This is a genomic window from Pelomonas aquatica (assembly GCF_026712205.1).
Classification (GTDB): domain Bacteria; phylum Pseudomonadota; class Gammaproteobacteria; order Burkholderiales; family Burkholderiaceae_C; genus Pelomonas; species Pelomonas aquatica.
Genome location: NZ_JAPPUW010000008.1, coordinates 55395 through 170737, shown reverse-complemented (window position 1 = coordinate 170737; position 115343 = coordinate 55395). Strand labels below are relative to the sequence as shown.

Sequence of the window (115343 nt, the reverse complement as noted above, 5' to 3'; positions counted from 1 at the left end):
AGCCGGCGCCGATCTGGCTCTTCAGCATCGCTTCGCCGAAGGTCTTCGCCGCGCCCATCACCTCGCCGGTCGAACGCATCTCGGGGCTGAGGATGGGGTCCACGCCCGGGAACTTGTTGAACGGGAAGACGGCTTCCTTGACGCTGTAATAGGGCGGCACGACCTCGCGCGGCACGCGGCCGTTGCGGTCACGCTGGTCCTTGAGCTTCACGCCGGCCATGCAGCGGGCGGCGATCTTGGCGAGCTGCTGGCCGGTGGCCTTGGAGACGTAAGGCACCGTGCGCGAGGCGCGCGGGTTCACCTCCAGCACATAGATCGTGCAGTGCGCCAGACCCTGGGTCACATCGCCCTGGATGGCGAACTGCACATTCATCAGGCCGACGACCTTCAGCGCCTTGGCCATCGCGGCCGTCTGGCGGCGCAGTTCGTCCTGCACGTCGGCGGCCAGCGTGTAGGGCGGCAGCGAGCAGGCCGAGTCGCCGGAGTGGATGCCGGCCGCCTCGATGTGCTCCATGATGCCGCCGATCATCGTGTCGACGCCGTCACTGATGCAGTCCACGTCGACCTCGACGGCATCCTGCAGGAAGTGGTCCAGCAGCACGGGCGACTTCTCGGACACGCGCACGGCCTCGCGCATATAGCGCTCGAGATCCTTGTCGCCGTGCACGATCTCCATCGCGCGGCCACCCAGCACATAGCTCGGGCGAACGACCAGCGGGTAGCCGATCTCGTTGGCCAGCGTGACGGCCTGCTCCTCGGTGCGCGCCGTGCGGTTGGGCGGCTGCTTCAGGCCCAGCTCGTGCAACAGCTTCTGGAAGCGCTCGCGGTCCTCGGCGATGTCGATGCTGTCGGGCGTCGTGCCGATGATGGGCACGCCGGCGCGCTCCAGGTCGAGCGCGAGCTTGAGCGGCGTCTGGCCGCCGTACTGCACGATGACGCCGGCCGGCTTTTCCTTGTCGACGATCTCGAGCACGTCTTCCAGCGTGACGGGCTCGAAATAGAGGCGGTCGCTGGTGTCGTAGTCGGTCGAGACGGTCTCGGGGTTGCAGTTGACCATCAGCGTTTCAAACCCGTCCTCGCGCATCGCGAGGGCGGCATGCACGCAGCAGTAGTCGAACTCGATGCCCTGGCCGATGCGGTTCGGGCCGCCGCCCAGCACCATGATCTTCTTCTTGTCCGTCGGCGCGGCCTCGCACTCGGCGCCCTCGCCTTCGTAGGTCGAGTACATGTACGCGGTCTGCGTCGAGAACTCGGCCGCGCAGGTGTCCACGCGCTTGTAGACCGGGCGCACGTTCAGCGCATGGCGGCGCTCGCGCACGGCGTGCTGGTGGGTGCCCAGCAGCTTGGCCAGGCGCTTGTCCGAGAAGCCCTTGGTCTTCAGCAGGCGCAGCTCGGCCTCGGTGATCGATTCAATCGCGCGGCCCTTCAGGTCGGCTTCGATCTGGATCAACTGCTCGATCTGCGCGAGGAACCACGGGTCCACGGCGGTCTCGTCATGGATCTCGTCCAGCGTCATGCCGATGCGGAAGGCGTCGGCCAGGAACAGGATGCGCTCCGGGCCGGCCTCGCCGATCTCCTGCACGATCTCCTCGCGGTCGGTCGAGCGCTCGGTCAGGCCGTCGATACCGGTCTCCAGGCCGCGCAGCGCCTTCTGGAAGCTCTCCTGGAAGGTGCGGCCCATGGCCATCACCTCGCCGACGGACTTCATCTGCGTCGTCAGGCGCGAGTCGGCCATCGGGAACTTTTCGAAGGCGAAGCGCGGGATCTTGGTGACGACGTAGTCGATGCTGGGCTCGAAGCTCGCCGGCGTGGCGCCGCCGGTGATGTCGTTCTTCAGCTCGTCCAGCGTGTAGCCGACGGCCAGCTTGGCCGCGACCTTGGCGATGGGAAAGCCCGTGGCCTTGGACGCCAGCGCGGACGAGCGCGACACGCGCGGGTTCATCTCGATGACGATCATGCGGCCGTTGGCCGGGTTGATCGAGAACTGCACGTTGGAGCCGCCGGTGTCCACGCCGATCTCGCGCAGCACCGCGAGCGACGCGTTGCGCAGCAGCTGGTATTCCTTGTCCGACAGCGTCTGGCTCGGTGCCACGGTGATGGAGTCACCCGTATGGATGCCCATCGGGTCAAGGTTCTCGATGGAGCAGACGATGATGCAGTTGTCCGCCTTGTCGCGGACGACTTCCATCTCGTATTCCTTCCAGCCGATCAGGCTCTCTTCGATGAGCAGCTCGTTGGTGGGCGAGAGGTCGAGGCCGCGCTTGCAGATGGTCTCGAACTCTTCCGGGTTGTAGGCGATGCCGCCGCCGGTGCCGCCGAGCGTGAAGCTGGGGCGGATGACCATCGGGAAGCCGGCGCCGCCGATCTCGGCGTGGATGCGCTTCTGCACGGTCCAGGCCTCTTCCAGCGTGTGCGCGATGCCGGACTTGGCCGAGTCCAGGCCGATCTTGGTCATCGCGTCCTTGAACTTCAGGCGGTCCTCGGCCTTCTCGATGGCGACCTCGTTGGCGCCGATCATCTCGACGCCGTACCTGGCCAGCACGCCATGCTTGTGCAGGTCCAGCGCGCAGTTCAGCGCGGTCTGGCCGCCCATGGTCGGCAGCACCGCGTCCGGGCGCTCCTTGGCGATGATCTTCTCCACCACCTGCCAGGTGATGGGCTCGATGTAGGTGACGTCCGCCGTGTCCGGGTCCGTCATGATGGTCGCCGGGTTGCTGTTGACCAGGACGACCTTGTAGCCCTCCTCGCGCAGCGCCTTGCAGGCCTGGGCGCCGGAGTAGTCGAACTCGCAGGCCTGACCGATGATGATCGGGCCGGCGCCGATGATGAGGATGCTCTTGAGGTCTGTACGTTTTGGCATGGCTTGCGAGTCTGCTTAGAGCGTGGCCGTGGCCAGCTTGGCCCCGAACCCAACGAAAAGTGCACCGACGCTGGCGTTGGCCGCGCCAGACAGTCGACGCCGCGCACGGAAGGCCGCCGCGAGGCGGGCACCGGCAAAGATCAGCGTCGAGAGGTAGAGGAAGCTAAAGCCCTGGATGATGGAACCCAGGATCAGGAAGGTCAGCGCCGGACGCGGATAGGCCGGGTCGACGAACTGGATGAAGAAGGACAACAGGAAGGCGATGGCCTTGGGGTTCAGCAGGCTGACGACCAGGGCCTTGCGGAAGGGCTGGTTCGCATCCACGGCGCGGGGCGCTTCGGACTTGACATCGCCGCGCCAGGCGCCCAGCGCACCGCGCAGCAGCTGGATGCCGATCCAACCGAGGTAGACCGCGCCCACCATCTTCACGACGAAGAAGATCTGCGGGCTGGCCATCAGCAGCGACGCACCACCGGCGGCCGCCGCCGTCATCAGCACCGTGTCGCCGACGAACACGCCGCAGGCCGCCGTGTAGCCGGCGCGCACGCCACGCTGCGCCGCGACGGACAGCACGTACAGCGAATTGGGGCCGGGCAGCAGGATGATGAAGATGGCTGCCGCGACGAAGGTGCCGAGGTCGGTGATGCCGAACATGAGTGCCTCCTTCAGGCCTTGCTCATCATCGAAACGAAACGGTCGAACAGATAGGCGATGTCGTGCGGGCCGGGGCTGGCTTCCGGGTGGCCCTGGAAGCTGAAGGCCGGCTTGTCGGTGCGGGCGATGCCCTGCAGCGTGCCGTCGAACAGGCTCACATGGGTCGCGCGCAGATGGGCGGGCAGCGTGTCGGGGTCGACCGCGAAGCCGTGGTTCTGGCTGGTGATGCCGACGCGGCCGCTGTCCAGGTCCTTGACCGGATGGTTGGCACCGTGGTGGCCGAACTTCATCTTGAAGGTCTTCGCTCCGCTAGCCAGCGCCAGGATCTGGTGGCCCAGGCAGATGCCGAACACGGGAATGCCGGACTCGATCAGTTGGGCCGTGGCCTTGATCGCGTAGTCGCAGGGTTCCGGGTCGCCAGGGCCGTTGGACAGGAAGACGCCGTCCGGCTCCAGGTCGAACACGGCGCTGGCGGGCGTCTGCGCGGGCACGATGGTGACCTTGCAGCCACGCGAGGCCAGCATGCGCAGGATGTTGCTCTTCACGCCGAAGTCGTAGGCGACGACGTGGAACTTAGGCGCCGCCTGCGTGCCGAAGCCGCTGCCCAGCTTCCATTCGGTCTCGGTCCAGACCTCACGCTCGCTGCGGCTGACGACCTTGGCCAGGTCCAGGCCAGCCATGGACGGCGCGGCCTTGGCGGCGGCAAGCGCAGCATCGATGTGGGCCTGCGTCAGCGCCTCGCCCGCGGGCAGCGCCAGGATGCAGCCGTTCTGCGCGCCGTGGGTGCGCAGCACGCGCGTCAGGCGGCGCGTGTCCAGGCCGGCGATGGCCACCGTGCCCTGCTCGCGCAGATAGGCGTCCAGCGTCCTGCCGGAACGGAAGTTGGATGCACGGATCGGCAGATCCTTGATGACGAGGCCGGCCGCGAAGACCTTGGACGATTCGACGTCTTCCTCGCTGATGCCGTAGCTGCCGATGTGCGGATAGGTCAGCGTGACGATCTGGCGGCAGTAGCTCGGGTCGGTCAGGATTTCCTGGTAGCCGGTCAGCGCGGTGTTGAACACCACTTCGCCGACCGTCTGGCCCGTTGCGCCGATGGACTGGCCTCGGAACACCGTCCCATCCGCCAGAGCCAGGATTGCTTGAGGGGGATGGAGCAGGTCGGTCAGCACAGGGGTCTCCGCAAATGGCGCGCGTGGCAGGCGTCAACCCCGTCCGAGGACGGATCAGCTCAAGAAACTGAGGGGTTTGCGCCGGATAGCGACAGGGGTCGAGATGGGTTCAGGTAAACCCATCGAGTATAGCCGACTGGGGTTAGTACGGAGACTTCGTGACCGCTTCGTGACGCGTCAAAGTGCCGCGATGCCGGCGCGACCGATCTCCACGTCCTCGCTGGACTTGACACCGCTGACGCCGATGGCGCCCACGCACTGGCCGTCGACGAGGATGGGCACGCCGCCTTCCAGCAGCCCCTGCAGGCCGGGCGCGCTGAGGAAGGACACGCGGCCCTGGTTGATCATGTCCTCGTAGCTCTTGCTCTCGCGGCGGCCGAGCGCGGCCGTGTGCGCCTTGGCCGGCGCGATCTGGGCCGAGATGGGCGCGGCGCCGTCCAGGCGCTGCAGCCACAGCAGATGGCCGCCGGCGTCGACGATGGCGATGCTGACGGCCCAGCCCTGCTGGCGCGCATGCGCCTCGGCGGCAGCGGCGATGCGTTTGACGTCTTCGAGTTCGAGTTGGGCTTGCTGTTTCATGGTCTTGATTTGAGGGATCCAGACCCCAATGTAGCCGCCTGGCGCCGGCCTAGAATCGGCCCGGTTTCCCATTCGTCCTTCGGAGGATCGTCATGAACGACAGCCTGCAAACCCCATACGGCTACGCCAACGTGGGCCTTGCTGCCGACCGTCAGCGCGTGCTGCGCAACACCTACTGGCTGCTGGCCCTGTCCCTCGTCCCCACGGTGCTGGGCGCCTGGATCGGCGTCGCCACCGGCCTGTTCCGCACGATGAGCCCGGGCCTGAGCGCCCTGGTCTTCTTCGTCGGAGCCTTCGGCCTGATGTTCGTCATCGAGCGCACCAAGGAGAGCGCCGCCGGCGTCGCCGCCCTGCTCGGCTTCACCTTCTTCATGGGCCTGATGCTGTCGCGCCTGATCGGCTTCGTGCTGGGCTTCAAGAACGGCACGTCGCTGGTCATGACGGCCTTCGGCGGCACGGCGGCGGTCTTCTTCACGATGGCCAGCCTGGCCACCGTCATCAAGCGCGACCTGTCCTCGATGGGCAAATTCCTCGTCGTCGGCGCCGTGATCCTGATGGTCGCGGGCATTGCCAACATCTTCCTGCAGTCGTCCACACTGATGCTGACGATGCTGGTGATGTCCCTGGCCATCTTCTCGGCCTTCATGCTCTACGACATCAAGCGCGTCGTCGACGGCGGCGAGACCAACTACATCAGCGCCACGCTGGCCATCTATCTGGATGTCTACAACGTGTTCCAGAGCCTGCTGTCGTTGCTCGGGATTTTTGGCGGCGATCGCGAATAAGCCCGATATGGCCGGCAAGACAGAGCGCCCCGAGGGGCTGGGGATTCGATTGACGTGTTGACGCCCTTGGCCCTGGCGCCTGATTCGCTCTCTGAGAACTTTGGTTCCAGAGGGCGTTTTCCTTCTGGAGATTTTTCCAGCAGCCTTCCCAGGCCGTGTCTTGCTTTTTAGGCTCCAGACAACACGCGCATGTTGCCTTCAGTAGAAGACGCCCTGACCCCAGACGAACAGCTTACGGACTTCAAGCGGGCCCGCATGTCCGTTGCGAACGGGCACTGAGAGGTCGTAGAGCCCGCGCCCGGGACGGCTGGCCAAGCAGCCGACCTCAAATCCGTCATCAAGGCGCTTGATGCGAAGGCCCGCAGGTGGCCAAGTCGCATCATCGGTCGGCTCCCTCTTGCCGGCGTCCTGAACCACTGCGACCAAGCGGTCTGCGCTCAGAATAAGTTCGGCGTCACGGTCATAGCAGCCGTGGCCCCAGGACCACTTCTGAGGCAGCACGGCTGCAAAAAACAAGGCATTCACCAGCCCAGAGGTGGAGTGCTCAAACTGCAAGCGCTGGTACAGCGGCACCCCACCAGATGCTTCCACGGCTACCGCGTCGCAATAGCCATCCCGAGGCGTGCCTTGGTAAGCGATATAAGGGTTCACGGTCGAGGGTAGAGCCACCCCTGCCAACTTGGTCAGCAGCGAGGGAAGTTGCGCTGCGGCTGCCTGCGACTTGTCCGGGCCGGACGGCACGGCACCAACTATCGACGCCTTGAACTCGTTCCATAAGCTCATGACCTTGTCCTGGCCTACAGCACCGCTCAGCTGGACCTGGTCAACGGACTCAATAAGTGATTCCGGCTGAACGCGCTGTGCCACGAGAGCCTCGGCACGCTGACGTTTCTCAATCTGCGCAGCTTGCCTGGCAGCCTCTTGCTCCGCCTTCAACACCGCAGCACGGGCGCGTTCTGCATCGGCGGCTTCCAACGCGCGAGCGTTTTCCTGCCGTGCAATGACAGCAGCTTCCACTCGAGCATCCCGAATCTTCAGCGTAAGCATCATTTGATGCTTGTAGACCAGTGCGTGTCGCTCCACGAGAGGCTTTGACGTGTCCCGAGATTGCTCCAGGATGCGCTCCAACTCAGCGTCGGTCGGTGTTGGCCCTCGGCTCAGGTTCTCTTCAAGCCAAGCAACGGTTCCCGACAAAACCGCATAGTCCTTGCATAGACGCGGCAGCTTTTCTAAGTGTTCTGCCAGGGGTAGCGTGGCGAGTGCGCCCAAGATGGAAATGGTCAGGCGTGCGTCTCCCCAGGCCGGCATGAACAGCTTCAAGACGCCATGGAGCCCAAGGGCCACGACGGCGACCCATCCAACGGCCCCAATCCCCAGATACACCTTGCTTTGCCAGGACTGCCAATTGCGTTCGCCCGCGAAGGTCTCGGGGTTCCGGCTGCGCAGCGCCTTCGCCAAAAAATGCCCGGTGACAGCTACTCCTGCAGCCAGTACCAGCCCAAACAAAGTCCCGAGTGTTTCGCCCATCCCTAACTCCCTACGCTATCGGCCGAATCCTTGTTTAGACGCCTTTGACCGGCGCCAGTGCCTGACGCGATATGGCATCGCGTCAGGCCTTCGAAGGGAAGCGGCCGGGGTTATCGAACTTTCACCCACTGCTTGCCAAGCTTCGCCATTGCGGCTTCCGTAGCCGCCAGTTCCTTGGCCCGCTGTTCAGGAAACATATGGCCATCTCGTCGAGCATGCGATTGCGCAACTCGCGCCCCGCCGCGTCGATAGGCTCGACAGGCAGCGTCCGACGGGTCGAAGTGGGTTGGAAGTTCACCGCGGATACCTTACTGCTCGGCATCAACACATTAATCAAATCCCTAGCCCCGAGGGGCCCTTTTTCATACAAGGTCAAAGACCGCAACGCTCTCGACGTGGGCCGTGTGCGGGAACATGTTGACCGCGCTGGCCGCCGTGCAGCGATAGCCGGCCACGTTGACGAGCAGGCCCGCGTCGCGAGCCAGCGTCGCCGGGTTGCAGCTGACGTAGACGATGCGCTTGGGCGGCGTCCAGCCCGGCGCCAGCGACGGCTCCTGGGCGATGTCGGCCACGGCCTTGGCCAGGGCGAACGCGCCTTCGCGCGGCGGGTCGATCAGCCAGCGGTCGGCAATGCCATCGGCCGCCAACAGCGCGGGCGTCATCTCGAACAGGTTGCGCGCGACGAAGCCCGTCTTGTGCGCCAGCCCGTTGGCCGCCGCGTTCTCGCGCGAGCGCTGCACCAGCGTCTCGCTGCCCTCGATGCCCAGCACCTCGCGCGCCTGCGTCGCCAGCGGCAGCGTGAAATTGCCCAGGCCGCAGAACCAGTCGATGACGCGGTCGCCGCGCTGCACGGCCAGCAGGCGCAGCGCGCGGCCCACCAGCGCCGCGTTGATGTGCGGGTTCACCTGCGTGAAGTCGGTCGGCTTGAAGGGCATGGTCACGCCGAACTCGGGCAGGCGGTAGGCCAACTGCGGGCCGCCCTCGTCCAGCAGGCGCACCGTGTCCGGCCCCTTGGGCTGCAGCCACCACTGCACACCATGCCTGGCGGCGAACTCGCGCAGCATCGCGACGTCGCCATCCGGCAACGGGTTCAGGTGGCGCAGCACCAGCGCGATGACCTCGTCGCCCATGGCCAGCTCGATCTGCGGCAGGCGGTCGCGCTCGGCCATGCCGGCGATCAGCTCGCGCAGCGGCATCAGCAGGTCGCTGACGACCTTGGGCACGACCTTGCAGACCTGCATGTCGGCCACGTAGCGGCTCTTGCGCTCGTGGAAGCCGATCAGCACGACGCCCTTCTTGGCCACATAGCGCACCGAGAAGCGAGCGCGATAGCGGTAGCCCCAGGTCGGCCCCTCGATGGGCCGCAGCAGCACCTCGGGCCTGACCTTGCCCAGATGCCAGAGCTGGTCCTCGACGACCCGCTGCTTGACCGCCACCTGGGCCCCGGCATGCAGATGCTGCATCTTGCAGCCGCCGCAGGCGCCGGCATGCAGGCCGAAATGCGGGCAGCCCGGCGCGACGCGCAGCGGGCTTTCCTTGCGGACCTCGATGAGCTGGCCCTGCTCCCAGTTGTTCTTGCGGCGCGAGATCTGCGCCTTCACCACTTCGCCGGGCAAGGCGCCGTCGATGAAGACCACCTTGCCCTCGGCGTTGTGCGCCACGCCCTGCGCCTCAAGTTCGATGCTTTCGACCTTGAGCCAATCCGTCATCTGATTCATGGAGCCGGATTATCCCGACACCGCTTTCCAGCCTCAGAAGATCGAGTCCCGGTCCACCCCGTGGCGCATCATGTTGCGCTTCAGCTTGGCCAGCGCCTCGATCTGGATCTGGCGGATGCGCTCGCGCGTGAGCTTGAGGCGGATGGCCAGCACGTCCAGCGTCTCGGGCTCGCGGTCGGACAGGCCATAGCGCCCCGACAGCACCTCTCGCTCGCGATCGTTCAGACTGGCGAGGCCGTGCCGCAGCAGCTCCTCGACCTCATGCGACAGGCGCAGGCCCATCGGGTCGATGGCCTGGTCGTCGGCGACCAGGTCGAGCATGGATTCGCCGCCCTCGCCGCTGCGGTCCACCGGCGAATCGAGGGAACTCGGCAGCTCGGCATAGGCCAGCAGCTCGGCCACCTCGTCGACCGGCCGGCCCAGGGCCTGGGCCACGTCCTCGGCGCGCACGCGACTCTCGGCGCCCTGGGCGCTCTGCAGCGCCTCCAGCGCGCGGCGGGCCTTCAGCACCTGGTTGAGCTCGCGCACGATATGCACCGGCAGCCGCACGAGGCGGGCCTGGTGCATCAACGCACGCTCGATGCTCTGGCGTATCCACCAGCTCGAATAGGTCGAGAAGCGGAAGCCCCGCTCGGGCTCGAACTTGCTGATCGCGTGCATCAGGCCGAGGTTGCCCTCCTCGATGAGGTCGCTCATCGGCAGGCCGCGGCCGAGGTAGTTCTTCGCGATGCTGACGACGAGCCTCAGGTTGTGCTCGATCATGGCCTGGCGAGCATGGAAGTCGCCGGCACGCGCGGCCTGGGCGGTGTCGAACTCCTGCTGGGGCGTCAGCAGCGGCGTGCGCCGGATGTCGCGCAGATAGGCCTGCAAGGCATTGCCGACCTCGACGTCGTCGCCGGCACCGCGCAGCACCTGGGCATCGTCCTCGGGCGATTCGGCCGGGCCGCTGCCCGCATCGGCAGCGCCGTTCAGCGCCGACAGCACGACGCCGGGCTCGGCGCCGTCATGATGACCGTTGAGTTTGGGCGCAGCGCGTTTCATGGCGTGTTCGCTGGCCCGGTGCGGAGGGTGTGCTGACCGCCCGCTCAGCGCGGCGGCAGCAGCCTGGCCGGATCGACCGGCTTGCCGAGCTTGCGCACTTCGAAGTGCAGCTTGACGGTGTCGCTCTCGGTGGAACCCATCTCGGCAATCCTCTGACCCTTGCGTACGACTTGGTCCTGCTCGACCAGCATTGCCCGGTTGTGGGCATACGCCGTCAGGTAGGTGTTGTTGTGCTTGATGATGACCAAGTTGCCGTAGCCGCGCAAGCCCGAACCGGCGTAAACCACGCGGCCGTCGGCCACGGCCAGCACCGGGTCGCCCGGCTTGCCGGAGAAGTCCAGCCCCTTGTTGCGCTGCTCGTCGAAGCCGGCGCTGACCGGCTGCGCGACCGGCCAGCCCCAGGCGAGGCCGTCCTCTTCCGCGGCCGGTGCCGCAGGCGCCGCGGAAGCCGCGGCCGGAGGCACGCTGGCCACGGCCACCGGCGGCTTGGCATCCAGCGGGCGGGCCTCGACCTTGGGCGCCGAGGCGATGGGCCTGGCCGTCACGGCGGCGGCGTCGACGCCGGGCGGCACGACGCGCAGCACCTGGCCGACCTCGATGCGGTTCGGGTTCTCGAGGCTGTTCCACTTGGCCACGTCGCGCCAGCTCTGGCCGTTGTCCAGCGCGATGCGGATCAGCGCGTCGCCGGGCTTGACGGTGTAGTAGCCGGGCTTGCCGGCGTTTTCGGCGCCCGGCGGCAGCTTGGCCTCGGGCGCCGAGGCCGCGGAGGACGCCGCCTCGGCGGCCGGCCTGGGCTGCTGCGGGTTGCGGTCCTCGACGGGCGCGCGGTGCAGCGACGTGCCGCAGGCGCTGAGCAGCAGCGAGGTGGAGAGGGCGAGAAGGAAACGCAGGCTTGAGGGCATCGTGTGGCTACGGCACGTTGGAGGCCGACCCGATTGTGTGGCGCGATACGCCGACGGCCCCGTCAGACAACGCCGGATTTTAGGGGGACGAAGAGCACGGCCTCGTGCTCGCTGCGGACCCAGCGGCTGACGCCGGCCTCGACGACGTGATCGAGCACGACCAGCACCTGGCCGCGGCCGCCCGCCGCCGTCGGCGCGACGAGGCGCCCGCCCGGTGCCAACTGGTCCATCCAGGCCCGCGGGATGTCCTCGCCGCCGGCCGCCGCGACGATGCTGTCGAAGGGGCCGCTGGCCGAGTGGCCGATGCGCCCGTCGCCCCAGACCAGGCGCGGCACCGGATGCGATCTGGGCAGCGCGATGCGCTGCAGATTGGCCTTGGCCTTGTCGTGCAGGCCCTGCAGGCGCTCGATGGACGTGACCTGGCGGGCCAGCAGCGCGATGACCGCAGCCTGGTAGCCGCAGCCGGTGCCGATCTCCAGCACGCGGCCGAGCGAGCCGCGCTGCCGGGCGCCCGCACCGGCAAACAGCAGGCCCAGCATGTGGCCGACGACGGAGGGCTTGGAGATGGTCTGGCCGTGGCCGATGGGCAGGGCCGTGTCTTCATAGGCCTGGGCCGCGAGCGCGCTGTCGACGAACTCGTGGCGCGGCACGGCGGCCATCGCGGCCAGCACGCGCTCGTCGAACCTGCCCTCGGCACGCAGCCGGCTGACCATGCGCTCGCGCACGGCGCCGCTGTCCAGGCCCGTACCGCTGGGTCGGGCCAGCCGCGCCGCGTCGGCCGTGGCCTGGCGCAGATGGCGCTGCGGCATCAGCAGCTCGCGCTGCGGCGTGGCGGCCGACCTCAGGCTGGCCGGAAAGCGCTTGGGTGTGGACATTCAGAGGCCCAGGCGCTGCGCCCAGGAGCCCAGGGACGCATGCTCGGTCAGGTCCACCTGCAGCGGCGTGATCGAGACCTGGCCGTTGGCCGTCGCGTGGAAGTCCGTGCCCGCGCCGGCATCCCTGGCGTCGCCGGCCGGGCCGATCCAGTAGATGATCTCGCCGCGCGGGCTGACCTGCTCGATGATGGCTTCGGCGGAGTGGCGACGGCCCAGCCGCGTGATCTTGCGCGGCAGCTTGTCGGCATCGGCCCGGTTGGGGATGTTGACGTTCAGCAGAAAGCCCTGGCCCAGGCCACCGGCAATGACCTGCTCGACGACGCTGCGCGCCGTGCGGGCCGCCGCCTCCAGCTCGCCCCAGCCCTTCTCGGCCTGCGAGAAGGCGATGGACGGGATGCCGAACAGATAGCCCTCGGTGGCCGCGGCGACGGTGCCGGAGTAGAGCGTGTCGTCGCCCATGTTGGCGCCGTTGTTGATGCCCGAGAGCACCAGGTCGGGCCGGTAGCCCAGCAGGCCGCTCAGCGCGAGGTGAACGCCGTCGGACGGCGTGCCGCTGACGTAGCGGAAGCCGTTGGCGGCGCGATGGACATTGAGCGGGCGGTTCAGCGTCAGCGAGTTGGACGTGCCGCTGGCGTTCTGCTCGGGGGCGATGACGTCGATCTCGCCCAGGCCTTCACAGGCTTTCACGAGAGCCGCCAGGCCCGGCGCGAGGTAGCCGTCGTCGTTGGAAATCAGGATGCGCATGGCGGCCAATTGTAGGGAGGGCGTCACCTGCGGGACCGGGTGTAAGCCCCTTGATTCCTATCATGCGCGGTCCACGCAAACAGGAGATGACGATGAAGGCTTGGCTCTGCGAAAACCCGGTGGGCGTCGAGGCGCTGCAATGGCGCCAACTGCCGGCGCCGGCCCTGCCCGCCGGCCAGCTGCGCGTGGCCATTCGCGCCGCGAGCCTGAACTTCCCCGACCTGCTCATCGTGCAGAACAAGTACCAGATGAAGCCGCCCCTGCCCTTCGTGCCGGGCACGGAGTTCTCGGGCGTCGTCACGGAGGTGGGCGAAGGCGTCAAGGGCTTTGCGGTTGGTCAGCGCGTCGCGGCCTTCGGCGGCCTGGGCGGCTTCGCGACCGAGGTCTGCATCCCGGCCCAGCTGGCCATGCCCCTGCCCGAGGGCTTCGCCTACGAAGACGCCGCCGCCTTCATCTGCACCTATGCCACCAGCCACCACGCGCTGATGGACCGCGCGGCGCTGCAGGCCGGCGAGACCGTGCTCATCCTCGGCGCGGCCGGCGGCGTCGGCACGGCGGCCATCCAGATCGCCAAGGCCGCCGGCGCGCGCGTCATCGCCGCCGCCGGCAGCGACGCCAAATGCCAGGCCTGCCAGGCCCTGGGCGCCGACGCGACCATCAACTACGCGACCCAGAACCTGCGCGACGAGCTGAAAGCCCTGACCGAGGGCAAGGGCCCCGACGTCATCTACGACCCGGTTGGCGGCGATCTGGCCGAGGCCGCCTTCCGCTCCATCGCCTGGCGCGGCCGCTACCTCGTCGTCGGCTTCGCCCAGGGCGCCATCCCGGCGCTGCCGCTGAACCTGGCCCTGCTCAAGGGCGCGTCCCTGGTCGGCGTGTTCTGGGGTGAGTTCGCGAAGCGCGAACCCGGCCGCAACGCCAGCATGCTGGGCGAACTGGCCGCCTGGTATGCCGCCGGCAAGATCAAGCCCGTGCTGGACCGCGTGCTGCCGATGGAGGAACTGCCCGCGGCCTTCGCCCGCATGGCAGCCCGCGAGGTCATCGGCAAGTTGGTTCTTACCAATCCGTGAAGCCTGAAACGGGGGCGCGCCCCCCCGCGGTCGCGCGGCGTTTGCGCAGGGCTGGTGCGCTACATTCGGCGGTCGAATCGACAGCCGCCGTACCCGCGCCATGACCGTCAAAGTCCTCATCATCGAAGACAACCCTGTCGCCCGCAGCTTCCTGTGCCGCGTGGTGCGAGAGAGCTTCAGCGATGCGATGGAGATCACCGAGGTCGGCGATCTCGAGAACGCGCGCCGCCAGGTGGCCAAGACCGGCGGCAGCGCGCCCGACGGCGGCTTCAAGCTCGTCCTCGTCGACCTGGAGCTGCCGGACGGCAACGGCATGGAGTTCCTGACCGAACTCGCCGGCTCCACGGCCATCAAGATCGTCACGACGCTCTACTCCGACGACGACCACCTCTTCCCGGCGCTGCAGTGCGGCGCCGACGGCTATCTGCTGAAGGAAGACCGCTTCGAGGTGCTGGTGGAGGAATTGCAGCGCATCGTGCGCGGCCAGCCGCCGCTGTCGCCGGCCATCGCGCGCCGCCTGCTGTCGCACTTCCGGCCCGCGTCCGGCGACAGCGGCTCCATGCCGCTGAACTCCGGCTTCGGCTCGCTGTCGTCCTCGCAGGCGCCCTTCAGCAGCAGCCGCAGCGTCGCACTGGACCCGCCGCCCGAATGGGAGCGCCTGACGCCGCGCGAGAGCGAAGTGCTGACCTATCTGAGCAAGGGCTTCACGATCAAGGAGATCGCGAACCTGATGGGCATCAAGTGGTTCACCGTCAACGACCACATCAAGAGCATCTACAAGAAGCTCAACGTGTCCAGCCGCGCCGAGGCGGCCGTGCTGGCGTCAAAGCAGGGCCTGGTCTAACCAGCGTTCCATCAGCCGCGCGAGCGCGGCCTTCAATCCCGAAGCCTCGCGCGCCATCGCGGTGCGCAGCTCGCCCGGCGCGATGCCCGCGTGCTCCAGTTCGTCGATATGGCCGACCAGCCATTGCTCGAAGCGGGTCGGGTCGACCTCGGGATGGAATTGCAGGCCCAGGGCTCGCTCGTGCGGCGCGAAGGCCTGGTGGGGGCAGACGGCCGTGGCTGCGAGCGAGGCGATGCCGGCCGGCAGCTCGAACTGGTCGCCATGCCAGTGCAGCATGGGCTGGCCTCCCAGTTCGGCCAGCGCCGTGCGCTGCCCTGCCGCGGTCAGCGCCAGCGGAGCAAAGCCGATCTCCTTGACGCCCATGGCCCGGACCCGCGCGCCCAGCGCCCGCGCCATCAGCTGCGCGCCCAGGCAGATGCCGAGCAGCGGCCGGCGCGAATCCAGCCGGCGGCGGACCAACGCGACCTCGTCGGCCAGCCAGGGGAAGCGCGCCTCGTCCTCGACGCCGATCGGGCCGCCGAGCACGACGAGCAGATCCACTTCGGCCAGGTCGACGGCCCGGAAGTCGTCGACGCCGGCCTCGTGATAGCGCACGTCGAAGCCGCGGCCACACAGCAGCGGCTCGATGAGGCCGAGGTCTTCGAAGGCGAGGTGGCGCAGCGCCAGCGCGGTCTTTTTCATGGGCTGCATCATCGCCGCACCAGCTCGTGGCTCAGGCTGCCGAGCGCAGCTTCACGGCGGGGAAATCCACCGGCACGGCGAAGGCGACGTTCACATAGTTGGTGAACAGGTTCAGCGCGACATGGGCCAGGATCTCGACGATCTGGCCGTCGCCGAAGCCCGCCGCGCGCAGGGCCGCGACATCGGCGTCGCCGACCTGGCCGCGCTGCGCGACGAGCTTCAGCGCAAAGCCCAGGACCGCGGCCGTCGCCGGATCGGCGGACTCGCCGGCCTGGGCGGCGCTCATCTCGGCGGCCGACGCGCCGGCCTTGCGGCCCAGCATCGTGTGGGCGGCCAGGCAGTATTCGCAGCCGTTGCGGTCGGCCACGGCGACGGCGATCTGCTCCGCGAGCTTGGCCGGGAGACTGCCGCCACCCAGCGCGCCGAAGAAGCCCCACATCGCCTGCAGCGCGGCCGGCGAGTTGGCCACGGCGCGGAACATATTGGGCGTGGCGCCGAAGGCGCCGTGCACGGCGTCCAGCAGCGCACGGCTGGCGTCGGGGGTGTCGGTGGCGGAAACGAGGGAAACGCGGGCGTTCATGGGGTCACCTGTCGGTTGCAGTGGGAAGGCCTCCACTGTGGCCGCCTAACCGGCACGATAGGTATCATTTCGTCCGCACAAGATACCCATTCGTCTCGTGATCCAAGAAACCCCATTGGACCGCCTGAGCCCGCTGTTCGAGCGCTTTCGTGTGCGGGCCCGCCTCTTCCACGCCGGGCCGCTGTGCGGCGTGACGCAATTCGACGCCCAGCCCGGCCGCAGCTTCCTGCATGTGATGCGCAACGGCGAGATGGAGATCCGCCACGCGGCCGGCAGCGGCCTCGTCGAACGCATCGTCGTCAGCGAGCCCAGCCTGGTCTTCTACCCCCGGCCGCTGGCCCACGACTTCCACAACGCGCCGGCCGAGGGCTCGGACTTCGTCTGCGCGACGCTGGACTTCGACGCCGGCGTGGCCCATCCGCTCGTGCGGGCGCTGCCGCCGCTGGTGGTGCTGCCGCTGGCCCGGGTGGATGGCATCGCCGCGACGCTGGCCCTGCTGTTCGGCGAAGCGGAGCGCGTGCGCTGCGGCCAGCGCCTGCTGGCCGACCGGCTCTTCGAGGTGCTGCTGCTGCAGCTGCTGCGCTGGATGCTGGACCAGCGCGACGCGGTGCTGCCGCTGGGCCTGCTGCGCGGCTTGAGCGACCCGCGCCTGGCCCGCGCGCTGACGGCCCTGCACGCGAGGCCCGGCGTGGTCTGGAGCCTGGAGGGCATGGCGGCCGAGGCCGGCATGTCGCGCAGCCGCTTCGCGCCGGCCTTCAAGGCGGCCGTCGGGCAGACGCCGGCCGACTATCTGTCGCAGTGGCGCCTGGCCATCGCGCGCAGCGAACTGCGCGCCGGCAAGCCGCTCAAGGCCCTGGCCGCGGAACTCGGCTACGCCAACGCGTCGGCGCTGAGCCGGCGCTTCACGCAGCAGACGGGCCAGTCGCCCCGCGCCTGGCTGCAGCGCGACGGGTAGGCGCGGGCCGGGCTGCCTTCCCAGCAGTTGCTGCAAGGCCTTGCCGGCCGCCGACGGGCGCCCTTGGGGAAACGCAGAACAGGATTTCAGTCCAGCGCCGTCCACTCCTCGCGCGCGACCTCGCGGATGCAGCGGATGAAATAGTCCGCCGCACGGGTCAGCAGGCTGTCCTCGTGCACCAGCAGGCTCATGCTCAGGCGCGGCAGGGTCAGCCCCAGCGGCAGGGCGCTGAAGCGCTGGCGCAGTTCGGGCATGCCGATCGCGAACAGCGACCAGAAGAACACGACGTCGTTCTCCATCGCCAGGCTGTGGAACAGGGCCTGCGAGGTGCAGCGCGTCACGCGTGCCGGCGGCGCCAGACCCTCGCGTGCGAACAGCTCGGCCAGCAGGGCCGGGAAGCGGCCGCTGACGTCGGTGTGAATCCACTCGGCGCCCTGCAGCTCGGCGAGGCTGCGGCTGGCGGCCAGCGGGCTGTCGCGGCGCACGCCGAAGGCCGTGGGCAGCGAGAACAGCGGCTCCCAGCGCAGCGTCGTGTCGCCCTGCGGTGCGGTGGTCGAGCCGACGGCGAAGTCCAGCCGGCTGTTGTGCAGGTTCTCGTGGAGCTGCTCGGGCGTGCATTCGACGAAGTCCAGCGCCACCTCGGGCCAGGCCTGGCGGAAGCGGGCAAAGGCCTTGGGCACGATGGTCAGGCCGGCCAGCGGCGTCACGCCGATCACCAGCCGCCCGCCGCGGCGGCCGCGCAACTGCCCCATGTCCTCCTCGGCGCGCTGCAGTTCGCGCACGATGAGCCGCGCCCGCGCCAGCAGCACCTGGCCCTCGGCCGTCAGCACGACGCCACGCGACTGGCGCTGCAGCAGCGGCGTGCCCACCTCGGTCTCCAGGTCGCGCAGCGCGCGGGTGACGGCGGGCTGCGTCAGGTGCAGCGCCCGGGCCGCGGCATGGATGCCGCCGTGGTCGGCCACGGCGACGAGGGCGACGAGCTGATGCTGCTTCAACTGAAACGCACTGATAAATGATGTTTATCAATATAAATGCAATTTGATTGTTGCTTCGCACTGGCTTCATCAGAGTGCGGGTACGCGGCGGCGGCCCGTCCCTGCCTCGCGGCGGGTACCCAATTCGTCCAACCCCGAGCCAAACTCCATGAAAAAGCCTCAAGCCACCCTGGCCACCCTGTGCCTCAGCGCCCTCTTCAGCGCCGCGCAGGCCGAGCCCTATCTGTTCAAGCAGCTGTCCAAATACCCCGAGTACAGCGGCGCGGCCGGCGACAACAAGTTCAGCCTCTACGGCAGCGTCGACGCGGGCCTGAACCTGACCCAGACCGAGCATGCCGCCAGCCTGAAGAAGGAACAGAGCGGCGGCGCCTACACCTCCAAGTTCGGCATCTATGGCCGCGAGGACCTGGGTAGCGGCCTGCGTGCCGAGTTCAACCTCGAGGCCGGCCTGCAGACCGACACCGGCACCGCCAACGCCAGCCAGTTCTGGGACCGCGCGGCCTGGGTGGGCCTGAAGTCCAGGGACTACGGCACGCTGCGCCTGGGCAACCAGCTGGGCGTGAGCCTGCCCCTCTTCGTCGACCCCTTCGGCGTCGTGTCGACGAATTCGATGACCTACTGGCTGGCCAGCGCCATCGTGCAGAAGAGCGCCGTGACGCCGGGCCTGAGCGCGACCAGCCCGGTCGGCACGAACAGCGATCTCGGCAACGGCGCCTCCCAGGTCACGACCCGCGTACCGCGCGCCATCAGCTACACCTCGCCGCGCGTCGCCGGCGTGGACCTGAAGCTGCTCTACGCGCCGGGCGCCAACACGGCCAGCTACAACCGCACCTACAACAAGGGCGTGGTCACGACTCTGATCCACGGCCCCTGGTACGGCGCCGCCAGCTACAACCAGGTCTTCGGCGTGGACACCAGCACGATGAGCGCGGTGCGCACCGACGTCAGCGGCCTGGCCGGCATCTACGACGCGGGCGATCTGGTGCTGTCCGCCGCCGTCAACCGCTCGCAGCTGAAGACGGCCACCGGCGGCCGGGCCGATGTCTATTCCCTGGGCATGATCCTGCCGCAGGAGCGCCACATCTGGCGCCTGTCCCTGGTCTACCGCGATACCCGCGGCGTGCGCAGCAACGTGACCAAGCAGGAGGTGGAGAGCTCGGCGCTGGGCTGGATGGCCGGCTATGACTACGAGTTCTCGCGCAGCGTGGGCCTGTATGCCCGCGCCGGCGTGCTGCGCAACTTCGGCGCCTCGACCGTCGTGCTGAACAACGCCACGCTGCCGCTGCTGCCGGCCAGCAGCAACGCCCAGCCCGGCATCGAGGCGCGCACCGCCTCGCTCGGCATGTTCGTCCACTTCTGAGCCGGGTGATGAGCGCAGCCCCCGCCCGAGGACGCCGCCTGGTGGTGGCCCTGCTGATGGCCGTGATGGTCATCAGCGTGCTGGACAAGTCCATCTTCGCCTTCGCCGGCCCCCAGATCATCGACGAGCTGGGGCTGACGCCGCAGCAGTTCGGCTTCGTGGGCAGCGCCTTCTTTTTCCTATACTCGCTCGCCGGGCTGATCGTCGGCTTCGCGGCCAACCGCTGGGCCTCGCGCTGGATCCTGTCGATCATGTCGCTGGTCTGGATGCTGGCGCAGCTGCTGACCTCCTTCAGCCAGAGCTTCACGGCCCTGGTGGCCAGCCGCATGCTGCTGGGCGCCGGCTGCGGCCCCGGCACGGCCGTGACCCAGCACGCCTGCTTCAAATGGTTCGCGCCGCGCGAGCGCGTGCTGCCCTCGGCGCTGATCCAGGTCGGCCTGATGCTGGGCGCGATCAGCGGCGCGCTGCTGCTGCCGCTGCTGATCCAGCGACTGGGCTGGCGTGCGGCCTATCTGCTGCTGGCCGGCGTCGGCCTGCTGTGGCTGCTGCTGTGGCTGTGGCAGGGGCGCGAGGGCGGCCACGACGACGCGGCCGGCAGCAGCCAGGCGCCGGCGCTCTACCGCCATCTGCTGCGCGACCGCAGCTTCGTCTTCATCACGCTGGCGGGCTTCTGCACCTATCTGCCCAATGCGCTCATCTACAGCTGGGTGCCGGTCTATCTGCAGCGCGGCCTGGGCATGACGCCGATGCAGTCAGGCTATCTGGTGATGGCCGCGACGCTGGGCGTCATCGTGATGAACCTGGTGGTGTCCAGCCTGTCGCAGCGCGCGCTGCAGCGCGGTGCCCGCGTGCGCCGCGCGATGGTCTGGCCGCCCATGCTGGCCTGCATCGCGGCCGGCCTGGCCCTGTCGGCCATCGGCTTCCTGAGCCTGGAGCGGCTACCGCTGCTGCTGCTGTTCGCGCTGGGCAGCGTGCTGGTCAATCTGACGCCGGCCTTCTCCAACACCATCGTCGCCTTCTTCGCGCCGCCGCGCCAGCGCGGCAGCCTGCTGGCCATCCACATCGGCCTGATGACCAGCGCCGGCATGCTGGCGCCGCATCTCGTGGGCCAGGCCGTGGCCTGGCAGGGCGGGCACATCGCCGCCGGCTTCGAGCTCGCGCTGGGCGGCATCGGCCTCGCGCTGATCGCCGGCGGGCTGCTCGGCCTGGCCCTGATCGACCCCGAGCGCAGCCGCCTGCGCCACGTGCCCGAAGCGGCCGAAGCGACGGAGCGGGCTCGATGATGGACCTCGACAGTTTTTCCGGCAGCTATGCCGAGGCGCGCGAGAAGTTCCTGCAGGCCTGCGAGCTGCGCGGCCTCGCCGTGCAGAGCCATGTCCACCCGCTGCGCGGCCGCCAGGGCGAGGAGCTGGCCATCGACGTGGCCCGCCTCGGGGCCGCGGACGCGCGCCATCTGCTCATCGTCAGCAGCGGCTGCCACGGCATCGAGGGCTATTGCGGCTCGGGCCTGCAGGTGGACCTGCTGCGCGATGCATCCTGGCAGGCACGCTGCGAGCGCGCCGGCCTGGCCGTGCTCTACCTGCATGCGCTGAACCCGCATGGCTTCTCGTGGGAGCGCCGCGTCACGCACGAGAACGTCGACCTGAACCGCAATTTCCGCGACTTCGCCGCGCCGCTGCCGGCCAACCCCGACTACCTCGCGCTGGCGCCGCTGCTGCTGCCGCGCCGCTGCCCGCCGACGCTGGGCAGCCAGCTCGGGCTGATGCTGCAACTGGCGCGCAAGGGCCGCCGGCATGTGCAGGCGGCCATCTCGCGCGGCCAGCACGAGGATGCGCGGGGCCTGTTCTTCGCCGGCCACGCGCCGAGCTGGAGCCATCTGCGCCTGCTCGACATCCTGGCCGCCCACGGCCGGCAATGCCGCCGCATGGCCTGGATCGACGTGCACACCGGCCTCGGGCCGCCGGGCGTCGGCGAGCGCATCTACAAGGGCGCGCCGGGGCCGGAGGCCATCGCGCGGGCGCGGCGCTGGTGGGGGCCGCAGGTCACCAGCACGGCCGAGGGCAATTCCTCGTCGGCCCTGCTGGGCGGCACGCTGGATATCGGCGTGATGCGCGCCTGCCCGCAGGCCGAGTACAACGGCCTGACGCTGGAATATGGCACCCTGCCCGGTCGCCAGGTGCTGGACGCGCTGCGCGCCGACCACTGGCTCCACCGCAACCCCGGTGCGGACGAGGCCACCGCTGCCCGCGTGCGCCGGCGCCTGCGCGCGGCCTTCTACGTCGAGACGGCGGCCTGGAAGCAGGCCGTGCTGACCCAGGGCCGCGAGGTCGTGGGCCAGGCGCTGGCCGGGCTGGCGACACCGCTGGACTGAATGGCAACCGACTCCAGCTCCAGATCATTCGACATACGCCGCATTGCCACCGGCTATTCGCCATTGAGATGGCCGGCATACCCCCAAAAATAGCCACGACACTCAAGGCCCGATTCGTTCGAGAAGACCATGCACCGACCGGGACACGACGGCCGGCGGTGGATCCGACTAGATTGCCTGAGTGCCTGCGTCAGTCACAAGCCCGCCCTGGCGGGCTTTCTTGTCGCGGAAGTGCTCGGCCGCCCCGCAATCATTCGCGGGTCAAGGAATTACTCCCCCTTCACGCACCTCTGCCCCATCGCGCCGCAACCCATCTCGCCGCTGTCCTCGTTCCCCGCCACCGCCAAGCCAGCGGCGCGGGCGGCTCCATGCGCTCCGTCATCACGAATAGCGTGCAAGCCGCCATCACGACGATCATGCCGCGCTCCAAGACGAGTGGCGCGAGCATGAGCGGCCAGCAGGCGCCCAGGCACCACAGACCTTGCCCAATACCATAGGCCAGCACAGCACGCGCCGCGGCAGGACCAAAGGCCGGCAGGGACGGACGGCGGTGGCAGCGGTTCAGGCAGGCCTGCTTGGCGGGGGACATTTGCCAAAGCAGCGCCAACGCGAGCGTCCATGGAAGGGCGTTGGCGCTTGCGGCCTTGATGGCCTGTGCGGCGAGCATCAAGGGTAGCCCTGCGACCATCCACACCGTAAGGTAGCTTGCGACGAAGAGGCCGAGCAAGAGCGCGCGACGGTCGGCCAAGCTGCGCAGCCACAAATGACGCACCGGGGCGACGAGCAACAGCGGCGTCATGGTGGCCAGCATGAGCAACCAGTGGAGGGCGAGTTGTCTTTCAGCACCCGCCACGCCGAGCGCCGCAAGCGCGAACATGTCCAGCCCCGCGCTGCATATGCCCAGAGCCAACTCTCCGGCCCCCGAAGCCAGCACCAGCGCCGCTGCAAGGGACAGCAGCGCCAGCGCCAGCGGCGCTCTATCCTTCTTGCAAATAGACACCGATTCGCCCAATGGTGACCTGCGCCTCTTCCGGCAGGGGGTTGCGCGGCACAAGCTGTACGTCCAACTTGCCGGCGTCAAGGTCTTGCGCCTGGTGCAGGACATCGACGATGGAGGAAATGTCGAGCGAGAAGCTCAGACCTTCGCCCGCATGTTCGCCGTCGGTTTCGCTGGCCGCCCGCGCGCCAAAGAGGGCGATGCTGCCGGCCCGCAACTCGGGATGTTTGGCGGGGTCGGCGCCGTGGGGCAGGTTGATGTAGACGGTGAATACCGCGCCATCACGCTTGGCGCGCACGTTCTCCAGGTTCAGATAGACGCGGCCCGGCACAGCCTGTGGCGCAGCGGTCAGCGAAGCGGCTAGCTTCTTCTGGACCGGCGGATGCAGCGTCACGCGCGTGGTGCCTCCCATGCCGGCGAGCCTCAGCTGCGTGTCGCTCGCTCCGAGGAGATTGACGCTGCGGCTCATGGCGTTCACCTTTTTCTGCAACGCCTGGGCCTGCGTCGCGCTAGCTCCCAGGCGCTCGAAGCGCTGGGCCGGCAGTGCAAGACCTGTGGGCAGAGCCAGATTGTCATAGGTGTACTGCAGGTCGGAGAGGTTTTCCATATCGGCTGGGACGTAGGTCCAGGCCGAGCCGTCCGGCAGGGGCATGACAAAGGCTCGCCCGCCATGGCTGCTGGCGGGGCCGCCGAGCCACTTGGGGCTTTTCGGGTCGCCCTGCACATCGGGCACCGATTTCCAGACCTCCCAGAGCCGGTCGACGTTGGCATGGTGCAGCCAGAAGACGGGGTCCAAGCCCGCCGTGTCGGGGTCCGTCATCAAGCCGACCTTGTTGATCCCGCCCACGTTCACATGCACCATGTCGTGTGGCTGGTGCTCCAGCCCGCCATGGGTGCCGCCGCCGTGGGTGAAACGGTCGGTCTCGGGACCGCCAAAGCCTGGCGAACCGCCATCGGCCCCACCGATGAAGGCGAGATCCTTGAACGCCGTGCCCTCTTCCACAGCGTAGGGGCCGGTGAAGTCCACAAACACCTTGCCGTCGTCATTGGGGCCGTAGCGCGCGGCCTCGAATAGCGGATTGTCATTCGCGCCGTCGGGCCACGACTTGGACGCGAATTCGGCAGGCAGTTGATTCTGCCCAGGCTTGAAGTAGTTCCAGTAGGGCAGCATCCAGTTGGCGGGCGCGCCCGGTAGCGTAGCCATGGCCGCGCGCACCACCTTTTCAAAGGCCAGCAGGTAGCCGCGGTGCCAGGGCAGGAAATACCAGCTGCCGTGCTGGCACTGCTTCCAAAACTGTGCTTGATCTGTCTTGGAGGGCAGGTCTGCAGCCTTCGCAGGCTGCCCGGCAGCAGCCCAGGCCGACGCGTTGAATCCATGGATCGCACCATAAAAGCGCCAGCTCAGTCGATCCTTCAACGGACGGGCCTTCATCACTTTCACAGCCCGTGCATACCAAAGAATCTCTGGCGCCCACGGTGTGCCCAGTTCCCACACGTTCTTCCGCACATTGGCCATAACGTCTCCTTCAGGTGGCTCGGAGCGTCGGCAAGTATGGGCAGGCACGCTGGCACCCACATCATTAGAAATGCGGAGGGTGCGACGTCAGATGGCCACTGTGAAGCTGCGCTTCAGCCGGTGTCCCACAGAGCGCCGCCCGGTGGCGACGCGGTTGCCCTCATCCCGCCAAGCGTTCCAAGTAGTCGGCCCAGATGTCCATCATCTGCCTGCGCTGATCCATGAACTCGGCTCGGTCGTACGCCATTCCCAACGGACCAGACTTGCCGGCAATGCCGTTCTCCGGACGGTCTGACTTGCGCCCCGTGTCCCGAAAGCCTGGGCCAGGCGGCCGGGGAACTGGGGATCTGCCGACATGGTCATCAAAAAGCTGTCCGAACATCCCGGCACTATCCGCCTCGCTCGACGGCTTCATGGCGTCGGGAGCCAACGGGAAAGCGCAGAGGGAAAAGTCGCTGCAGAACAGCGGTAAATCGCGGGTCACCGCGACGTACGGCAGAAATGAAATAGGCCACCTTGCGGTGGCCTAAGTGCTTGATTGACAAGCTGTCTTGGCGGAGAGGGAGGGATTCGAACCCTCGGTACGGGGATACCGTACGCCTGATTTCGAGTCAGGTACATTCGACCACTCTGCCACCTCTCCTGATTCGGTGCGCTTTGGTGCGAGTGAAGCCGACCATTATAGCCAGCTTTTCGTCCCCGCCATCAACTCAGGCGCGCAGCGTGTCGTGCCGCCCATGCAGGGGCGCAGTGCCTCGGGCACGGTGATGCTGCCATCGGCGTTCTGGCAGTTCTGGCTGCGGCCCCCGCTGCGCTTAACTTCGCTGCGCGAAGTTAGCCTGCGCCCAAACTCTCAGCGCGTCGGTGCAAGCACCGACACTCCGCCCATGTATGGGCGGAGCACTTCCGGCACCTCGACGCTGCCGTCGGCTCGCTGATAGTTTTCCAGCACTGCCACCAGCGTGCGGCCCACGGCCAGGCCGGAGCCGTTCAGCGTGTGCACCAATTCGTTCTTGCCCTGGGCATTCTTGAAGCGCGCCTGCATGCGGCGGGCCTGGAAGGCGCCCATGTTCGAGCAGGAGCTGATCTCGCGGTAGGTGTTCTGCGCCGGCAGCCACACCTCGAGGTCGTAGGTCTTGGTCGAGCCGAAGCCCATGTCGCCGCTGCACAGCAGCATGGTGCGGTAGGGCAGGCCGAGCTTCTGCAGCACTGCTTCGGCGTGGCCGGTCATCTCCTCCAGCGCGGCCATGCTGTGCTCGGGCTGCTCGATGCGGACCATCTCGACCTTGTCGAACTGGTGCTGGCGGATCATGCCGCGGGTGTCGCGGCCGGCCGAGCCCGCCTCCGAGCGGAAGCACGGGCTGTGGGCGGTCAACTTGACCGGCAGGTCCTCGGCCTTGAGCACGCTGTCGCGCACGGTGTTGGTCAGCGAGATTTCCGAGGTCGAGATCAGGTACTGCTCGCCCTGCTCGTCGTCGCCGCCACGCAGCACCCAGAACATGTCTTCCTTGAACTTGGGCAGTTGGCCCGTGCCCTCGAGGATCTCGCGGTTGACGATGTAGGGCGTGTAGCACTCGGTGTAGCCGTGCTCCGTCGTCTGCACGTCGAGCATGAACTGCGCGAGCGCGCGGTGCAGACGGGCGACGGGGCCCTTCAGGAAGCTGAAGCGCGAGCCCGACAGCTTGGCGCCGGTCTCGAAGTCCAGGCCCAGCGGCGCGCCGAGGTCGACATGGTCCTTGACGTCGAAGTCGAACGTGCGCGGCTGGCCCCAGCGGCGCACCTCGACGTTGCCGGCCTCGTCCGCGCCGGCCGGCACGCTGGCGTCGGGCAGGTTGGGCACGCCCATCAGCATGTCGTTCAGCTCGTGCTGGATGGCTTCCAGGCGCTCGGCGCCGGCCTTCAGCTCGTCGGCAATGCCGCCGACCTCGACCATCAGCGCCGAGGCGTCTTCGCCCTTGCCCTTGGCCATGCCGATCTGCTTGGACAGCGCATTGCGGCGGGCCTGCAGTTCCTCGGTGCGGGTCTGCACGCCACGGCGGGAGGCTTCGAGCGCCTTGAAGCGCTCCACGTCGAGGAAGGTCTGGGGGTTCTTGCGCGCGTTCAGGCGCTCGATGACGGCATCGAGGTCCTTGCGCAGTTGGGTGATGTCGAGCATGGGAATCAACCTTCAGGAATCGGATACGAAAGCGGCGCCGATGTCAGGCGCCGCCGGATGCGTGTGGCATCGGCATCAAGATCGGGAGGAACTCACCTCGGCCATGGACTTGTCGCCCAGACCCATGGGCAGCGGAAAGCGCACATGCTCTTCCACGCCGGGAAGGCTGCGCACGGTCGTCGCGCCGAACTCGCGCAGCCGGTCGATGACGGCCTGCACCAGCACGTCGGGCGCCGACGCGCCGGCCGTCAGGCCCACGCGCGGGCGGTTCTCCAGCCATTCGGGCTTGAGGTCTTCGGCGGCATCGACCATGTAGCCCGGGGTGCCCAGGCGCTCGGCCAGCTCGCGCAGGCGGTTGCTGTTGGAACTGGTCGGGCTGCCGACGACGATGACGACGTCCACCTGCGGCGCCAGCAGCTTGACGGCGTCCTGGCGGTTCTGCGTGGCGTAGCAGATGTCCTGCTTCTTGGGCTCGCGCACCTGCGGGAACACGCGCTTCACCTCGGCGAGGATCTCGGCCGCGTCGTCCACGCTCAGCGTCGTCTGCGTGACGACCGCCAGCTTGCTCGGGTCGTTGACCTGGACCTTGGCCACGTCCTCGACTTCCTCCACGAGGTAGATCCCGTCGGACAGCTGGCCCATCGTGCCCTCGACCTCGGGGTGGCCCTTGTGGCCGATCATGATGAACTCGAAGCCCTCGCGGTGCAGCTTGGCCACCTCGACGTGGACCTTGGTCACCAGCGGGCAGGTCGCGTCGAACACGTTGAAGCCGCGCGCGGCGGCCTCGCGGCGCACCTCCTGGCTGACGCCGTGGGCGCTGAACACCAGCGTCGCGCCGGCCGGCACCTCGGCCAGATCCTCGATGAAGATGGCGCCGCGCGACTTCAGATCGTTGACGACATAGGTGTTGTGCACGATCTCGTGGCGCACATAGATGGGCGCGCCGAACTTGAGCAGCGCGCGCTCGACGATCTCGATGGCGCGGTCCACGCCGGCGCAGAAGCCGCGCGGCTCGGCCAGCAGCACTTCCTGGGTTTGCTGGGCAACGCTCATCACAGCACCCCTATCACTTGGACTTCGAAACTGACCGGCTGGCCGGCGAGCGGGTGGTTGAAGTCGAACAGCAGCGCCTCCTCGCCCAGCTCGCGCACGACGCCGGCATAGCCGCCCTGCCCGTCCGGGCCGGGGAACTGCACGACGTCGCCGACGTGGTAGACCTCGTCCGGGTCGCCCAGCTGGCGCAGCAGCGCCAGCTTCACGCGCTGCAGCAGCTCGGGGTTGCGGTCGCCAAAGGCCTCGCCCGGCGCCAGCTCGAAGCGCTCGTGCGCGCCCTCGGGCAGGCCGATCAGGCGCGCCTCGATGGCCGGCGACAGCTGGCCCGCGCCGAGCGACAGCGTGGCGGGCAAGGCACCGAAGGTATTGACGATGTCGGCACCGTCCGGGCCCGTGAGCCGGTAATGCAGGGTCAGGAAGGACCCGGCCTGGATGGGGTTCATGCGAGGAAGAGGCAAACGCTTGGCTAGACTGCGGCCGATTTTATGTCGCTGACCCACCTGCCCCCTGAAGCCCGACCGCGGGAGAAGCTGCTCGCCCGCGGCCCGCAGGCGCTGGCGGACGCCGAGCTGCTGGCCCTGCTGCTGCGCACCGGCATCCAGGGCACGCCGGTGCTGCAGCTGGCCCAGAGCCTGCTGGACCGCTTCGGCGGCTGGGCCGGGCTGCTGGCCGCCGACGTGCAGGACCTGGGCAAGGTCAAGGGCCTGGGGCCGGCCAAGCGCGCCGAGATCGCCGCCGTGCTGGAGATCGCGCGGCGCTCGCTGAACCAGCGGCTCGCCGAGAAGCCGGCGCTGAACGACATCGACACGGTCAAGACCTATCTGCGCCTGCAACTGGGCGGCCTGGGCCACGAGGTCTTCGCCGTGCTCTTCCTGGACGCGCAGCTGAAGCTGATTGCGATGGAGACGCTGTTCCAGGGCTCGCTGACGTCCACGACGGTGCATCCGCGCGAGGTCGTCAAGCGCGCGCTGGCGCTGGGCGCGGCGGCGGCCATCCTGGCCCACAACCACCCCAGCGGCCATGCCGAACCGTCCAAGGCCGACGAGCTGCTGACCCGCCAGCTCGGCCAGGCGCTGGCGCTGGTGGATGTGCGCGTCGTCGACCACCTCGTCGTCGGTGCCGGCGAGGTCGTGTCCCTGGCCGAGCGGGGGCTGATGTGAGCAAGGTGGCTCGCAGCTTCGCCGACCTGAAGCCGCTGGCCCGCGAGCTGGCCAGCGCGCGGCTGGCGGCCGAACTGGAGCGCGAGCGCCGTGCCGCCGCGGCCCGGCTGGCCGAGCAGGAAAGGCGTGCCTTCGAGCTGAGCGTCGGCCCCGTGACGCCGCTGCGCCGCGTGGACCGCGTGCTGCACGAGCGCCAGCAGCCCGCCCCAGAGCCGCGCCAGCGCGAGGCCGACGAGCGCGCCGTGCTGCTGCAGGCGCTGTCGGACGAGATCGACATCGACACGCTGCTGGACACCGACGAGACCCTGTCCTTCCGCCGCGAGGGCATCGCCGTCGAAGTCGTGCGCAAGCTGCGCCGCGGCCACTGGGCGCTGCAGGCCCAGCTGGACCTGCACGGCCTGCGCCGCGACGCGGCGCGCGAGGCGCTGGGCCTGTTCATCCACGACAGCGTCCGGCGCGGCCTGCGCTGCGTGCGCGTCGTGCACGGCAAGGGCCATGGCTCGCCGGGCCGCGAGCCGGTGCTCAAGGGCCGCGTGCGGCGCTGGCTGGTGCAGAAGAACGAGGTGCTGGCCTTCGTGCAGGCACGCGCCAGCGATGGCGGCGCCGGTGCGCTGATGGTGCTGCTGGCCGGCTGAAGTCAGCCGCCGACGTTGCGCATCCAGTCGGCGGTGCCCGCGAAGGACTCGGCCAGGCGCGCCTGCAGGGCCGGGTCCACATCTACTTCCTGCATCGCCTGGCCCATGCAGGCCTGCCACTGGTCGCGCTCGGCGATGCCGATGCGAAACGGCAGATGCCGCGCGCGCAACCGCGGGTGGCCGAAGCGGCTGATGTAGTGGTCGGGCCCGCCCAGCCAGCCGCACAGGAACCAGAACAGCTTGTCGCGCGCGCTGTCCAGGCTGTCGCCATGGGCCGCGCGCAGCTTCGCGTAGGCCGGCTCCAGGTCCATCAGGTCGTAGAAGCGGTCGACGAGTTCGCGCACGCGCGCCTCGCCGCCGATCCACTCGAAGGCGGTGGCGGCGTTCACATCCATAGGCGCTGGCAGTTGCGGGCCGAGCGCAGGGCCGCTCCCAAGCCGGCCCGCGTGAGGCGATGTGTTCGCGGCTCGATGCCGCGAACATCGCCGTCCCCACGGGGGACCGACCAGGGGCGCCCGCGTTCAGCGAGGCGAGACTGGGCGAGGGGCGTCAGTTCAGCCAAGGAGTTTGGAGGCCAGGGCCTTGATGGCCTGGGCCGCGTCGCAGCCGGGGTAGTGCTCCAGCATCAGCTGGCGCTTCAGCACGGCCTGCTTGACGGCCGGGTCGGCCTTGACCTCGGCGAGCAGTTCGAGCCGGAAGCCCTGGCCCGGCACCGGGCCGACGAAGCGCTGCAGCACCTGCTGCAGTTGGCCGCAGATCAGCTTGCCCTCGCCGACGCGGTTGGCCTGGTTGACGAGCAGGCCCACCTGGCGGCGCTCCTGCTGCGTGGCCAGCACCTTGATGGTGGCGTAGGCGTCGGTGAGGGACGTGGGCTCGGGCGTCGCGACGACGAGCACGTCGGTCGCCAGCGAGATCGCGTACAGCACGACATCGGAAATGCCGGCGCCGGTGTCGAGCAGCACCCAGTCGAAGCGCGGCTTGACGAGGTCGATGATGTGCAGCAGCTTGTCGCGCACCTCGGGCGTCAGGCGCGAATACTCGACCATGCCGGAGCCGGCCAGCAGCACGGAGAAGCCGCCGGGCGCGGGCAGGATGGCCTGTTCCAGCGTGGCCTTCTCGGTGAAGACGTCGTGCAGCGTCAGCTTGGGGTGCAGGTTGAGCACCACGTCGAGGTTGGCGAGGCCGAGGTCGGCGTCCAGCACCAGCACCTTCTGGCCGCGCGCAGCCAGAGCCGCGGCGAGGTTGGCGGTGACGAAGGTCTTGCCGACGCCGCCCTTGCCGCTGGTGACGGCGAGCGTGTGGGCACCGCTGCGCGCGGGGCGCGGCGGTTGGGCCGGCTGGGCCGGCGACGAGGCGGAAGCAGCAGGATCGGAGGTCGTGCTCATGGGCTGTCCTGTTGCAGGTCTGAATTCAGCGGAGAAAACAGCATGCCCTTTTCTTCGGCGCTGACCAGGGAGTCGATCTGGGGTTCGAGGCAGGCGCGGTTGCGGCCCTCGGCCTTGGCGCGGTAGAGCTGGCGGTCGGCCCGCTCCGTCCACAGCAGCGCCGACGAACGCACCCACGGCGGCGCGAACGCACCGCCCAGGCTGACGGTGACGCCGAGCATCTGCCCGGGCCCGACCTCGATGCTGAGCTCGGAGACGCGCTCGCGCACCCGCTCGGCCACGGCCAGGCCCACATGCGTCGCGCAATTGGGCAGGATGATGGCGAACTCCTCGCCACCGACGCGGGCGACGAGGTCCATCGGCCGCACGGTCTGCGCGACGGCACCGGCCACAGCGCGGATGACCTGGTCGCCGACGCCGTGGCCGTGGGTGTCGTTGACGGCCTTGAAATGGTCGATGTCCAGCATCAGCAGCAGGGCCGGCTCACCGGCGCGTGCGACGCGGTCGACCTCGCGGGACAGGGCCATCTCGAAGCTGCGGCGGTTCACGAGGCCGGTCAGCGCGTCCCTGCTGGACAGGTCACACAGCGCGTTCAGCACGGCCTGCAGCCACGGGGCGCTGTGCGGGGCCTCGTCCGGCAGCAGGGCCCCGGCCTGCTGCAGCAGTTGCAGAGCCTGATCCAGATCGAGCCGGTGGGCATCGATCATCAGGGGAGCGGGCGGGCGGTGTTCCAAAGGCTGCGGGCGGGACGGATGAAAGTGGGGCGCGGTTCCAAGGCAGTCTAGCAGCGGGCCGCGCCGGCCCAGGCCGTGAAACAGGCACGTTCCCGCGGGCTGTTTGCACTATGCTGGGCCGGACAGGGGCCGGACGAACGGCCCGCGGTGCAGAATCTGTGCGCCAACGCCAGAACTGCTGCGGGCACCAACAAATCTGATTATTGAGACATGCCCGCACCCGACCTCGCCCACGGCGGCGACTCCGTCGATCACGAGTTCAGCTTCAGCAAGGCCGATTTCGACCGCGTGCGCGAGCTGATCTACAAGCATGCCGGCATCAGCCTGCACGACGGCAAGCATGCGATGGTCTACAGCCGGCTGTCGCGCCGGCTGCGCGAGACCGGGCACAAGAGCTTCGCGAGCTATCTGCAGTGGCTGGAATCGTCGAGCGGCCCGTCGGGCGCCGTCGAGTGGCAGGAGTTCGTCAACTGCCTGACGACCAACCTGACCTCCTTCTTCCGCGAGGAACATCACTTCCACGCGCTGAAGGAAGACCTCCGGCCCTTCGCCGGCAAGCCCGTGCGCATCTGGTGCTGCGCGGCCTCGACCGGCGAGGAGCCCTATTCCATCCTGATGACCTGCAGCGAGGCCCTCGGGCCCGGCGCCTCGGTGCAGCTGGTCGCGAGCGACATCGACACCCATGTGCTGGCCACGGCCAAGCGCGGCGTCTACAACGCCGACTCCCGCGGCCTGGACGCGACGCGGCTGAAGAACTTCTTCATGCGCGGCACGGGCGCCAATGCCGGCAAGATCCGCGTGAAGCCCGAGCTGCAGCGCTGGGTCGAGTTCCGCGCGCTGAACCTGATGGACCAGCAGTGGCAGCTCGGCGACCCCTTCCACATGGTGTTCTGCCGCAACGTGATGATCTATTTCGATGCCACCACGCAGCGCAAGGTGCTGGAGCGCATCCATCGCGTCATGCGCCCGGGCGGCCTGCTCTTCGTCGGCCACTCCGAGAACTTCACCGAATCGCGCGACCTGTTCAAGCTGCGCGGCAAGACGATCTACGAACGGGTCTGATCCATGAGTACGCCCCTCGCCTCTGCATCGACCCTCGGTAACCCCGCCGCGCTCGCCAAGGTCAACCAGCTCAAGGCCCAGCCGCGCAAGCAGGGCGAGGCCGCGTTCTTCTTCTACGACGCGCATTTCAAGAACGCCGCCGTCAAGATCCTGCCGGGCGAATATTTCGTCGACCAGGAGGACCTGCTCGTCATGACGACGCTGGGCTCCTGCATCGCGGCCTGCCTGTGGGACCGCGTCGCCAGGATCGGCGGCATGAACCACTTCATGCTGCCCGAGGGCAATGGCGACTCGGGCCGCTATGGCAGCTTCGCGATGGAGCTGCTGATCAACGAGATGATGAAGCGCGGCGCCAGCAAGGCGCGCATGGAGGCCAAGATCTTCGGCGGCGGCGCCGTCATCTCGGGCATGAACTCGCTCAACGTCGGCGAGCGCAACACCAACTTCGTCATCGACTACCTGAAGCTGGAGCGCATTCCCATCGTGTCCAAGGACGTGATGGACGTCTACCCGCGCAAGGTCTGCTTCCTGCCGGCCAGCGGCAAGGCCATGGTCAAGCGCCTCGCGCCGACGAATACCGACGCGCTGGTCCAGCAGGACCGCGCCGCCATCCAGAAGGTGCAGCCCGTCGCCAGCAGCGGCGGCTCCATCGACCTGTTCTAAGGAGACGCCCATGGCCAAGACCAAGGTCGTGGTGGTGGACGATTCGGCGCTGGTGCGCTCCATCCTCACCGAGATCATCAACCGCCAGCCCGACATGGAATGCATCGGCGCGGCGTCCGACCCGCTGGTCGCCCGCGAGATGATCCGCAGCCTCAACCCCGACGTCATCACGCTGGACGTCGAGATGCCGCGCATGGACGGGCTGGATTTCCTGTCGCGCCTGATGCGGCTGCGGCCGATGCCGGTGGTGATGGTGTCCACGCTGACCGAGCGCGGTGCCGAGGTCACGCTGAAGGCGCTGGAGCTGGGCGCGATCGACTTCGTCGCCAAGCCCAAGATCGGCGTGGCCGACGGCATCCGCCAGCTGGCCCAGGACATCACGGACAAGATCCGCATCGCGTCCAAGGCCCACATCCGCCGCGCACCCGCCGCGCCGGCGCCGGGAGCGCCCGCCGCGCCGGCCAGGGCCGTCACGATGGCCAGCCTGGGCAAGGCCTCGACCGAGAAGATCCTCTTCATCGGCGCGTCCACCGGCGGCACCGAGGCGACCAAGGACGTGCTCGTCAACCTGCCGGCCGACAGCCCCGCGGTCGTCATCACCCAGCACATGCCGCCCGGCTTCACGAAGAGCTATGCGGCGCGGCTGGACGGCCTGTGCAAGATCCGCGTGAAGGAGGCCCAGGACGGCGAACGCATCCTGCCCGGCCACGGCTATATCGCGCCAGGCGGCCTGCACCTGACCGTGGAGCGCAGCGGCGCCAACTACATCGCCCGCGTGCAGGACGGCGAACCCATCAACCGCCACAAGCCGTCGGTGGAGGCGCTGTTCCTGTCGGCCGCCAAGGTCGTCGGCCCGAACGCGATCGGCATCATGCTGACCGGCATGGGCGCCGACGGCGCCCGCGCGATGAAGGTCATGAAGGACGCCGGCGCCTACAACTACTGCCAGGACGAGGCCAGCTGCGTCGTCTTCGGCATGCCGCGCGAGGCCATTGCGGCCGGCGCGGCCGACGAGGTGCTGCCGCTGAACCAGATCGCCGCCAAGGTACTGGAGCGCCTGCGCGCGACGGCCGGCCTGTCGATCAACCGCGTCTGATCAGCGGCTCACAGAAACAGCTGCTGCAGATCGCTGAGGAAGTCGAAGCCGCGCTCGGTCGGCCGGATGCGCGCCGGGTCGGCCGCGAGCAGGCCGCGGGCGCGCGCCGTCTCCAGCGCGCTGGCGATGCTGGACGGCGGCAGGCCGGTGCGCTCCAGGTACTGCACCAGCGCTACGCCCTCCTTCAGCCGCAGCGCGTTCAGCATGAACTCGAAGGGCAGATCCTTGCGCGCGACCTCGTGCTCGTTGCTGACCTTGTCGGCCTGGGCCATGAAGGCCGCCGGCTCGCGCCAGCGCACCTGGCGCAGCACGCGGTTCGGGAAGCTGAGCTTGCTGTGCGCGCCAGCGCCGATGCCGAGGTAGTCGCCGAACTGCCAGTAGTTCAGGTTGTGCGCGCAGCGGTGGCCGTCGCGGGCGAAGGCCGAGACCTCGTAGCGCGACAGGCCTGCGGCGCTGGTCTTGCGTGCGATCCGGTCCAGCATGTCGCTGGCGAGGTCGGGGTCGGGCAGGCCGGCCGGCGTGCGCGTCGCGAACACCGTGTTGGGCTCGATGGTCAGGTGGTAGATGGACAGATGGGGCGGCTTGAAAGCGAGCGCCGTGTCCAGCTCAAGCGCCAGGTCGTCCAGCGTCTGGCCGGGCAGCGCATACATCAGGTCGAGGTTGAAGGTCTCGAAGGCCGACGCCGCCTCGGCCAGGGCCTCGCGCGCCTGGCCGGCGCTGTGCACGCGGCCGAGCTTCTTCAACTGCGCGTCGTCGAAGCTCTGTACCCCCACCGACAGCCGCGTGACGCCGGCCTCGCGAAAGCCCCGGAAGCGCTCGCGCTCGAAGGTGCCGGGGTTGGCCTCCAGCGTGATCTCGCAGCCGGCCTCCAGCGGCAGGCGGGCGCGGACGTCGGAGATCAGCTGCGCGATCTGCCCAGGGTCGAACAGGCTGGGCGTGCCGCCGCCGATGAAGATGCTGACGACCGGCCGGCCCCAGATCAGCGGCAGCGCCGCCTCCAGATCGGTACGCAGCGCGGCGAGATAGGCCGCGGCCGTGTCGGCCGCCAGTGCCCCATCCTTGACTTCGTGCGAGTTGAAATCGCAGTAGGGGCATTTGCGCAGGCACCAGGGCAGGTGCACATAGAGCGCCAGCGGCGGCAGCGCGGGCAGCTGCAGCGTGCCCGGGCGCATCAAATTCAAGAGATCAGCCAAGCTTCCAGACCTCGCGCATCTGGCGCACAAGTTCTCCGGCAGCCAGCGCACGGTGGCTGTGGATGTTCTTCTCGCCGGCGCCGAGTTCGGCCACGGCGCGGCACAGCGGCGGGATGAACATCAGCGGGTCGTAGCCGAAGCCGCCGGTGCCGCGCGGCGCGGTCAGGATGCGGCCGGGCCAGCGGCCCATCGCGACCAGCGGCTCGGGGTCGGCCGCGCCGCGCACGGCCACCAGCGCGCAGACGAAGCGGGCTGTGCGGTCCTCGCGGCCGGCCAGTTCGCGCAGCAGGCGCTCGTTGTTGGCCGCGTCGCCCTTCTCGCCGCCGGCGTCCAGCGCATAGCGGGCCGAGCGCACGCCGGGCGCACCGCCCAGCGCGTCGACGCTCAGGCCCGAGTCGTCGGCCAGGGCCGGCAGGCCGCTGGCGCGGGCCGCATGGCGGGCCTTGGCCAGCGCGTTCTCGGCAAAGGTCTCGAAGGGTTCCTCGGCCTCCGCGATGCCGAGGCTGCCCTGGGCGACCAGTTCGACGCCGAGCGGCGCGAACAGCGCCTGCAGCTCGACGAGCTTCTTCGCGTTGTTGGAGGCGAGGACGAGCTTCATGCCTGCTTCTGCAATTCGAGCAACTCGCCGATGCCCTTGTCGGCCAGATCCAGCAACGCGCTCATCTCGTCGCGCGTGAAGACGACGCCCTCGGCCGTGCCCTGCAGCTCGACGAAGCCGCCGGCGCCGGTCATGACGACGTTCATGTCGGTGTCGCAGGCCGAATCCTCGATGTATTCCAGGTCGAGCAGCGGCACGCCGTCGACGAGGCCGACCGAGATCGCGGCGACCGCGTCCTTGATCGGCGACGCGGCGATCCTGCCGTCGGCCAGCAGCCTGTCCACCGCATCGCGGGCCGCGACGAAGGCGCCGGTGATGGCGGCCGTGCGCGTGCCGCCGTCGGCCTGCAGCACGTCGCAGTCCAGCGTGATCGTGCGCTCGCCGAGAAGCGCGAGGTCGAACACGGCGCGCAGCGAGCGGCCGATGAGGCGCTGGATCTCCTGCGTGCGCCCGCTCTGCTTGCCCTTGGCGGCCTCGCGGTCGCCGCGCGTGTGGGTGGCGCGCGGCAGCATGCCGTACTCGGCCGTCACCCAGCCCTCGCCCGAGCCGCGCTTGTGCGGCGGCACGCGCTCCTCGACCGAGGCGGTGCAGAGCACCTTGGTGGCGCCGAACTCGATCAGCACCGAACCCTCGGCGTGGACGGTGTAGTTGCGGGTGATGCGCACCGGGCGCAATTGATTGGCAGCGCGGCCCGCGCTGCGCGTGAAGGTCTTGGTCATGGCGGAAAGAAGGTTAGCGGCGGTTGACGCCGCGGCCGGATTGGCGGATGACTTCGTTGATCTCGCGCACGGCGCGCTCGATCTCCTCGTCGTCCATGGCGGCAACGAGGTCGACGTCCAGCGCCCCCTGGATGGTGGACGCGAAGCCGGAGTTGCCGAGGTTCTGCGTCGTCTCGCCGGCGGGGTCGCCCTCGCCTTCCCACTCGACGGCGAGCACGGTCACGTTGTCGCTGCGCGCCCCGCCGCGGCGCAGCGCCTCTTCGACGAGCTCGGGGGCGGCCTCGGAGATGGCCTGGTCGGCCATGTGCTGGACGATCTCGTGGTCCTCGACGCTGCCCCACAGCCCGTCGGAGCACAGCAGCAGGCGGTCCGAGGACTCCAGCGTCAGCGGCCCCTGGCAGTCCACCATCGGCTTGCCGGGGCTGCCCAGGCAGGTGAAGAGCACGTTGCGGTTGAAGGGCTCGTTGCCCGGCCCGACGCGGCCCAGCGCCTCCTGCAGCTCGGAGTAGGAATGGTCGCGCGTGCGGGCGATCAGCTTGCCGTCGCGCACGAGGTAGAGGCGCGAATCGCCGCAGTGCGCCCACCAGGCCTGGTTGCCCTGCAGGATGCAGGCGACGACGGTGGTGCGGGGCGTGTCGGCCAGGCCCTTGCTGGCCGCGTAGCGCAGCAGCTGCCGGTGGGCGATGACGATGGTTTCCTGCAGGAAGCGCTGCGGGTCGTCGAGCACCGGCCGGGCGTCCTGCTGGAACAGCGCGGCCAGGGTCTGCAGCGCGATCTGGGCCGCGACCTCGCCTTCGGGGTGGCCGCCCATGCCGTCCGCCAGCGCGAACAGGCCGGCCTCCCGCGTGAAGCAATAGCCCATGCGGTCTTCATTGGTCTCGCGGCCGCCGCGGCGGCTGACCTGGAAGACGCTGAACCTCACGCCAAGGCTCCCGACGGGCCGCCCCTAGGGCAGCCTTGCGCCCCCTCGGGGGGCAGTGAGCGAACGCGAACGTGGGGGTTCAAGCTTTCGCTCCGGACTTCAGGTTTTCGAGCTGCAGCTTGAGCCTTTCGCTGAACGACAGCTTGGTGTAGCGCCTCTCGGTCTCGCGGGCGAGTTCCTTCTGCAGCGCGAACACGCTCTGCGGCCGGGCCAGCGGGTCCAGCGACATGCACCACTCGGTCACTTCGAGCAGGTTGTCGGAATAGACATTGCGCAGCCGGCTCAGGCTCAGGTTCAGGCGGTCCTTCTCCAGGCGCTGCGGCGCGTCGTTGGGCGGGTAGCCCTGCATGCAGGCATAGATGCAGGCACCGATGGCGTAGATGTCGGTCCAGGGGCCGAGCGAGCCGTCGCGGCGGTACATCTCCGGCGCGGCGAAGCCCGGCGTGTACATCGGGCGGATGAAGTTGCCTTCCTTGCTCAGCACCTCGCGCGCGGCGCCGAAGTCCAGCAGCACGGCCTTGTTGTCGTTGGTGATGAAGATGTTGGCCGGCTTGATGTCCAGGTGCAGCATCTTGTGCTGATGCACGATGCGCAGGCCGCGCAGGATCTCGTCGAACAGGCTGCGGATGGTCGACTCGCGGAAGACCTTGTCGCGCTTCATGTCGCGCGCGGTCACGATGAAGTCCTGCAGGGTGTCGCCCTGCAGATAGTTCATGACCATGTAGACGGTCTCGTTCTCGCGCAGGAAGTTCAGCACCGAGACGACGCTGGGATGCGAGATCTGCGCGAGCGAGCGACCTTCCTCGAAGAAGCTCTTCAGCCCGAGCCGGTAGAGCGGCTGCTTCTCGGGCTTCACGCGGGGCGTCAGTTCCCCCGGCGAACGCTCGGCCAGCGACGAGGGCAGGTATTCCTTCAGCGCGACCAGATGGTGGTCGGGGTCCTCGGCGAGGTAGACCACGCCGAAACCGCCCGCCGCCAGCCGCTTGATGATCTGGTAGCCCCCAACCACCGTGCCTGCGGGCAAGGGCGCCGGCTTCGGCTTGGACATAATCGCGCTAAATCTCTTAGTTAACGTCTGTTTTTACGAGTGCGAAATGCCAGTCTACAGCATGACCGGGTACGCCAATTCCCTGGCACAACCCCCTAAGGCCGACGATGGCAGCAGCACGATCCCGGCAAGTGTCAGCGTCGAATTGCGGTCGGTCAACGGCCGTTTCCTGGACCTGTCCATGCGCATGCCCGAGGAGCTGCGCGGCCTGGAGCCTCAGCTGCGCGAGCTGGTCGCCGCCCGCTTCAAACGCGGCAAGATCGAGCTGCGCATCAACACCCAGCGCGAGGCCGACGGCGGCTGGCCCCAGCCTCAGCCCGAGCAGCTCAACCGCCTGGCCAACCTGGAAGCCAAGGTGCGCGCCTGGCTGCCCCAGGCCGCGCCGCTGTCCGTCCATGAGGCGCTGAACTGGTGCAAGAGCGGCGGCAGCGCGCCGGCCCAGCTCGACGCCACGACGCTGGAGGCGGCCCGCGCCTGCGTCGACGGCCTGACCGAGTCCCGCGAGCGCGAGGGCGAGAAGCTGGTCGCCATCCTGATGGAGCGCATCGCCCGGCTGCGTACGCTGGCCGACGAGGCCGAACCCCTGCTGCCGGCCGTGGTCGCTCGGCAGCAGCAGCGCTTCCTGGAGCGCTGGCAAGAGGCGCTGGCCGCCACGGGCGCGCAGTCCAGCGTGCCTCAGGAAGCCCTGCAGGAGCGCGCGCTGAACGAAGCCGCGGCGTTTGCGATCCGCATCGACGTGGCCGAGGAACTGGCGCGGCTGCGCGCCCACCTCGACGAACTGAGCCGGCTGCTGAAGAAGGGCGGCGAGCTCGGCAAGCGCCTGGATTTCCTGATCCAGGAACTGCACCGCGAAGCCAACACCCTGGGCTCCAAGTCCGCGGCGCTGGAGCTGACGAACATCTCTGTCGAAATGAAGGTCGCCATCGAGCAGATGCGCGAGCAGGTGCAGAACATTGAATGAGTGTCCCACGGCGTCTCGCGCCGTCCCGTAGTTCGATGTTCTGTGCAAGCCCCCTTCGGTAGTCAATGTGCACAGCGTCCCAGGCCGTCTCACTGAAGCGCACGCGATCTGTGGGGTGAACTGTCGGTAGCATGCGCTACACAGCTTTTGCGCCCCAGTCCTGGAAGCCGAGGGCGTTGAGCTTCGCGAGCAGGGCGTCGAATTGCTCCTGGGTCGGATTGCCGAGCGGGAGGCGCGCAGGGCCGACAGGTACACCGAGGTGGGTCATGAGTTTCTTGGCCGCGCCGAGGAAGCCGATGGACGCGATGGCGTCGATCATCGCGATCGAGAGCGATTGCAGGCGCCGCGCTTCGGCGAGGTCGCCGCGCTCGAAGGCGGCGATGAGGTCGGTGTAGAGCTTCGGCGCCCAGTTGTAGGTCGAGCCGACGCCGCCTTTCGCGCCGGTGGCGAGGGCGGCGAGGATCGTTTCATCGACGCCCCACGGAACGTCGAATCCGTCGCCGGCGACATCGAGGGTGCGGCGATACGAAACGAGGTCGGGGTTGGTGAATTTGATCCCCGCGAACGTCGGGATACGGGCGGGCGCTTCGGCCAGAAACTGGTGCATCGGCAGGTTGACGCCGGTGAGCACGGGAATGTCGTAGTAGTAAAAGGGCGTCTTCGGCGCAGCGGCGGCGATGGCGGCGCAGCAATCGATGAGTGCGCCGAGATCGCCAGGCTTGTAGTAGGACGGCGCGAGCGCGCTGATGCCGTCGAGGCCGAGTTCCTCCGCTTTGAGCGCGAGGGCTTTGGCATCTTCGACGCAGTTGCCGCCGACGTGGGCGATGCCCGCGACGCCGAGCGAGAGGTTGAATTTTTCCTGCAACAACAACGGCAGCCACGAGAGCACAAACCAGTTCGCCGTGCTCGCGCAAGCCATGATCGCCATCAACAGCCAGAACGCGGGTACATGCAGCACGCCCGAGAGGATCTCGCCAAGGCCGGGCCTTTCTGCGGGCGCGGAGGCTTGCGCGCCGGACTCCGCCGTGTCCGCGTGGCCGCCGCCGGGTTCCTTGAGAAAAAGGATGAGCACCAGCGCATAGGCGACGCCCACGAGGCCGAAGACGCCGAACGTGAGCCGCCAGCCCGCGGCTTCCGCGACGAAACCGCCGAGGCCAGCGAGCGCCTGGCCGAGGTAGATGCCGCTCATGTGAATGCCGGTGGCCAGCGAGCGCGTCGGGCCGCGATGGAAATCGGTGATCAACGCGAGCGCCGCCGGGATGTAGCACGCCTCGCTCACGCCCATGAGCGCGCGAGCGGCGACGAGTTCCTCGTAGCTGCGGACGTGGCCGGTGATCCACGTGACCACCGACCACACGACGAGCGAGACGAGGATGACGAGCCGGCGGCTGAAACGGTCCGCGAAAATGCCGCCGACCGGGCTGAGCGCCGAATAGATGAATAGAAAGATCGCCGTGAGCAGGCCGAACTGCGCGTCGGTCTGCGGGATGTCGCGCACGATCGGTGGACGCATCGTCGCGAGGAGCTGGCGGTCGAGGTAATTCAGCATCGCCACCGCGAAAAGCAGGCCGACGGCGATCCACGCGGCGCGGCTGGGCTTGCCGCTGGCGCTGGCGAGATCGGCCATCACGCGCGAGACGCCCTTCGTGCGCGCCTGCCACACGATGACGCCCACCGCGATTGCGCAGAGGACGAAGATGAGCCAATCCATCGGCACGAGGCGGAGGACGTAGCCGATCTCCATCGCGGCGACCGCTGGCGTGCGGATGCCAGGGCGCGTTTCGCCGGAGACGGTCATCAAGGTGTCGCCTGCGATCAGCGCGGGGGCGGTGGCGATTTTTTCCGGCCAGTCGCCGCGCGGCGTCCACGCGTTCGCGCGCGGATCGTAGGCGAGGATCTTGTTCGATTGCCCCGGATGCTCCTGCGGCGGCTGGCCGTAGCGCGAGCCGTCGTCGCCGCCGATCACGAGCAGGATCCCTTCGCGGGCCGGGGCGGGCATCGCGGCGGCGGCGAGATTGCCGGGCAGCGGCGCGGGTTTTTCGGACGCCCACAACTGCGCGGGCTCTGACGCGGAGGCGATCAACGTCGCGCCGTCAGTGTGATAGATGCGCGCCGGTTTGCCATCGGGCCCGGCGGCGAGCGAGCATCCGCCGAAGACTTGGATTTTTCCATCGAGCGCACCGGCGATGGAGAGAATGCGGCCGCCGAACGGCGCGCCCGGCAGCGTCTCCCACTGCGCTGCCTCGGGCTTCGCCGGATCGACCTTGGTGAGGTCGAGCCGATACGTCGCGGCCAGCGCGGCGGTGGCCGTCGGCGACTCCTGGCCGCCGATCACGTAGAGGCGGTTGTTGTCCACCGCGAAGGCCGCGTAGGCGACCGGCCGCGGCAGCGGTGCGAGCGCAAACGTTTTGCCGTCGGCGGTCACGAGCAGCGTTTCCGCGAGATGCTTTTCCGAATCCACGCCACCGGCCACGACCATGCCCTTCGCCATCGCGGCATAGGCGGCGTAGGCGCGCGGCGAAGGCAGATCGCCCACCTTCGTCCACGCGCCACCGTCGAGCCGGTAAATCGCGGTGTGAAATGCTTTCGCGCCGCCTTTCCACGGGGCCTTTTCGGGGAAATTCGCGCCACCCGCCGCGAGCACCACCGCCCTCCCCTCCTTCGCGGGCAGCACCACCGCCGCCATCCCCGCGAGCCCGTGCGGTTCGGGAATCGCTGGCTCGCTCGCCGGGCTCATGCGCAGCTCGGCGGCCCGCAGCGGAGCCGCGAGCGTGACCGACGCGAGCAGGCACGCGGCGAAAAACAGTTGGCGAAGCATCGTCAGCAACGGGGTTGGAATACGAAAACCTGCGGGGAGCGGACGCCGGGGCGGACTTCGCCGTTGAAGAAAATGCAGCCGTCCCGCCACGGAGCGACCGCGAGCGTCACTGGGGCGGGCACGCCGAGTTCGCCCGCTCTCGACCAGCGATCCGCCGCCGTGTCGTAGCGCAGGATTTCCTTCGTGAAGCCGGGATGATCGTCCGGCGAGGCGAGGCCCAACCGCGAGCCGTCGTCGCCCGAGACCACGAACAGCGAACCCTCCGCGACCGGCGCGGGCGACGCCGCCGCCACCGCCGCGCGCGGCAGATCGGCGAGCCGCGTCCACGCTCCGTCCGCGAATTTCCAGGCGTCGCGCAGATACGAGCGCGCCACGCCGCCCTTCGCGTCCGGCGCCAGCGAGCAGCCCGCCATAACGAAAAACGCGCCATCGACCGCCGCGGCCACCGCGAGCACGCGCCCCGCCGCCGGAAGGGCTGGCTCCTCCCGCCAGCCGCGGTCGAGCGCGTCGAGATCGAGACTCCAGTGTTGGTTCGAGGCCGTGTTCGCCGTGGGCGTTTCGACGCCGCCGACGATATGGGCCACGCGCCCCACCAACGCGCCGCACATTTGCGCCAGCGGCACGGGCAGCGGCGGCAGCGCGCGAAACGCAGCACTGCCTTCCGCGTCGAGGGTCAGCAGCGTCACCTCCGAGAAATTCCGCGCCGCGTCGCCGCCACCGATGTGCAGCACCCCTTCCGGAGCGGTCAGTGACACGCCGTAGCCATTCGGCGCGGGCAGTCTGCCCACCTCGCTCCAGGCGGCCTCCGGCTTCTCCAGATCGAGCGCGAATACCCGGTCGTGCCACACCTTTTTCCCGCCGTGCCAAGGCATCACGCCATCGGGAAAATTCGCCCCGCCCGCCGCCAGCAATCGCCCGCGATGCACCCCGGCGAATGCCCCCGCGAACCCGTGCTCGTCCGGCACATTCGGCAAGCACGAGAGCGAAGCGGCAGGGGTCTCCGGACTCAGCGCGCGGACGCAATACCAAAGCGCGCGCGGGAGGTGGAAGGGTCCTTTGAATAAGTTGCCCTTGGCGCGCTGCGCGGGCGTGCCGTCGCGGTGCAGCCAGCCATACCACTCGCCGTGCTCGCGATCGGGGAAATGCGCGAAGCTCCAGTCGTGGACTTGCGCGTGCATGGCGGCGTAGCGCGCCTCGCCGGTGAGCTTCCACGCAAGCAGGGTGGCGATGATCGCCTCGCAGTGCGGCCACCAGAACTTCATGTCCTGCCAATACTCCTGCGGCGGCAGCCCGCGCAGGTCGGTGAAATAGAGGATGCCGCCGTGCTCGCTATCCCAGCCGCGCGCCCACATCCAGTCGAGGATCTTGCAGCCGACCTCGACGAGGCGCCGGTCCTGACGGAACTCGCCTTCGTGCATGATGAACCACGCGGCTTCGATGGCGTGACCGGGGTTCAATGTGCGGCCGTCGATGTGGTCGATGACGCCGCCGTCCGGCGCGACCGTTTCCATCATCGCCTCGTGTTCGGGCTTGAGGAAATCGCGCTCGATCTCCGCAATGAAGGCGTCGATCCACGCCGAGCAAGTCTTCCCGCTGATCTCGATGTCGCCGAGATTCGCGCGCAATTCCTGCGCGGTGACGATGCCGATCATCAGCCCGCCCACGCCTTTCGCCGGGCGGGTCGGCTCGAACTTCGGCGGCATCACGCCCGGCTGGAAGTTGTAGCGCAGATAGGTGGCGAACGCCTTCGCCGCGTCCTCCGCCGCGCCGGCGTCGCCGGTGGCTTTCGCATACGCGGCGTAGCTGATCGCGGCGAAGGCTTCGCTGAAAACGTAGCGCCGCATCCGCAGCGGCGCGCCTTCGCGGGTGACGCTGAACCACATCTTGCCGTCCTCGCGGTGGCAATGCTTGCGGGAGAACTCGACGCACGACCGCGCCGCATCGAGCCATTCCGGGCGCGGCTCGATCGTGTTGTAAAGCGTCGAGAACATCCACCCCGCGCGCCCCTGGAACCACACGCTCTTGTCCGTATCGAGCAAGGATCCGTCGCGGTCGAGGCAGGTCATCATTCCGCCGTGCTCGTGGTCGAGGCCGTGCTTCAGCCAGAACGGCATCACGTCCTCGACGAGCGTGCGGCGATAGAACGTTGCAAGCCGCGCGCAGCTGTCGGGGTTGGTGAGATCGGTGTTCATGGTTGTGCAGACGCGGGCAGTTGGAAAGTCGAGGCTGGCAGGCCCGCACCGTTCACGAGGTTGGCGTCCTTGCACCAAGATGCCCAGGCATAGCGGACGGCTTTCGGGGCCGAGACGCCGGGGGCGGAGACGATCACGGTATGGCCCTCCACGCGGGCGTCGGCGGGCGTCCAGGCGGCTCCATCGTTGGAGATTTCGAAGCCCGCGAGCTGGCCGCCCGACGAGGATTTCATGCCGGCGGCGTGGTCGAAGCCGATGACGAGTTCGCCGCCGCGCACGGTCATTTCTGCCGGGGCGGGGCCGGACGAGATCATTCCGGGTTTTCCGTAAACGTCGCGCAGGGCGAGGAGCGCGAGGCGTTCGCCGACCGGGCGCTTATGGTTCGGATGGACATCGCTCTTCGCGTCGACCGGCGGGCCGTGGTCGTAGGAGACGGCCATGCCGGAGGGCGCGGGAATCGCCGCGACGGATCGTCGCTGCATGTCGCGGAACTCGCCCCAGTGCTTGCGCTCGGCGGCTTCGCACGCGGAGAGCTGCACAAAGTAGAAAGGCAGCTTCGGGTCTTTCCATTTCGCACGCCAGTCGGCAGCCATCAGCGCCTGTAGCCGCGCATACTCGGCGATGCGGGCCGGCTCGACGGCGTTCGACTCGCCCTGATACCAGAGGAAGCCGCGCACGGGAAACTCGGCGATGCGGGCCATGCCGGACTCCCAAGCGAACGCCGGCTTGTAGCCGTGGTTTTTGCCAAGTTCGTCTCCCGGCGAGTCCAGCAGCTTGGCGAGGTTCTGCGCCGCGCGCGCGCGCACCCACGTTGGGAGTTCCTGGTTCTTCATCCAATCGCCGGAGAGCTTGTTGCCGAAGCCGCTGGCCGTGAGCGCTTCCCTGGAGGCGAAGGTTTCGAGCGGCGCGCCGCCGATGGCGTAGCCAACGACGCCGACGGGAATGCCGACTTCGGCCCGGATCTTCTTCGCGAACCAATACCCGACGGCTGAGGCGCGCGCGGCATCGGGGCCCGCTGCGGCCGCCCAGCTTCCCCGGTAATAGCTGTCCGGATTCAGGCGCTGCGCGTCATCGGGTCCGAACGCCAGGGCGCCGACGTTCTTGTTGAGTGGCTCGAACGTGGCCACACGCAGCGCGGGGTCGGCTGCGGACTGGAGTTCCGCGCCGCCTTCTGCGTCTTGCCCGAGCTTGAATTCCATGTTCGACTGACCGGCGGTGATCCAGACATCACCGACCAGCACGTCCTGCAGCAGAACCTCATTGCTCACTCCCACGATTCGGATCTGGCTAGGCTTGGCCTCGGCCTTGCGCGCAGGGAGGCGAACGATCCAGCGGCCGTCGACGCCAGCATGGGTCTCGGCGACATCGGCTCCGAAAGCGACCTTCACAAGCTCGCCGGCGGCCGCGCTGCCAAAGACGGCCACGGGCTTGTCGCGTTGAACGACCATGTGATCGCCAAAGATCGAATCGACCTCCACCGCTGCGAACAATGGCGTGGCTGTGCAAAGCGAAATTGCCAAGACGGCGAGCGGGTGCTTCATCGCTGGCGCCCGCTCATTTCGAGCTCGGAAAATGCGGTCTCAAGGCTTCTCATTTCGGATTTCTGAGTTACGGCGTCAAAGAACTCGGGCCCGTCCGTGGGCTTGCTGCATCGACGGCAAAAACGCCAGGTAAGAGCCATGTCGCAGCAAGGCCCGCGGTTTTCTTCTTACTTGAACTTGTCAAGACCCGCCTGTTCAGACACCCACTTGTTAAATAGCAACGGCTTTTAGGATCGCCATTTATTGAGTGCCTGAATCGGCGTTTGATGGCCCGGCGCCGGCAGCCCAGTGCCGAAAGCGATGGGAGCGCCTACATCTTGAGCTTCATACCGACGAAATACTGTCTGCCGATCACGTCGTAGGCGCCGGGTTCCGTGTTGGTGCCGACAGCTGGATCGCGTACGTTGATGTCAGGTTGAACATTGAACACATTGTTTGCTCCGACATAAACACTCAACTGGCTGGTTGCCTTGTAGTTCAATCTCAAATCGACGTAGGTGACGGCCTTCATATCGTTCAGGTCATCCGAATAGGCGTTTGGCGTCAGAAAGCTTTTCGTCTTGCTGCGATAACGCGCCTGCCCGAAGAGATTGATCTGATCCGTGATGTTATAGCCGGCATTGGTCGTGATACGCCATTTCGGATACAGCGGGCGACCAGCAAACACGGCGTTCGTGCCGGTGGCATCGACGACATCGTAGCGATCCAGGTAGTTCATGAAGACGCCACCAATGAAACCGTGCCCAACATAGCCGAGTTCGAAGTCGACGCCCCGCGTCGTGATATTGGCCGCGTTGATCAGCGGAGAGCGAAGGTTCAGGATCGGGCCGTCCTTCACATCCCGGAACAGGGTTCCGCCGCAAGTCGGATCGAATGAACCCGGCGCAACGCCAAAACAGTTCTTGACCTGGACATCCGACGAAAGGCGAGTGATGCCGTTCTTGATGTCGATACTGTAATAGTCGACCGAGAGCGACAGGCCCTGCATCGGCGTGAATACCGCGCCCAGCGTCGTCGTCTTGGCCGTTTCCGCGGACAAGGCTGGGGATCCTGCCAGCAGCAGCCGGGTATTGTTGGCTTCGGACGAAACCAGGGCAAAGGATCCGGTGTTCGCGATGCGATTGGCGATGGCCGGGATCGAACGGCAGTTGTCCGCAATGTTTCCGGTGCTCGCGGCCGTCACACCATTGCAGACGTCGGTATTCGCCGGGGCCGTGTTGGTGACACCGTTCGAGAACAGATCATTGATATTGGGCGCGCGCACCGAACGCGGCGACCAACTGCCGCGCAGCCGCAATTTTTCCGATACCGGGGCATTCAAGCCATAGCGGTGGGTAAAATTCTTGCCGACGGTCGAATAGTCGCCATACCTGCCTGCGGCGCTCAGATTCAACCACCGTGCGACCGGCACCTCGATTTCTCCAAAAGCTTCCTTGACGCTGAATGCGCCAGAAATTGCCGAGACTTGAAGGTCACGGGAAAGTCCTTGTTGACGGTATGCGTCGGGAATCTCCTCGGCTTGCTCCCTGCGGAATTCAACGCCGGCTGCGAAGTTGATGGGATTGGCGGAAATCGCATACGGCAGTTCGCCGGAGAGCACCGAATTGACGACGCCCTGCTTGATGACACCGGTTTGTCCGGTCGAAATCGCCAGATACTTGACGGCCTCAGGTGAAATACCCGTGACGCCGGCCTTGCCGGCAAGGCTGTCGACCGTCCCGAACGGATTGATCGGCACGCAGCCTTCGATGCGTGCTTGTGCACTGGCGCAGCGATAGCCACCTTTCCCATCGGCTTCGATCGTCAAGGCGTTGCGGAAATTGGGGATGCTGAAGTCGCCGGTATTGGTCTGGAGTTCCGAGGTCGTCCCGTAAACCGCGCTGCTCTTCCATGACAGGCTGTCGCTGAAGTCATGAGTGAAACTCGCGGCCGCCCGGAAGGTCTCGCGCTTGTTCGACACGGTCCGGTCACCCAGTTCCACCAGGCGACGGAAGGTCTGCACGCGGTCGAGCGAGGTATTGGGCCCCATCGCTGCCAGCAACTGCGCGCCGGCGCGACTGCCCACGAAATAGGGGCTGGTCGCGACGTCGATCCCGGTCGTTGCGCCCTGCGGCACCCGGAATACATCGGCCACCGCCGAGACTGGCGCCGGCTCGAGCGCGACGAACGAGGTCGTCTTGGTGTAGTTCATCTCGAACTCCGCCTTGGACTTCTCGTCGACATCCACGGTCAGGCCCGAGGCGATGTAGGAGGGTTTGTAAGGCGCGACGAGGTAGCGACGCGCGAACTGGTTGTCCCAGTCGGTGGTACCGAGCCGGTTGAATTTTGAGTCGAGCAGCGGCTGGTTGGTGTTGAAGGGATTGCCATTCCCGAACATCGCCAGGTTGCCAAAGAAGAGCGCACCGCCAGGCACATGCGCCGGCCCGTTCCGCACCGCAATCGATTCGAGAATGCCGTCCTTGTTGGTATCGAGGAAACGCAGCTCATTGGCCGAAAAAGGCCGGTCCGCCGAGCGCAATGGTTCCTGCTTCGACTGGCCGATGGAAACCCAGGCATTGCCCGTGTCGAAGTTGCGCCCGTAGGTGAGGTCGAAACTCTTTCTGCCCGCACCGCCATCCGCCGAATCGGAGGCGAGTGCATTGAGTTCAAGGCCGTTGAAGTCCTTCTTGGTAATGATGTTGATCACGCCCGCGATGGCATCCGAGCCATAAATCGCCGACTGGCCGCCGGTGAGAACGTCCACCCGCTTGATCATGGCCACGGGAATACTGTTCAGGTCGACGCCATAACCCGTATTGGCCGACACGCCCGAGACCCAACGGCGGCCATTGACCAGCACGAGGGTGCGTGCCGAACCCAGATTACGCAAGGATACTGTCGCCACCCCCACGTTTGCCGCATCGCCGCCGGTCGACGTGTTGTTGCTCGACGCGGACAGGCCCGCCGTGATGGACGGGATTCGGCTCAGGGTGTCTTCGATCGAAATACTACCGGTACCCTCGAAGATTGCCTTGCCCACCTCGGTGATGGGGGCCGAAGAAACGAGGTTGGCGCTCCGGATATTTGTTCCGGTAATGACGACAGCTTCCAGCACCTTGGCGTCAGCCTGCTTGGCTTTGGCCTGCTCGGTGTCGGTCTTGGCCTCACCGACCTGCTGAGCATGGGCAGCGGCGGACAAGGCCGCAGCCAGCGCTGAAAGCGTCAGCGCGGCAAAACTCGAACCGCGACGACGAGACCTCGACGATTTGTGTAGATATTGAACGGGCAACATGGGTGACTCCTCTCTTCAATGGACGGTTGAACTCGACAACGGTTCCGTGCAACGAAACCATCACTCACCAACAAACAGCGGACCGAATGCATCGGCTTAACCAACCCGCATGACCGCGGCTGGGCTCGGCAGAAGCCAGGCTCTATGCGAGAGGTGCCGCGGACAGGCTCTGTTACGCACGGCCCACGAACCAGAGCCGCTTCTGCGCCCAAGCGCCCGGACCGGCGAAGGGGCGACCGATAGAGGCGGCGCCGCATTGCGCGGTCCGCGGCACGATGCACGCAGCCGGTCGGATCAAGACGGCGGGAATGGCATCGAAGCGTGCGTGGCCATGAACACCGGGCGCGGCGGGTTCACAGTGGTGCGGCGGTGAACAGCGAAAGCGCCGGGACTGCAAGCGGGCGCTTCATTGCTGGCGCTCCCTGGGCGGGCCTACATCTTGAACTTCATACCGACGAAATACTGCCGGCCAATCACGTCGTAGGCGCCCGGTTCCGTGTTGGTGCCGATCGCCGGATCGCGCACGTTGATGGCGGGTTGAACATTGAACACATTGTTCGAGCCGACATAGAAACTCAGCGATTCGGTAGCCTTGTAGTTCGCTCGGAGGTCGACATAGGTGACGGCCTTCATGTTATTCAGCTCATCCGAATAGTTATTTGCCGTCAGGAAACTCTTCGTTTCGCTGCGCCAACGCGCCTGTGCGAAGAGATTGAGCTGATCCGTGACGTTGTAGCTGGCATTGGTCGTGATACGCCATTTCGGATACAGCGGACGGCCAGCCGAGGCCGTGCTGGTGCCGCTTGCGTCCACGACATCGTAGCGATTGAGGTAGTTGGCGAACACGCCGACGTTGAGCCCGTGCCCGACGTAGCCGACTTCGAAGTCGACGCCCTGCGTCTTGATGCTGGCCGCGTTGATCAGCGGAGAGCGAAGGTTCAGGATCGGACCATCGTTCGCATCGCGGACCAGGATTCCGCCGCAGGTCGAATCAAAGGAATTCGGCGCTGCCGAATAGCAGTTCTTGACCAAGAGATCCGGTGTGAGGCGGGTGATGCCATTCTTGATTGCGATATCGTAATAGTCGACCGACAACGACAGGCCGCGCATCGGGGTCAGTACACCGCCCAGCGTCTTGGTATTGGCCGCTTCTGCAGACAGGGTCGGCGATCCGGCGAGCAGCAGGCGCGTATTGTTTGGTTCCGAGGAAACCAGCGTGAAAGAACCGAGCGTCGCGATACGATTGGCGATGGCGGGAACGGAGCGACAGTTGACCGCAATGTTTCCGGTGCTTGAGGCAGTCACGCCGTTGCAGACGTCGGTATTCGCCGGGGCCGTGTTGGTGACACCGTTCGAGAACAGATCATTGATATTTGGCGCGCGCACCGAACGCGGCGACCAACTGCCGCGCAAGCGCAAAACGTCCAGGACCGGCGCATTGAAGCCATAGCGATGGGTAATATTTGTCCCGACGGTCGAATAGTGGCCAATCCGTGCGGCTGCGCTCAGACTCAACCACTTCGTGATCGGAGCCTCGACTTCGCCAAAAACTTCGTTGACGCTGAATGCTCCGGAAATCTCGGAGACCTTAAGGTCGCGGGAAAGGCCTTGCTGACGGAAGGCATCGGGAGTTTCCTTCGCCTGCTCCCGGCGGTGTTCGACGCCAGCTGCGAAGCTGACCGGATCAGCCGAAATCGAAAACGGCAGTTGGCCGGAAACAACCGAGTTGACGACAACCTGACTGATCTCGCCGGTTTGTCCGGTCGGAATCGCCAGATACTTGGCCGCGGCGGGCGAAATGCCGGTTATTCCAGCCTTGCCGACCAGGCTGTCGGTGGTGCCAAACGGATTGACCGGAACGCAGCCTTCGATGCGTGCTTGTGCACTGGCGCAGCGATAGCCACCTTTCCCATCGGCTTCGATCGTCAAGGCATTGCGGAAATTGGGGATGCTGAAGTCGCCGGTATTGGTCTGGAGTTCCGAGGTCGTGCCGTAAACCGCGCTGCTCTTCCAGGACAGGCTGTCGCTGAAGTCATGAGTGAAACTCGCGGCCGTCCGGAAGGTCTCGCGCTTGTTCGACACCGTTCGGTCACCCAGTTCCACCATGCGGCGATAGGTCTGCACGCGGTCAAGCGAGGTATTGGGCCCCATCGCTGCCAGCAATTGCGCGCCGGCGCTGCTGCCCGCAAAGTAGGGGCTGGTCGCGACGTCGATCCCGGTTGTGCCACCTTGGGCCACCCGGAATGCATCGGCCACCGCCGAAGCCGGCGCCGCCTCGAGCGCCACGGACGAGGTGGCCTTGGTGTAGTTCATCTCGAACTCGACCTTCGACTTCTCGTCGACGTTTACGGTCAGGCCCGAGGCGATATAACTGGGCTGGTAAGGTGCAACAAGATATCGGTGATTGAACTGGTTGTACCAGTCGGTCGTGCCCAGCCGGTTGAAGTGGGAATCGAGCAGCGGCTGACTGGTGTTGAAGGTACTGCCATCACCAAAAATCTTCAGCTTGCCGAAAAACAAAGCGCTTCTATCTCCGTAAGCCGATTCATTGCGAACCACCATCGCGTCAAGGATGCCATCGTTGTTGGTGTCGGCGAAGCCCAATGCGTTGGACGAAAATGGCCGCTGTGACGACCGTAGTTCCATTTGCTTCGACATGCCGACGGAAATCCAGGCATTGCCCCCGTCGAAGTTGCGCCCGTAGGTGAGATCGAAACGCTTCTTGCCCGCACCGCCATCCGCCGAGTTTGAGGCGAGGGCGTTGAGTTCAAGGCCATTGAAGTTGGTCTTGGTGATGATGTTGACCACGCCCGCGATGGCGTCCGAGCCATAAATCGCCGACTGACCGCCGGTGAGTATGTCTACGCGCTTGATCATCGGGGCAGGGATGCTGTTCAGATCCACGCCATAACCGGTGTTGGCCGAAACGCCCGAGACCCAACGGCGACCATTGACCAGCACGAGGGTGCGTGCCGAACCCAGATTGCGCAAGGAGACTGTCGCCACCCCCACGTTTGCCGCATCACCGCCGGTCGACGTGTTGTTGCTCGATGCGGACAGGCCCGATGTGATGGACGGGATTCTGCTCAGGGTGGATTCGATCGAAATACTACCGGTACCCTCGAAGACTTCTTTGCCCACCTCGGTGATCGGGGCCGATGAGAGGAGGTTGGAACTTCGGATATTTGTTCCGGTAATGACGACTGCTTCCAGCACCTTGGCGTCAGCCTGCTTGGCTTTGGCCTGCTCGGTGTCGGCCTTGGCCTCACCGACCTGCTGAGCATGGGCAGCGGCAGACAAGGCCGCAGCCAGCGTCGAAAGGGTCAGGACGGCAAAACTCGAACCGCGACGACGAGACCTCGACGATTTGTGTAGATACTGGACGGGCAACATGAGCGATTCCTCTCTCCAATGGACGGTTGAACTCGACAACGGTTCCGTGCAACGAACCATCTCTCACCAATAAACAGCGGACCGAATGCCCGGGCTTAATCAACCCGCACGATCACGGCGGGGCTCGGCAGGAGCCTGGGTCCACGCGAGATGCGCCTCGGACGGGCCCCGTCGCGCGCGCAGCCCGCGAACATGAGCCACCCCTGCGCCCGGACACCAGGACCCGCGAAGGGGCGGCCGATAGAAGCAGTTCCGCGTCGCGCGGTTCGCGGCACGATGCGCGCAACCCCTCGGATCAAGACGACGGGAATGACATCGGTCGGCTTGGTCATGAGGCTGGAAGGCGTCGAAGCGTGCATGGCCACGAAAACCGGGCAGCGGCGCGTTCACTTCTGCAGCTTGGGCAGACCCGCCCACAGCCTGGGCGTTCGCCTGCCAGGCGTTGGCTTTCAGATCCCGGGGGACCAGTTCGTCCCAATAGACCTTGCCCAGGTTGTTCATGCGCGCGAAGGTCAGGCCGGGCTCGGGGAAGTTCGCGTCGCCGCCAACGAGCAGCACGTCGCGGTGCACGCCGACGATCAGGCCCGCCAGACCGATCTGGCGCCACCACGGCGCCTTGACAGGAATCGCGTCGGACCAGGCCTGCTGCTTGGCTGGGAGCGGCGGAAGCTCACGCCAGGAGAAACTCAAGGGGCCGGCCGCCACGGAAGTGGCTGCGACGACGACAGCCAGGCAGGCCGCCCACAGCAGGCCGACGCTGGTGGCGCCCTTCAACAAGGGCTGGATCGCCGTCAGATACATGCTGCCCCTCCTTGTTGCCGCGACTCGGCTTTGAGAGTCACGAGGTGTTGCGTCGGTCGAATCGCTGGCCTGGGCGCTCAGCCGATCCCCATGCGAACGCTCCAGACGACTCGCTGATGAAAATGTACACCAATGTCATCAGATGACTAGCATCGATCTCATCGGTGAAAACACTGGTGTCCATCTCCGACAACAAGACCGATCGGCGGGCGCTGATGGCGTGCCAGGCTCAATTGAGCACCCTGCCATCTTGAACATTTCCCTTTTATTTCAAGTATTTATAGATCAAAACGACGACCTGACCGGCACCACGGCACCTTGCTGTCGACAATTGTTTGACATCTGAGCACATGAAAAACACAGCGCCACCGAACGATTTGAATGCGCACGTCCTCTGAGTTCGCACCTTCCGCCCTTGATGGTCAGTTCGCCGAACGCGACGCTCTGCCCTGGGCGCCGAGTTCCGCGATCGTGGGGTCGAGCGCTGCTTCCCGGATTTGCCGGTGTCTTGTGTGGATGGGGTTGGCGCGCGCGTCGGCGGGTCGCTGTTCGTCGGACTGGGCTCTACCGCTCGGCATTGGTACGCGCTGGATCTCGCCGCGCCTGCGGCCGGCTGGCGCCGGTGCGCGGACTTTCCCGCCGCGGCGCCAAGCTGCGCCGCGGCTGCGGCCCTCGGCGGGCGCCTCCATCTGTTCGGCGGCTTCGGGCGCGCGAGTGCCACTGCCAACACGGCTCAATTCGACACGGCTTACCGCTACGCCCCTGCTGCCGATCGCTGGGAGCCCTCGCTGACCCGCCTGCCGCGTGGGCTTGACCGGCGCCTCGGCAATCGCGGCTGGCGCGTCGAACCTCCATCTCCGGTGGCTGCGACCGTGAGCAGTTCCATGCTTTCCACCGCGAATTCGAGGGGGCCACACCGGCCGAAGCGGCCCACATCAACCGCGCCTAACCGCGTGCTAACGGCCTGTGCTTCGAGGTCGATGGTGGGCTGCTGATCGGCGGCGGCGATACCCAGGGAGGGATGTCCTGCCTGGACACGCTGTGGCCGGCACCGCAAACCGTGCCAACATCATCGGATCTCCCATGAAGCCCGAGAGCGCCTAGATGGCCACCCGTATACCTACCTACCGTCAAGCCCAGATCGATATCAAGACATATATCGAAAGGAATGGACTCAAGCCGGGCGATGCGCTTCCCGCCGAGGATCGCTTCGCCGAGGAAATCGGCGTCAGCCGGCTGTCGCTGCGCGAGGCGCTCAAGGCGCTCGACTCGGTAGGCATCGTCGAGACAAGGCACGGCGAAGGCGTCTTCGTCAAGGCCTTCTCCTTCGACTCGATCCTGGAGAACCTGCCTTATGCGATGGCGATGACGGACGCGCAGGTGAGGAACCTCCTGTATGCGCGGGCCTACCTCGAACTCGGTGCGATTCCGGATGTGGTCATGCATATCGAACCACAGCAAATTCGGCGCATGCGCGAACTGGCCGGGATCATGCTTGAACGCGCCGGTTGCGGTCAGGCCGCGCCGGAGGAGGACCACGCCTTCCATGTCGAGATGTACCGCTGCCTCGACAACGAGTTCCTCAACTCGCTGATCGACCTCTTCTGGCGCGCGTTCAACAAGATGAACAGCAATGCGCAACCGGAACCGATTCCGCAGTGGGCGCTCGAATCCGGTGCACGAGATCATATGCAAGTGGTCGAAATGCTTGAGCAGCGCGACACCTTCGGCCTGCTCTCGGCCCATCGTCGCCACTTCAACAATCTGTTCAGCCGCTATCCGCGCAACCCGCCCTCGGCCGCAACCCTGGCGGGACACAAGACGGAAGGCATGGAGGCATGAAGCGGTGCAGCCGTTTACTCCCGGCCACGGTAGCCCGCCGAGTCGAGCAGGCGCATGCCGGCCGTCATCCTGGATGATCAGCCCGCGGCCTGCCTGAAGGCCATCACGGCCTGATTGCGCAGCGTGCGCAGCAGCGAGAGCTCCTTGTCGCCCAGTTGCACGACGCCGGCCTCGGCATGGTCGGCGTAGATCAGGCCCAGCGGCGCGCCCTTGAGCATCAGCGGCAGCAGCAGGAAGCTCTGTGCCTGCATCTCGGCTCTGAACCAGGCCGGCAGCCGTGCCAAGATGTTGGCCGCGCGGGCATCCTGGATCAGCGTGTCGGCGCCCTTCAGGCAGACGGCGGCGAGCAGGTCGGGTGGCTGGCCGGTCAGGTCCACGCGCAACAGCGGCGCGAGGCGCTCCACGTCGGCGCCCACGCCCAATCGGCCGGTCAGCGTCTGGCCGCGTGCGTCGCGCAGGCAGAAGATGACGCGGCGCAGGCCCAGCGCGCGGTAGATGGTCTCCAGGATCATGCGCAGCACGGCGTTGAGCTGCGCGCCTTCGACCATCGCGTCGGTGATCTCCTGGATGCCGGCGGCCAGCAGTTCGCTGGCCTGGGCGGCGCTGGGCCGTGCGCCGACCTCGGTGCGCTCCAGCACCTGCGTGGGTGCCAGCTCGTGGGCCGTCAGCGAGTCGCCCGCCGAGGGCTCCACCGGCGCCAGCAGGCGCTGGGCGCGCGAGTCGCGCGGCAGGCGCAGGTCCAGGGCCTCGGTCATCTGCGCCAGGCGCTGGCGGGCGGTGTCCGCCGCCTGCTCGAAGATCTCGGCGCTCAGGCCCAGCGCACGCGCATGCCGCTGGGCCAGCGCACGCAGTCTGGCGTGGGCCAGCTCGGGCGGCGTCTGCATGATGAGATCGGCCATGTCGTTGGACGCGCGGGCCAGCCAGCGCTGGCGTTCTGTCGCGTCCTCGAGCAGGCGCGGCGGCGCCTCGCCGCTGGGCCGGCGCATCGCGCGCTGCAGGCTCTCGGGCAGGCCCCATTGCCGCGCCACGCCCAGGCCCAGGGCCTCGTAGCTCATGCCCAGCACCTGGGCCGACGCGGCAGCCTCGCCGATGGAAGGCTGGCCGTCGTCGGCGGGGCTGACGAGGCGGCGCACGGCCTCGGCCTCCTCCGGGAAGTAGAACTCGGTCAGCGTGCGGCCGAGGTGGTGCAGCATCGCGCCGAGGAAGGCCTCCTCGGCGTCGCGCGGGTTGGTGCACAGCTCGCGCGCCAGCGAGGCCGCCATCAGCGAGCGCAGGAAGTCCTCGCGCAGCCGCTGGGCATGGCCCTTGTTCTCCATGCGCTCCAGCAGCACGAGGCTGAGCGCCAGGTTGCGGATGCCGGCAAAGCCGATCAGCGCGACCGCACGCGACACGGTGCTGATGCCGCCGCCGCCCGCGTGCCGGTAGGCCGCCGTGTTGACCAGGCGCAGCAGCTTCTGCGTCAGCGCCACGTCCTTCAGGATCTCGTTGGACAGGCTGGCCAGGCTCTCGTCCTCGGACTGCGTCAGGCGCTGGATGCGCCGCACGGCATCGGACAGCGCCGGGAAGTCGCTCTTGTGGCGCATGCGGCGCAGCAGGAAGTCCAGCACCGGGGCTTCCGCGCCGTCGGCGGCCGGCTCGGCCACCGGGCGCAGCCAGGCGGCGAGCGCGTCGCGCATCAGTGCGGCGCTCGGCCAGCGCGCGGCGGGCTCGCGCGCCAGGCCGCGCTGCGCGATGGCGCGCAGCCCATCGTCCACGTCGGCAGCCAGGCCCGAGGGCAGCACGAGGTCGCTCGTCTGCACGCGCTGGACGGCGCGCCAGGGGTCGGGGTCGTGGTTCAGGCGCTGGCCGCTCAGCATCTCGGCCAGCATGACGCCGGCCGCGAACACGTCCATCTGCGGATGCGGCGCCGCGCCGGCTGCGGCCTCGGGCGAGATATAGCCCGGCGTGCCGACGACGCGGCTGCGCGTGTTCGCGCCCGGCCCGTTCGACGATGAAATGCGGGCCGCGATGCCGAAGTCCATCACCCGCGCCCGGCCGCGCGCGTCCAGCAGGATGTTGCTGGGCTTGAGGTCGCGGTGCACCAGGCCGGCGGCGTGGGCGGCGGCGAGGCCGTCCAGCACGCCCAGCATCAGCGTGACGGCCTCGGTGGCCGTCGGGCGCGGCCCGGCACGCAGGCGCTGGCTCAGCGTGCCGCCGCTGACGTATTCGAAGACGAGGTAGGAGCGCCCGCCCTGGGTGTCGGCCTCGAAGACGGGCACGATGTTGGGGTGGGTCAACCGGCTGACGGCGCGGGCCTCGTGCAGCCATTCGTCGACGGTGCCGGGCTCGCCGGCATCCGCGGCATGGGGCTTGAGCAGCTTGACGGCGACCTCGCGGTCCAGCAGCGGGTCGTGGGCCAGCCAGACGGTGGCCTGCGCGCCCTCGCCCAGGCGCTGCAGCAGCCGGAAGCGGCCAAGCTGGGGCAGTTCTTCGGTCATCGACGAAACCCTCAGGAGCCGCTGCGGCTCGGCAGCCGCTCACGCGGCGACGGCGCGGGCTGGGCCGCGGGCGCGGGCGTTGTTGCGGCGGCGCCGCCGCCCGCCGGCCGCTGGGTGCCGGGGTTGAGCGCCTCCATCACCTCGCGCAGGCCCAGGCCCAGGGCCTTGGCGTAGCGGCGCGTCGCGGCCTCGATGCCGGGGCGGCGCTTGGCCTCGGGCAGGCCGAGTGCGTCGACCAGTTCGTTGGCGAAGCTGCAGGTCAGGCGCAGCGTGTCGGCGTCGCTGCGCGGCGGGTGCACGAGCCCGTTCAGCGGCTGGCGGCGGATCATCTGCAGCAGCTCGTCGCCCAGGCCCCAGTGGCGGGCCACGGCGATGCCCAGCGTGTCGAGGTCGCAGCCCAGCACGGCATAGGCCGCCGCCTGCTCGCTCATGGCCGGCGGGTTGGGCAGCTCCTCGGTCGGCTCGGGCGGCACCATCAGCTGGCGGATCTGCTGCGCATCGTCCGGGAAGTGGTACTGCAGCAGCAGGCGGCCGAGGTTCTGCATGACGGTGATGAGGTGGACGACCTCGCCGTCATAGCCGGCCGGGCGCAGCGCCTGCGCGACCTGGGCCGCCTTGCCGACGCGCGCCATCAGCTGGCGCAGCATCTCGGCGGCCACCGGCGCGAGCGGGCCGGGCCAGGGCTTGAGGGCATTGGCGGCCAGCTGCAGGCCGTCCAGGCCCAGCATCTGGATGGCGCGCTGCAGGTTCAGCACCGTCTCGCCCTGGTGGCCGTTCTGCTTCAGCGCGTGGTTGACGCGGCGCACCAGCTCCAGGCTGAGGGCCATGTCCTTGAGCGCGAGCTCCGACAGCGCGCTGGCGTGCTTGGCCTCCAGGCCCGAGCCGGCCGTGAAGCGGTGCAGGCCGGTCGTCGTCGTCGGCAGATGGCCCAGGCGCTGCAGCTTGTCCAGCAGCAGCACGACGGGGCCGCCGTCGTCGTAGGCGGCGGCCTGGCGCCAGCCGTCCAGCGCGCGCCAGAAGCTGCGCGCCAGGTGGTAGCGCTGGCGCAGCTGGCGGTCGGTGGCGCGGTTGCAGATGGCGCGCAGCGGGTCGGGGATGGGATGGGGCGTCTCCCAGCCCAGGCGCACGATCTCGCGGCCGATGGGCTGCATCTGCTCGACGACGTGCTGCAGGTCGTTTTCGTCCAGCACCGGCTTGCCGCTGAGGATGCGGTTCAGCAGCAGGCCGACGCAGAGCACGTCCTCCTCGGCCGACTCGCGCACGGCGCGACGCGTGACGGCGTTGAAGTCCACGGCGGCCGGGAAGACCTCCTGCGCGACCTCCAGGCCGACCAGCCGCACCCTGTCGTTGGCGTCGATGATGAGGCTGGCCGTCTGGATGTCGCGGTGGGCGTGGCCGGCCTCGTGGGCGAAGGCCAGGCCTTCGAGCAGCTGGGCCACCCAGCCGGCGGTATCGATGGGCAGCGGCGCGTTCTGGCGCGCGAGGCGCTCGTCCAGCGTCTCGCCGAGGGCGCGGTCGTAGGCCACATAGGGCCAGTTCTCGACCTGGCCGATCTCGAACGGCGTCGCGAGGTTGGGGTGCCGCACCCGCTCGGCTCCCTGGGCCATGCGCAGCCAGTGCTCCAGCGCCGGCGCGCTGTTGGGCTTGTCGCGCGGCATGCACAGCATCAGCTCCTGGCCGTGGCGTTCATCGAAGACGCGCCAGGCCAGGCTGCGCGCGCTCTTCGAGAGCAGGGCGCGCAGCTCGAAACGGCCGAAGCTCCTCAGCGGCGGGGCGGCAGAACTGGTTTCAGACACGGCGACGGGGTTGAGGCGGTAACAGTTGTAATCCCTGCATTGGACTCCAGGCCTGAGGGCCTGAGTTTGCAGCCAAGCGTCGAAATGCGACGGATTTCCACCGCTGGCGTCGGCAACGCACTGCTTGTGTGCATCAGCTCACGATCTGGACCCACGCCTTGTGGCTGCCTTATGGCTCCGACATAACTTGCTCCCAAAGGGAGCGAGTGAGTTTGCGCCGCAAAACCGGCCTCAGCCTGTCAGCTGAGCCCAGACCTTGTCCAGCCGCTTCACGCTGACCGGCTGGGGCGTGCGCAGCTCCTGCGCGAACAGGCTCACGCGCAATTCCTCCAGCTGCCAGCGGAAGTCGTCCAGCCGCGCGTCCTTCACGCCCTTCAGCTCGGCGACACGGCGCGTGTAGCGCTGCTCCAGCGGCCTGACCTCGGCCATCAGCTTGGCATCGCGGGCCACGTCGGCGCGCAGCTTGTCGAGCCGGCCGGTGATGGCCTTCAGATAGCGCGGCAGGTGCTGCAGCTGGGCCCAGGGCGTGTCGAGCGCGAAGCGCCTGGGAACGAGGCGCTGGAGCTGCGCCGCGATGTCGTCGGACACGTCCTTGGCCGGCCGCGAGTCCTTGAGCTTGCGCGTCGCATTGGCCAGCTCCTGCAGCACGGCGTGCACCGCGCGGGCCACCTCCTGCGCAATCAGGTTCAGGCGGCTGCGCCCCTCCTCGATGCGCTTCTTGAACGACATCGAGTCGGTCGGCAGCGGGTCGCCCAGGAAGGCGCGGTCCAGCGCGACGCCGATGATCTGGTCGCGCAGCTCCTCGGCCGTGCCCAGGCCCATGAAGAGCACCGACATGCGCTGCAGGTCGGGGATGTTCTTCTCGAGGAACTTCAGCGGCTCCTTGAGCTGCAGCGCGACGAGGCGGCGCAGGCCGGCACGGTGCTTGGCCGCCGCGACCTCGGGCTCGTCGAAGACCTCGATCTCGACATGGGCGCCCTTGTCGATCAGCGCCGGGAAGCCGATCAGCGTCTGGCCGCCAGAGCCCGGTTTCTGGACTTCCAGCAGCTCGGGGAGTTCGCCGAAGGTCCAGTCCGTGTAAGCCTGGTTCGCGTCTCGGGCCGGCTCGGGCTTCTTGACGACCTCGGCCCGCACGCCCTTGCCCGCCACCGGCGCCGGCGCCGGCTTGGGCGCCTCGGCGGCCGGCAGCTTCAGCGCCGCCAGCGCCTGGAAGGCCGAGCGCGCCTGCCCGCCCAGCTCCGCCTTCAGCGCGGCGAGCTGGCGGCCCTGGCCGAGCTGGCGGCCATGCTCGTCGACGACGCGGAAGTTCATGAACAGATGCGGCGCCAGCTGCTCCAGCTTGAAGTCGTTGCGCTGCACGGCGAGCTGGCTGCGGTCCTTCACGGCCCTCAGCAGCGTGTCCACCAGACCGCCCTGGCAGAACGGCTGCAGCTCGACGAACTCGGCGACGAAGTCCGGCAGCGGCGTCAGGCGAGCGCGCGGCTTCTGGTGCAGGCTCTTCAGCAGCGCCGTCACCTTCTGCGCCAGCATGCCGGGCACCAGCCACTCGGCGCGCTCCTCGCTGACCTGGTTCAGCGCAAAGATGGGCACGGTCACCGTCAGGCCGTCGCGCGCGTCGCCGGGCTGGTGCAGATAGTGGACCGCGCAGTCCACGCCGCCCAGGCGGATGACCTTGGGGAAGGCCTCGCTGGTGACGCCCGCGGCCTCGTGGCGCATCAGCTCGTCCTGGCTGAGCTGCAGCAGCTTGTCGTTGGACTTGCTGGCCTCGCGCCACCACTTCAGCAGCGTGGCGCCCGAGAACACGTTCGCGGGCAGCTTGTCGTCGTAGAAGGCGTAGATCAGCTCGTCGTCCACCAGCACGTCCTGGCGCCGCGACTTGTGCTCCAGCGCCTCGACCTTGCTGATCTGGCGGCGGTTGTGGGCTATGAAGGGCAACTGCCTGACGAGGTCTTCCGGCAGCTCGTCGTTGACCAGGCCCTCGCGGATGAAGATCTCGCGCGCCGCCTTGGGGTCGACGCGGCCGAAGTTCACGCGCTTGCCGCTGTAGAGCACGATGCCGTAGAGCGTGGCCCGCTCAAGTGCGACGACCTCGGCGGCCTTCTTCTCCCAGTGCGGTTCCAGCAACTGGGTCTTGATCAGGTGGCCGGCGATGGGCGGCAGCCACTGCGGCTCGATGTTGGCGAGGCCGCGGCCATACAGCCGCGACGTGTCCACCAGCTCGGCCGCGACGATCCAGCGGCCCGGCTTCTTGCTCAGGTGGGCGCCCGGGTGGCGATAGAACTTGATGCCGCGCGCGCCGAGGTACCAGTCCTCGTCGTCGCTCTTCTGGCCGATATTGCCCAGCAGGCCGGACAGCATGGACAGATGCACCTGCTCGTAGGTGGCGGCGCTCTGGTTCAGCCGCCAGCCATGCTCGGTGACGACGGTCTGCAGCTGCGAATGCACGTCGCGCCACTCGCGCACGCGGCGCGGGCTGACGAAGTTCTCGCGCAGCAGGGCCTCGTGCTTGCGGTACGACAGCTTGTGCTCGCCCTCGCCGCCTTTCGAGTCGCCCAACCATTTCCACAGCTTCAGATAGCCCATGAACTCCGACTTCTCGTCGTCGAACTTCTTGTGCTTTTCGTCGGCCGCCTGGGCCGCTTCCTGCGGGCGGTCGCGCACGTCCTGGCCCGACAGCGCCGACGCGATGACCAGCACCTCCGTCAGCGCGTCGCGCGTGCGGGCTTCCAGGATCATGCGGCCGACGCGCGGGTCCAGCGGCAGGCGCGACAGTTCCTTGCCCAGTGGCGTCAGCTCGTTGGCGTCATCGGTCGCGCCCAGCTCGTTGAGCAGCTGGTAGCCGTCGGCGATGGCCTTGGGGCGCGGCGCCTCGATGAAGGGGAAGCGCTCGACCTCGCCGAGGTGCAGCGACTTCATGCGCAGGATGACGCCAGCCAGGCTGCTGCGCAGGATCTCGGGGTCCGTGAAGCGCGGGCGCTCGTTGAACTCCTTCTCGCTGAACAGCCGCACGCAGATGCCGTTGCTGACGCGGCCGCAGCGGCCGGCGCGCTGGTTGGCCGCGGCCTGGCTGATGTTCTCGATCAGCAGCTGCTCGACCTTGTTGCGGTAGCTGTAGCGCTTGACCCGCGCCAGGCCGGGGTCAATGACGTAGCGGATGCCCGGCACCGTCAACGAGGTCTCGGCCACATTGGTCGCCAGCACGATGCGGCGCGCGCCGTGGGGCTCGAAGACCTTGTTCTGGTCCGCCTCGGACAGGCGCGAGAACAGCGGCAGGATGTCCACGCCAGGCGGGTGATGCTTGCGCAGCGCCTCGGCCGCCTCGCGAATCTCGCGCTCGCCGGGCAGGAAGACCAGCACGTCGCCGCCCCCTTCACGCCACAGCTCGTCCACCGCGTCGCAGATGGCGTTGTTCAAGTCGTACTCGCGGCTTTCCTCGAACGGGCGGTAGCGTTGTTCGACCGGGAACAGGCGCCCCGACACCATCAGCACCGGCGCCGGGCCCTTGCTCGACTCGAAGTGCTTCGCGAAGCGCTCCGCGTCGATGGTGGCCGACGTGACGACGATCTTCAGGTCCGGCCGGCGCGGCAGCAGCTCGCGCAGGTAGCCGAGCAGGAAGTCGATGTTGAGGCTGCGCTCGTGGGCCTCGTCGATGATCAGCGTGTCGTAGGCCCTGAGCAGCGGATCGCTCTGTGTCTCGGCGAGCAGGATGCCGTCCGTCATCAGCTTGACCGAGGCGCCCTTGGAGAGCCGGTCCTGGAAGCGCACCTTGTAGCCCACCACGTCGCCCAGCGGCGTGTTCAGCTCCTCGGCGATGCGCTTGGCCACGCTGCTGGCCGCGATGCGCCGCGGCTGCGTGTGGCCGATCAGGCCGCCACCGTTGACGCGGCCACGGCCCATCGCCAGCGCGATCTTGGGCAGCTGCGTGGTCTTGCCCGAGCCGGTCTCGCCGCAGACGATGACGACTTGATGCTCGGCCATGGCTCGCATGATTTCGTCGCGGCGCGACGAAACCGGCAGGCTTTCGGGAAATGAAATGGAAAGAGCCGGTTGAGGCAACCGGCTCTCGGGTCGTTCTGAACTCATCGGGGCGGGATTGTCCCGCAGTCGCTCACTCGGTACGCGGGAAGTAGCTGATGACCTGGATGACCGCGCCTTGCGGGTCCCGCAGCACGGCCATGCGGCCGACGGTCGGGATGTCGAAAGGCCCCGCGCAGACGACGGCGCCCAGGCCCTTGGCCTTTTCCACCGTCGCATCGCAGGAGGCCACGGTCACATAGGCGCCCCACATCGCCGGGCCGGGCTGCTGTTGCTGCATGACGCCCCCGACCGCGACCTCGCCGACCTTGATGACGTGGTAGTCGCCGCCACCGAGATTCATCGTGTCGAACTTCCAGCCGAACAGCGTGCCGTAGAACTCGCTGGCCTTCTTGGTGTCGGGGCTGGACAGCTCGTTCCAGCTGAAGGCGCCAGGGGTCATGTAGACGTCTTGATAGTCCTTCATCGCGGTCTCCGGGTGGTGGAGCGGGCATCGTCCGAGGCGGATATGACAGCGTCAAGTGCGGCGAGTCACAGGCCACAATTCGGCCCATGACCGGTCTTGTCTTCCCCCACACCTTCGTGCCGTGGTTCCGCGCCGTGGCGCCTTACATCCATGCCTACCGCGGCGAGACCTTCGTCGTCGGCATGCCGGGCGAGCTGATCGCGGCCGGCAAGCTCAACGCCTTCGTGCAGGACCTGGCCATCCTGCATGCGATGGGCATCAAGATCGTGCTGGTGCACGGCTTCCGGCCGCAGGTCAACGAGCAGCTCGCCGCCAAGGGCCAGGTGCCGCGCTTCAGCCATGGCCGCCGCATCACCGACGCCGTGGCGCTGGACTGCGCCCAGGAGGCCGCCGGCCAGCTGCGCTTCGAGATCGAGGCGGCCTTCAGCCAGGGCCTGCCCAACACGCCGATGGCGAACGCCACGGTGCGCGTCGTCTCCGGCAATTTCCTGACCGCCCGGCCCGTGGGCATCGTGGACGGCGTGGATTTCCAGCATTCCGGCCTCGTGCGCAAGGTCGACGGCGCCGCCATCCAGCGCGCCATCGACATCGGCGCCATCGTGCTGCTGTCGCCCTTCGGCTTCTCGCCCACCGGTGAGGCCTTCAACCTGTCGATGGAGGACGTGGCCACGTCCACGGCCATCGCGCTGCAGGCGGACAAGCTGCTCTTCGTCTGCGAATCCGCCGGCGTGCCTGAGGACGCCGGCGACCCCGAAAGCGCCATCGACACGGAGCTGGCCCTGGCCGACGCCGAACGCATGCTGGCCAAGGCGGCACCCCACCCCGAACCGACCGAAGCCGCCTTCTACCTGCGCCACTGCGCCGAGGCCTGCCGCGCCGGCGTCGAACGCTCGCACATCATCCCCTTCGCGGTGGACGGCGCGCTGCTGCAGGAGGTCTACACCCACGACGGCATCGGCACCATGGTCGTCGACGAGAAGCTGGAAAGCCTGCGCGAGGCCAGCTCCGACGACGTGGCCGGCATCATCAAGCTCATCGAACCCTTCGAGCGCGACGGCACGCTGGTCAAGCGCAGCCGCACGGAAATCGAGCGCGACGCCGAGCTCTACACGGTCATCGAGCACGACGGCGTCATCTTCGGCTGCGCGGCGCTATACCCCTATGTCGAGGCCCGCACGGCCGAGATGGCCGCGCTGACGGTATCCGCCGAAGTACAAGGCCAGGGCGACGGCGACCGCCTGCTGAAAAGAATCGAACAGCGCGCGAAAGCCATGGGGCTGGACAGCATCTTCGTGCTGACCACACGCACGATGCACTGGTTCATCAAACGCGGTTTCCAGCAGGTCGACCCCGAATGGCTGCCGGAAGAACGCAAGCGCAAATACAACTGGGACCGCCGCTCGCTGGTGCTGGTCAAGAGATTCAACTAGGCCTTGTCGCTGCCGCCACAGAGCCGGCGCGCTAAAGTGCCGGCCGTTTTCTTTCCCGTGTCTGAGGAGTCCGCCATGCCCCGCGTCGTTCAATGCGCCTATCTGAAGAAGGAAGCCGAAGGGCTGGACTTCCCGCCCTATCCCGTCCACACCGAACTCGGCAAAAAGGTCTGGGAAAACGTCAGCAAGGAAGCCTGGGCGGCCTGGATGAAGCACCAGACCATGCTCGTCAATGAAAACCGCCTGAACCTCGCCGACCAGCGCGCCCGCCAATACCTGATGCGCCAGGCCGACCAGTTTTTCTTCGGCACCGGCGCCGAAACGGTGGCGGGCTATGTGCCGCCGTCGGCCTGAATGGGGCATTCGATGCGGCGGGCGTGGCTTTCGTCGCGCCATAACCCGCACGGCGCCCGGTGGCGGCCCGGCAGGGCCACCGAATCGGACGCCCGCCTAAACCGTGAAGGCAAATGGACGGGTTCAAATGAAAACCCGTAGGCGGCTGCCAACAAAAACCCTTGCCTGAATTCCCGGCCCGCGATTTAATTCGCTTGCGGAGATACTCGCCCGGCAATGCCCCGGGCGCCCTCCGAGGCCTCGATGCCCCGCATCGCGCGTCTCACCGGTCAAATCGCAAGAGGAATAGCAGCATGTCCAATCTCAAGGAACTCCTGGCCCAGCGCGCCGCGCTTGATGAACAGATCAGCCAAACCAAGGAGCGTGAGCGCAGCGAGGCGGTGGCCAAGGTCAAATCCCTGATGAGCGAATATGGCCTGACGATGGCCGACCTCAGCATGCGCACTGCCAAGCCGGCCAAGGTCTCCAAGGTTGCCGCCAAGTATCGCAACCAGGCCACCGGTGAAACCTGGAGCGGCCGCGGCCTGCAACCCAAATGGCTGAAGGCGGCCATTGCCGGCGGCGCCAAGCTGACCGATTTCACCGTTTAAGCAGCGCCCACACGCGCAATTGCACCGCGCGCCGCAACCTGCGGCGCCAAACCAGGGTCACCTTTGGGGTGACCCTTTTCTTTTGCCACGAGACGGCGGCCTAAACTCGGGCGCATGGCTTTCGTCACGCTGTCCGCCCGGTCGAACCCAGGGTTTCACCTAGGCGCCTGCGCGCGCGCGGACAAGGAGATTCCGGCCATGCATGCCCAAGCCCAGCGTTTCCGCACGCTTTGCCGCCCGCCGGGCCCGGCGGGGGCTTGAGCCATGGCCCTGCGTTCCGGCAGCGATGAGGCTCTCGAAACCCGCGGCGCGAGCAGCGGCCTGTCCACCGACCTGCCGCCGTCGACGACGCTGCCGCCCGGCCCGCGCCGCATCCGCGACCGCCGCGGCGCACGCCGGCTGCGCCGCGTCGGCCTGGCCGCGCTGACCGGCTTGGGCGGCGGGCTGGTCGCGGCCTGGGCGCTGGCCGCCAATGTGCTGCCGCCGCTGCTGCGCCTGCCCCAACCCGCCGCCGCGACGCCGGCGCCCGACCTCTTCGTGCCGATGCTGCTGGCCGGCCTGGGCCTGGCCGCGCTGTGGCGGCTCAGCGCCTGGGTACTGCCCCTCGTGATGGCCGGCCTGCTGCTCGGCTGCGGCCTGCCGCTGCTGCTGGAGCCCCAGGCCGACCCGCTGGGCCTGCTCGCGTCGGCCCCGCTGCTGAGCGCGCTGGCCCTGCCCCTGCTCGCCGCGGCGCTGAACCGCACGCGGCTGCGCCGCCTGGGCCTGACCGGCCGGCTGGCCAGCCGGCGCGAGGTCGTCGGCTTCGGCCTGCTGGCCGGGCTGGCAGCGCCCATGCTGGCCGGCCTGCTCGCGCTGGCGGCGCTGCTGGCCGCCGGGTTGACGCCGGCAGGCGCGGCCCGTGGCGCATCGGCCCTGGCCGGCGCCTGGGCCCTGGCCCTGCTGGCCACCGGCACCGCGCTGCAGGCCAGTTCGCAGCGGCCGCGGCGCAGCGGGCGCGGGCCGGCCCGCGCGCTCGCCGCCGCCGCGGTGGCCGCCCAGCTCGGCCCGGCCTGGCTGCCCGATGCCGGAGCCCTGCTGCTCGTGCCCCAGTTGCTGCTGAGCCTGCACGCGCTGCAGGCCGCGCCGCGCCACAACGCCGGCCTGGGCCTGGGCCTGCTCGCGCTGTGGGCGCTGACCGCGCCGGCCACGCCGGCAGCCTGGGCGGCCGGCGCGCTGTTGGCCCTGCTGCCGCTGGCCCTGCTCGCACTGAGCCAGCACCAGGTGCGCGAACGCGACGGCTGGCGCGGCGCCCTCGATGCGCAAGGCCTGGCGCTGGCCGAGTGGCGCCTGCCCGAGGGGCGCCGCCATGCGTCGGCCCGCTGGCTGGCGCTGACGACGCCGGTCGACCCGACGGCACGGCCCGGCACCACGCCGCTGGACTGGGTCCGAGTCGCCCACCCGCGCGACCGCGAGCCGGTGCGGCGAGCCTTGCGCGAGCTGCTGGCCCGGCCGGGGCGCGACCAGCTCGGCCTGTCGCTGCGCATCGCGGCCGACGGTGGCGACTGGCGCTGGCACGAGCTGCAGGCCCATGTGCCGCAGCGCGACCGCGAGGGCCGCGCGCGCGGCCTCATCGCGACGCTGGCCGACGTCAGCTGGCGCCACACGGCCGAGGAGCGCGAGCGCATGTCGGCCACCATCTTCCAGCAGTCCGGCGAGGGCCTGGCCGTCGTCGACACGCAGTGGCGCATCGTCGAGGTCAACCCGGCCTACTGCGACATCCTGCATGCCTCGCGCGAAGCCCTGGTCGGCCGCCTGGCCGCACCGCTGAGCGTGGCCAATCTGCAGCGCAGCGGCCACGAGGCGGCCCAGGTGCAGACCCTGCTCAAGGCCGGCCAGAGCTGGAGCGGCCAGGTGCAGGCCGAGCTGGACGACGGCGGCCGGCATGTCTTCTCGGTCCGGCTGAGCCCCGTGCCCGAGCCCGACGGCGCCAGCCCGCGCTGGCGCCTGCTGGGCCTGACCGACCTGGGCGAGAGCCTGCGCCAGCAGGAGCTGCTGCGCCGCAGCCTGCGCTACGACATCGCCACCGGCCTGCCCAACCGCGACGAGTTCATGCGCCTGCTGCAGCAGGCGCTGATGGCCGCCAACCGCGACGGCTTCAAGCTCGTCGTCTGCGTCATCGACCTGGACGACTTCGGCCGCGTCAACGCGGAGCATGGCCAGCTCGCCGCCGACGCCGTGCTGCTGCAGCTCAGCGGCCGGCTGCAGGCCACGCTGCGCGGCGCCCGCGGCGGAGCCGCCGCCGACACCGCCGACCAGCTCGCCCGCCTGCATGGCGACGAGTTCGCCGTGCTGATGCGGGTGCAGACCCCCGAGGAGGGCCAGCGCGCCGTCGACCGGCTGCTGGGCCTGCTGTCCACGCCGGTGTCCATCCGCGAGAGCCGCGTCGGCGACGGCCTGGCGCTGGAGGTCGGCGCCAGCATGGGCGCCACCCTCTACCCGCTGGACGAGGCCGACCCCGAGACCCTGCTGCGCCACGCCGGCCATGCCCTCTACCGCGCCAAGCACCTCGGCCGCGGCGGCGTGCAGTTCCACGACCCGACGATGAGCGAGCGCGACGAGGCCGGTCTGATCGCCGTGGCCCGCCTGCAGCGCGCCCTCGACGGCAACGAGCTGCTGCTGCACTACCAGCCCCAGATCGACCTGCGCAGCGGCCAGGTGACGGGCGTCGAGGCACTGCTGCGCTGGCAGCACCCGGACCGCGGCCTGCTCGCGCCGGCGCATTTCCTGCCGATGGTCGCGGCCACCGGCCTGTCGGTGCAGATCGGCGACTGGGTCATCGAGCAGGCCCTGACCCAGACGGTCGCCTGGATGGAAGCCGGCATCAACGGCGGCCGCGGCCTGCCGGTCAGCGTCAACGTCGGCGCCCGCCAGCTCAGCCGCCCCGACTTCCCGCAGCGGCTGCAGGAGCTGGTCCAGCGCCAGCCGCCGGCGGTGGCCCACCTGCTGCACCTGGACGTGCTGGAGTCCGACGCACTGGTCGAGACGGCCGCCACCCAGGCCCTCATCCAGCGCAGCATGAGCCTGGGCGTGGGCATCGCGCTGGACGACTTCGGCGCCGGCTACTCGCGCCTGTCCTCGCTGAAGCGCCTGTCGGTCGACACGCTCAAGCTCGACCGCAGCTATGTGCAGGGCATGCTGGGCGACGCCCAGGACCTGTCGCTGGTCGAAAGCGTCATCGGCCTGGGGCGCAATATCGGCTGCGCGGTGCTGGCCAAGGGCGTCGAAAGCCGTGCCCACGCCCGCGAGCTGCTGCGCCTGGGCTGCCGGCTGGGCCAGGGCAACGGCATCGCCGCGGCCATGCATCCCGCGGCGCTGCCGGGCTGGATGGAGAGCTTCGCCAACGGCGACTGGGCGGGGCAGTTCAGGGCGCCGTCGCAGGCGAATCCTTAAACTGCCGGGGTGATCCCACAAGGCTTTATCCAGGACCTGCTGTCCCGCGTCGACGTCGTCGACGTGGTGGGCCGCCATGTCGACCTGAAGAAGGCCGGCATCAACCACAAGGGCCTGTGCCCCTTCCACGGCGAGAAGTCGCCGAGCTTCATCGTCAGCCCCAGCCGCCAGACCTATCACTGCTTCGGCTGCGGCGTGCACGGCAATGCCATCGGCTTCCTGATGGAGCACACCGGCGCCAGCTTCGTCGAGGCCGTGGAAGACCTGGCCCAGCAGGTCGGCATGGTGGTGCCGCAGGACGACCGCAGCCCCGAGCAGCGCGAGCGCGCCAAGGCCGAGAAGGCCCGCCAGCACAGCCTGACCGAGGTGCTGGCCCGCGCGGCGGAGTTCTACAAGACCCAGCTGCGCAAGGCGCCGCGCGCCGTGGCCTACCTGAAGGGCCGCGGCCTGACCGGCCAGATCGCCGCGCGCTTCGGCCTCGGCTATGCGCCCGAGGGCTGGCGCTCGCTGGCCAGCGGCTTCCCGTCCTACGACGACCCGCAGCTCGTCGAGGCCGGCCTGGTCATCTCGCCGGAGGCCGACCCGGGCGAGGACGCAAAAAGGTATGACCGCTTCCGCGACCGCGTGATGTTCCCCATCCGCAACGTGCAGGGCGAAGTCATCGGCTTCGGCGGGCGCGTGCTGGACAAGGGCGAGCCCAAATACCTGAACTCGCCGGAGACGCCCGTGTTCATCAAGGGCCGCGAGCTCTACGGCCTGTTCGAGGGCCGCCAGGCCATGCGCCAGCGCGGCTATGCGCTGGTCGTCGAGGGATACATGGACGTCGTCGCGCTGGCCCAGTACGGCATCGCCAACGCGGTCGCGACGCTGGGCACGGCCTGCACCGCCGACCACGTGCACAAGCTCTTCCGCCACACCGACTCGGTCGTCTTCAGCTTCGACGGCGACGCCGCCGGCCGCCGCGCCGCCGTGCGCGCGCTGGAGGCCGCCCTGCCCCATGCGTCCGAGACGCACACGGTCAAGTTCCTGTTCCTGCCGACCGAGCACGACCCCGACTCCTTCGTGCGCGAGCTGGGCGCCGAGGCCTTCGAGCGCGCCGTCGAGGGCGCCGTGCCGCTGTCGCGCCAGCTCACCACGGTGGCCGCCGAAGGCTGCGACCTCGGCAGCCCCGAGGGCCGCGCGCGCATGCTCAGCCAGGCCCGGCCGCTGTGGAACCTGCTGCCGGACGGCCTGCTGCGCCGCCAGCTGCTGGGCGAGTTCGCCCGCCAGGGCCAACTGCCCGAGGCCGAGCTGCAGGCGCTGTGGCTGGGCGAGCCGCCCCCGTCGGCCGCCGCCGCGCCGGCGCCCGCCCCCGCCGCCGAGAAACCCCGCTGGCAGCCCAAGGGCGAGTGGAAGCCCAAGGGCGAATGGAAACGCAAGGGCCGCGATGAAGAGCCCCGCCCCACCGGCCCGCGCGCCATGCCGTCGACGCCGACCGACAACGCCGTGCGGCTGCTGCTGCAGCACAGCGAGCTGTGGGACGCGTTGGCCGACGAGGACCGCGCGCTGCTGCACGAACTGCCCGGCGTGCACGGCACGCTGGTGCACTGGCTGGAACGCCATCTGACCCACCACGGCGCCAGCTCCTGGGCCGTGGTCCAGGCCGCGCTGGCGGCGGACGGCCTCGGCGACGCGGTCGGCCGCCTGGTCCGCGCCGTGCAGGAACTGGGCATCGAGGAAGGCGACCCCGCCGGCGACCTGGCCCGTGCCGTCGCCGAGCTGCGCAGCCGCGCACCCACCGCGCTGCCGGGCGGCAGCGGCGCCACCGACGACGAGCGCCGCCGCGCGCTGGAAGCCCTGGCGCGGCTGCGCGAGCGGCACGGTGTGCCGCCCTGAAGCCGCGGTTTTTGACCTATGGATGAATTTGGCCGATAATTCAACGTTTTCCGCGCGCGTCAACAAGAGTGACGGCAGAGCGATGCCGGGCCCGGCCACCCAGCGACACTGGGCAACTCGCCAAGAGTTTTGAAGGCCAACACATCCGCCACCTCTGCACTCCAAACGATCACGCCAGCTTGTTCGCGCCACGCCTGGGTCCCTCGCTCGAATTTCGGGTGATACCTGGCGACGAAAGCCACCGCCCCCTGCCCCGCCGGTTTGACAGCCAGCCCGGGTCGGCCGCGGTGGCTGCTGCATTTCTGAATTGACCGCGCAAACCCTCGAAGGACCTGCATGACCGCCAAGAAGCCCGCGACCAAGGCCAGCCCCGCTCCCGCCGAAGAGCTCAAGAAGAAGCCGGCCGCCAAGACGGCAGCCGCCGAGGCCCCCGCGAAAGCCACCAAGGCGGCCGCGGCCAAGCCTGCAGCGAAAACGGCCAAGGCGGCCGTGACCGAAGAGGACAAGCCCAAGCGTGGCCGCAAGCCCAAGGCTGCGACCGAGACCAAGAAGGCCGGCGGCAAGAAGGAAGTCGACGAAGACGTGGATCTGTCCGACGTCGATGCCGAGCTGGAGGGCGAAGAGCCGGAAACCGAGGAGGTTGCCGCCGTCGAGGAAGAGACCGTCAAGGCCAAGCCGCTGCGCATGAAGGTCAGCCGCGCCAAGGAGCGCGCGCTGATGCGCGAGTTCGGCCTCGAAGAGACCGCGCTGACCGAAGAGGAAGCCGTCAAGCGCCGCACGGAGCTGAAGACCCTCATCAAGATGGGCAAGACGCGCGGCTTCCTGACCCACCAGGAAATCAACGACCACCTGCCCGAGAAGCTGGTCAACGAGGAAATCCTCGAAGCCATCGTGTCCATGCTCAACGACATGGGCATCGCGGTCTACGAGCAGGCGCCCGACGCCGCCACGCTGCTGATCCAGGGCAACGCGACGACCACTTCGACCGAGGAAGAAGCCGAGGAAGCCGCCGAAGCCGCGCTGTCCACGGTGGACTCCGAATTCGGCCGCACGACCGACCCGGTGCGCATGTATATGCGCGAGATGGGCACGGTCGAACTGCTGACCCGTGAAGGCGAAATCGAGATCGCCAAGCGCATCGAAGGCGGCCTGCAGGCCATGATGCTGGCCATCTCGGCCTCGCCGACGACCATCGCCCACATCCTTGAATACGCTACCAAGATCCGCGGCGGCGAGATGCAGATCTCCGACGTCGTCGACGGCTTCGTCGCCGAGGACGAGGCCGACGACTATGTGGCCGAGGAAGACTTCGACGAGTTCGACGAGGAAGACGACGACGACGGCCAGGGCGGCTCCAAGGCGCTGACCAAGAAGCTCGAAGAGCTGAAGAACGCCGCGCTGGTCAAGCTGGACTCGATGTCCGCCAGCTTCGACAAGATGCGCAAGGCCTTCGAGAAGGAAGGCTACAAGTCGGCCTCGTACAACAAGGCCCAGCAGGCCATCAGCGCCGAGCTGATGACCATCCGCTTCACGGTCAAGACCATCGAGAAGCTGTGCGACATCCTGCGCAGCCAGGTGGACGACGTGCGCCGCTACGAGCGCGAGCTGCGCAAGATCGTCGTCGACAAGTGCGGCATGCCACAGGAGCACTTCATCAAGACCTTCCCGCCCAATGCGCTGAACCTGAAGTGGGCCGAGAAGGAAGTCGCCGCCGGCAAGAACTACAGCACCATCCTGAGCCGCAACCTGCCGCCGGTGCAGGAGCTGCAGCAGAAGCTCATCGACATCCAGGCCAAGGCCGTCGTGCCGCTGGACGACCTGAAGGACATCAACAAGAAGATGAACGAGGGCGAGAAGGCCAGCCGCGACGCGAAGAAGGAAATGATCGAGGCCAATCTGCGCCTCGTCATCTCGATCGCGAAGAAGTACACCAACCGCGGCCTGCAGTTCCTCGACCTGATCCAGGAAGGCAATATCGGCCTGATGAAGGCGGTCGACAAGTTCGAATACCGCCGCGGCTACAAGTTCTCGACCTATGCGACCTGGTGGATCCGCCAGGCCATCACGCGCTCCATCGCCGACCAGGCCCGCACCATCCGCATCCCGGTCCACATGATCGAGACGATCAACAAGATGAACCGCATCTCGCGCCAGCACCTGCAGGAGTTCGGCTACGAGCCGGACGCGCCGACGCTGGCCGAGAAGATGGAGATCCCGGAAGACAAGATCCGCAAGATCATGAAGATCGCCAAGGAGCCGATCTCCATGGAGACGCCGATCGGCGACGACGACGACAGCCACCTGGGCGATTTCATCGAGGACACCAACAACACGGCGCCCATCGAGGCGGCCATGCAGGCCGGCCTGCGCGACGTCGTGAAGGACATCCTCGACAGCCTGACCCCGCGCGAGGCCAAGGTGCTGCGCATGCGCTTCGGCATCGAGATGCAGAGCGACCACACGCTGGAGGAGGTCGGCAAGCAGTTCGACGTCACCCGCGAGCGCATCCGCCAGATCGAGGCCAAGGCGATCCGCAAGCTCAAGCACCCGAGCCGGAGCGACAAGTTGCGCACGTATCTGGACAACCTCTGATCTCCGCCAAGGCCGGCCCGTCCGGCCTTTTTTGCGCCCTAAACTTCCCTCCATGACCGCGATCCGCGAGCGCACCGTCCTCTTCGCCGACCTGCGTGGCAGCACCGGGCTCTACGAGTCCCTCGGCAACGCCGAGGCCAGCGGCCTCGTCACGCAGACGGTCAGCCAGATCAGCGAGGCCGTGCTGGAGAGCGGCGGCCACCTGATCAAGACGCTGGGCGACGGCCTGATGGCCGCCTTCGAGACGCCGCGCGACGGCGTGCGCGCGGCCCAGCGCATGCAGGAGATGCTGGAGCGTACCGTGCAGCGAGCGCGGCGGCTGAACAACAACCCGGCCATGCTGGCGCTGCGCCTGCAGGTGGCGCTGGCGCGCGGCGAGGTCGTCGAGCTCAACGGCGACTGCTTCGGCGACGCGGTCAACGTGGCCGCCCGCCTGATCGACCATGCCGGCGACGGCGAGATCCTCATCACCGCCGAGGTGCTGGCCGGACTGCATCACGCGTCCAAGGGGCGCTTCCGCAGCCTGGACCGCATCTCGGTGCGCGGCCGCATCGAGCCCGTGCACGTCCATCGCATGGACGCCGCACCACTGCTCGGCGCCGATGCGGCCGCGACGCAGTTCGGCGAGCCGATGCGCGCCACCGAGCCCGACGGCATGCGCCTGGTCTGGGGCGACCTGGACCGCGTCTTCGACATCCTCAGCATGCCGGTCATCCTGGGCCGCAGCGTGCAAGCCACCTACTGCATCACCGACGCGCGCGTGTCGCGCTCGCATGCCCGCATCGACTGGCAGGGCAGCAGCTTCGAGCTGACCGACCTCTCCTACAACGGCACCTATGTGCGCTTCGGCGACTCGGGCGAGCTGCTGAGCCTCAAGCGCGGCAGCTGCACGCTGCACGGCGGCGGCAGCATCGGCCTGGGCGGTCCGCCGGGCGACCAGCAGTCGCCCAGCGTGCGCTTCGAGGTGCTGCACTTCGCCGACACCGAGCCGCAGGCCTTCGGCGGCCCAAGATCCCGCCGCTGATGGCCTTTTTCCCTGAACCGCCACGGCGCCACGGCGCCGGCTCCGGCCCTGACGTGGCCGTGCTGCTGTGCAACCTCGGCACACCCGACGCGCCGACCGCTCCCGCGCTGCGCCGCTACCTGGCCCAGTTCCTCGCCGACCCGCGCGTCGTCGAGATCCCCAGGCTGGTCTGGATGGCGATCCTGCACGGCCTCATCCTGCGCGTGCGCCCGGCCAAGTCGGCGGCCAAGTACGCCAGCATCTGGAAGCCCGAAGGCTCGCCGCTCAAGGTCTGGACCGAGAAGCAGGCCAAGCTGCTGCAGGGCCTGCTCGGCGAGCGCGGCCTGCGCGTGCGCGTGGCCCACGCGATGCGCTATGGCACGCCCGCCATCGCCGCCCAGCTGGACGCGCTCAAGCGCGAGGGCGTGCAGCGCGTGCTCGTGCTGCCGGCCTACCCGCAGTATTCGGGCGCGACGACGGCCAGCGTCATCGACGACGTGGCCCGCTGGGCGCTGCGCAGCCGCCACGTCCCCGAGCTGCGCTTCGTGAACCGCTACCACGACGACCCCGGCCACATCGCCGCACTGGCCCAGAGCGTGCGCGAGCACTGGCAGCGCGAGGGCCGTGGCGAGAAGCTGGTCATGAGCTTCCACGGCATGCCCGAGCGCACGCTGCACCTGGGCGACCCCTACCACTGCGAATGCCTGAAAACCGGCCGCCTGCTGGCCGAGGCCCTGGGCCTGAAGGACGGCGAGTGGCTGGTCAGCTTCCAGAGCCGCTTCGGCAAGGCCAAATGGCTGCAGCCCTATACCGAGCCCAGCCTCGTCAAGCTCGCCAAGGGCGGCGTGAAGGCCGTCGACCTGATCTGCCCCGGCTTCGCGGCCGACTGCCTGGAGACGCTGGAAGAGATCGACCAGGAGGCGCGTGCCGCCTTCCTGGCGGCCGGCGGCCAGCGCTTCGGCTACGTCCCCTGCCTGAACGACCATCCGGCCGGCATGCGCGCGCTGGCCGCGCTGGCGGAGCGCCACCTGCAAGGCTGGCCGACCGCCGCGCCCCACCCTGACACGCTGGCCCTGCAGCGCCAGCGGGCGCTGGCCGCCGGGGCGAAGGAATGAGCGAAGCCCTCGCCTGCATGCGCCTGGACAAATGGCTCTGGGCCGCGCGCTTCTACAAGACCCGGGCCCTGGCCGTCGACGAGATCAACCTCGGCCGCGTGCGCGTGGGCGGCCAGCCGGTGAAGCCGGCGCGCGACGTGAGGCCGGGCGATCTGCTCAGCATCCGCACCGGCGTCGTGACCCGCGAGGTCGAGGTGCGTGGCCTGTCCAACCAGCGCGGCCCGGCCCCGCAGGCTCAAGCGCTCTATGCCGAGACCCAGGCCAGCGTCACCGCCCGCGAGGCCGCGGCCGAGGCGCGCCGCCTGGCGCCCGAACCGGCGGCCACCATCGCCCAGGGCCGCCCGACCAAGCAGGATCGCCGCCGCCTGGCCGACTGGGACCGCTGGTCGGCGTCGGCGGACGATCTCGACGACCCGGGTTAGCCCGCGATAATCTCCCTCTTGAATCCAGGACATCGCGCCCCAGTTAGGCGCGATTGCTTTTTTGACGCCATGACGACCGACACCCCCCTGCCCGAAGACGCCGCCGGCGAGCCCACGGCCGCCGAGACCAACCCCGAGATCAAGATCGCCGAGCTGGAAAACCGGCTGGCCGAGATGAGCGACGCCTATCTGCGCGCCAAGGCCGAGGTCGAGAACGTGCGCCGTCGCGCCGACGAAGACATCGCCAAGGCGCGCAAGTTCGCCGTCGAGGCCTTTGCCGAGGCCATGCTGCCGGTGATGGACAGCATGGAAGCCGCCATCGCCACGCCCGGCGCCGCCGTCGAGACGGTGCTGGAAGGCGTGCACGCCACGCGCCGCCAGCTCGCCAGCGCGCTGGAGCGCAACAAGGTGGTCGAGATCAACCCGGCCGCCGGCACCAAGTTCGACCCCAACCAGCACCAGGCCATCTCCATGGTGCCGGCCGAGCAGGAGGCCAACACCGTCGTGGCCGTGCTGCAGAAGGGCTTCCTGATCGCCGACCGCGTGCTGCGGCCGGCCCTCGTGACGGTCGCGGCGCCTCGCTAATGATTTGGGGACAGACCTTGGCGCGAAGCGACATGCTCTGTCCCCACTAATTCACAGCCTGGCGCCCTTGAAGGCGACCAAGTTATCCACAAATCCAAGACATCCAAGCATTCACCAGGAGCAAGAACATGGGAAAGATCATCGGCATTGACCTCGGCACCACGAACTCGTGCGTCGCGGTCATGGAGGGCAACACCACCCGCGTGATCGAGAACGCCGAGGGCGCGCGCACGACGCCGTCCATCATTGCCTACCAGGAAGACGGCGAGATCCTCGTCGGCGCGTCGGCCAAGCGCCAGTCCGTCACCAACCCGAAGAACACGCTCTACGCCGTGAAGCGCCTGATCGGCCGCAAGTTCTCCGAGAAGGAAGTGCAGAAGGACATCGACCTGATGCCCTACACCATCGCCGCCGCCGACAACGGCGACGCCTGGGTGGAAGTGCGCGGCAAGAAGTTCGCGCCGCCCCAGGTCAGCGCCGAAGTGCTGCGCAAGATGAAGAAGACCGCCGAGGACTACCTCGGCGAGGAAGTGACCGAGGCCGTCATCACGGTGCCGGCCTACTTCAACGACGCCCAGCGCCAGGCGACGAAGGACGCCGGCCGCATCGCCGGCCTGGACGTCAAGCGCATCATCAACGAGCCCACCGCCGCGGCCCTGGCCTTCGGCCTGGACAAGCACGGCAAGGGCGACCGCAAGATCGCCGTCTACGACCTCGGCGGCGGCACCTTCGACATCTCCATCATCGAGATCGCCGACGTGGACGGCGAGATGCAGTTCGAAGTGCTGTCGACCAACGGCGACACCTTCCTGGGCGGCGAGGACTTCGACCAGCGCATCATCGACTACATCGTCACCGAGTTCAAAAAGGAACAGGGCGTCGACCTGACCAAGGACGTGCTGGCCCTGCAGCGCCTGAAGGAAGCCGCCGAGAAGGCCAAGATCGAGCTGTCCAACTCGTCGCAGACCGACGTCAACCTGCCCTACATCACGGCCGACGCGTCGGGCCCCAAGCACCTCAACGTCAAGCTGACCCGCGCCAAGCTGGAGTCGCTGGTCGACGAGCTGATCGAGCGCACCATCGCCCCCTGCCGCACGGCCATCAAGGACGCCGGCGTGGCCGTGTCCGCCATCGACGACGTCATCCTCGTCGGCGGCATGACCCGCATGCCCAAGGTGCAGGACAAGGTCAAGGAGTTCTTCGGCAAGGAGCCGCGCCGCGACGTGAACCCCGACGAGGCCGTGGCCGTCGGCGCCGCCATCCAGGGCCAGGTCCTGGGCGGCGAGCGCAAGGACGTGCTGCTGCTGGACGTCACCCCGCTGTCCCTGGGCATCGAGACCCTGGGCGGCGTGATGACGAAGATGATCAAGAAGAACACGACCATCCCGACCAAGTTCAGCCAGACCTTCTCCACCGCCGACGACAACCAGCCGGCCGTGACGATCAAGGTCTACCAGGGCGAGCGCGAGCTGGCCCAGGCCAACAAGTCGCTGGGCGAGTTCAACCTCGAGGGCATCCCGCCGGCCCCGCGCGGCACGCCGCAGATCGAGGTCAGCTTCGACATCGACGCCAACGGCATCCTGCACGTCGGCGCCAAGGACAAGGGCACCGGCAAGGAAAACAAGATCACCATCAAGGCGAACTCGGGCCTGTCCGAAGCCGAGATCGAGAAGATGGTCAAGGACGCCGAGGCCAACGCCGCCGAGGACAAGAAGAAGGTCGAGCTCGTCACCGCCCGCAACCAGGCCGACGGCATGGTGCACAGCGTGCGCAAGTCGCTGGCCGAGCATGGCGACAAGCTCGAAGCCGGCGAGAAGGACAAGATCGAGGCCGCCGCCAAGGATCTGGAAGAAGCCATCAAGGGCGACGACAAGGCCGCCATCGAGGCCAAGACCGAGGCCCTGATGACGGCTAGCCAGAAGCTGGGCGAGAAGATCTACGCCGACCAGCAGGGCGCGCAGGCCGCCGCTGCCGCCGCCGGCGCGGAGCAGCCCCATGCGGCTCCGCAGGGCGAGGCCCATCGCCCGGCCGACGACAACGTCGTGGACGCCGAGTTCAAGGAAGTCAAGGACGGCAAGTAAGCCTCCGATGACCTCGGCCCGGGGCGCGGTTCGCGCGCCCGGGCTTTTGCTTTACGAGAAGAGCAATGGCTTCCAAGCGCGATTACTACGAAGTCCTCGGCGTCGCCAAGAACGCGACCGAGGACGACATCAAGAAGGCCTACCGCAAGCTGGCCATGAAGTACCACCCCGACCGCAACCAGGGCGACGGGGCGAAGAAGGCCGAGGAGCAGTTCAAGGAGGCCAAGGAAGCCTACGAGATGCTGTCCGACGCGCAGAAGCGCGCGGCCTACGACCAGTACGGCCATGCCGGCGTCGACCCCAATATGGGCGCCGGCCGCGGCGGCCCGGGCGCGGAGGGCTTCGGCGGCTTCGCCGAGGCCTTCGGCGACATCTTCGGCGACATCTTCGGCGGCCAGGGCGGCGGGCGCCGCGGTGGCGGCGGCCAGCAGGTCTACCGCGGCAGCGACCTCAGCTATGCGATGGAGATTTCTCTGGAGGAAGCCGCACGCGGCAAGGAGACGCAGATCCGCATCCCGAGCTGGGAAGGCTGCGAGACCTGCGGCGGCTCGGGCGCCAAGCCCGGCACCAGCGCCAAGACCTGCGGCTCCTGCGGCGGCTCGGGCACGGTGCACATGCGCCAGGGCTTCTTCAGCATCCAGCAGACCTGCCCGCACTGCCACGGCAGCGGCAAGATCATTCCCGACCCCTGCATGGCCTGCAACGGCCAGGGCAAGGTCAAGAAGCAGAAGACGCTGGAGGTCAAGATCCCGGCCGGCATCAACGAGGGCATGCGCATCCGCTCGGCGGGCAATGGCGAGCCCGGCGTGAACGGCGGCCCGAGCGGCGACCTCTACATCGAGATCCGCATCAAGCAGCACGACCTCTTCGAGCGCGACGGCGACGACCTGCACTGCACGATGCCGGTGTCGATGGTCACCGCCGCGCTGGGCGGCAACATCGAGGTGCCCACGCTGGGCGGCAAGGCCGAGATCGAGTTGCCCGAGGGCACCCAGCACGGCAAGACCTTCCGCCTGCGCGGCAAGGGCATCAAGGGCGTGCGCTCCAGCTACCCGGGCGACCTCTACTGCCACATCGCGGTCGAGACGCCCGTCAAGCTCACCGAGCACCAGAAGAAGCTGCTCAAGGAGCTCGACGAGTCGCTGAAGAAGGGCGGCGAGCGCCACTCGCCCAACGCCAAGAGCTGGACCGACCGGGTCAAGGACCTGTTCAAGTAGGCCGGCCCGGCCCTCCCGACGAACCGCGGCGCCCGCCAGGACGCCGCGGTTTTTCATGGCCTGTCGCGGAGCCCGCCTGCGCCTTAAGTCACGTCGTGTGCCCGAAGCGCGTGTAAACCATCTCACCCACGCTCGCCCAGAAACCCTAAAGTTCATCGACTGTCACGCCGATGGCTCATAAGTGATCCGCCCTTCGACTCCTGCGCCCAGAGTCCGCTGCCCCGTGCCACGGAAGGGGGCAGCATGTTGCTGATGGACGGCAGCATCCAGGGCGCGTCGGCGCTGATCATCGACAGCAACGCCAACTCGCGCAGCCTGATGTCGGCGCAGCTGCGCGACCTCGGCGTCGGCACGGTGCGCCAGACCCCGCGCGTGAAGGATGCCCGCGTGATGCTGGAGCACCAGACCTTCGACATCGTGCTGTGCGACTACCACTTCGACGCCGGCGACACATCCGGCCAGGACCTGCTGGACGAACTGCGCCGCGAAGGCCTGCTGCCCTACGCCACGGTCTTCGTCATGGTGACCAGCGAGGCCACCTATGCCAAGGTGGCCGAGGCCGCCGAGGCCGCGCTCGATGCCTACCTCATCAAGCCCTACACCAGCGCCAATCTCGCCGAGCGCCTGGCCAGCGCACGCCAGCGCAAGCGCGTGCTGAAGGACATCTTCGAGGCCATCGAGAACCAGGACTTCGAGACCGCCGCCAACCTCTGCCTGGCGCGCTTCGAGGCCAAGGGCAGATACTGGCTGTACGCGGCGCGCATCGGCGCCGAGCTGCTGCTGAGGCTCAAGCGCTTCGACGACGCCAGGATCCTCTACGAGGCCATCATCACGGCCAAGACCGTGCCCTGGGCGCGGCTGGGCGTGGCGCGCACCGAGGTGGCCAGCGGCAATATGCAGGCCGCGCGGCGCACGCTGGAGAACCTGATCGGCGATCTGCCCGACTATGCCGATTCCCACGACCTGATGGGCCATGTGCAGATGGAGCAGGGCGACCTGCAGCAGGCCCTCAAGACCTACCAGACCGCCGTGACGCTGACGCCCGGCTGCCTGCTGCGCCTGCAGCGCTGCGGCTCGCTGGGCTTCTACGCCGGCCAGCGGGCCGAGGCACTGAAGCTGCTGGAGCGCGCCATGTCCCAGGGCCTGCGCTCCAAGCTGTTCGACATGCTCAGCCTCGTGCTGATCGGGCTGATGCGCTTCGACGCCAAGGATCACAAGGGCTTCAAGTACGCCCACGACTCGCTGATCGCGGCGCTGGAACGCGCGCCCGGCGCCGTCAGGCTGCAGCGCTTCGACCTGGTCTTCCGCGGCCTGTCCTTCCTGCTGGAGCGCCGCGTGGGCCAGGCCCTCGTCGTCGCGCGCGAGTTCACCGGGCATGCCGCCGCCGGCGACTTCGACCTCGAAGCGGCCTCGCTGCTGACGGCGCTGTGGATACGCCTGTCCAGCCAGGAGGTGGAGCTGGAGGAGATGCTGCCCATCCTGCGCGAGCTGGGCATGCGGCATTGCACGACCAAGGCCAGCACCGAGGTCCTCGTCGCGATGACCGAGGGCCACCAGGGCGCCGCCGATCAGTTCCGCGACTGCCACCAGCAGGTCTTCAACGTCGCCGAGACGGCGATGCGCCATTCGCTGCGCGGTGGCGCCAAGGCCGCCGTCGAGCTGCTGATCCAGCAGGGCGAGATCACGCGCAACGCCAAGCTCATCGACATGGCGGGCCTGGTGCTGAAACGCCATGCCGACAAGATCGAGGACGCGGCCGATCTGGGCCAGCGCATCGAGGCGCTGCACGTCCGCTATGTGAAGCCCATGGGCGGCGGCGCGGCCAAGGCCGCCCGCGCGACCGGCGGCGTCGCGCTGCGCACCGCCGCCGCACCGGCCTGAAGCGCTGCCTGGCCTGCTCCCAGCCCGCCGCTAGAACAGACTGCCCTGCGCCGACGGCCTGGCCGGCCGCCGGAACAGCGCCAGTTCCACCGGCCGCCGCTCGGTGCGCAGCCCGTGCTTGCGTGCGATGCGGTGCAGGCGCGCGCGCAGCAGCTCGGCCCAGACGCCCTCGCCCGTCATGCGCGTGCCGAAGCGGGCGTCGTTGTCCAGGCCGCCGCGCATGTCGCGCAGCCGGGCCATCACGCGCTCGGCGCGCTCCGGGAAGTGGCGCTGCAGCCAGTCCTGGAACAGCGGGTTGACCTCCCAGGGCAGGCGCAGCGGGATGCTGAAGGCGCTGCTCGCGCCGGCCGCCACGGCGGCCTCGACGATGCGCTCCAGCTCGGGTTCGTTGATGAAGGGAATGATGGGCGACACGCTGACTCCCACCGGCACGCCGGCCTCCGCCAGCGCCTTGATCGCCCGCAGCCGCCGCGCCGGCGCCGCCGCGCGCGGCTCCAGGATGCGGGCCAGCTCGTGGTCCAGCGTCGTCACCGACAGATAGACCGACACCAGGCCCCGCGCCGCCATCGGCGCGATCAGATCGAGCTCGCGCTCGATGCCGGCCGACTTGGTGACGACCGAGAACGGGTGGCCGGCCTCGGCCAGCACCTCGACGACGCGGCGCGTGATGCCGAGGCGCCGCTCGACGGGCTGGTAGGCATCGGTGGCCGTGCCCAGCACCAGCGAGCGCGGCTCGTAGCGCGGGCTGGCCAGCGTCTCGCGCAGCCGCTCGGCCGCGTTGACCTTGGCAATGATGCGGGTCTCGAAATCCAGGCCCGGCGACAGGTTCAGATAGCTGTGCGTGGGCCGCGCGAAGCAGTAGATGCAGCCGTGCTCGCAGCCCCGGTAGGGGTTGATGGAGTAGTCGAAGGCGATGTCCGGCGACTGGTTGCTGGTGACGATCTTCTTCGCCTGCTCCTCGATGACCTGGGTGGCCGGCGCCAGGCGCTCCTCGGCGGCCTGCTGGTCCAGCGTGCCCCAGCCGTCGTCGACCTGCTCGCGCTGTTCCCGCGCGAAGCGGTGCGGCATCGCGCCCGCGCTGCCGCGGCCCTTGATCGAGTCGAGCGGGACGAGGCTGGGCTGGGCGGGCGCAATGCGCGTGGGGGCGGGCGACATGCTGTAAATATATACAGCATTCACCCGCGCCGCCAGGCGGCGGAAGGAGGGCTTATTGACCGGGCTTGAGCATGGGCTTCAGCCGCGCCAGCAGGCGCTCGTCCACGCCGGCCAGCATGGCCGTGCGTGCCGCGATGCGGCCCTCGCCGTCGAGCAGGATCAGCTCGCCGCTGTGGTTGAAGTCGCCATTGGGCAGGGCGCGGTACTGGAACTTCAGCAGCGCGGCGATCTTGCGCACGCTGGCCGGGTCGGTGCGTGCCAGATGCCAGCGCGTGCCGTCCACGCCGCGCTCGCGGGCGGTCGAGGCCAGCGCAGCCACGCTGTCGCGCGCCGGGTCGAAGCTGACGAAGACCACGCGCAGGTTGCGGCGCTCGGCCTCGCTGAGCGCGGCCTCGGTTGCGCGCGCCGCCTCGACGAGCATCGGGCAGACAAACTCGCAGGACGTGTAGAACATGCTGACCAGCACCGGGTGGCCCTGGCCGGCATCCCAGGCCAGCGGCTGGCCCTGCTGGTCGGTCAGCGTGGCCTTGAGCTGGTAGACCGAATCGCTCGGCCAGGCCCAGGCCAGGCCGCAGCTCAGCAGCGCCGCCGCGAGGCAGAGTCTTCGTTTCATCGTGCAATCTCCTTGGCGCAGCGAAAGGCCAGGCTGGCCGTGCTGTCGGCCGCGCCGAGCGAGGCCAGCAGCGCAATGCGCATCAGCACCGCGTAGTTCTGGCGGTCCTGCAGGTCCAGCGCGCCGGCACCACAGAACTTGAGCCGGTCGGGGTCTTCGGCGCTGCGGCTGTCCGCGTTGACGAGCAGGCTGTTGAAGTCGTCCACCCATTCCCAGACCAGGCCGTGCAGGTCGCGCACGCCGTAGACATTGGGCGCGCCGCCGACGGCCGGCAGCGGCGTGTTGGCCGGGCGCGCATACCAGCCGAGGATGGTGGCCAGCCAGCGCGGGTCGCTGCGCGCGTCGGGGCGCGTGGCGTCGGCCGCGTCGGCGTATTCCCACTCCAGCCAGGTGGGCAGCCGCGCGCCCTCGCTCTCGCAATAGGCCTGGGCCGCGAACCAGCTGACGGCCGTCTGCGGTGCATCCGCCGCGCCATCGGCCTGCAGATAGCCGGCCGACGCGAAGGCCTGCGGCACCTGCCCGGCCCGCCATTCGGGGTGGGCCTGCAGGAAGGCCGCGAACTCGGCGCGCGTGACCGGCCGCTCGCGCATCGCGAAGGCGGCGACGGTGGCCGGCTCGCGGTCCGCGTCGCGCGCCAGCACGCTGGCGATGTGGCCGGCCGGCAGGCTCACATAGGCCGCCAGCGCGAGTGCGGCCAGGCTCATCAGTGAGCCGCGGCCGCAGCCGCCGGCTTGCTGGCGCGGGCCTTCTTGACGTCGTCGGCCGAGACGCTGCCGCCCGGGTTGTCCCAGCTGTTCAGCACATAGGTCAGGATGTTCGCGACCTCGTCGTCATTGAGCTGGTTCATCGGCGGCATGACGGAGTTGTAGTCCTTGCCATTCACCGTGACCTTGCCCGACAGGCCGTTCAGCACCACGCCGACGGCGCGCTTGGGGTCGGCGCCCAGGAAGTCGGACTTGGCCAGCGGCGGGAACACGCCGGGCAGGCCGGCGCCGTTGGCCTGGTGGCAGACCGAGCAGGTGCCGGCGAACAGCTCCTTGCCGGCGGCGATCTGGTCCTGCGGCGTCAGCTTGCCGCTGGCGGCGGCCTGCGTCGCGGTGGCGACGGCCTTCAGGTTGGGCTGGGCGCGGTCGCCGAGGTAGACCGAGTCCAGCTCCTTGCCGGAGTAGATGCTCTTGTCCTCGGGGCCGTCGATCTTCAGGATGGCCAGCGCGCCCTTGTTGAAGGCGCGGAAGATGGAGTGGTCGACCAGCACATAGCTGCCCGGCACCTTGGCCTTGAAGTCGACGATGGCGGCGCCGCCGGCCGGGATCAGCGTCGTCTGCACGTTCTTCTGCGCCAGCGTGCCGCCCTCGAAGCGCACGTTGTCGAAGATGGCGCCGATGACGTGGAAGCTCGACACCAGGTTGGGGCCGCCGTTGCCGACGTACAGGCGCACCGTCTCGCCGGTCTTGGCCTTCATCGCGCGGTCGCCGGTCAGCGCGCCCTCGGCACCGTTGAAGACGACATAGGTCGGGCGCTCGTCGATGGCCTTCTCCATGTCGAAGGGCTGCTGGCCCTTCTCGCGGTACTTGCCGGCCGTGTAGAAGTCGCCCTGCATCACGTAGTACTCATGGTCCACCTTGGGCAGGCCCTGCGGCGGCTCGACGAGGATCAGGCCGTACATGCCGTTGGCCACGTGCATGCCCACCGGCGCGGTGGCGCAGTGGTAGACGTAGATGCCCTCGTTCAGCGCCTTGAACGTGAACTGCGATTCATGCCCCGGCGCCGTGAAGCTGGACGCCGCGCCACCGCCCGGGCCGGTCACGCCGTGCAGGTCGATGTTGTGCGGCATCTTGCTGCTGGGGTGGTTCTTCAGGTGGAACTCCACCGTGTCGCCCTGGCGCACGCGGATGAAGCTGCCGGGCACCGTGCCGCCGAAGGTCCAGAAGGTGTAGCTCACGCCCTCGGAGAGTGACATCTCCTTCTCGACGACCTCCAGCTCGACGATGACCTTGGCCGCCGCCTTGCGGCCCGTGGGCGGCGGCACCAGCGGCGGGCTGGTCAGCTCCGCCTTCACGACGGGCAGGGCCGTCTGGGCTTGCGCGGGTTGCAGTGCCAGCAGGCTGGTGGCCAGCAGGGCCAGGCCCAACAGTCGGGTACGCATGGGGAACTCTCCTTGTTGTGTGCAGCCATGCTAGGCAGCCCGTGCGACAGCGGGATTGCGTTGGATCAAAGACGGCGGCTGATCCGCAGGCGGCGCGATCAGGACAGGCCGCCCTTGCGCCGCGTCAAAGAGGATTCGCGGCAACCGGCCTAGCCTTGCCCCATCGAATCCAGGGAATCCCATGAACACGCGCCCGACACCTAACCCACCCACCGCCGGCCTCGACATCGAGGCATTCCGTCTTGCGCTGCGCACGCGGCGCGCGGCCCTGCGCCAGGCCCTGCGCCCCGACGAAGCGGCCGCGGAGCTCGCGCACGAGGTGTCCGACCTGAAGGACGCCGCGGCCCGCAGCGAGGCCGACGGCGTCGAGGACGAGCAGCAGCGCGTCGAACTCGCCGAACTCCGCGACGTCGAAGCCGCGCTGCGGCGCCTGGAGGAAGGCCGCTTCGGCCTGTGCGCGAGCTGCGCGGAAGCCATCCCGGTGGAACGCCTGCGCGCCAACCCGTCGGCCCTGCGCTGCACGGCCTGCCAGGCCGCGCACGAGGCCGCGGCAAGCCATCACTGACCCCGACCCGAAGGAAGCGCCATGCCCACGATGAAAGCCGCCGTCGTCCGCGCCTACGGCGAGCCGCTCAGCCTGGAGGAGGTGCCCCTGCCCGAGGTGCCGCCGGGGCAGATCCTCGTCAAGGTGGCCGCCTGCGGCGTCTGCCACACCGACCTGCACGCGGCCGACGGCGACTGGCCCGTCAAGCCGCCACTGCCCTTCATCCCCGGCCACGAGGGCGCGGGCCATGTGGCGGCCGTGGGCGCCGGCGTGCGCGGCATCCGCGAGGGCGACCGCGTCGGCGTGCCCTGGCTGCACACCGCCTGCGGCCACTGCGAGCACTGCCTGACCGGCTGGGAGACGCTGTGCGACGGCCAGCAGATGACCGGCTACACCGTCAACGGCGGCTTTGCCGAATACGTGCTGGCCGACCCCGCCTATGTGGGCCAGTTGCCCGACGGCCTGTCCTTCGAATCGCTGGCGCCCATCCTGTGCGCCGGCGTGACCGCCTACAAGGGCCTGAAGGTGCTGGACGTGCGGCCCGGCCAATGGGTTGCCATCGTCGGCGTCGGCGGCCTGGGTCACCTCGCCGTGCAGTACGCGCGGGCGATGGGCTTGCATGTCGCCGCCGTCGACATCGACACCAGCCGGCTGCAGATGGCGCAGCGCCTGGGCGCCGAGCTCTGCATCAACGCCGCGGAATGCGACCCCGCGGCCACGCTGCAGCAGGAGCTGCGCGGCGTGCATGGCGCCCTCGTCACCGCCGTGTCGCGCGAGTCCTTCGGCCAGTCGCTGGGCATGCTGCACAAGCGCGGCACCATGTCCATGGTGGGGTTGCCGCCGGGCGACTTCGCGCTGCCCATCTTCGACGTCGTCCTCAACGCCAAGACCGTGCGCGGCTCCATCGTCGGCAGCCGCCAGGACCTCAACGAGGCGCTGCAGTTCGCCGCCGAAGGCAAGGTGCAGGCGGCCACGACGACCTACCGGCTCGACGACATCAACCACATCCTCGACGAACTGCGCGTCGGCCGCATCGACGGGCGCGCCGTGCTGAGCTTTGCCTGATCCCGCGTTCCCACCCATCTTCTGCCTGGAGGACTCCAAGCCATGACCTATCGCAGCCTGCTCGTCGCCCTCGACGCGCTGCCGGCCAACCCGGCGCGCACCCACATCGCCATCGCGCTGGCCAAGGCCTTCGGGGCCCATCTGATCGGCCTCGCGCCGACCGCCGCCCTGGACCTGCAGGCCCTGCAGGCCGCGGCGGCCATGGACGACTACGCCGCGCGCGCCGGCGCCACGCTGCTGGCCCAGGCCCGCGACATCGCGCAGCGCTTCCACGAGCGCTGCGAGGCCGCCGGGCTGGCCTCCTTCGAGGCGCTGGCCGACCCCTCGCCCGCCGCCGAATCGCTCGCCCGCCACGCGCAGTGCACCGACCTGCTCGTCATGAGCCAGCCCGACCCCTCGCTGCCCGGCCACCGGCAGCAGCTCGCCGAGCTGGAGCAGGTGCTGCTGGCCTGCTCACGGCCAGTGCTGCTGATTCCCTACACCCACCTGGAGCCGCTGCACCTGCGCCGCGTGCTGCTGGCCTGGGACGGCAGCCCCGAATCGGTGCGCGCGATGACGGACGCGCTGCCGCTGCTGCGCCGCGCCGGCAAGGTCGCGCTGATGCACTGGCGCAGCGAGGCCGATGCGCAGCGCCCGCTGGAATTCATGGCCTGCCTGCGCCAGTGGCTGGCCTTCCAGGGCGTCGATGCCGAGGTGCACGACGAGGTGACGCCGCTGGCCGTCGGCGACGCGCTGCTGAACGCCGCCTCCGACCGCGGCGCGGACCTGATCGTCATGGGCGCCTATGGCCATGCGCGCTGGACCGAGCGGCTGTTCGGCGGTGTGTCGCGCACGCTGCTCGCGTCGATGACCGTGCCGGTGCTGATGTCGCACTGAGGGCCCCCGGGCAGGGGCCGCGTCAAAGGCCTCGCCAGGAGGCCGGGGCAAGGTATTCAACTTGACACGGCTCAAGCAGAGTCGCCGCCGCTCGCCTACAGTGGTTTATCTGCCTCGGAGGACCGCCATGCCAGCCCTTGTCCGCGCACCATCTGCCGCCACCCCCTTCGATGAACTCGTCCTGCTGTCGCAGCTATGGGCCGGCGGGCCTATGGCCTATGGCCGCTGGCTCATCGCCGTGCTCGATGCGCAGACGAGCCTCTGGAAGGACGCGGAGCGCCATACGGCCAACCTGTGGCAGGCCTGGCTCGGCGCGTCCGCGCCGCCTCCTTCGGCCCAGCCCCTGCTGGACGCCAGCAAAGGCCTGGGCCTGCTGGAGCCGGCGGCGCTGCAGCAGGCCTGGGCCGGCTGGGCGCAGGTCTGGGTGAATGCGCTCCGGCACGACGCCACCGAGGCATAAGCTCACGCCCGGAGCCTCCGGGCTTGCATTCCTGAATTCGTTTCATCCGTCGCGGGCGACGCCATGGACAACTGGCGTCGACCCGATCGGTTGACGCCGCGCAAAGCCCCGCCCGACCGCGTTGGCGACGATGCACGGCATGACGCAACGCCACCTCGACCGCCTGCTGACGCCACGCTCCGTGGCCGTCTACGGGGCCTCCGACAAGCCCGCCCGCGTGGGAACCACCGTCTGGCGCAACCTCGCGTCGGGGGGCTTCAAGGGGCCGATCGCGCCGGTCAACCCGCGCCTGCAGACGCTGGACGGCATGCGTTGCCACGCAGGCACGGCCGCCCTGCCCTTCGTGCCCGACCTGGCCGTGCTGTGCACGCCGCCCGACAGCATCGCCGGCCTCGTCGCCGAACTCGGCGAGCGCGGCACGCGCGCGGCCATCGTCGTCACGGCCGGGCTCACGCCCGCGCAGAAGCAGGCGGCGCTGGACGCCGCTCGGCCCCATGTGCTGCGCCTGCTGGGGCCCAACTGCATCGGCCTGCTCAACCCGCGCCTGGGCCTGAACGCGAGCTTCACCCAGGCCGGCGCCCGGCCCGGCGAGCTGGCCCTGGTGTCGCAGTCCGGCGCGCTGATGACCGCGCTGCTGGACTGGGCCAACACCGAGGGCATCGGCTTCTCCCACCTCATCTCGCTCGGCGAGCACATGGACGTCGACTTCGGCGACCTGCTCGACCACCTCGCCACCGACCGCCACACCCGTGCCATCCTGCTCTACATCGAGTCCATCACATCGCCGCGCAAATTCATGTCGGCCGCGCGCGCGGCGGCACGGGCCAAGCCGGTCATCGTCGTGAAGGCCGGCCGTGCGCCGGCCGGCATCAAGGCCGCCGCGTCGCACACCGGCGCGCTGGCCGGCGAGGACATCGTCTTCGACGCCGCCATCCGCCGCGCCGGCATGCTGCGCGTGGACACGCTCAAGGAGCTGTTCATCGCCGCCGAGACGCTGGCGCGCTTCCGCGACAACCGCAGCGCCGAGCTGATGGTGATGACCAACGGCGGCGGTGCCGGCGTCATGGTGGCGGACGCCGCCTCGGCCCTGGGCGTGAGGCTGGCCCAGCCCGGCGAGGCGCTGATGCGGCGGCTGGATGCCGTACTGCCCGCCAACTGGTCGCACGGCAATCCCATCGACATCATCGGCGACGCGCCGGTGCAGCGCTACCTGGACACGCTGAATGCGCTGTTCGACGCCCCCGAGGCCGGCGCCATCCTGTTCGTCCACGCGCCGACCGCCATCGTCGCCAGCCGCGACATCGCCGAGGCCTGCGCGCCGCGCATCGCGACGCGGCGCGGCCGGGTCATGAGCTGCTGGCTCGGCGGCGACACCATCGCGCCGGCGCGGCGCCTGTTCGAGGCGGCCGGCATCGCCGACTACGAGGCACCCGAGGAGGCCGTGCGCGCCTTCGCGCTGATGCAGACCTACCGCCGCAACCAGGCGGCACTGCGCCAGACGCCCGCGGCCAGCGCGGCCGGCGAACCCGACCTGGCGCGCGCGCGCCGCCTCATCGACGCGGCGCTGGCCGCCGGCCGCGAGTGGCTGGACGAGATCGACGCCAAGGCCCTGATCGCCGCCTACGGCATCCCCGCCGTCGCCACGCGGCGCGTGGCAGCCACGCCGGACGCCGCCGCGGCCGCCGCGTTCGAGATCGCCGCGCCGGTCGTGCTGAAGATCGTGTCGCCCGACATCCTGCACAAGTCCGAGGCCGGCGGCGTGCGCCTGGACCTGCGCGGCGAGGAGGCCGTGCGCGCCGCCGCGCGCGGCATGCTCGAACGCCTGCGCCACGAGCGCCCCGAGGCCCGCATCGACGGCTTCAGCGTGCAGGCCATGGCCGAGCGCCCGCATGCGCAGGAGCTCATCGTCGGCGCGCATGTCGACCCCGTCTTCGGCCCGGTGCTGCTGTTCGGCCAGGGCGGCACGGCCGTGGAGGTGCTGGGCGACCGCGCCGTGGCGCTGCCGCCGCTGAACCGCGCACTGGCGCGCGAGCTGATCGAGCGCACCCGCGTGGCCCGGCTGCTGGCCGGCTACCGCGACCGACCGCCCGCGCAGCTGGACGCGCTGTGCGACGTGCTGATCGCCGTCGCGCGCATGCTGGCCGACCTGCCCGAGCTGGCCGAGCTGGACATCAACCCGCTGTGGGCCGACGAGGGCGGCGTGCTGGCGCTGGACGCGCGCGTGCGCCTGTCCGCCGCGCGGCCCGCGGGCGTCGCGAGCTTCGCGGTGCGGCCCTACCCCGCCGAGCTGGAGCGCACGCTGGCCTGGCAGGGGCGCAGCGTCGTCATGCGGCCGATCCGGCCCGAGGACGAGGCCCTGCACCGCGAGTTCCTGGAGGCCGCCGACCCGGAGGACCTGCGCATGCGCTTCTTCGAGGCGCCGCACAGGCTGTCCCACGACGAACTGGCCCGCATGACCCAGATCGACTACGAGCGCGAGATGGCCTTCGTCGTCGTCGACCCGCAGGCCCCCGGCGGCCCGCGCACGCTGGGCGTGGCCCGCCTGGTGCGCGACCCCGACAACGTCGAGGCCGAGTTCGCCGTCATGGTGCGCAGCGAGCTCAAGGGCCAGGGCCTGGGCCGCGTGCTGATGCAGGCCCTGCTGGACTACGCCGCGGCGCGCGGCACGCAGCAGATCGTCGGCCATGTGCTGCGCGAGAACCGCGCGATGCTGGCGCTGGCCAAGTCGCTGGGCTTCGACAGCCGCGCCGACCGGGACCAGCCTTCGGAGATCCTGCTCGTCTGCCGCCGCGTCGGGCGGGTCGGCTGAGCCCGGGCCGGCCGCGCCGGTGCGCCGTCAGCCCGTCGCGATCAGCAGCGCCGCCTGCAGGATGCAGCGGCGCCTCTCGGCCAGCGGCGCATCGCCGCCGAGCTCGGCGGCCAGGGCCGCGGTCGGGTGCGCGGCCATGGCCAGGCCGGCAAACACCGGAATGCCGGCGCTGCGCGCGATGAGCCGCACCAGCGAGGCCGGCAACTGCTGGCATTCGACGGCGTCGTAGAGCTGGCCCAGCATGCGCGCGGTGGCCTCGACCTGGCGCGCGCTGCTGAAGGCATCGAGCCCGGGCTGGACGACGGAGACATGGGCCCCCAGCGCCGACGCGGCCTGCACGAATTCGCTGGCGCTGTCGTCACCCGGGCTGGGCGACAGCAGGGCCAGCTTCCTGCCGCTCATCAGCCGGCGGGCGGCGTCGCCGGCGCCGGCGATGGCGCGTGCCTGCAGCACCAGGGCCGCGGCCTCCTGGGGGCCGGAGAACTCGGCGCTCGTGGCGCCCTGGCGGGGTCCGGGACACATCGGCGCGAGCGTAGCGAAGCGGCCTGCGCGGCCTTTGACGGCCGTCAAGCCACGGGGATGTCGCCTGCCTGTTCACCGTCGGTTCACACGCTGTTGCACGGCGCGACCGGGCGATGCGGCGCATTGGCGATGCGTTGGCGGCCGCTGCCTAGCATCGATGCCATCGAAGCCAGCCGGACAGCGCCATGCAGCTCCAGACCACCCGCGCCACCAGCCACTGCCGCGCCGCCCGCCGCGAGGCCGCTCCCGAGGCCACGGCCGGCGCGCAGCGCATCGCCGCTGCGCTGGAGCTGATCGCCACGGTGCTGGAGCCGCAGCGCCGCGTAGTGCATGCGGGCGACGTGATCTACCGGGCCGGCGAGCCCTTCAGCAGGCTCCACATCCTGAACTCGGGCCTGTTCAAGCTGCTCAGCCTGTCGGCGGACGGCCGCGAGCAGGTCGTGGGGCTGCGCCTGCGCGGCGACTGGCTGGGCTTCGGCGCCATCGCCAGCGGCACCCACGTCTGCGACGCGGTCGCGATGGACACCGGCGAGGTCTGGACCCTGCGCTACGACGCGCTGCTGCGCGCCTGCGCCCGCCACCCCGAGCTGATGCGGATCGTGCACGAGGCCATGAGCCAGGAGATCGTGCGCGACCGCGACTCGCTGATCGCGCTGTGCACGCTGCCGGCCGACGCGCGGGTCGTGGCCTTTCTGCAGTCCTGGGCCGACTCGCTGGCCGCGCGCGGCCTGCGCACCGACCAGATCAGCCTGCGCCTGACGCGCGCCGAGATCGGCAACTACCTGGGCCTGACGCTGGAAACCGTCAGCCGCGTGCTGTCCAAGCTGGCGCGCGCCCGGCTCATCGCCTTCAACGAAAAGAACCGCCGCGACATCTGCATCCCCGACTTCCACGCCCTCGGCGCCTTCGTGCAGCGCCGCGAGGCCGGCGCCGGCCTGCACTGATTCGCTTCAGCCGCCTGCGGCCAGAGCCCGGGCGATGGCCTGGGCCAGCTCGTTGCGCGAATAGGGCTTCTGCAGCAGTTCCCAGCCGGGCGGCGAATCGCGGTCGGCGTCCAGCAGTTCGGCCGGGAAGCCGGACGTGAGCAGCACCGGCAGCGCCGGCAGCCGCGCCTGGGCCAGGCCCGCCAGCTCGGTGCCGCGCATGCCCGAGCCGAGCGCGATGTCCGTCAGCAGCAGCTGGAAGGCCGCGCCGGGCTCCAGCAGCAGCAGGGCCTGCTCGCCGCTGGCGCAGGCCGTGACCTCGCAGCCCAGCAGGCCGAGGAAATGCCGCGCGACGGAGCGCACCTCGGCATCGTCCTCGACCAGCAGCACCTTCAGGCCCCGCGGCATCGCGCCGACGCCACCGGCCGCGTCGGCCGCCACCGCCTTCGGCCCGCCCGGGCGCGGCAGGTAGAGCGAGATCGTCGTGCCCAGGCCCGGCGCCGAGTCGATCGCGACGGCACCATGCGACTGCCTGGCGAAGCCGTAGACGGTGCTGAGCCCCAGGCCCGTGCCGCGCCCGGCCTGCTTGGTCGTGAAGAAGGGCTCGAAGGCCCTTTCCCTGACCTCCTCGGACATGCCCGAGCCGGTGTCGGAGATGGCGATGCGCAGCAAGCTCTCGTCCACGGCGCCGGGCGCGTCGATCTCGCGCCTCACGGTGGCCGGCAGCGCACCGGCGGGACTCACGGCAAAGCGCAGCGCGCCGCCGTCGGGCATCGCGTCGCGGGCGTTGATGGCGATGTTCAACAGCGCCGCCTCCAGCTGGCCGGGGTCGGCCTGCACCGTGGCGGCGGCGTCCGGCAGCTCGACGCCGATGTCGATGCGCTGGTCCAGCGTGCGCCTCAGCATGTCGGCCAGGGATTCCAGCATCGCGCCGACGTCGACCGCGCTCGGCTGCAGCACCTGGCGCCGCGAGAAGGCCAGCAGCTTGCCGGTCAGCTCGGCGCCGCGCCGCGCCGCGCGCGCGGCGGCGCCGACGAGCTGCTGGCCGAACTTGTCGCAGGCCAGCGCCGGCAGCTCCTCGAGCACCTGCAGATTGCCCTGGATGACGGTCAGCAGATTGTTGAAATCGTGGGCGATGCCGCCCGTGAGCTGCCCGACGCTCTCCAGCCGCTGCGCGTGGCTCAGCGCCTCCTCGCTCTGGGCCCGCTGCAGGCAGGTGGCCAGCAGATTGGCCAGCGACTCCAGGAACAGCGTGTCCTCGCCGCCGAAGTGCCGGGCGCTGCGCGTCTGCACGGCCAGCACGCCGATGACCCGGCCGCGATCGGACAGCGGCACGGCCAGCAGGCTGGCCACGCCCGCGTCGGCATAGGCCTGGGGCGACTCGAAGCGGCTCTCCCGGCCCAGGTCGTCGACGACGACCGGGCGGTTCTGCGCCAGCACATGGCCGGCCAGCGTGTCGGGCCGGTTGGCCATGGTCGAGCCGAGCGGCACGCCGCCCATGTCGCCGCAGCAACCGGCCACGCGGAACGCCAGCCGGTCGGGCTCCAGCAGCAGCAGGCTGGCGAACTCCACCTCCAGGGCCTGGGCCGCGACGGCCGGCGCGCGCATCAGCAACTGCTGCGGATCGCGCTCGTCCACGGCGGCGCGGCCGAGCTGCGCCAGCTGCTCGCTGCGGCGGGCGCGCTGCAGCGCCTGCTTCACGCGCGGATAGGCGCCGACGTCGCGGATGGCCGCCACGACCAAGGGCAGGCCCCGGCTCTGCAGCGGGCTCAGCGCGATCTCGACCCTGACCTCGCTGCCGTCGCGGCGCCGGGCCACCAGCTCCATCTGCGTGCCCATGGGCCGCGTCCGCGGCGCCTGGCCATAGGCCTGGCGATAGGCCGCATGGCGCGGGCGGATGCCGTCCGGCACGAGGGCGTCCACGTCCAGGCCGGCGAGCTCGTGCGCCGGGTAGCCCAGCAGCGCCGTCGCCGCGGGATTGGCCAGCACGATGCGGCCCGCGGCGTCCACCAGCAGCAGCGCGTCCGGGTAGGCCGAGAACAGCGAGCGGTAGACCGTCAGGTCTTCCAGGGCCGGCGGCGGCGGCGACGCGTCCATCAGCGGACGGCGGCGACCGGCGGGATGAAGATATAGCCGGCGCCGCGCACCGACTTGATGATCTGCGGGTTCTCGGCGTCGGCTTCGAGCTTGCGGCGCAGGCGGCCGATCTGCACGTCGATGGTGCGGTCGAAGGGGGCGGCCTCGCGGCCCCGCGTCTGCTCCAGCAGGAAGTCGCGCGACAGCACGCGGCCCGGGTGCTGCACCAGGGCCGCGAGCAGCTCGAACTCGCCCGTGGTCAGCCTCACCTCGGCGCCGCCCGGTGCGTCCAGCCGGCGCGCCGCGAGGTCGAGGCGCCAGCCCATGAAGGCCATGCAGGGCTGGCCGGCGGGCGCATTCGTGGCCGCCGCGATGCCGGCGGCCACGGTCGGCGGCAGGCGGCGCAGCACGGCCTTGATGCGCGCCACCAGCTCGCGCAGGTCGAAGGGCTTGGTGACGTAGTCGTCGGCCCCCACCTCCAGGCCGACGATCTTGTCGACCGCATCGCCCCGGCCCGTGATGATGACCAGCCCGCAGCGCCAGTGCTCGCGCAGCTGGCGCGCGATGGCAAAGCCGTCCTCGCCCGGCAGGCCCAGATCCAGCAGCACGAGGTCGGGCGGGTCGCTGGCCATCAGCGCCATCAGCGCATGGCCGGAGGGGAGCTGGGTGGCACGGAAGCCATGCGCCCCGAGGTAATGGGCCAGCAGCTCGGTGATGGCCGACTCGTCGTCGACAACGGCAATGTGCTGATGCGTCACGGCGTCGAGCAGCTGCGGCGTTATGGGATCGGGGGATTCTTGCATCGATTGGGCGTGATGCAACAGCTTGCCTGCGCCCCGGCAGGGTGCAGCTTCACCATGGGGAAACAAAAGCGACGGCTGCGCCCGTCAACCCCGGCCTCGCAGGCGGCGTTCAACCAGGGCCGGCGGCAATGGCCCGCCGGACTTTTTGACGGAAGCACGACCATGACCACGCTGACCCTCGTCTTCAACGGCCCCGCCAGCCAGGCCCGCCAGGCCCTGGGGACGCTGCTGCGGCGCTATCGCTCGGCCTATTTCGTGGAGCGCAGCAGCAACGAATACGCGGTGACCGCCGACGACGTCACCGCGGCGGAGCTGGCCCGGCAGCCGCAATGGTCGGCCCGGCCGCTGCGCAGAAGCTGACCCGCACCGGTGGCGGCATGGCGGCATGGCGGCTTGATCGCCGTCATGCCGGCGCAAAAGGGGAATGGCAACAATCCGCGCGTTGCCCCTTTCGCCAGCCCATGACCGCGCGCCCACACCCGCTGTTCGGCCCCCGCCACCACGCCGAATCCGCGGCCGAGACACCGGAACTGCTGGCACTCGGCCGGCTTGAGCCCGCCGCGGCCTGCGAGCGGCTCGACGCCTCGCCCGCCGGGCTGAGCACGCCGCAGACCCGCGCGCGGCTGGCGGAATACGGCCCCAATGTCGTCACGCGCGAGCTCAGGCCTTCGGTCTGGAAGGAGCTCTGGGGCCGCGCCTACAACCCGCTCAACGGCCTGCTGCTCGGGCTCGCGGCGGTGTCCTATGCGCTCGACGATGTGCGGGCGGCCGTCGTCGTCCTCGTGATGGTCGTGCTGGCCATCGCGACCTCCTTCGTCCAGGAGCACCGTTCCAACGAGGCTGCCGCGCGGCTGCGCTCGATGGTGAAGACCTCGGCCAGCGCGCGCCGCCGCGATGTGGCCGGCGGCGACTTCCAGGAGGTGCCGCTGGACAGCCTCGTGCCGGGCGACGTGGTCCGCCTGTCGGCCGGCGACATGATCCCGGCCGACCTGCGCCTGATCGAGGCCAAGGACCTGTTCGTCAACCAGGCCGCACTGACCGGCGAGGCCATGCCCGCCGAGAAGTTCGCCCACGCCTGCGCCGACACGGTCGCCGACCCCTTCGACCTGCCCAATATCTGCTTCATGGGCGCCAACGTCGTCAGCGGCTACGGCAACGGCGTCATCGTGCGCACCGGGGGCCGCACCTTCTTCGGCGCGCTGGCCGACAAGGTGGTGCAGCAGCACGCGCCGACCGCCTTCGACCAGGGCGTGAACCGCTTCGTCTGGCTGATGCTGCGCGTCATCGCGGTGATGGTGCCGCTGGTGTTCGTCATCAACGGCGTCACCAAGCACGACTGGCTGCAGGCCCTGCTGTTCGCCGTGGCCGTCGCCGTCGGCCTGACGCCCGAGATGCTGCCGATGATCGTCACCGTGAACCTCGCCAAGGGGGCGCTGGCGATGTCGCGCGTGAAGGTCATCATCAAGCGCCTGAACGCGATCCAGAACCTCGGCGCGATGGACGTGCTGTGCACCGACAAGACCGGCACGCTGACCCAGGACCGCATCATCCTGAAGCGCCACCTGGACCTGCACGGCAGCGAGTCCGAGCGCGTGCTGCAGTACGCCTGGCTCAACAGCCATTTCCAGTCGGGCCTGAAGAACCTGCTCGACGTCGCCGTGCTGGCGCATGTGGAACTGCACCAGGTGCTCGGCATCGACCAGGGCTATGCCAAGGTCGACGAGGTGCCGTTCGACTTCGACCGGCGCCGCATGTCCGTCGTCGTGTCGACGCCGTCGGGCCGGCATGTGCTGATCTGCAAGGGCGCCGTGGATGAGATCTTCGCGGCGTGCGGCCGGTGCGAGGTCGACGGCGAGGTCGTGCGCCTCGACCCCGGCCACTTCGCGGCCGCCCGGCAGCAGACGCGGGAACTCAACGAGGACGGCTTCCGCGTCGTGGCCGTGGCCTACAAGGAGTTGGACGCGCCGCAGGCGACGTATTCGGCCGCCGACGAGCGCGAGCTGACGCTGCTGGGCTATATCGCCTTCCTGGACCCGCCTAAGGACAGCGCGCGCGCCGCGCTGGCGGCGCTGGCGGGCAGGGGCGTGGCGGTCAAGATCCTGACGGGCGACAACGAGGTGGTCACGCGCAAGGTCTGCCGCGAGGTCGGCCTGGAGGCCGGCGAGATCCTGCTGGGGGCGGCCATCGAAGGCCTGAGCGACGCGGGTCTTGCGGACAAGGCCGAACGGACGACGGTGTTCGCCAAGCTCACGCCGACGCAGAAGGAGCGCGTCGTGCGCGCGCTGCGGGCGCGTGGCCACGTCGTCGGCTTCCTCGGCGACGGCATCAACGACAGCCCGGCCCTGAAGGCCGCCGACGTGGGTGTCTCCGTGGATTCGGCGGTGGACATCGCGAAGGAATCGGCCGACATCATCCTGCTGGAGAAAAGCCTGCTCGTGCTGCAGCAGGGCGTCGTGGAGGGGCGCAAGGTCTTCGCCAACATCACGAAGTACATCCGCATGGGGGCGAGCTCGAACTTCGGCAATATGTTCAGCGTGCTCGGCGCCAGCCTGTTCCTGCCCTTCCTGCCGATGGCACCGATCCAGGTGCTGACCAACAACCTGCTGTACGACTTCTCGCAGACGACGATCCCGACGGACAACGTCGACGACAGCGACGTGGCCGGCCCGCACCAATGGGACATCTCGAACATCTTCCGCTTCATGGTGGCCATCGGCCCCATCAGCTCGCTGTTCGACTACGCGACCTACGCAATCATGCTGTGGGTCTTCCACGCCTGGGGCGACCCGTCGCTGTTCCAGACCGGCTGGTTCGTCGAGTCCCTGCTCACGCAGACCCTCATCATCCACATCATCCGCACGTCCCGGGTCCCCTTCGTGCAGAGCCGCGCGAGCAACGCGCTGCTGGCCACGACGGCCATCATCTGCGCGATCGGCGTGCTGCTGCCCGGCACGGAGCTGGGCCGGCTACTGGGCTTCAAGCCCCTGCCCTGGGACTACTGGCCGCTTCTGGCGGCGATGCTGGCCTGCTATGCCGCGCTGACCCACTGGGCCAAGCTGCGCTTCGTGCGCCGCTGGGGCATGTGAGCCCCGCCGACGCTAGTACTCGTCGCGCTCCACGCCGACATAGCCCGGCGCGAGGTTCTCGAACTTGGTGTGCATGCGCTGGAAGGCCAGCTTCACGGTGCCGACCGGGCCGTTACGCTGCTTCGCGATGATGATCTCCGCCACCCCCGGCTCCTTGCAGTCGTCCTTGGTGTAGTACTCGTCGCGGTAGATGAACATGATGATGTCGGCGTCCTGCTCGATGGCGCCGGACTCGCGCAGGTCGGACATCATCGGCCGCTTGTCGGGCCGCTGCTCCACGGAGCGGTTCAGCTGGGACAGCGCGATGACGGGGCACTTCAGTTCCTTGGCCAGCGCCTTCAGGCCGCGCGAAATCTCGCCGAGCACGGTTGCGCGGTTCTCCTCGCTGCCGCCGCCGTTGCCGCTCATCAGCTGCAGGTAGTCGATGACGATGAGGCCGAGCTGGCCGCAGATGCGGGCCTGGCGGCGCGCACGGGCGCGCACCTCGGACGGGCTCAGGCCCGGGCTCTCGTCGATGTAGATGGCGGCCTTGCCGAGCTTGTCGACGGCTTCGGACAGGCGGCCCCATTCGTCGTCCTTGAGCTGGCCCGTGCGCAGGCGGCTCTGGTCGATGCGGCCGATGGAGCCGACCATGCGCAGCGCGAGCTGGGCGGCACCCATTTCCATCGAGTAGATGACGACGGGCAGGCCCTCGTTGATGGCGACGTTCTCGGCGATGTTGACCGCGAACGCGGTCTTGCCCATCGAGGGCCGCGCGGCCAGCACGATGAGGTCGCCGGGCTGCAGGCCGGCGGTCTGCTTGTCGAGGTCGTAGAAGCCGGTGCGCACGCCGGTCACGTCCTGGGCGCCGCTCTCGGCCAGCTCGTTGACGCGGTCGATCAGCGCGACGACGAGATCGTCCATGCTCTGGAAGCCCTGGCGGCTGCGCGAGCCCTCCTCGCCGATGCGGAAGATCTTGCCCTCGGCCTCGTCGAGGATCTGCGTGACGGCGCGGCCCTGCGGGTTCATCGCGGCGGTGGCGATCTCGTCGCTGGTGGCCACCAGCTTGCGCAGGATGGCGCGCTCTCTGACGATCTCGGCATAACGGCGCAGGTTGGCGGCACTGGGCACGCTCTGCGCCAGCGCGTTCAGATAGGCCAGGCCGCCGCATTCCTCGGCGCGGCCGACCGAGGTCAGCTCGTCGAAGACGGTGACGACGTCGGCCGGCTTGCCCGCGTTGATGAGCTTGCCGACGGCCGTGTAGACATGCTTGTGCTCGAAGCGGTAGAAGTCGCTGTCGGTCAGCAGGTCGGCCGCGCGGTCCCAGGCCGAGTTGTCGATCAGCAGGCCGCCGAGCACGCTCTGCTCGGCCTCGACCGAATGCGGCGGCACGCGCAGCCGCGCGACCTCGTCGTCTTGCGGTGCGGCGGAGGAGGATGCGGGAAAGATCGCTGACATGCCTGTGGATAAAGCTGTGAACGGACTGGGAACAAGCGGTGGACCGGGCGGGAAAACCTGGTCCCGAAAGACAGAAGGCCGAAACCCCTGCGGGCCTCGGCCTTCTGTTGATGTTGCGGCCAAATCAGGCCGCAGCGCAAGCCGGTTTACTCGGCTTCGGCAACCACCTGGACGCTGATCTCGACGACCACGTCGGTGTGGGCGGCAACGCTCACCGGGAACTCGCCCACGGTCTTCAGCGGGCCGTTGGGCAGGCGCACCTGGGCCTTGGCGATGGGCGAACCCAGCTTGGTCAGCGCGTCGGCGATGTCGGCGTTGGTCACGGAGCCGAACAGGCGGCCGTCGACACCGGCCTTCTGGGCGATGCGGACGGTCTTGCCGGTGATGGCTTCGCCCAGCTTCTGAGCGGCGGCCAGCTTCTCGGCGGCGGCCTTTTCGAGCTCGACACGGCGGGCTTCGAATTCCTTGATCGCGGCCTCGGTGGCGCGGCGCGCCTGCTTGGTCGGGATCAGGAAGTTGCGGGCATAACCGTCCTTGACCTTGACGACGTCGCCGAGGTTGCCGAGGTTGGCCACTTTTTCGAGCAGGATCACTTGCATGTCGTCAGCTCCTTAGACCTTGTGCTGGTCGCTGTACGGCAGCAGGGCCAGGAAGCGCGCGCGCTTGATGGCGACCGTCAGCTGACGCTGGAAGAAGGCGCGCGTGCCGGTCAGGCGAGCGGGCGTGATCTTGCCGTTTTCGGCGACGAAGTCGCGCAGCGTGTCGATGTCCTTGTAGTCGATCTTCTCGACGCCGGCGACGGTGAAGCGGCAGAAACGCTTGCGGCGGAACAGCAGCGACTGTTGGTTGCGCTTGGGCTTCTTGTCCTTGGAGAAGCGACCTTTACCACGGGGCGGGGGCATAGTGGACCTCTGTTAAATCTATCCGGATTCAAATATTTCCGGGTTCTGCGGCAGCGGGTTCGATCACGGTGATGTGGGCAATGAAGCCCCGGCCGTTGCGCTGGTGGGTCAGAAAGCCGCGGAAGACCGCATTGCCACCGACTCCCAGCGCCTGCAGCGCCTTGGCCACCTCGCCCACCGCAACCGCCTTGATCTCCAGGGAGACCTTGCGCGGCTTGCCGGCTTCGATGACTTCGGACTCGGCCTTGAGGCTGGCGTCCAGGGCCATCAGCCCGGCGGGTGTGTAGCGAACTTGACCGAGTTGCTGGATCTGCGCCGACAGCGAAAGCTGGTTCACGCGGTCGGCTTGCTGCTCGAAAAACCTGGTTCTCTAGCGATGACCTGCGCTCAGGCCGCTTCTTGTTGCGGCGCCTTGCGGGCTTCTTCGCGCTCGACGGCCTTCATCATGACCGAGGGGGTCGTGACGGCCTTGTCCTGGACCACGGTGAGGTGGCGCAGCACGGCGTCGTTGAAGCGGAAGCCGGTCTCGAGCTCGGCAAGGACTTCCTTGCTGGCTTCGATGTTCAGGCACAGGTAGTGGGCCTTGGCGAGCTTCTGGATCTGGTAGGCCAGTTGACGGCGGCCCCAGTCCTCGACCCGGTGCACAGCACCGCCGCCGGCGGTGATCAGGCCCTTGTAGCGCTCCAGCATGGCCGGAACCTGTTCGCTTTGATCCGGATGGATCAGCAGAACGATTTCGTAGTGACGCATGTGTACTCCTTGTGGATTCCAGCCCGGGCGGTATGCACAGGCTGTGGAAGCCGCGTCACGGCGTCGACTCGTGACCCGGCAAGGGGGAACCTGAGATTCTAGCCCGGGAAGGCGAAACCGCCAAATCTCCGCCTGCCGGCGGCCGGCTCAGGGCACCGGCGGGCTGCGCAGCGCGTCGACGAACTCACGCTCGCGCTGCCCGGGCGCCGCCGTCAGCAGGCTGACCAGCACCAGGGCCAGCGCCCCGGCCGGCACGCCGAACAGCCCGGCCGAGGCCGGCTGTATGCCCCAGACCAGGGTGGCCGGCCCCGTCAGCCCGATCAGCGCCCGCAGCTCCGGGTGAGCCATGACGAGATAGCCGACGCAGACCGCCAGCCCTGTCAGCATGCCGGCCAGCGCGCCGGCCCGGTTGGCGCGGCGCCAGAACACGCCGGCCACCAGCGCCGGGAAGAAGGTCGAGCCGGCGATGGAGAAGGCGGCCGTGACGACGGCCAGGATGTCCGCCGGCCGGCTGGACGCCACCGCCGCCGCCGCCAGCGCCGCGGCCAGCAGCAGGGCCTTGGACAGCGTGACGCGCCGCGTGCGCGAGGCCTCGGGGTTGATGGCCTTGTAGTAGAGGTCGTGGGACAGCGCGCTGGAGATGGCCAGCAGCAGGCCGTCGGCCGTGGACAGCGCCGCCGCCAGGCCGCCGGCCGCGACCATGCCGGAGATGACATAGGGCAGGCCGCCCAGTTCGGGCATGACGAGCATGACGAGGTCGGGATGCAGGCGCAGCTCGCCGAGCTGCAGCTTGCCATCGCCGTTCAGGTCCACGGCCGACAGCAGGCCTGAGTCGACGCGCTGCCACTGGCGTATCCAGGCCGGCAGCTGGTCGAAGGAGGTGCCGACCAGATGATTGAAGACCTCGGTCTTGACCATGACGGCCAGCGCCGGCGCCGTCAGATAGAGCAGGCAGATGAAGACCAGCGACCAGGCGACCGACTCGCGCGCGGCGCCGACCGTGGCCGTCGTGTAGTAGCGCGTCAGCAGATGCGGCAGGCCCGCCGTGCCCACCATCAGGCACAGGGCCAGCGCGATGAAGTTGCGGCGCGCCACGTCGGCCTGGTCGCGTTCGGCCGCGCTGCCGTCGGGGTCGCCGGCGAAAGGCTGGGTGTGGGGCGCGAGGCCCGACAGCGGCCGGGCCAACTGGGCCTCGCCGGCCTGCTCGCGCCGCCAGCGCTCCTCGGCCTCGGCCGGCGTGCGCGGCAACGCGGCGCGCATCTTTTCAGCGGCCTGGATCTGGGCCAGCGGAGCATCCGCGGCCTTCAGCGCAGCGACCTGCGCGGCCGCCCTCGCCTGCTCGCCGGCCAGCGCCCCGGGCACGTCGGCCAGCCGCGCAGCCGCGGCATCGGCGCGCTGCTGGTGGATGGCGCGCACCTGCAGCTCGGCCGGGTCGCGGATCAGCTCGCGCTCGCGCTGAGCGAGCTGGTGCAGCTGCTGGCCATAGACGAGCTGGGGCAGCGGCCAGCCGGTCTGTTTCACGCTGAGCCAGATCACCGGCACCAGATAGGCCAGGATCATGATGAGGTACTGGGCCACCTGGGTCCACGTGACGGCGCGCATGCCGCCCAGGAAGGAGCAGACCAGCACGCCGCCCAGGCCAACGAAGACGCCGACCTCGAAGCCCAGGCCGGTCAGCCGCGTCGTGATGAGGCCGACGCCGTAGATCTGCGCGACGAGGTAGACGAAGGACACGAGGATGGCCGCGCCGGCGCCGACCAGGCGCAGCGCGCGGCTGCCGAAGCGCTCGGCGAGGAAGTCGCCGAGCGTGAACTGGCCGAAGCGGCGCAGATAGGGCGCGATGCACAGCGCCACCAGCACGAAGCCGCCGGTCCAGCCCAGCACATAGGCCAGGCCCGCATAGCCGCTCGCGTACAGCGTGCCGGCCAGGCCGATGAAGGTGGCCGCGCTCATCCAGTCGGCGCCGGCGGCCATGCCGTTGTAGACGGGCGGCACGCGGCGGCCGGCGACGAAGTATTCGGCCGGGTCGGTCGTGCGGCAGAGGATGCCGATGACGGCATAGACCGCCACCGTCGCGCCGAGGAAGGTGTAGCCGATCCAGGCCTTGGGCAGGCCCTGGCGCTCGGCCAGGCCCAGGCCCAGGACCAGGGCGACGAAGCTCAGCGCGAACAGGGCGTAGCGGCGATGCAGATGGCGGGCGGGCACGGTCGCGATGATGGCAACAAAAAGCCCGGATTCCCCCTGACGAGAACCCGGGCCGATCGCGAGGAACGAAGCCTTACTTGGCCGCGAGGCGCTGCCAGGTGTCGATGACGGTGTCGGGGTTCAGCGAGATCGAGACGATGCCCTCTTCGGCCAGCCAATCGGCGAAGTCCGGGTGGTCGCTGGGACCCTGGCCGCAGATGCCGATGTATTTGCCGGTCGCGCGGCAGGTGCGGATGGCGCGCGAGATCAGGGCCTTGACGGCAGGGTCGCGCTCGTCGAAGTCGCCGGCCAGTTGCTCCAGGCCCGAGTCGCGGTCCAGGCCCAGCGTCAGCTGCGTCAGGTCGTTGGAGCCGATGGACATGCCGTCGAAGTGCTCCAGGAACTGCTCGGCCAGGATGGCATTGCTCGGCACCTCGCACATCATGATGACGCGCAGGCCGTCCGTGCCACCCGATGCAGCGCGCTTCAGGCCCTTCTCGGCCAGCATGGTCACGACCTTCTCGGCCTGCTTCACGGTGCGCACGAAGGGCACCATGATCTCGACATTGCTCAGGCCCATCTCCTTGCGCACGCGCTTCAGCGCCTCGCACTCCATCGCGAAGGCGTCCTGGAACTCACCGCTGATGTAGCGCGACGCGCCGCGGAAGCCCAGCATCGGGTTCTCTTCGTCCGGCTCGTAGCGGGTGCCGCCGATGAGCTTGCGGTACTCGTTGGACTTGAAGTCCGACAGGCGCACGATGACCGGCCGCGGGAAGAAGGCGGCGGCGATGGTCGCGATGCCTTCGGCCAACTTGTCGACGTAGAAGGCGCGCGGCGACGCGTGGCCACGTGCCACCGATTCGACGGCCTTCTTCAGGTCGGCGTCGATGTTCGGATAGTCCAGGATGGCCTTGGGGTGGACGCCGATGTTGTTGTTGATGATGAATTCCAGCCGAGCCAGCCCCACGCCGCCGGACGGCATCTGCGCGAAGTTGAAGGCCAGCTGCGGGTTGCCGACGTTCATCATGATCTTGATCGGGCAGTAGGGCAGCTCGCCGCGGTGCACCTCGCTGACCTCGGTCTCCAGCAGACCGTCGTAGATGTAGCCGGTGTCGCCCTCGGAGCAGGCCACCGTCACCAACTGGCCGTCCTTCAGCTTGTCCGTCGCGTCGCCGCAGCCGACGACGGCCGGGATGCCCAGCTCGCGGGCGATGATGGCCGCGTGGCAGGTGCGGCCGCCGCGGTTGGTCACGATGGCGCTGGCGCGCTTCATGACCGGCTCCCAGTTCGGGTCGGTCATGTCGGTGACGAGCACGTCGCCGGGCTGCACGCGCTCCATCTCGGCGACGCTGTCGACGAGGCGGACCGGGCCGGTGCCGATCTTCTGGCCGATGGCGCGGCCCTCGGCCAGCACGGCGCTGTGTGCCTTGAGCTTGTAGTGGTGCTCGACCTGGCCGGCGGCCTGGCTCTTCACCGTCTCGGGGCGGGCCTGCAGGATGTAGAGCTTGCCGTCGACGCCGTCGCGGCCCCACTCGATGTCCATCGCGCGGCCGTAGTGCTGCTCGATGATGAGGGCGTACTGGGCCAGCTCGGTGACCTCGGCGTCATTCAGCGAATAGCGGTTGCGGTGCTCGGGCACCGTGTCCACGGTCTTCACGAGCTTGCCGCTGGCGGCCTTTTCCTCGGGCGTCGCGAACTCCATGCGGATCAGCTTGGAGCCCAGGTTGCGGCGGATGATGGCCAGCTTGCCGGCCTTCAGCGCGGGCTTGTGGACGTAGAACTCGTCCGGGTTCACGGCCCCCTGCACCACCGTCTCGCCCAGGCCGTAGCTGGACGTGATGAAGACGACGTCGGGGAAGCCGCTCTCGGTGTCGATCGTGAACATCACGCCGGCCGAGCCGAGGTCGGAGCGCACCATGCGCTGCACGCCGGCGGACAGGGCCACGTCGCCATGGGCGAAGCCCTTGTGCACGCGGTAGCTGATGGCGCGGTCGTTGTAGAGCGACGCGAACACCTCGCGCATCTTGTGCAGCACCTCGTCGATGCCATGCACGTTCAGGAAGGTCTCCTGCTGGCCGGCGAAGGACGCGTCGGGCAGGTCTTCCGCGGTGGCGGACGAACGCACGGCGAAGGTGGCGTCGGGGTTGTCGGCCGTCAGCTGGGCATAGGCGGCGCGCACGCCGGCCTCCAGGTCGGCCGGGAAGGGCTGGGTCTCGATCCAGCCGCGAATCTCGGCGCCGGCCTCGGCCAGCGCGCGCACGTCGTCGGTGTTGAGCGAGCTCAGGCGCGCCGCGATACGCGCGTCCAGGCCCTCGTGCCTGAGGAACTGCCGGAAGGCATGCGCCGTGGTCGCAAAGCCGCCGGGAACGCGCACGCCGCTGGCGGCGAGCTGCGAGATCATTTCGCCGAGGCTGGCGTTCTTGCCGCCCACTGCCTCGACGTCGGTCATCCTCAGGTTCTCAAACGGTACGACCAGGGCGGTCGCCTCGAACAGGGTGGACATGAAAAAACTCCGGGAGGTTGAAAAACCGGTGTCGTCGCGTCGTCCGGCACCCGGGCCGAGCGGAAGTGCTCAAGGCAGGCGCGGCCCCCTCCATTTCTGGATTCTTCTGGGAGGAGGGAGGCGCGCATGGGGCTGATCGCGAGGAATTGGGCCGGATTCTAGGCGCTGCGTACCCGCGCGTAACCGCCGGCGCTGTGCACAATGCCGCGTGACCTCCGATCCCGCCCCCGAAGTCAACTCGCACTATCTGGACCATGTCATCCATGTGTCCGGGTCGCGCCCGGTCGAGGCCGCCGAGGACATCGTCAGCCACAGCGGCGTCAAGCTGCTGGCCAAGGGCGCGCAGATCAACGAGAGGGTGCGCGAGCGGCTGCTGATGCACAAGCTGCAGAAGCCGCTGGAGGACTGCATCCATGTCACGCAGGGCATCATGCCGGAGAGCTTCGGCCCGCTGGGCGAGGCGATGTTCAAGCAGCACCCGCTGCTCAAGGCCCTCTGCGCCCACGACCTCTACCCCAGCGCACCGACGACGCTGGCCAGCCTCAAGCTCAGCATCCCGGTGCAGTCGCTGCTGACCGTCTATGCCGAGCATCAGGGCGAGCGCCTGCGGCACACGGCCGGCGTGGCCATGCTGGTGCTGGCGCTGGCGCGCCGCGTGCTGCCCGGCGAAAGCGAGCGCCATCGCATGCTGGCCCTGGCCGGGCTGCTGCACGACGTCGGCGAGCTCTACATCGACCCGCAATACATGCGGCCCGGCACGCCGCTGGGGCCGCCGGAATGGCGCCACGTCGCCTCCCATCCCGTCGTTGCCGAGCGCGTGCTGCGCAATATGGTGGGCGCCGGCAAGGAGGTCGCGAGCGCCGTGCTGCACCACCACGAGCGGCTGGACGGCTTCGGTTACCCGCGCGGCGTGCTGGGTGCGGCCCTGCCGATGAACGGGCAGATCCTGGCCGCCGGCGAATGGCTGATGGCCCTCATCGAGACCAGCATGGCGCCGATGACGCGCGCCAGCGTCGCCACCCGGCTCATTCCCGGCGAGTTCAGCCGCGAGATCACCGAGGCCATCACCGCCGCAGCCCAGGGCGACGACGCGCAGGATGCGCTCGCGGCCGACCCCATGCCGCTGGAGTCCGCCATCCCGCGTGTCGTCGGCATCATCGGCATGCTGGAGCGCTTCCGCGAGGCGCGGCCCTGGATAGACCAGCGCATCGCCGCCGCGCGGCCGGGCCTGCGTGCCGTCCTCGAAGCCGGCCTGCAGCGTCTGCTGCGCATCCAGACCGCCTTCTCCAGCACCGGGCTGGACACGCACGATCCCGACGGCCTCGTGGCCAGCCTGGCCGAGCAGCGCGATGCCAAGCTGCAGGTCGAGTTGATGACGGTGGTCGGCGAGCTGGAGTGGCGGCTGCGCGAGCTGGAGCGCGAGTCGCTGCTGCGCGCCGGCCTGCTGCCGAGCGAGGAAAGCGCGGTCATGCGCGAACTCATCACGAGGCTCAAGGGCGGCGGTTGAGTCCGCTGGCTATCATGGCCGCGCCCCCACTCCCGAGCCGCCGCCATGCCCGCCAGAACCGTCTACTTCGTCTCTGACGGCACCGGCATCACCGCCGAAACCTTCGGCAACTCCATCCTCGCGCAGTTCTCGATCAAGCCCCGCCATGTGCGCCGGCCCTTCATCGACACGGCCGAGAAGGCGCATGCCGTCGTCGGCGAGATCAACGAGACCGCGATGCGCGAGGGCCAGCGGCCCATCGTGTTCGCGACGCTGGTGGACCGCGAGGTGCTGCGCGTCGTGCGCGAGCACTGCCAGGGCCGCGTCATGGACATGTTCGGCACCTTCATCGAGCCGCTGGAAGACGAGTTCGGCATCAAGAGCAACCACCGCGTCGGGCGCTTCTCCGACGTGGCCGAGAGCCAGGAGTACCACGACCGCATCGAGGCCATCAACTTCTCGCTGGCCCACGACGACGGGCAGTCGTCCCGCAACCTCGACACGGCCGACGTGATCCTGGTGGGTGTCAGCCGCTGCGGCAAGACGCCGACCTCGCTGTATCTCGCGATGCAGCACGGCATCAAGGCCGCCAACTACCCGCTGATCCCCGAGGACTTCGAGCGCCGCAAGCTGCCCGCGCCGCTGCTGCCGCACAAGCGCAAATGCTTCGGCCTGACCATCGACCCGGAGCGCCTCGCGTCCATCCGCAACGAGCGCCGCCCGGGCAGCAAATACGCCGACCTGCTGAACTGCCGCTACGAGGTCAACGAGGCCGAGGCCATGATGAAGCGCGAGGGCATCTCCTGGCTGTCGTCCACGCACAAGTCCATCGAGGAGATCGCGACGACCATCCTGCGCGACATCCGGCCCGACCGGCTCGTGTACTGATTGCCGGCCGTGCCGGGCGCAATGGGTGCCGGACCTGACCGGGGCAGACAGCTTCGGTGACTATCCTCTGCCGCATGGCACGAACCCTCACCGCGGCCGCAAACCCGAGAGGCAGGCTGGCGGCGCTGGCGTGCGCGCTGGCCCTGCCCTGGCTCCAGCGCGCCCATGCGGAGCTGCCGCCGGAATACCCGGGCGCCTACCACGCGATCGCTTCGGCCGCCCGCGACGAAGGCCGCGTGGTGGTCTATTCGACGACCGACCTCTCGGCCGTCGCCGCGCTGATCCGCGACTTCGAGCAGCGCAACCCCGGGGTCAAGGTCGACTACAACGACCTCAACAGCACCGACCTCTACCAGCGCTTCCTGGCCGAGACGGCCGCCGGCAGGCCGTCGGCGGACGTGCTGTGGAGCTCGGCGATGGATCTGCAGATGAAGCTGGCCAACGACGACTACGCCGCGCGCTACAGGTCGCCCGAGGCCGGCTCCCTGCCCGACTGGGCGGTCTGGCGCGACACCGCCTACGGCACGACCTTCGAGCCCGCGGTGTTCGTCTACAACAAGCACTTCGTGACCGGCAACGACGTGCCGGCCACGCATGCCGACATCGTGCGCCTGCTGACGACGCAGCGCGCCAAATACGCCGGCAACGTGACGACCTACGACATCGAGAAGTCGGCCGTCGGCTTCCTGTTCGCCACGCAGGACAGCCGCATCCAGACCAACTTCTGGGAGCTGGCGCGCGCGCTGGGCGCGAACGCGGTCGAGCTCGAGGCCAACACCTCGGTCATGGTGCAGCGCATCGCCGCGGGCAAGGACTATCTCGGCTACAACCTGATCGGCTCCTATGCGCTGACGCGCGCACGCCGCGACCCGTCCATCGGCGTCGTGCTGCCGCGCGACTACACCCTCGTCATGTCGCGCATCGCGCTGATCTCCAAGGCCGCCCCGCACCCGAACGCGGCGCGGCTCTGGCTGGACTATCTGCTGTCCCGGCGCGGCCAGGGCCTGCTGTCCAGCCACGCCGAGCTGTTCTCGATCCGCGGCGACGTGCCGGGCGAATACACGGCCGCGACGCTGCGCCAGCAGCTGGGTTCGCGGCTCAAGGCCATCGCCGTCGCGCCGCCGCTGCTCGTCTTCCTGGACCGCGCCAAGCAGCAGGAGTTCCTGCGCCGCTGGCGGCGCGAGACGGGCGACGCTAAATAGCCTCGTCCGCCAGCGCCGGCAGCGTGACCCGCACGCGCAGCCCGCTGCCGCCGGCGGCGCCAAGCATCTCGACGCGGCCCTGGTGGGCGCGCGCGATGTCCCGCACGATGGCCAGCCCCAGGCCCGAGCCCGGCTTGCCCTGCGCGACGGCGCCGGGCGAGCGGTAGAAGCGCTCGAAGACCTGCTCCGCTTCGCCTGGAGCGATGCCGGGGCCGTCGTCCTCGACCTCGATGACGACGCCGTCGGCCAGCGCGACGCGGACGTTCACGCTGCCGCCCTCGCGGCCGTACAGGATGGCGTTGTCGATCAGGTTGGCGACCAGCTCGCGCAGCAGCAGGCCGTTGCCGGCGACGCGGGCCGGCCCGGGCGGCTCCTCGAAGCCGAGGTCGATGGACTTCTTGCGCGCCTGGCCGACATGGTCGAGGGCGACCTGGCGCGCCAGCTCGACGACGTCGACCGCGTCGCGCTGCGCTGCCGTCATGCCGTCGGGGTCGGAGCGCGCCTGCAGCAACAGCTGCGACACGAGGCGGCCCAGGCGGTCGACGTCGGAGAGCAGGTCGCGCAGCGTCTGCTGCGCGAGCTCGGGCCGGTCCTGGCGCAGTCTGTACTCGATCTGCGTGCGCATCTCGGCCAGCGGCGTGCGCATCTGGTGCGACGCGTCGGTGATCAGCCGCTGCCGGCTCGACAGCAGCCGCTCCAGCCGCGAGGTGTGCTGGTTCAGCGCCTCGATGAGGGGGCGCACCTCGGCCTGCACCGTGCTCGGGTCGATGGGGCTCAGGTCGGCGGGCGAGCGCTGCGCGACGCTGCGGCGCAGCCGCGCCAGCGGCTTGAGGCCGCGCAGCAGGCCGAGCCAGACGAAGAACGCGGCGGCGACGATCAGCGCGCTCTGGCGCGTCAGCCCCTCGACGACGATCTGGCGCGACAGGGCTTCGCGCGCCTCGCCGGTCTCGGCGACGAGGATGAGGACCGGCGCCGCGATGTCGCTGCCGTAGAACTGCTTGGCGAGGGCGACGAGATGGATGCGCTCGCCACGGTAGTCGGCGGTGTAGAGGCTCAGCTCGGCGCCGGGCGCGAGCGCAGGCTTGGGCAGCGGCAGGTCGTCGTAGCCCGTCACCGTCTGGCCGGCGGGCGACACGACGCGGTAGAAGATGCGCTCCTGGATGTTGGACTCCAGCAGCTCCAGCGCCGCATAGGGCAGGTCGACGACGAGCTCGCCGTCCTTGTAGGCGGTGTCCTCCGCGATGGCCTCGGCCGACGCGGTGAGCAGGCGGTCGAAGGCCATGTCGGCCGTGGCGACCGCCGCGCGGTTGCTGAGCCAGGCGTTCAGCGTCAGCAGCAGCAGCAGCGGCGGCAGCAACCAGCGCAGCAGCTGCAGCCGCAGGCTCTCAGACGGCCTCGAGAACATAGCCCAGGCCGCGCAGCGTCGTGATCCGCACCCCGCTGTCCAGCAGCTGCTTGCGCAGGCGGTGGATGTAGATCTCGACGACGTCCTGCGACGTGGTGGCGTCGAGCGAGAACACCTGCTCGTAGAGCTTGGCCTTGCTGACGGCCTTGCCGGCGCGCAGCATCAGCGCCTCCAGCACCGCGTGCTCCCTGGGCCTCAGCACGAGGCGCTGGCCGCCGAGCTTGAAGACCCGGCCGCTGCCGTCGTATTCCAGCGCCCCGAGGCTGAGCCTGGACACCGGCTGGCCGTGGGCGCGCCGCAGCACGGCCTGCAGCCGCGCCTCCAGCTCGGAAAGATCGAAGGGCTTGGGCAGGTAGTCGTCGGCGCCGAGGTTGAGCCCGCGCACGCGGTCCTCCAGCTCGCCGCGCGCGGTCAGGATCACGACGGGCGACGCATTGCCGCGGGCGCGCATGCGCTCCAGCACGGTCAGGCCGTCCATCGACGGCAGCGACAGGTCGAGCACGACCGCGTCGTAGTGCTCCGTGCCGAGCATCGAATCGGCCTGCACGCCGTCGTGGCTGACGTCGACCGCATAGCCGTGCTGCCTCAGCGCCTTGCCCAGCCAGGCGGCCAATTTCGGACTGTCTTCGACGAGCAGCAGGCGCATGGGCGCAAGCGGTGGGGAAGGGATCGGGGCGCCATTTGGCCGTATCCCGGGCGCAACGCGGCTCAGGGTTTTCCAACGAGCTGCCCAAAGTAAAGCGGCGCGAAAGCTGCTGAAAAAAAGAATGCGCGCCGTTCCCTTTCGAGGCGCCCTCGCGGTGCCACCCATCACAAACAGGAGATAAGCGATGAAGCAGACCCTCATCAGCGCGGCCGTGCTCGCCGCCTTTGCCGCCGCCACCCCGGCCCGCGCCGACGAACTGGCCGACCTCAAGGCCGAGATCGCCGCGCAGAAGCAGGCCGCCGCCGCGCAGCAGGCCCGGCTCGACGCGCTGGAAAAGAAGCTGGCCGGCGTGCAACAGGCCAGCGAGCAGCAGGCCGCTGCCGCCAAGCAGGCGGCCGCTGCGCCCCAGGCCGCGGCCGGCGGCTATGCCTACGGCCAGGGCCTGACCGTCAACGCCGGCGGCGCCCAGCTGAACCTGTATGGCCTGATCGATGTGAGCTATGTGCATGCCGACCACCTGGCCGCCGGTGCCGCCACCACCGGCCCGCGCGTGGCCTGGTTCAGCGGCAACCGCTGGGGCATGGCCGGCAGGCGCCCGATGGGCGACAGCGGCCTGGACATGATCTTCCGCCTCGAAGCCGAGTACCTGAGCCAGACCGGCGAGTTCGACGACAACTCGCAGATGTTCGGCCGCGACTCCTGGGTCGGCGTGCAGAGCGACGCGCTCGGCAAGCTGACGCTGGGCTACCAGGATGCGCCCTCGCGCGACGCCATCGGCTCGGCCATCTACGGCGACGCCTACGGCAGCGCCGCGCCGTCGCTGGAAGAAGGCGGCTACAGCAACAACAACAACTTCAAGCACCTGATCTTCTACGCGGGCAGCGCGTCCGGCACCCGCATGACCAACAGCGTGGTCTGGAAGAAGGACTTCAGGAACGGCCTGTTCGCGAGCGCGGCCTACCAGTTCAACGGCGCGGGCAACGACGGCGGCTTCGGCAACAACACGACCAAGCAGTTCACGCTGGCCTATGCCGGCGGCGACTACAACCTGGCCGGCTTCGTGACCTCGGCCAACGTCAACGGCAACACGCACAAGGCCTACTCCTTCGGCGGCAACTACACGGTCGGCCCGGTGCGCCTGAACGCCGGCTACTACCACTACACCGCGCAGCAGAACGCGGCTCTGGGCGACCGCAAGGACGATGCCTACACGCTGTCGGGCAAGTACACGCTGAGCAAGAACGTCGATTTCGAGCTGGGCTATGTGGCCGAGAAGGCCAAGAACGCCGCGTCCGGCAAGGACGGCGTCGTCATGGGCCCGATCCGCGCCTTCAGGGACGGCTCCGGCGCGACGACCGCCGTCAACGGCAACCGCTCGACGCTGTATGCCTCGGTCTTCTATCACTTCGACAAGTACACCGAGATCTACCTGGCCGGCGACACCCTGACGCTGAAGGACGGCTCCCGCCTCAAGGTCGACGGCAGCCAGAAGCAGACCGAGCTGGCGGTCGGCATGCGCACCCGCTTCTGATCGCGCGCGCCTGACCGACGCGCCTGCCGCCGGGCAAACCGGCGGCAGGCCAGTTTGTGCCCGGTGAAGACCGTCCGTGCGGCGGCGCTGCGGGCTTGCTCAGGCGTCGGCGTTCATCCCGCCGTCGGCGGCCGCCTGAGCGAGCGCGCGTTCGAAGGCACTGCGGCTGGGCGTCTCGACGAAGACGCAGCGCTTGCGGTGGCGCTTGCAGTGGTCCTTCACGCGCCAGTAGGCGTCGTGGCTGATGCAGCCGGTCTGGCAGATGACGAGGTCGGCTGCGGCGAGCTGCGGGTCGAGCTGGGCCGGCTTGTGCTCGGCACCGCCGTCGTGGTGCAGGAACTGCGCGCCGCAACCCTCCACGGCCTGGCGGTACTGCGGCACGCTGCCGCCGCGGCCGCCCACGCAGAGGATGACGCGGTGCTCCAACTTCAGCGGCGGCGGCGGCATGTCGGCCTCGACGTCCAGCGGCGCCGGCACGACCTCGGCCGCTGCGGCGACTGGCGCGCGTGACGACA

General features: G+C 68.8%; 93 protein-coding genes and 1 tRNA gene (2 of these 94 cut by a window edge). 40 read left to right on the top strand and 54 right to left on the bottom strand.

From position 1 onward, the window contains the following. The 4 genes from carB to NYP07_RS10630 all read right to left on the bottom strand — a co-directional run. Positions 1-2860: the 5' portion of a carbamoyl-phosphate synthase large subunit gene (gene carB / locus NYP07_RS10645; protein ID WP_268150154.1), read on the bottom strand. It extends 416 nt beyond the left edge of the window; 2860 of the gene's 3276 nt are visible here — the first part of the coding sequence; its start codon is at positions 2858-2860; its stop codon lies beyond the left edge, outside the window. Between the two features lie 15 nt (positions 2861-2875). Next, on the bottom strand, positions 2876-3514 hold the full coding sequence (leuE, locus tag NYP07_RS10640; protein ID WP_268150152.1) for a leucine efflux protein LeuE: 639 nt from the start codon (positions 3512-3514) through the stop codon (positions 2876-2878). A gap of 11 nt (positions 3515-3525) precedes the next feature. Further along, the gene (gene carA, locus NYP07_RS10635) at positions 3526-4686 is read right to left on the bottom strand and encodes a glutamine-hydrolyzing carbamoyl-phosphate synthase small subunit (protein ID WP_268150150.1); all 1161 of its coding nucleotides are present in this window, start codon (positions 4684-4686) and stop codon (positions 3526-3528) included. A gap of 177 nt (positions 4687-4863) precedes the next feature. After that, positions 4864-5265 carry a GlcG/HbpS family heme-binding protein gene (locus tag NYP07_RS10630; protein WP_268150148.1) on the bottom strand — a complete coding sequence of 134 codons (402 nt, stop codon included), beginning with the start codon at positions 5263-5265 and terminating at the stop codon, positions 4864-4866. A gap of 92 nt (positions 5266-5357) precedes the next feature. Between NYP07_RS10630 and NYP07_RS10625 the strand changes: the two genes are divergently transcribed. Beyond that, positions 5358-6050, top strand: coding sequence for a Bax inhibitor-1/YccA family protein (locus NYP07_RS10625; protein ID WP_268150146.1), 693 nt, complete (start codon positions 5358-5360; stop codon positions 6048-6050). A 198-nt stretch (positions 6051-6248) separates the two neighbouring features. On the opposite strand, the gene NYP07_RS10620 is transcribed toward NYP07_RS10625, so the two are convergent. The 6 genes from NYP07_RS10620 to surE all read right to left on the bottom strand — a co-directional run bounded on the left by NYP07_RS10620 (position 6249) and on the right by surE (position 12857). Next, on the bottom strand, positions 6249-7577 hold the full coding sequence (locus NYP07_RS10620; protein ID WP_268150144.1) for a hypothetical protein: 1329 nt from the start codon (positions 7575-7577) through the stop codon (positions 6249-6251). A 362-nt stretch (positions 7578-7939) separates the two neighbouring features. Then, positions 7940-9295: a 23S rRNA (uracil(1939)-C(5))-methyltransferase RlmD gene (gene rlmD, locus NYP07_RS10615; RefSeq protein WP_268150142.1), complete on the bottom strand. Its 1356-nt coding sequence runs from the start codon at positions 9293-9295 to the stop codon at positions 7940-7942. 33 nt (positions 9296-9328) lie between these two features. After that, positions 9329-10336 (bottom strand): RNA polymerase sigma factor RpoS, encoded by a 1008-nt coding sequence (gene rpoS, locus NYP07_RS10610; protein ID WP_268150140.1) that lies wholly within the window; start codon positions 10334-10336, stop codon positions 9329-9331. Positions 10337-10380: 44 nt separating this feature from the next. Continuing rightward, the gene (locus NYP07_RS10605; RefSeq protein WP_268150138.1) at positions 10381-11238 is read right to left on the bottom strand and encodes a peptidoglycan DD-metalloendopeptidase family protein; all 858 of its coding nucleotides are present in this window, start codon (positions 11236-11238) and stop codon (positions 10381-10383) included. Positions 11239-11300: 62 nt separating this feature from the next. Further along, positions 11301-12113 carry a protein-L-isoaspartate(D-aspartate) O-methyltransferase gene (locus tag NYP07_RS10600; protein WP_268150136.1) on the bottom strand — a complete coding sequence of 271 codons (813 nt, stop codon included), beginning with the start codon at positions 12111-12113 and terminating at the stop codon, positions 11301-11303. Continuing rightward, on the bottom strand, positions 12114-12857 hold the full coding sequence (gene surE, locus NYP07_RS10595) for a 5'/3'-nucleotidase SurE (protein WP_268150134.1): 744 nt from the start codon (positions 12855-12857) through the stop codon (positions 12114-12116). Between the two features lie 92 nt (positions 12858-12949). On the opposite strand from surE, the gene NYP07_RS10590 reads away from it, so the two are divergent. Further along, on the top strand, positions 12950-13927 hold the full coding sequence (locus tag NYP07_RS10590) for an NADPH:quinone oxidoreductase family protein (RefSeq protein WP_268150132.1): 978 nt from the start codon (positions 12950-12952) through the stop codon (positions 13925-13927). A gap of 100 nt (positions 13928-14027) precedes the next feature. Next, positions 14028-14771, top strand: coding sequence for a LuxR C-terminal-related transcriptional regulator (locus NYP07_RS10585; protein ID WP_268150130.1), 744 nt, complete (start codon positions 14028-14030; stop codon positions 14769-14771). On the opposite strand, the gene NYP07_RS10580 is transcribed toward NYP07_RS10585, so the two are convergent. After that, complete coding sequence (locus NYP07_RS10580; RefSeq protein WP_268150128.1) at positions 14751-15452, bottom strand: glutamine amidotransferase; 702 nt, start codon at positions 15450-15452, stop codon at positions 14751-14753. The genes NYP07_RS10585 and NYP07_RS10580 overlap by 21 nt on opposite strands. A 31-nt stretch (positions 15453-15483) precedes the next feature. After that, complete coding sequence (locus tag NYP07_RS10575) at positions 15484-16032, bottom strand: carboxymuconolactone decarboxylase family protein (protein ID WP_268150126.1); 549 nt, start codon at positions 16030-16032, stop codon at positions 15484-15486. A gap of 115 nt (positions 16033-16147) precedes the next feature. Between NYP07_RS10575 and NYP07_RS10570 the strand changes: the two genes are divergently transcribed. After that, on the top strand, positions 16148-16987 hold the full coding sequence (locus NYP07_RS10570) for an AraC family transcriptional regulator (RefSeq protein ID WP_276597194.1): 840 nt from the start codon (positions 16148-16150) through the stop codon (positions 16985-16987). A gap of 86 nt (positions 16988-17073) precedes the next feature. Here the strand turns inward: NYP07_RS10570 and NYP07_RS10565 are convergent, their stop codons facing one another. After that, positions 17074-17982: a LysR family transcriptional regulator gene (locus NYP07_RS10565; RefSeq protein WP_268150124.1), complete on the bottom strand. Its 909-nt coding sequence runs from the start codon at positions 17980-17982 to the stop codon at positions 17074-17076. 148 nt (positions 17983-18130) lie between these two features. Between NYP07_RS10565 and NYP07_RS10560 the strand changes: the two genes are divergently transcribed. From NYP07_RS10560 to NYP07_RS10550, 3 genes are read left to right on the top strand one after another with little or no spacing between them, the layout of a single operon-like run. Then, positions 18131-19342, top strand: a complete 1212-nt coding sequence (locus NYP07_RS10560; protein WP_268150122.1) for a porin — start codon at positions 18131-18133, stop codon at positions 19340-19342. 8 nt (positions 19343-19350) lie between these two features. Next, complete coding sequence (locus tag NYP07_RS10555; protein ID WP_268150120.1) at positions 19351-20625, top strand: MFS transporter; 1275 nt, start codon at positions 19351-19353, stop codon at positions 20623-20625. Beyond that, a complete protein-coding gene (locus NYP07_RS10550) occupies positions 20622-21713 on the top strand; it encodes a M14 family metallopeptidase (RefSeq protein ID WP_268150118.1) in 1092 nt (363 codons plus the stop codon). Before NYP07_RS10555 ends, NYP07_RS10550 begins: the two co-directional genes overlap by 4 nt. Before the next feature lie 280 nt (positions 21714-21993). Here NYP07_RS10550 and NYP07_RS10545 read toward each other — a convergent pair whose 3' ends face one another. From NYP07_RS10545 to NYP07_RS10520, 6 genes are all read right to left on the bottom strand, one after another. Then, on the bottom strand, positions 21994-22725 hold the full coding sequence (locus NYP07_RS10545) for a copper chaperone (protein ID WP_268150116.1): 732 nt from the start codon (positions 22723-22725) through the stop codon (positions 21994-21996). Beyond that, positions 22691-24226, bottom strand: coding sequence for a tyrosinase family protein (locus NYP07_RS10540; RefSeq protein WP_268150114.1), 1536 nt, complete (start codon positions 24224-24226; stop codon positions 22691-22693). Before NYP07_RS10540 ends, NYP07_RS10545 begins: the two co-directional genes overlap by 35 nt. Positions 24227-24778: 552 nt before the next feature. Next, a tRNA-Ser gene (locus tag NYP07_RS10535) sits at positions 24779-24869 on the bottom strand. 210 nt (positions 24870-25079) lie between these two features. Next, the gene (serS, locus tag NYP07_RS10530; RefSeq protein ID WP_268150112.1) at positions 25080-26381 is read right to left on the bottom strand and encodes a serine--tRNA ligase; all 1302 of its coding nucleotides are present in this window, start codon (positions 26379-26381) and stop codon (positions 25080-25082) included. 75 nt (positions 26382-26456) lie between these two features. Further along, a complete protein-coding gene (gene ispH / locus NYP07_RS10525) occupies positions 26457-27434 on the bottom strand; it encodes a 4-hydroxy-3-methylbut-2-enyl diphosphate reductase (RefSeq protein WP_268150110.1) in 978 nt (325 codons plus the stop codon). Then, complete coding sequence (locus NYP07_RS10520; RefSeq protein WP_268150108.1) at positions 27434-27877, bottom strand: FKBP-type peptidyl-prolyl cis-trans isomerase; 444 nt, start codon at positions 27875-27877, stop codon at positions 27434-27436. The genes ispH and NYP07_RS10520 overlap by 1 nt, the downstream gene beginning before the upstream one ends. Before the next feature lie 42 nt (positions 27878-27919). Between NYP07_RS10520 and radC the strand changes: the two genes are divergently transcribed. Together radC and NYP07_RS10510 are read left to right on the top strand one after the other, a co-directional pair. Then, positions 27920-28594 carry a RadC family protein gene (gene radC / locus NYP07_RS10515; protein WP_268150106.1) on the top strand — a complete coding sequence of 225 codons (675 nt, stop codon included), beginning with the start codon at positions 27920-27922 and terminating at the stop codon, positions 28592-28594. Further along, positions 28591-29229: a Smr/MutS family protein gene (locus tag NYP07_RS10510; protein WP_268150104.1), complete on the top strand. Its 639-nt coding sequence runs from the start codon at positions 28591-28593 to the stop codon at positions 29227-29229. Before radC ends, NYP07_RS10510 begins: the two co-directional genes overlap by 4 nt. Before the next feature lie 2 nt (positions 29230-29231). On the opposite strand, the gene NYP07_RS10505 is transcribed toward NYP07_RS10510, so the two are convergent. The 3 genes from NYP07_RS10505 to NYP07_RS10495 form a co-directional block, all read right to left on the bottom strand. Continuing rightward, positions 29232-29624 carry a group II truncated hemoglobin gene (locus NYP07_RS10505; RefSeq protein WP_268150102.1) on the bottom strand — a complete coding sequence of 131 codons (393 nt, stop codon included), beginning with the start codon at positions 29622-29624 and terminating at the stop codon, positions 29232-29234. A 159-nt stretch (positions 29625-29783) separates the two neighbouring features. Beyond that, complete coding sequence (locus tag NYP07_RS10500) at positions 29784-30614, bottom strand: MinD/ParA family protein (RefSeq protein WP_268150100.1); 831 nt, start codon at positions 30612-30614, stop codon at positions 29784-29786. Further along, complete coding sequence (locus NYP07_RS10495) at positions 30611-31321, bottom strand: GGDEF domain-containing protein (protein ID WP_268150098.1); 711 nt, start codon at positions 31319-31321, stop codon at positions 30611-30613. Before NYP07_RS10495 ends, NYP07_RS10500 begins: the two co-directional genes overlap by 4 nt. A 237-nt stretch (positions 31322-31558) precedes the next feature. Between NYP07_RS10495 and NYP07_RS10490 the strand changes: the two genes are divergently transcribed. From NYP07_RS10490 to NYP07_RS10480, 3 genes are read left to right on the top strand one after another with little or no spacing between them, the layout of a single operon-like run. Next, a complete protein-coding gene (locus tag NYP07_RS10490) occupies positions 31559-32410 on the top strand; it encodes a CheR family methyltransferase (protein ID WP_268150096.1) in 852 nt (283 codons plus the stop codon). A 3-nt stretch (positions 32411-32413) separates the two neighbouring features. Beyond that, the gene (gene cheD / locus NYP07_RS10485) at positions 32414-33073 is read left to right on the top strand and encodes a chemoreceptor glutamine deamidase CheD (protein ID WP_268150094.1); all 660 of its coding nucleotides are present in this window, start codon (positions 32414-32416) and stop codon (positions 33071-33073) included. Positions 33074-33083: 10 nt separating this feature from the next. Beyond that, the gene (locus NYP07_RS10480) at positions 33084-34169 is read left to right on the top strand and encodes a protein-glutamate methylesterase/protein-glutamine glutaminase (RefSeq protein ID WP_268150092.1); all 1086 of its coding nucleotides are present in this window, start codon (positions 33084-33086) and stop codon (positions 34167-34169) included. Between the two features lie 8 nt (positions 34170-34177). Here the strand turns inward: NYP07_RS10480 and hemW are convergent, their stop codons facing one another. The 5 genes from hemW to NYP07_RS10455 all read right to left on the bottom strand — a co-directional run bounded on the left by hemW (position 34178) and on the right by NYP07_RS10455 (position 38649). After that, the gene (gene hemW, locus NYP07_RS10475; protein ID WP_268150312.1) at positions 34178-35341 is read right to left on the bottom strand and encodes a radical SAM family heme chaperone HemW; all 1164 of its coding nucleotides are present in this window, start codon (positions 35339-35341) and stop codon (positions 34178-34180) included. A 13-nt stretch (positions 35342-35354) separates the two neighbouring features. Continuing rightward, the gene (gene rdgB / locus NYP07_RS10470) at positions 35355-35960 is read right to left on the bottom strand and encodes an RdgB/HAM1 family non-canonical purine NTP pyrophosphatase (protein WP_268150090.1); all 606 of its coding nucleotides are present in this window, start codon (positions 35958-35960) and stop codon (positions 35355-35357) included. Beyond that, positions 35957-36679 carry a ribonuclease PH gene (gene rph, locus NYP07_RS10465; protein ID WP_268150088.1) on the bottom strand — a complete coding sequence of 241 codons (723 nt, stop codon included), beginning with the start codon at positions 36677-36679 and terminating at the stop codon, positions 35957-35959. The genes rdgB and rph overlap by 4 nt, the downstream gene beginning before the upstream one ends. Positions 36680-36692: 13 nt before the next feature. Then, positions 36693-37601 carry a PP2C family protein-serine/threonine phosphatase gene (locus NYP07_RS10460; protein WP_268150086.1) on the bottom strand — a complete coding sequence of 303 codons (909 nt, stop codon included), beginning with the start codon at positions 37599-37601 and terminating at the stop codon, positions 36693-36695. Positions 37602-37680: 79 nt separating this feature from the next. Continuing rightward, a complete protein-coding gene (locus NYP07_RS10455) occupies positions 37681-38649 on the bottom strand; it encodes a serine/threonine protein kinase (protein ID WP_268150084.1) in 969 nt (322 codons plus the stop codon). Between the two features lie 46 nt (positions 38650-38695). Between NYP07_RS10455 and NYP07_RS10450 the strand changes: the two genes are divergently transcribed. Beyond that, on the top strand, positions 38696-39610 hold the full coding sequence (locus tag NYP07_RS10450) for a YicC/YloC family endoribonuclease (RefSeq protein WP_268150082.1): 915 nt from the start codon (positions 38696-38698) through the stop codon (positions 39608-39610). A 136-nt stretch (positions 39611-39746) separates the two neighbouring features. On the opposite strand, the gene NYP07_RS10445 is transcribed toward NYP07_RS10450, so the two are convergent. From NYP07_RS10445 to NYP07_RS10420, 6 genes are all read right to left on the bottom strand, one after another. Continuing rightward, entirely contained in the window at positions 39747-42428 is a 2682-nt protein-coding gene (locus NYP07_RS10445) for an MFS transporter (protein ID WP_268150080.1), read from the bottom strand. 2 nt (positions 42429-42430) lie between these two features. Beyond that, complete coding sequence (locus NYP07_RS10440; RefSeq protein ID WP_268150078.1) at positions 42431-44620, bottom strand: AGE family epimerase/isomerase; 2190 nt, start codon at positions 44618-44620, stop codon at positions 42431-42433. Beyond that, the gene (locus NYP07_RS10435; protein ID WP_268150076.1) at positions 44617-46161 is read right to left on the bottom strand and encodes a sialate O-acetylesterase; all 1545 of its coding nucleotides are present in this window, start codon (positions 46159-46161) and stop codon (positions 44617-44619) included. Before NYP07_RS10435 ends, NYP07_RS10440 begins: the two co-directional genes overlap by 4 nt. A gap of 310 nt (positions 46162-46471) precedes the next feature. After that, positions 46472-49432 carry a TonB-dependent receptor domain-containing protein gene (locus NYP07_RS10430; protein ID WP_268150074.1) on the bottom strand — a complete coding sequence of 987 codons (2961 nt, stop codon included), beginning with the start codon at positions 49430-49432 and terminating at the stop codon, positions 46472-46474. A gap of 432 nt (positions 49433-49864) precedes the next feature. Continuing rightward, the gene (locus NYP07_RS10425; RefSeq protein WP_268150072.1) at positions 49865-52825 is read right to left on the bottom strand and encodes a TonB-dependent receptor plug domain-containing protein; all 2961 of its coding nucleotides are present in this window, start codon (positions 52823-52825) and stop codon (positions 49865-49867) included. 99 nt (positions 52826-52924) lie between these two features. Then, entirely contained in the window at positions 52925-53626 is a 702-nt protein-coding gene (locus tag NYP07_RS10420) for a hypothetical protein (protein WP_268150070.1), read from the bottom strand. A 497-nt stretch (positions 53627-54123) separates the two neighbouring features. Here NYP07_RS10420 and NYP07_RS24190 point away from each other — a divergent pair, with 497 nt between their 5' ends. Both NYP07_RS24190 and NYP07_RS10415 read left to right on the top strand, forming a co-directional pair. Continuing rightward, positions 54124-54621, top strand: coding sequence for a hypothetical protein (locus NYP07_RS24190; protein WP_455430673.1), 498 nt, complete (start codon positions 54124-54126; stop codon positions 54619-54621). 109 nt (positions 54622-54730) lie between these two features. After that, a complete protein-coding gene (locus tag NYP07_RS10415; RefSeq protein WP_268150068.1) occupies positions 54731-55468 on the top strand; it encodes a FadR/GntR family transcriptional regulator in 738 nt (245 codons plus the stop codon). Between the two features lie 77 nt (positions 55469-55545). Here NYP07_RS10415 and NYP07_RS10410 read toward each other — a convergent pair whose 3' ends face one another. From NYP07_RS10410 to NYP07_RS10395, 4 genes are all read right to left on the bottom strand, one after another. Continuing rightward, complete coding sequence (locus NYP07_RS10410) at positions 55546-57945, bottom strand: protein kinase domain-containing protein (protein WP_268150066.1); 2400 nt, start codon at positions 57943-57945, stop codon at positions 55546-55548. Between the two features lie 11 nt (positions 57946-57956). Further along, positions 57957-59741, bottom strand: coding sequence for a protein kinase domain-containing protein (locus NYP07_RS10405; protein WP_268150064.1), 1785 nt, complete (start codon positions 59739-59741; stop codon positions 57957-57959). Between the two features lie 231 nt (positions 59742-59972). After that, positions 59973-63824 carry an ATP-dependent RNA helicase HrpA gene (hrpA, locus tag NYP07_RS10400; RefSeq protein WP_268150062.1) on the bottom strand — a complete coding sequence of 1284 codons (3852 nt, stop codon included), beginning with the start codon at positions 63822-63824 and terminating at the stop codon, positions 59973-59975. 25 nt (positions 63825-63849) lie between these two features. Further along, complete coding sequence (locus NYP07_RS10395; RefSeq protein WP_268150060.1) at positions 63850-64242, bottom strand: VOC family protein; 393 nt, start codon at positions 64240-64242, stop codon at positions 63850-63852. Between the two features lie 86 nt (positions 64243-64328). Between NYP07_RS10395 and argA the strand changes: the two genes are divergently transcribed. From argA to NYP07_RS10330, 13 genes are all read left to right on the top strand, one after another. Next, on the top strand, positions 64329-65672 hold the full coding sequence (gene argA / locus NYP07_RS10390; RefSeq protein ID WP_268150058.1) for an amino-acid N-acetyltransferase: 1344 nt from the start codon (positions 64329-64331) through the stop codon (positions 65670-65672). A gap of 75 nt (positions 65673-65747) precedes the next feature. Continuing rightward, positions 65748-66026: an oxidative damage protection protein gene (locus NYP07_RS10385; protein ID WP_268150056.1), complete on the top strand. Its 279-nt coding sequence runs from the start codon at positions 65748-65750 to the stop codon at positions 66024-66026. 293 nt (positions 66027-66319) lie between these two features. After that, complete coding sequence (locus NYP07_RS10380; RefSeq protein ID WP_268150055.1) at positions 66320-66616, top strand: H-NS histone family protein; 297 nt, start codon at positions 66320-66322, stop codon at positions 66614-66616. Between the two features lie 264 nt (positions 66617-66880). Continuing rightward, complete coding sequence (locus NYP07_RS10375) at positions 66881-70045, top strand: putative bifunctional diguanylate cyclase/phosphodiesterase (RefSeq protein WP_268150053.1); 3165 nt, start codon at positions 66881-66883, stop codon at positions 70043-70045. A gap of 9 nt (positions 70046-70054) precedes the next feature. Next, positions 70055-71920, top strand: coding sequence for a DNA primase (gene dnaG, locus NYP07_RS10370; protein WP_268150052.1), 1866 nt, complete (start codon positions 70055-70057; stop codon positions 71918-71920). Positions 71921-72256: 336 nt separating this feature from the next. Next, complete coding sequence (gene rpoD, locus NYP07_RS10365; protein ID WP_268150050.1) at positions 72257-74512, top strand: RNA polymerase sigma factor RpoD; 2256 nt, start codon at positions 72257-72259, stop codon at positions 74510-74512. 52 nt (positions 74513-74564) lie between these two features. After that, on the top strand, positions 74565-75536 hold the full coding sequence (locus NYP07_RS10360; RefSeq protein WP_268150048.1) for an adenylate/guanylate cyclase domain-containing protein: 972 nt from the start codon (positions 74565-74567) through the stop codon (positions 75534-75536). Then, positions 75536-76630: a ferrochelatase gene (gene hemH, locus NYP07_RS10355; protein ID WP_268150047.1), complete on the top strand. Its 1095-nt coding sequence runs from the start codon at positions 75536-75538 to the stop codon at positions 76628-76630. Before NYP07_RS10360 ends, hemH begins: the two co-directional genes overlap by 1 nt. Then, the gene (locus NYP07_RS10350) at positions 76627-77052 is read left to right on the top strand and encodes an RNA-binding S4 domain-containing protein (protein WP_268150045.1); all 426 of its coding nucleotides are present in this window, start codon (positions 76627-76629) and stop codon (positions 77050-77052) included. Before hemH ends, NYP07_RS10350 begins: the two co-directional genes overlap by 4 nt. 69 nt (positions 77053-77121) lie before the next feature. Continuing rightward, a complete protein-coding gene (gene grpE / locus NYP07_RS10345) occupies positions 77122-77637 on the top strand; it encodes a nucleotide exchange factor GrpE (RefSeq protein ID WP_268150043.1) in 516 nt (171 codons plus the stop codon). Positions 77638-77738: 101 nt separating this feature from the next. Then, the gene (dnaK, locus tag NYP07_RS10340) at positions 77739-79718 is read left to right on the top strand and encodes a molecular chaperone DnaK (protein ID WP_268150310.1); all 1980 of its coding nucleotides are present in this window, start codon (positions 77739-77741) and stop codon (positions 79716-79718) included. A gap of 65 nt (positions 79719-79783) precedes the next feature. Beyond that, complete coding sequence (dnaJ, locus tag NYP07_RS10335) at positions 79784-80935, top strand: molecular chaperone DnaJ (protein WP_268150041.1); 1152 nt, start codon at positions 79784-79786, stop codon at positions 80933-80935. 243 nt (positions 80936-81178) lie between these two features. Beyond that, on the top strand, positions 81179-82816 hold the full coding sequence (locus tag NYP07_RS10330) for a response regulator (RefSeq protein ID WP_268150039.1): 1638 nt from the start codon (positions 81179-81181) through the stop codon (positions 82814-82816). Positions 82817-82846: 30 nt separating this feature from the next. Here the strand turns inward: NYP07_RS10330 and NYP07_RS10325 are convergent, their stop codons facing one another. From NYP07_RS10325 to nirK, 4 genes are read right to left on the bottom strand one after another with little or no spacing between them, the layout of a single operon-like run. Beyond that, positions 82847-83971, bottom strand: coding sequence for a PA0069 family radical SAM protein (locus tag NYP07_RS10325; protein ID WP_268150037.1), 1125 nt, complete (start codon positions 83969-83971; stop codon positions 82847-82849). A gap of 52 nt (positions 83972-84023) precedes the next feature. Then, positions 84024-84584, bottom strand: coding sequence for an SCO family protein (locus NYP07_RS10320; RefSeq protein WP_268150034.1), 561 nt, complete (start codon positions 84582-84584; stop codon positions 84024-84026). Beyond that, on the bottom strand, positions 84581-85288 hold the full coding sequence (locus NYP07_RS10315; RefSeq protein ID WP_268150032.1) for a formylglycine-generating enzyme family protein: 708 nt from the start codon (positions 85286-85288) through the stop codon (positions 84581-84583). Before NYP07_RS10315 ends, NYP07_RS10320 begins: the two co-directional genes overlap by 4 nt. Next, on the bottom strand, positions 85288-86730 hold the full coding sequence (gene nirK, locus NYP07_RS10310) for a copper-containing nitrite reductase (RefSeq protein ID WP_268150031.1): 1443 nt from the start codon (positions 86728-86730) through the stop codon (positions 85288-85290). The genes NYP07_RS10315 and nirK overlap by 1 nt, the downstream gene beginning before the upstream one ends. A 181-nt stretch (positions 86731-86911) precedes the next feature. Between nirK and NYP07_RS10305 the strand changes: the two genes are divergently transcribed. The 5 genes from NYP07_RS10305 to NYP07_RS10285 all read left to right on the top strand — a co-directional run bounded on the left by NYP07_RS10305 (position 86912) and on the right by NYP07_RS10285 (position 92484). Further along, positions 86912-87295 carry a TraR/DksA family transcriptional regulator gene (locus NYP07_RS10305; RefSeq protein WP_268150029.1) on the top strand — a complete coding sequence of 128 codons (384 nt, stop codon included), beginning with the start codon at positions 86912-86914 and terminating at the stop codon, positions 87293-87295. Positions 87296-87316: 21 nt separating this feature from the next. Then, entirely contained in the window at positions 87317-88339 is a 1023-nt protein-coding gene (adhP, locus tag NYP07_RS10300; RefSeq protein WP_268150027.1) for an alcohol dehydrogenase AdhP, read from the top strand. Positions 88340-88381: 42 nt separating this feature from the next. Next, on the top strand, positions 88382-89215 hold the full coding sequence (locus NYP07_RS10295) for a universal stress protein (RefSeq protein WP_268150025.1): 834 nt from the start codon (positions 88382-88384) through the stop codon (positions 89213-89215). A gap of 127 nt (positions 89216-89342) precedes the next feature. After that, a complete protein-coding gene (locus NYP07_RS10290) occupies positions 89343-89675 on the top strand; it encodes a hypothetical protein (RefSeq protein ID WP_268150024.1) in 333 nt (110 codons plus the stop codon). Positions 89676-89814: 139 nt separating this feature from the next. Next, the gene (locus tag NYP07_RS10285; protein ID WP_268150022.1) at positions 89815-92484 is read left to right on the top strand and encodes a bifunctional acetate--CoA ligase family protein/GNAT family N-acetyltransferase; all 2670 of its coding nucleotides are present in this window, start codon (positions 89815-89817) and stop codon (positions 92482-92484) included. A gap of 27 nt (positions 92485-92511) precedes the next feature. On the opposite strand, the gene NYP07_RS10280 is transcribed toward NYP07_RS10285, so the two are convergent. Further along, positions 92512-93006: a Rossmann-fold NAD(P)-binding domain-containing protein gene (locus tag NYP07_RS10280; protein WP_268150020.1), complete on the bottom strand. Its 495-nt coding sequence runs from the start codon at positions 93004-93006 to the stop codon at positions 92512-92514. Positions 93007-93191: 185 nt separating this feature from the next. Between NYP07_RS10280 and NYP07_RS10275 the strand changes: the two genes are divergently transcribed. Then, positions 93192-93950: a Crp/Fnr family transcriptional regulator gene (locus NYP07_RS10275; RefSeq protein WP_268150018.1), complete on the top strand. Its 759-nt coding sequence runs from the start codon at positions 93192-93194 to the stop codon at positions 93948-93950. Between the two features lie 6 nt (positions 93951-93956). Here the strand turns inward: NYP07_RS10275 and NYP07_RS10270 are convergent, their stop codons facing one another. Together NYP07_RS10270 and NYP07_RS10265 are read right to left on the bottom strand one after the other, a co-directional pair. After that, complete coding sequence (locus NYP07_RS10270) at positions 93957-96026, bottom strand: PAS domain S-box protein (RefSeq protein ID WP_268150016.1); 2070 nt, start codon at positions 96024-96026, stop codon at positions 93957-93959. Then, the gene (locus NYP07_RS10265; protein ID WP_268150014.1) at positions 96026-96808 is read right to left on the bottom strand and encodes a winged helix-turn-helix domain-containing protein; all 783 of its coding nucleotides are present in this window, start codon (positions 96806-96808) and stop codon (positions 96026-96028) included. Before NYP07_RS10265 ends, NYP07_RS10270 begins: the two co-directional genes overlap by 1 nt. A gap of 162 nt (positions 96809-96970) precedes the next feature. Between NYP07_RS10265 and NYP07_RS10260 the strand changes: the two genes are divergently transcribed. Together NYP07_RS10260 and mgtA are read left to right on the top strand one after the other, a co-directional pair. Continuing rightward, positions 96971-97168 (top strand): hypothetical protein, encoded by a 198-nt coding sequence (locus NYP07_RS10260; protein WP_268150012.1) that lies wholly within the window; start codon positions 96971-96973, stop codon positions 97166-97168. A gap of 101 nt (positions 97169-97269) precedes the next feature. Continuing rightward, positions 97270-99894, top strand: coding sequence for a magnesium-translocating P-type ATPase (mgtA, locus tag NYP07_RS10255; RefSeq protein WP_268150010.1), 2625 nt, complete (start codon positions 97270-97272; stop codon positions 99892-99894). Between the two features lie 12 nt (positions 99895-99906). Here the strand turns inward: mgtA and dnaB are convergent, their stop codons facing one another. The 7 genes from dnaB to ppsA form a co-directional block, all read right to left on the bottom strand. Continuing rightward, the gene (gene dnaB / locus NYP07_RS10250; protein ID WP_268150008.1) at positions 99907-101331 is read right to left on the bottom strand and encodes a replicative DNA helicase; all 1425 of its coding nucleotides are present in this window, start codon (positions 101329-101331) and stop codon (positions 99907-99909) included. Between the two features lie 146 nt (positions 101332-101477). Then, complete coding sequence (gene rplI, locus NYP07_RS10245; RefSeq protein WP_268150006.1) at positions 101478-101930, bottom strand: 50S ribosomal protein L9; 453 nt, start codon at positions 101928-101930, stop codon at positions 101478-101480. A gap of 12 nt (positions 101931-101942) precedes the next feature. Continuing rightward, positions 101943-102233 carry a 30S ribosomal protein S18 gene (gene rpsR, locus NYP07_RS10240; RefSeq protein WP_233370081.1) on the bottom strand — a complete coding sequence of 97 codons (291 nt, stop codon included), beginning with the start codon at positions 102231-102233 and terminating at the stop codon, positions 101943-101945. Between the two features lie 28 nt (positions 102234-102261). Next, positions 102262-102570: a primosomal replication protein N gene (gene priB / locus NYP07_RS10235; RefSeq protein WP_268150003.1), complete on the bottom strand. Its 309-nt coding sequence runs from the start codon at positions 102568-102570 to the stop codon at positions 102262-102264. 50 nt (positions 102571-102620) lie between these two features. After that, positions 102621-102983, bottom strand: coding sequence for a 30S ribosomal protein S6 (rpsF, locus tag NYP07_RS10230; protein WP_268150001.1), 363 nt, complete (start codon positions 102981-102983; stop codon positions 102621-102623). A 147-nt stretch (positions 102984-103130) separates the two neighbouring features. Continuing rightward, positions 103131-105188, bottom strand: a complete 2058-nt coding sequence (locus tag NYP07_RS10225; RefSeq protein ID WP_268149999.1) for a sodium:solute symporter family protein — start codon at positions 105186-105188, stop codon at positions 103131-103133. Between the two features lie 73 nt (positions 105189-105261). After that, positions 105262-107670: a phosphoenolpyruvate synthase gene (ppsA, locus tag NYP07_RS10220; RefSeq protein ID WP_268149997.1), complete on the bottom strand. Its 2409-nt coding sequence runs from the start codon at positions 107668-107670 to the stop codon at positions 105262-105264. A 208-nt stretch (positions 107671-107878) separates the two neighbouring features. Between ppsA and NYP07_RS10215 the strand changes: the two genes are divergently transcribed. The 3 genes from NYP07_RS10215 to NYP07_RS10205 all read left to right on the top strand — a co-directional run bounded on the left by NYP07_RS10215 (position 107879) and on the right by NYP07_RS10205 (position 111246). Beyond that, entirely contained in the window at positions 107879-109177 is a 1299-nt protein-coding gene (locus tag NYP07_RS10215) for an HD domain-containing phosphohydrolase (RefSeq protein ID WP_268149996.1), read from the top strand. A 45-nt stretch (positions 109178-109222) separates the two neighbouring features. Next, positions 109223-110044: a posphoenolpyruvate synthetase regulatory kinase/phosphorylase PpsR gene (gene ppsR, locus NYP07_RS10210; RefSeq protein ID WP_268149994.1), complete on the top strand. Its 822-nt coding sequence runs from the start codon at positions 109223-109225 to the stop codon at positions 110042-110044. Between the two features lie 74 nt (positions 110045-110118). Continuing rightward, positions 110119-111246, top strand: coding sequence for an ABC transporter substrate-binding protein (locus tag NYP07_RS10205; protein ID WP_268149991.1), 1128 nt, complete (start codon positions 110119-110121; stop codon positions 111244-111246). Here NYP07_RS10205 and NYP07_RS10200 read toward each other — a convergent pair. Together NYP07_RS10200 and NYP07_RS10195 are read right to left on the bottom strand one after the other, a co-directional pair. Next, positions 111239-112651 carry a sensor histidine kinase gene (locus tag NYP07_RS10200; RefSeq protein ID WP_268149989.1) on the bottom strand — a complete coding sequence of 471 codons (1413 nt, stop codon included), beginning with the start codon at positions 112649-112651 and terminating at the stop codon, positions 111239-111241. The genes NYP07_RS10205 and NYP07_RS10200 overlap by 8 nt on opposite strands. Then, a complete protein-coding gene (locus NYP07_RS10195) occupies positions 112632-113297 on the bottom strand; it encodes a response regulator (protein WP_268149987.1) in 666 nt (221 codons plus the stop codon). The genes NYP07_RS10200 and NYP07_RS10195 overlap by 20 nt, the downstream gene beginning before the upstream one ends. 184 nt (positions 113298-113481) lie before the next feature. Between NYP07_RS10195 and NYP07_RS10190 the strand changes: the two genes are divergently transcribed. Further along, positions 113482-114828: a porin gene (locus NYP07_RS10190; protein WP_268149985.1), complete on the top strand. Its 1347-nt coding sequence runs from the start codon at positions 113482-113484 to the stop codon at positions 114826-114828. A 99-nt stretch (positions 114829-114927) separates the two neighbouring features. Here NYP07_RS10190 and NYP07_RS10185 read toward each other — a convergent pair whose 3' ends face one another. Then, positions 114928-115343, bottom strand: the 3' portion of a protein-coding gene (locus NYP07_RS10185) for a DUF2325 domain-containing protein (RefSeq protein ID WP_268149983.1). The gene runs 772 nt beyond the window's last position; only the last 416 of its 1188 coding nucleotides appear in the window; its start codon lies off the right edge, out of view; its stop codon occupies positions 114928-114930.

Coding starts and splice junctions, on each gene's coding strand:
- NYP07_RS10605 (WP_268150138.1), bottom strand. CDS start 11,238: ATGCCCTCAAGCCTGCGTTTCCTTCTCGCCCTCTCCACCTCGCTGCTG.
- rpoD (WP_268150050.1), top strand. CDS start 72,257: ATGACCGCCAAGAAGCCCGCGACCAAGGCCAGCCCCGCTCCCGCCGAA.
- NYP07_RS10315 (WP_268150032.1), bottom strand. CDS start 85,288: ATGAGCCTGGCCGCACTCGCGCTGGCGGCCTATGTGAGCCTGCCGGCC.
- NYP07_RS10590 (WP_268150132.1), top strand. CDS start 12,950: ATGAAGGCTTGGCTCTGCGAAAACCCGGTGGGCGTCGAGGCGCTGCAA.
- NYP07_RS10305 (WP_268150029.1), top strand. CDS start 86,912: ATGAACACGCGCCCGACACCTAACCCACCCACCGCCGGCCTCGACATC.
- rlmD (WP_268150142.1), bottom strand. CDS start 9,295: ATGAATCAGATGACGGATTGGCTCAAGGTCGAAAGCATCGAACTTGAG.
- NYP07_RS10555 (WP_268150120.1), top strand. CDS start 19,351: ATGAGCGCAGCCCCCGCCCGAGGACGCCGCCTGGTGGTGGCCCTGCTG.
- dnaJ (WP_268150041.1), top strand. CDS start 79,784: ATGGCTTCCAAGCGCGATTACTACGAAGTCCTCGGCGTCGCCAAGAAC.
- NYP07_RS10410 (WP_268150066.1), bottom strand. CDS start 57,945: ATGACCGAAGAACTGCCCCAGCTTGGCCGCTTCCGGCTGCTGCAGCGC.
- dnaB (WP_268150008.1), bottom strand. CDS start 101,331: ATGTCAGCGATCTTTCCCGCATCCTCCTCCGCCGCACCGCAAGACGAC.
- serS (WP_268150112.1), bottom strand. CDS start 26,381: ATGCTCGACATCACCCAACTGCGCAAGGACCTCGATGCCGTCATCGAG.
- NYP07_RS10620 (WP_268150144.1), bottom strand. CDS start 7,577: ATGGGCGAAACACTCGGGACTTTGTTTGGGCTGGTACTGGCTGCAGGA.
- rplI (WP_268150006.1), bottom strand. CDS start 101,930: ATGCAAGTGATCCTGCTCGAAAAAGTGGCCAACCTCGGCAACCTCGGC.
- argA (WP_268150058.1), top strand. CDS start 64,329: ATGACCGGTCTTGTCTTCCCCCACACCTTCGTGCCGTGGTTCCGCGCC.
- NYP07_RS10205 (WP_268149991.1), top strand. CDS start 110,119: ATGGCACGAACCCTCACCGCGGCCGCAAACCCGAGAGGCAGGCTGGCG.
- NYP07_RS10285 (WP_268150022.1), top strand. CDS start 89,815: ATGACGCAACGCCACCTCGACCGCCTGCTGACGCCACGCTCCGTGGCC.
- NYP07_RS10280 (WP_268150020.1), bottom strand. CDS start 93,006: ATGTGTCCCGGACCCCGCCAGGGCGCCACGAGCGCCGAGTTCTCCGGC.
- hemH (WP_268150047.1), top strand. CDS start 75,536: ATGGCCTTTTTCCCTGAACCGCCACGGCGCCACGGCGCCGGCTCCGGC.
- NYP07_RS10440 (WP_268150078.1), bottom strand. CDS start 44,620: ATGAACACCGATCTCACCAACCCCGACAGCTGCGCGCGGCTTGCAACG.
- NYP07_RS10585 (WP_268150130.1), top strand. CDS start 14,028: ATGACCGTCAAAGTCCTCATCATCGAAGACAACCCTGTCGCCCGCAGC.
- NYP07_RS10560 (WP_268150122.1), top strand. CDS start 18,131: ATGAAAAAGCCTCAAGCCACCCTGGCCACCCTGTGCCTCAGCGCCCTC.
- NYP07_RS10580 (WP_268150128.1), bottom strand. CDS start 15,452: ATGAAAAAGACCGCGCTGGCGCTGCGCCACCTCGCCTTCGAAGACCTC.
- leuE (WP_268150152.1), bottom strand. CDS start 3,514: ATGTTCGGCATCACCGACCTCGGCACCTTCGTCGCGGCAGCCATCTTC.
- NYP07_RS10420 (WP_268150070.1), bottom strand. CDS start 53,626: ATGTATCTGACGGCGATCCAGCCCTTGTTGAAGGGCGCCACCAGCGTC.
- NYP07_RS10275 (WP_268150018.1), top strand. CDS start 93,192: ATGCAGCTCCAGACCACCCGCGCCACCAGCCACTGCCGCGCCGCCCGC.
- NYP07_RS10260 (WP_268150012.1), top strand. CDS start 96,971: ATGACCACGCTGACCCTCGTCTTCAACGGCCCCGCCAGCCAGGCCCGC.
- NYP07_RS10490 (WP_268150096.1), top strand. CDS start 31,559: ATGCCCGCACCCGACCTCGCCCACGGCGGCGACTCCGTCGATCACGAG.
- NYP07_RS10195 (WP_268149987.1), bottom strand. CDS start 113,297: ATGCGCCTGCTGCTCGTCGAAGACAGTCCGAAATTGGCCGCCTGGCTG.
- ppsR (WP_268149994.1), top strand. CDS start 109,223: ATGCCCGCCAGAACCGTCTACTTCGTCTCTGACGGCACCGGCATCACC.
- NYP07_RS10330 (WP_268150039.1), top strand. CDS start 81,179: ATGTTGCTGATGGACGGCAGCATCCAGGGCGCGTCGGCGCTGATCATC.
- hrpA (WP_268150062.1), bottom strand. CDS start 63,824: ATGAGTTCAGAACGACCCGAGAGCCGGTTGCCTCAACCGGCTCTTTCC.
- radC (WP_268150106.1), top strand. CDS start 27,920: ATGTCGCTGACCCACCTGCCCCCTGAAGCCCGACCGCGGGAGAAGCTG.
- NYP07_RS10190 (WP_268149985.1), top strand. CDS start 113,482: ATGAAGCAGACCCTCATCAGCGCGGCCGTGCTCGCCGCCTTTGCCGCC.
- NYP07_RS10445 (WP_268150080.1), bottom strand. CDS start 42,428: ATGCTTCGCCAACTGTTTTTCGCCGCGTGCCTGCTCGCGTCGGTCACG.
- rpsR (WP_233370081.1), bottom strand. CDS start 102,233: ATGCCCCCGCCCCGTGGTAAAGGTCGCTTCTCCAAGGACAAGAAGCCC.
- rdgB (WP_268150090.1), bottom strand. CDS start 35,960: ATGAAGCTCGTCCTCGCCTCCAACAACGCGAAGAAGCTCGTCGAGCTG.
- cheD (WP_268150094.1), top strand. CDS start 32,414: ATGAGTACGCCCCTCGCCTCTGCATCGACCCTCGGTAACCCCGCCGCG.
- mgtA (WP_268150010.1), top strand. CDS start 97,270: ATGACCGCGCGCCCACACCCGCTGTTCGGCCCCCGCCACCACGCCGAA.
- adhP (WP_268150027.1), top strand. CDS start 87,317: ATGCCCACGATGAAAGCCGCCGTCGTCCGCGCCTACGGCGAGCCGCTC.
- nirK (WP_268150031.1), bottom strand. CDS start 86,730: ATGCGTACCCGACTGTTGGGCCTGGCCCTGCTGGCCACCAGCCTGCTG.
- NYP07_RS10430 (WP_268150074.1), bottom strand. CDS start 49,432: ATGTTGCCCGTTCAATATCTACACAAATCGTCGAGGTCTCGTCGTCGC.
- NYP07_RS10325 (WP_268150037.1), bottom strand. CDS start 83,971: ATGTCGCCCGCCCCCACGCGCATTGCGCCCGCCCAGCCCAGCCTCGTC.
- NYP07_RS10435 (WP_268150076.1), bottom strand. CDS start 46,161: ATGAAGCACCCGCTCGCCGTCTTGGCAATTTCGCTTTGCACAGCCACG.
- NYP07_RS10295 (WP_268150025.1), top strand. CDS start 88,382: ATGACCTATCGCAGCCTGCTCGTCGCCCTCGACGCGCTGCCGGCCAAC.
- NYP07_RS10360 (WP_268150048.1), top strand. CDS start 74,565: ATGACCGCGATCCGCGAGCGCACCGTCCTCTTCGCCGACCTGCGTGGC.
- NYP07_RS10575 (WP_268150126.1), bottom strand. CDS start 16,032: ATGAACGCCCGCGTTTCCCTCGTTTCCGCCACCGACACCCCCGACGCC.
- NYP07_RS10200 (WP_268149989.1), bottom strand. CDS start 112,651: ATGTTCTCGAGGCCGTCTGAGAGCCTGCGGCTGCAGCTGCTGCGCTGG.
- NYP07_RS10320 (WP_268150034.1), bottom strand. CDS start 84,584: ATGAAACGAAGACTCTGCCTCGCGGCGGCGCTGCTGAGCTGCGGCCTG.
- ppsA (WP_268149997.1), bottom strand. CDS start 107,670: ATGTCCACCCTGTTCGAGGCGACCGCCCTGGTCGTACCGTTTGAGAAC.
- rph (WP_268150088.1), bottom strand. CDS start 36,679: ATGACCAAGACCTTCACGCGCAGCGCGGGCCGCGCTGCCAATCAATTG.
- NYP07_RS10270 (WP_268150016.1), bottom strand. CDS start 96,026: ATGGACGCGTCGCCGCCGCCGCCGGCCCTGGAAGACCTGACGGTCTAC.
- NYP07_RS10600 (WP_268150136.1), bottom strand. CDS start 12,113: ATGTCCACACCCAAGCGCTTTCCGGCCAGCCTGAGGTCGGCCGCCACG.
- NYP07_RS10455 (WP_268150084.1), bottom strand. CDS start 38,649: ATGTCCAAGCCGAAGCCGGCGCCCTTGCCCGCAGGCACGGTGGTTGGG.
- NYP07_RS10290 (WP_268150024.1), top strand. CDS start 89,343: ATGCCAGCCCTTGTCCGCGCACCATCTGCCGCCACCCCCTTCGATGAA.
- NYP07_RS10500 (WP_268150100.1), bottom strand. CDS start 30,614: ATGAGCACGACCTCCGATCCTGCTGCTTCCGCCTCGTCGCCGGCCCAG.
- NYP07_RS10540 (WP_268150114.1), bottom strand. CDS start 24,226: ATGGCCAATGTGCGGAAGAACGTGTGGGAACTGGGCACACCGTGGGCG.
- NYP07_RS10505 (WP_268150102.1), bottom strand. CDS start 29,624: ATGGATGTGAACGCCGCCACCGCCTTCGAGTGGATCGGCGGCGAGGCG.
- NYP07_RS10550 (WP_268150118.1), top strand. CDS start 20,622: ATGATGGACCTCGACAGTTTTTCCGGCAGCTATGCCGAGGCGCGCGAG.
- NYP07_RS10350 (WP_268150045.1), top strand. CDS start 76,627: ATGAGCGAAGCCCTCGCCTGCATGCGCCTGGACAAATGGCTCTGGGCC.
- rpsF (WP_268150001.1), bottom strand. CDS start 102,983: ATGCGTCACTACGAAATCGTTCTGCTGATCCATCCGGATCAAAGCGAA.
- NYP07_RS10625 (WP_268150146.1), top strand. CDS start 5,358: ATGAACGACAGCCTGCAAACCCCATACGGCTACGCCAACGTGGGCCTT.
- NYP07_RS10265 (WP_268150014.1), bottom strand. CDS start 96,808: ATGCAAGAATCCCCCGATCCCATAACGCCGCAGCTGCTCGACGCCGTG.
- NYP07_RS10520 (WP_268150108.1), bottom strand. CDS start 27,877: ATGAACCCCATCCAGGCCGGGTCCTTCCTGACCCTGCATTACCGGCTC.
- NYP07_RS10375 (WP_268150053.1), top strand. CDS start 66,881: ATGGCCCTGCGTTCCGGCAGCGATGAGGCTCTCGAAACCCGCGGCGCG.
- NYP07_RS10495 (WP_268150098.1), bottom strand. CDS start 31,321: ATGATCGATGCCCACCGGCTCGATCTGGATCAGGCTCTGCAACTGCTG.
- NYP07_RS10385 (WP_268150056.1), top strand. CDS start 65,748: ATGCCCCGCGTCGTTCAATGCGCCTATCTGAAGAAGGAAGCCGAAGGG.
- NYP07_RS10380 (WP_268150055.1), top strand. CDS start 66,320: ATGTCCAATCTCAAGGAACTCCTGGCCCAGCGCGCCGCGCTTGATGAA.
- rpoS (WP_268150140.1), bottom strand. CDS start 10,336: ATGAAACGCGCTGCGCCCAAACTCAACGGTCATCATGACGGCGCCGAG.
- NYP07_RS10630 (WP_268150148.1), bottom strand. CDS start 5,265: ATGAAACAGCAAGCCCAACTCGAACTCGAAGACGTCAAACGCATCGCC.
- NYP07_RS10425 (WP_268150072.1), bottom strand. CDS start 52,825: ATGTTGCCCGTCCAGTATCTACACAAATCGTCGAGGTCTCGTCGTCGC.
- NYP07_RS10415 (WP_268150068.1), top strand. CDS start 54,731: ATGGCCACCCGTATACCTACCTACCGTCAAGCCCAGATCGATATCAAG.
- ispH (WP_268150110.1), bottom strand. CDS start 27,434: ATGAGCGTTGCCCAGCAAACCCAGGAAGTGCTGCTGGCCGAGCCGCGC.
- NYP07_RS10480 (WP_268150092.1), top strand. CDS start 33,084: ATGGCCAAGACCAAGGTCGTGGTGGTGGACGATTCGGCGCTGGTGCGC.
- NYP07_RS10395 (WP_268150060.1), bottom strand. CDS start 64,242: ATGAAGGACTATCAAGACGTCTACATGACCCCTGGCGCCTTCAGCTGG.
- grpE (WP_268150043.1), top strand. CDS start 77,122: ATGACGACCGACACCCCCCTGCCCGAAGACGCCGCCGGCGAGCCCACG.
- NYP07_RS10450 (WP_268150082.1), top strand. CDS start 38,696: ATGCCAGTCTACAGCATGACCGGGTACGCCAATTCCCTGGCACAACCC.
- surE (WP_268150134.1), bottom strand. CDS start 12,857: ATGCGCATCCTGATTTCCAACGACGACGGCTACCTCGCGCCGGGCCTG.
- hemW (WP_268150312.1), bottom strand. CDS start 35,341: ATGCGCCCGGGCACGCTGCAGCTGCCCGCGCTGCCGCCGCTGGCGCTC.